Consider the following 87,441-nt stretch of genomic DNA (forward strand, 5'->3'; position numbering starts at 1 on the left):
ACTGTTTCTAGTGGTGTTGCCGTCTCGTAACCTAATTGTACTATGTTGTTGCCAGCTTCGATTAATTTGCGGCGCTGATATTTGTCTTCAACTAAAACTGCATATTGGTCGATGTTGACTGCGGAAACTGTGCGATCGACTAATTGTGCTAATTTAGTTAGTCCTCCTACTTGCTCTAACTGGTTGCGGTCGGTTAGCGCAGTTGTTACCGTCATTAAATCCGTAGGTTGACCCTGTAAAAATAGCCCTAATGCCGATCGATAAATGACTTGATGAGCGGTGATGGCAAAAAACTCCGGCCGCAGAAGTTCGGCAATTCGGGAAATAGCTTCGGGGTCAATTAAAATCCCGCCCAAAATTGCTTCTTCTGCCTCTATATTTGTCGGCATCAAATCGCTCATTAGTCAATAGTCCTCAGTCATTAGTCCGCAGTCATTAGTTATTAGTTGCCAGTGATTAGTCGTCAGTTTTGAATCCTTAGTTAGCAGTCCTCAGTCCTTAGTTAGCGGTACTCAGTTCTTAGCTAATGACTAATGACTAACAACTAATGACTGATGACTAATGACTAACAACTAATGACTGATGACTGATGACTAGCAATTACATCGGGACAACTTGAATATCAACTTCAGCGGTAACTTCTGCGTGAAGTTTGATTTCAGCTTTGTATGTACCAGTTTGGCGAATTTCGGGTAGGGTGATGCCGCGCCGATCGACTTCTTGACTGGTAGAGTTGAAAATCAGTTCTGCTACTTCTTGGTTGGTGACAGTACCAAAAATCGCGTCTGCTTCGCCAACTTGCTTGGAGATGATGAAAGGCCCAGCCGATTCGAGGGCGGTTTTGCGGACTTCAGCTTGCTGCTTGAGCTCTAGCTGGCGCAGTCTTTCTTCTTCACGGCGGCGCTCTGCTTGCTTCAGAATGCCCGGAGTGGCTCTAAATCCCATTCCTTGGGGTACTAGGTAATTGCGGGCATAGCCTGGGGCTACTTCTACTACGTCGCCAGCTTTGCCGAGTTTGCTGACATCTTTATTTAAAACTAATTGGACGCGCTTGGCCATGATCGTGGGTTGTGGGGTTTTAACTGCAACTTTTTATAATAGCGAAGTTTGAGGGGCGATCGCAAGGGAGAAGGAAGTTCGGCAACGGATTATGTAGCGGATGTAACGGATGTAAAGGATTTAACGGATGGATGTTGAGATTCGAGGTTCGAGATTCGAGGTTCGAGGGAAGAAACAGGGATAATATTTTTAACGGGCAAATTCAGTTTGAAATTACGCAAAACGAGGGTGCTGTAATGAGCCAAAGCAACTACAGTGCAATGTCTTACCGAGCACTCAGGCTTTATTTTCAAGGCGCTGGGCGACGATCGATCGCGCTACAGTAGCAACTAACTGGGTCGGATTGATCGGCTTGGCTAAGTGTTTGTCAAATCCGGCTTGCAAAACTTGGCGCTCGTTCGCTTCTCCAGCATAGGCCGTTAAGGCGATCGCCAACAACTGCCGGTACTCAGGCGCAAGCTGAGTGCGGATGCGATTTATCAACATATATCCGTCCATCTGGGGCATTCCGATGTCGCTTACGAGCAAATCCGGTGCAGTTTGTTCGATCGACTCTAGCGCCTCAGCAGCAGATGACAGGGAAATCACCTCTGCACCCGCTTCCTCAAGCACGAAAGCGACAAAATCTCGCGAGTCGAGTTCATCATCTACCACCAAAATTCTCAATCCAGCTAGCGGCAAGGATGAGATATCGCGAGGATCAGCCCCATTGACAGCTTCCTCCTCCTGCCTTCTAGAATCATCATTTAATAGCGGTAATCTCACCGTAAACGTCGCTCCTTGACCAACTCCTGCGCTTTCTGCAAACACCGTTCCGCCGTGAAGTTCGATCAGTTGGCGGACGATCGCCAATCCCAATCCCAAGCCGCCAAATTTGCGAGTTGTGGCGCCATCTTCTTGTCGAAAATGGTCGAAAACATAAGGCAAGAAATCGGGAAGAATGCCTTTACCCGTGTCCGTGACTTTAATTTGAGCTTGGCGTGCGATTTGCGATAATCGAACTTCAACTCTACCGCCTTCGGGCGTGAATTTCACCGCGTTTGATAACAAATTCCACACAATTTGTTGCAAGCGACTTGTATCACCGACAACTTGCCCGACATCGGGATTTAAGATTATTTGGATTTGAATTTTTTTAGCTTCGGCTGCTAATTGCACGGTTTCCACGGCAGACGGAATAATGGTTGCCAGATTCACCGGAGCGACATTCAATGTGAGTTTCCCTTGCAGAATCCGGGACACATCAAGCAAGTCTTCAATTAATTGAGATTGTAGTCTAGCGTTACGCTCGATCGTCTCAAAGGCCTTAGCAGTTTGAGTCGCGTTCAGCTTGCCGCCGACGAGCAGTTGCGACCAGCCTAAAATCGGATTTAAGGGCGATCGCAACTCGTGAGAAAGCACCGCCAGAAACTCGTCTTTAATGCGGTTAGCTCGCTCGGCTTCCGCGCGGGCAGTTTGTTCTAATTGCAGAACCATATCGCGCTCGGTTTCCACTTGTTTGCGCTCTGTAATGTCGATAACAGAGCCGATATAACCCTCAAATTGTCCCCTTTCGGTAAATCTGGGAGCAGCCGCATCGATCGCCCAAGAATATCCGCCATCCTTGCGCCTGACGCGAAATTCTACGCGGTAAGGTTCCTGGCGTTCGTTGGCGGTCAAAAATGCTTTTTTGACCTGTTCTCGGTCTTCTGGATGCGCCGCGTTTACCCAACCGAATCCCAAACCAGTTTCCTCAGTTTGACCTGTGAATTCATACCAGCTTTCGCTCAGGAAAGTGCAATAGCCTGTGGAGTCTGTTACCCATACCATAAAAGGAGCGTTGTTAGCCATAGTGCGGAATCGTTCTTCGCTTTCTTGCAGCGCTGCTTCGGCTTGTTTGCGTTCTGTGATATCCCGACAGACAATCACTCCGCCTTTGATTTCGCTGCTAGTATCAACTACCGGATAACCGCTGATACTGATCCAGCGACCTTCGGAATCTTCGGGGCGGACAAATACCTCTACATCATTGACATATTCACCTTTGATTGCTCTGGCAAGAGGTAGTTCAGCGTCGGGGAAGAAGGTTTTTTTATCTGCCATAAATAGTCCGTATGTTATGGACCATTCCTCACAAGATTTTTCATTCGATAGCTGACCGAATATTCCTACGGCGGCTCGGTTAAACAACACAAACTCCCCTTGTTGGTTTGCCAAAATTAAACCATCACCAATGCTGTCAATGATGACTTGTAGTAACTTAGTTTGTTCTTGCATGGCGAGTTCTGCTCGTTTGCGATTTGTGATGTCGCTGGAGATGCCAATGAGACCGATGACTTCTCCCGCCTGATTGCGATAGGGAGCTTTCATTACCAGAAATGTCCGAATGCCATCGTGAGATTCTTCGAGGACTTCTGTTTGGCCGGATTCCATAATGCGCCGATCGTTTTCCGTGACTGTGACTGCAAGTTCTTCTACTGGGTATAAATCCAGATCGCGACCACCAATTACTTCAGAAGCAGATTTGCCCATTATTTCCAGGGTGGCTGGATTTGCATAAATAATCTGTCCTTCTCGATTTTTGACAAAAATTGGCGTGGGCGCTGACTCGTTAATCACGTTCAAAATCGCATTTTTTTGCCGCAGTTCTTCTTCAGTGCGTTTGCGATCGCTAATATCGCTCCAATAAACCGTAAGTCCTTCGGCCGCTGGATAGGCGCTCACTTCTATATACATTTGGAGTGAAGGCGAAAACTCTTCAAACTTGGCAGAAACTTGCTCGTTAACGACTCGATGAAATTCTTGATATAGCATCGAATTCGATTCTCCCTCGGCGGGGAATAGCTCCCAAATCGATCGACCTAGCAAGTCGTTTCTCGATCGAGAAAGCAGTTTTTCTGCTGTGGCATTAACGTAGGTATAGCGCCATTGTGAATCGATCGCCATAAAGGCATCGGTAATACTTTCTATAATATTGCTCACTTGTTGGTTGGCCGCTTGCAGCGCGAGTTCAGCGTTTTTGCGCTCGCTGATGATTTCGCAAAAAATCATGATGCCGCCAATCTCATTGGCGTTGGTTCGCCAAGGATGAATTTCCCAGCGCACCCAGTCGATTAAGCCATCAGGGCGGAGAAACTGATCTTCTTGGCAGATTTCGACTGATCCCGCCAGACAGCGCTGGTGGATTTGTTTCAAACGATCGGGCAAATTGGGAAAGATGTCGTAGTGCGATCGGCCCACAATGTTTTGAGTGCCGAGCCCGTAACTTGACAGCCAGCGGTCGCTCACCAGCATATACCGCATCTGGCGGTCAAACATCGCCACCCCCGCAGGCGAATGTTTGACGAACAGCCGCAGTTGCTCTTCCTGTTGCCGCAGGAGATTCTCCGATTGTTTGCGATCGCTGATTTCTGTAAAAAGTATGGCGACTTTGCGACTGTGCGGCTCAGGAGTGCGGAACGCCGAAACGTCGAACCAGCGGTTCAGGGCTTCCGAGCCATGCTCGAAGCGCAGGGGTTCCCCCGTCAGCGCGACTTTGCCGTACATCTCAAACCAATAATCTTCGATATCCGGAACGAGCTGTCGCACCGTTTTACCCACAGCTTGTTCGAGTCCGGTTTGTTTCAAGAAGGCTGGATTGACTTCTAAAAAGCGGTAATCGATCGGCTTTTCGTTTTCGTCAAACAGCATTTCGATGACGCAAAAGCCTTCGTCTAGGCACTCAAACAAAGTGCGATAGCGTTCCTCAGAGCGGTGCAAAGCAGCAAGAGCTTGTTTGCGATCGCTAATATCCATAAACGCCGCCACACAGCCGCGAACTGCGCCTTGTTCGTCAAATAACGGTACCGCATTCACCAACCAATCAAAGGTCTCCTCGTCCTCGCGCACCATTTGAATTTCCATATCTCGCACTTGGACGCCGGAAGCCACGGCTAGTTGCATGGGGAGTTGTTCTCCCGGAATTTCTAGTCCGTTGCGGAGTCGTCTAAACGGAAGGACTGCCGCTTGCTCTCCTGTTCCAGAAACATTGGTATCGGCCGACACTTTCAACATCGACAGGGCAAACCGGTTAGCGCGAATTACTTGACACTGTGGATCGTCAGCGATCGTAATACCGACGGGTACAGCATCAAGTATCGATTCCAGTTCATTGACTCGTCGCTCTAGTTCTTGGTTGAGCCGTTGAATTTCTTTTTTGGTAGCTTTGCGCTCTGTAATTTCATGCACCGTCACATTCACTCCCAGGACGCGATCGTCTTCGGCCGTCAGCGGATAGAGACTCAACAGCCAATCGCGATCGACTCCCGGCTGTGCTGAGTTCGTCCCGCGAACTTCGAGCTGTTGGAGGGGAACTTTAGTTTCAATAACTTGCTGGTAAAGCGGCTCTAAATCATCTGCCATTTCTGGCAAGATTTCGCGCAATGTTTTGCCGATGTGGGCAGCGGCTGGAACTCGGTTGATTTCTGCTAGGCGATCGTTGAGGCGGACAAACCGCAACTCAGTATCAAGGAAGCAAAGTCCGATCGGCGCACTAGCATAAATCGCCTCGATTTCTGCTAGTTGTTGCTGGGCCGTTTGCGCTTGTTGAATAAAAGCAGCCCTCGCCGCCTTCTGCTCGGTGACATCTTGAAAATAAACGGCAAGTCCCGATGCGATCGGATAGGCTCGTACCGCATACCAAGCATTGAGCGGCGGATAAAAAGATTCAAAACTCACCGTAACTTGGAAGGTGGCGGCGTGGCGATATTCCTGCTCGAACAAAGTGCCCACAGATTCGGGAAACTCTTCCCAAAGAGTGTTGCCAATCACCTCTTCCGGCAGTCGATTCAGCCACCGCGCCGCTTGCAAATTGAGGTAGGTAAATCGCCAGTCTCGATCCAAAGCAAAGAACCCGTCCGAAATACTTTCGAGGGTGTCTGACAGTTGTTGGGCGGGCGGGTGAGTGACTGGTTCGGGCTTTTGTTGAGCGAGTTGCGTGAACGTTGTTACTACTGCATAGGGAGTCGATCGATCTCTTTGAAATAAAGGTTGAGAATTGAGTGTCAACCAAATCAATTCTCCCTGTGGCCGATAAAAGCCCATGATCACATTTAAACATGGTTGCCCGGTTTGCAGCGCCACCATCGCCGGATGCGTCTCGCCGGGAAAATCCGAGCCATCTTCACGCACAGTCTGCCACAGACTATTTATTGAAGTGCATAAGAGCATCTGTTCTGCTGTCATCCCCAACAGAGCCTCGGCGTGAAAATTGCACCCCTGAATGCTGCCATCTGCCAATTGGAGAACCATCCCTACATCAGTTGGCAAAGGCGCGGCTGGGTAGAACGCTTTGTTAGAATCCGTCGAAACAGAGGGGTCGATTTTTGCTTGGGGTTCAGTATTGCGTGGGTTTTGCATCGGTTTCTAACAACGCTCATTTTACTTTTGGCCAAGCCAATCGTGCTCATCAATAATCCTGGGGAAATAATCAGAGGAACTTTTGATTTAAGCAGGCTGACAATTCAAACCTCTGGGGGATGCTGATCGTCCTGCGGTAATAGCCAGAGCGAGACAATTTATTTTATAGTAGAATCCCACGTCTTAACCAGTTGCAAGATTCAGCACAGGCGACAGGCAAATTTCTCGCTGTTTCAAATGCGAGGTCAGTCAGTCTCATAAGTTTTCGCGTTGCTGCATATTACCAACGGCGGTTGCTGGTTTTCGGGCGCGAACAGATGAAACTTGTGCACCGGTAAATAAGTGGATGAAGATTGAAAATACATAAGGTCTCTCTGGGAGCGAATGAAACGAAGCGATCGATCTTGTTACGCCCGCCTTACATTCTGTTACATTATAAACTTTATTCGCGCCTACCTACTTAGAAACCCCGTTTCTTTGTGTAAACGCGATCGGAAATTTAGGCAAGAGTATGTTCGTCTTAACGGTAAACGGGCGATCGCATTTACCTCAATACAGGGCTGGCTGCTTCCTGCAGTCGCAGCCTTTGTGTCACGTTTGACCATGCGCCTTTTTGCTGTTCATCTCACAAACTTAATTTTATGCACATATTCACAGCAGCCGATCGCACCTATATTCTGGGGTTAGCAGCACTTCTCAAGTCTGTAGATCTCAATGTTAGCCAATCTGGGGAGGAGCAGGTCAAAATTAGCGTTGTATCTACCAGGATATATTCACCGCAAAAGGAACAGTTACAGAATTGCTGCAAATACCAGATTGAATGGCAAGAATTGCAATCTAATTACGACCAACTTCTTTCGGTATCAGGTTCTAAACTTCCTTACGTTAAATTGGAGCCGCGAAAATATACCAAAGAAACAGAAAGGCTGATTTGGCTCGACAGCGATACGATCGTTCTGGGGAGCTTAGAGCCGCTGTGGAACCTAGATTTTCAAACTCTGCCGATAGCAGCCGCAGCCAACGTCTGGGGAAATCCCAACAATTATCACGATCTAAACCCTTATTTCAATAGTGGTGTTTTAGTTTACAACATGAAGCTTTGGGAGGAAGAGCAACTGTCGGAAAAGCTGCTCCAAAATGCTAGGGTTCACGTTTGGGGCGATCGCGATCAAGGTGCATTAAATTCAGTTTTAGTGGGAAGGTGGAAGCACTTAGACCAAAGATGGAATAACCACAAGACTGATGATATGTCAAGTAAAGTGATGCACTTTATATCAAGACCGAAACCCTGGGAAAGCTCCGCCCCCAATCAATTATGGCTCGATATGTTGTCTCAGACACCGTTTAAGGACGAACTGGAAAAAATTCCAAATAAGTTTAAGGGGCTGTCTAGCTTTAAGGTAAAATACAAAAGACTTGACAGGTGGTTGAGCGAACCAATACTCAAGTTTAAGAGTTATCTGAAAAAACAAAAACTTTAAGGTCAAAATTGGTCTTTCATGCCACGCAATCGAGCGAAGGTTTGCACTGGATCACGGGTGTTGGCGGCTGATTGGAGGTTGGGAAAATCCCAGCGCAAAAATGGGTTTGTGCTTTTTTCGATGCCGATCGATGATGGTATTGTAGGTTGCGATCGACTGCGCGCTTCCTTGACTTCGGCGAAGCGCTGCTGTAAATCGGGATTGTCGCCATCTACAGTCAAGGCAAATTGCAAGTTGTTCAGCGTGTATTCGTGGGCGCACCAAACTCTGGTATTGTCGGGCAAGTTTCGCAGTTGTCCCAGAGAGGCTAACATTTGGGTGGGAGTGCCTTCTTTGAGCCTGCCGCAGCCTCCGGCAAATAAGGTGTCGCCGCAGAACAATTCGCCGATTTCGCTGGGGTTGCTGGGGGGGAAATAGTAGGCGATGTGAGCTTTTGTGTGGCCCGGTACGAAGAAGACTTCGGCGGTTCTGTTGGCGAAAGAAACTCGATCGCCCGCTTGTAAAAAGACTTGCTGTCCCGGAATTCTGCCTCTATCTTCTGCGCCCCCGTAAACTTTAATTTGGGGAAAGCGATCGATTAGTTCCTGATTGCCACCTATATGGTCGCGGTGGTGGTGGGTATTGAAAATTGCTGTTAATTCGGCTCCGAGTGCTTGCAGTTGCTCTAATACTGGCTGCGATCGTGCTGGATCGACGACGGCTGCAGTGTGGCGATCGGGGTCGTGCAGCAAGAAAATGTAATTGTCTGACAGTACCGGAAGCCGATAAACCTGCATATAAAAGTGCCTCTCTAGGAAAAATATTATATAATTAAATTAGTTCTGAACGCTATCCGAAGGCTGATTGCAGATTTATTAAGTCCGCATATCTATCTTTGGAAGTAAAACTCTGATACCTTATTTCTGCTGTTGAGCAAATTGATTTACGGTCGGGTACGCATTATTTTTGGGTCAATAAGTGCAATCCGCTTTAATTATTTTAGCATACAAGCGGTCGAATAAATGCGAACATCTCACAACAAATCGAACTTAACAATTTCTCAAATGGTCGACCGGATTGTAGCGTCTGGCAAGATCACTCGCCGGGAACACTTAGTTTTGACTTCTGCTATCCTGTCAGATGATAAAATTTCAGAAGAGGATCGACATCAGATTAATCGGATATTTGATTATATCCAAATTGGTCGCCTCAAGTTTATCGATTGAACAGAAAGACTTGCACACTCAGCATCTATCTGGAGTGTAAAAAGCGTTTTTTTAGGAGTGCGATCGCCCCGCACAGCAAAGCCTATATATTTCGCTTGAATCCTCCGGCTCACGCCGAGTGTGAAAGCGTCAGATGTGGCAGTCTCAAATTAACAAGGCTCTTGGCAATCCCAGCTACAAAAACAGGCAGAATACAATGAGTGCAGAAAAACAAACTATTTTGGTGACGGGTGGAGCTGGATATATTGGCTCTCACGCGGTATTAGCGCTGAAAAACGCCGGTTACGGTGTGGTGATTTTGGATAATTTAGTTTACGGTCACCGAGATATAGTAGATCAGGCTTTGCAGGTCGAGTTGGTAGTTGGCGATACGAGCGATCGCACTCTTCTTGACAACCTGTTCGCTAAGCACAATATTGCTGCGGTAATGCACTTTTCTGCTTACGCTTACGTGGGCGAATCTGTTACCGACCCAGCTAAATATTACCGCAACAATGTCATCGGTACTATTACCCTTTTGGAAGCAATGATTGGTGCTGGGGTGAATAAATTGGTGTTTTCTTCTACTTGCGCGACTTACGGCGTACCGCAGAAAATTCCGCTCACAGAAGACCACCCACAAAACCCGATCAATCCCTACGGTGCTACTAAGTTAATGGTAGAACGGATTTTGTCGGATTTTGACGCTGCGTACGATTTCAAGTCTGTTTGTTTCCGCTATTTTAACGCGGCTGGGGCTGACCCTAACGGGTTGGTAGGAGAGGATCACAATCCAGAAACTCACCTAATCCCGCTGGTGTTGTTTGCTGCTTTGGGGAAACGAGATTCGATCGCGATTTTTGGCACGGATTACGATACTCCTGACGGTACTTGCATTCGGGATTACATTCACGTTAACGATTTGGCTTCGGCTCACATTTTGGGATTAGAATATTTGCTAAATGGTGGCAAATCTGATTTCTTTAATTTGGGCAACGGCGGCGGCTTTTCGGTGAAAGAGGTGATAGAAACGGCTCGCCAAGTGACGGGAAAAGAGATTAAGGCTGTTGAGTGCGATCGGCGTCCGGGAGACCCGCCTTCTTTGGTTGGTAGCAGCGAGAAAGCCATCAAAACCTTGGGTTGGTCTCCAGAATATCCCGACATTAAGAACATTATCTCCCATGCTTGGCAGTGGCACCAAAAACGCCACAACTCTTAGTCTGTAGCGTGCTTAGGGCGCACCTTACCCTTGTGTAGGGTACGCCCTAAGCACCTGATATTAAAAAAAAACAGCGAGTATGCTAATAATATCTGCTAAATCGGGACAACTCGGCAACCGACTGCTGCTTTTTGCTAATTTCATTGCTTGGGCGATCGAGCATAATTTGACTGTTCTCAATCCGGCTTTTGAGGAATATGCAGAATTCTTTGTGGGAACGGCTGGGGATTTTTTGTGTTGTTATCCTCCTCCATCTTTTACCGCAGCAGGTAACAAGTTTGTCCGAAGTAAATATTATAATTTTATTAAGTATTTAAGCAACAAAAAAATATTAAAAACGCAAGAAATAACCCGAAAAGAACCTTTTAGTTGGGTCAAATATCAGGACATCGAACAAATCAAGCACGGTTCAATTGTTGGTTTTCAAGGCTGGTTATTTCGAGATGGCTGGTTTGTAGAAGATGTGCCAAAGTTGCGCAAGTACGCCGACCTGATTAGAGCCTACTTTGCACCATTAGAGCGATATACAATCAATGTAGATCGTTTGATATTGAATTTAAAAAATAACTCTGATCTGCTCGTCGGAATTCACATCCGTCAAGGGGATTATGCTCAGCATCAAAAGGGAAGATACTTTTACACCACTGAGCAATATTTAGAAGTCATGAATTCTGTGGTAAGGCTATTTGAAGGAAAAAAAATCAAGTTTTTGATTTGTTCTAATATTCCGCAAAATCCGAGTTTATTTGATAATTTTAACTGGGGATTTGGCAGCGGCCATTTAATAGAAGATATGTATGCTCTGGCTGAGTGCGACTATGTTGTCGGGCCGCCTAGCAGTTATACTATGTGGGCTTCTTTTTATGGAGATAAACCTCTTTATATGATCCGCAATGTCAATAAAACAATTAACCTGAAAGATTTTGTACATTTTTATGAATGGCAAGGAATTTTTCACGGTCGAGATGACTGGAGTGAGAGCTTTTGGGAGTGGACACACTGAGGGAAATAAGTACATCAATAATTAAATCAATGAATTCAAATAAATTAGAAGTTAAGGGATTTATTACTATTTTAACCGGTCTTTACTCTTTCCAAGATTGCGTTCATTTTCTGGCGTCTGTCAGGAAGTTTCACCGTGAACCCATTATTGTTTTAATAGATAGAGTTCCTCAAATTTTATATCCTTTACTTCTGGTGTTCGGAAATGTCATATTGAAACCTGCACCGTCTCACGAAAATCCTGTTTTAGCGTCGCGGCTAGCTAAGCTGGCTTTGTACCGGGAATCTCTGTTTGAGAAAACTATTTATATGGATTGTGATATTTGTTTGCTGTCGCCAATAGATGAGGTTTTTGATTTTCTTGACGGGGTGGATTTGTTGGTGACGGAAGATGTGCAGCCTGCGATTGCTAAAGCTGCAAATTTATTAAGAGTCAAGCAGGATATTCTGTCAACTTTGCAGTCTGTCGGGTTGCCGCTAAATGAAAATAGCATTCAATACAATAGCGGATTTATCGCTTTTACGAAAACCAGTAAAACTCAGGAATTGTTCACAAACTTTAAGAAATATTTCAAGATGGTAGTTGCGCATCAAAATGTGCTACTCTTAAAAGACCAGGGCGCTTTTGCGGCGGCTTTTGAATCTGTGAAGCCGAAAATGACAACTTTGTCCCCGGTTTACAACTACTTGGATAAGTGGAAAGATGTTTATGCGATCGACAAACCGATTAAAGTAATGCACTGCACTTATCCTTACCGCCCTCAGTACGCCAAGAACGTGACGCGATCGCTCTTTACTAGAATAGTCGATCGCACGGCTAAAATATTTTTACCAAATCAACTTAACAATCCCTGGCGTTTAAAATAATTAAAGTTTGTGGGTAAACTGCATCAAAAACAACAAAATTCAGCCCACAATAAAAAAATTAGCCTCAACATATCCGAAAATTTACCTAGGAGAATTATTGCTGGAGTGAATAACAGTCCTGGATTCATCACTGGGTTTTTTTTACCAAAATACTTCGTTGCTGCCCTTTGCCATGGTTAAAAACCCGGTTGCTTTGGTCGGGAGTGCGTGAGTCCCCATCGCCTTGACAAAAGCTCGGTTAAGCAGGAAAATCAAACAAATGTTATAAACAAAATACTTAGTGAAAGTTTCATTAGTAGTGAGCGATTTGTCAGGAGCAGGTGCAATTCGTGCTTTTTTATTAGCTCAAGTCTTGATAGAGCTTAAATGTGATGTAGAAGTTGTTGGATTTCAGTTTGGCAAGGAATTTTATGCTACTCCTCCCAGAGACATCCCGGTATGTGCGATACCGGGTAAAAATTATCCGGGGTTTTTGATGGATGCTCAAAAACTGTGGAAAAAAATAGATGGGGATATTATTTATGCAGTCAAACCTAAACCTACAAGCTTTGGGTTATCACTGCTAAAAAAACTGGCTAATCACCACTTTATAATTTTAGATATAGACGACTGGGAACTGAGCTGGTACGGCGGAGATGAATGGAAATACCGTCCTTCTTTTAAACAACTTTATCGAGATATTTTTAAACACAATGGTCAATTGAGAGAACCAGATAATCCCCTCTATGTAAAGTGGATGGAAAGTCTCATCCACGGTGCTGATGCAGTCACCGTTCATACGGAGTTTTTAAAACAGCGTTTTGGTGGTGTATATTTGCCGAATGGTAAGGATACTGTAATGTTCGACCCTGCTAAATACAATCCTGAATTGAGCAGACAGCGTTACGGCTTGTCCGGGTATAGAGTTCTGATGTTTCCGGGGGCACCGCGACCTCATAAAGGCGTGGAGGATGTTTTGATGGCCCTTGAACAGTTAAATGAGCCGGATTTAAAATTAGCGATCGTCGGCGGGAGTCCTTATGATGATTATGATGATAAACTTGTGAAACAATGGGGGCGTTGGATTATTAAACTGCCAAGGTTTCCAGTGGAGATGATGCCGTCGGTTGTAGCGGCGGCTCATGTTGTCGTTGTTCCTCAGCGAGAAACTCTCACAGCCGTGGCTCAGTTTCCGCTCAAGCTGACAGATGGCATGGCAATGGCTAAGCCTGTTTTGTCTACGCGAGTGGGGGATATTCCAGCAATTTTAGGGGGAACGGGTTATTTAGTCGATCCGAGTTCTCCCGCTCAAATTTCACAAAAAATTCAATGGATATTTCAAAATTGGACAGCGGCTAATTTACAAGGAATGAAAGCTCGGGAAAGATGTGTGAAAAAATATAGTATTCAAGCAATAAAACCGATACTTTCAGATATAATCGCAGGTAGGTAAAGGTTATTTTAAAACAACTCACGGGAGGAAGAAAAACTGGCTGTTATTAAAGAATATTTTGAGATGCCGTACTGTTTAGCTGGGAATGCTTCATGTCTGCCAATAAGCTACTCCTAAAATTTGCCAGACGATATCCCGGCAGGATTCTCTTAACTGTGATGCTGGGTTTTTCTGGCGCTTTATTCAACGGTATCAGCACTACTCTGATTGTACCAGTGCTTTTAAGTTTTTTAGAGGAAGCTATCGAGCTGCGTGGTGCTCCACCTCTAATTAAAACTTTGATGTATCCCTTTGAGGGAATGCCCGGAAATCAGCGTTTAATGTTGATGACCGGGGCGGTTGTGCTGGCAATTTTTTTAAAAAATGTTGCGAGTTATATCAATACTTTAGTAGCTACTTCTCTGACGCGATCTCTGACTTTTGATTTGCGAGAAGCAGGTTTACGGCTGTTGTTAGAAGTAGATTTAGATTTTTACTCTAAAACTAAAGTGGGGGATTTAATTAATAGATTGGGGGGAGAGATTGGTCGGACTGCTAGTGCAGTTGGCACGGCGATCGGAATGTTTACTACCTCAATAACAGTTTTGGTGTTTGTGGGTCTGCTACTTTCGATCTCGTGGAAACTGACGGTGACAGCTACAGTTTTGCTGTCGTTAGTTGCTTGGACAAATCAATATATTATTAACCGTTCCAAGCATTTTGGCTACCTGCTTTCTGAAATGTCGAAAGATTATTCGGTTAGGGTGCTGGAAACCATTACTGGGATTCGGCTGGTCAAGTCAACGGGGAACGAGGAAAGGGAGTATCAGCGGATCAAGCATTTAATTCACAGGCGAGAACAAGCGGATTTTCAGGCTCAGGTAAATTATGCGGCGATCGCCCCAATTAACGAAGTTGTTAATTTGATAGTTATAATTTTGATTGTATTTATAGGTCGCACAATATTTGCGAATGAGATAGAGTCTATTTCGACAATTTTATTAACCTATTTATTGGTACTTTTTCGGTTAATTCCTTTAATTTCTCAGTTGAATACCGGGCGCAGTCAATTTGCTAATACGTCGGCTAGTGTAGAGGTGGTTAATAATTTTTTGAGCTGCGATGACAAGCCATTTATGTTGAACGGTTCTGTGCCTTACACTCATTTGAGATCGGGAATTCATTTTAATAAAATATCTTTTAGTTATCCCAATCACAAAAATTTAGTTCTTCAAGGAGTTGATTTATTTCTACCTCACGGCACTACTTTGGCTTTGGTAGGAACTTCGGGTTCTGGCAAGTCAACTTTGGCAGATTTACTGCCGAGATTTTACGATCCTACTGAAGGTCATATATCGCTCGATGGCAGGGATTTGCGCGAATTTGAAGTGAAAAGTCTCAGGCAAGCGATGGGTATTGTTAGCCAAGATACGTTTTTGTTTAATGCTTCAGTTCGCGAAAATATTGCTTACGCTAGGCCTCAAGCGACTGAGGAAGAAATTGTGGAAGCGGCGAAGGGAGCGAATGCTTATGAGTTTATCCAACTATTGCCGGATGGGTTGGATACTCAAATTGGCGATCGGGGGGTGATATTATCGGGAGGGCAGCGTCAGAGAATTTCAATTGCTAGAGCTTTGCTGCAAAACCCGGAAATCTTAATTTTAGATGAGGCAACGAGTTCGCTGGATACGGTTTCGGAAAGGTACGTGCAAGCGGCGATCGAGAGATTGAGCTGCGATCGCACAACCTTGGTAATCGCCCACCGCCTCTCCACAGTCCAAAAAGCTCACAAAATCGCCGTGATCGATCGCGGACAAGTAGTAGAAATTGGCTCCCACGAAGAATTGCTAGCAAAAGGAGGTTACTACACTCGCTTGTATTCAGTGCAATTTGCCGAAGAAACCGCTCGCGATGAAGCTCTAATTAGAGGTTCTTACGAAATTCGCACTCGCCTGACTCCCATGATAGCTTACCTCAAATTGCTAGTAGATGAAATGGTAGACTCTCCCGAAGAAAGAGACGAGTTAATTAGAGAATCATTTCACTCGGCGGCTAATATTTTCACAACTTTAGAATTTATAGAAAAGACTATTAAGCGTCAGGCTGTAAAAAAGTAGTCAGTTGTCAGTTGTCAGTTGTCAGTTGTCCACAGTCTACATAGTTAACAATTACCAATTACCTATTACCAACTGCCAATTACCATGTCTAAATATTATGTATTTTTTACCCGAAATATCTTACCACAACCCAATGTAGCGAGCTTAGTTCAAGTTGCACACTCTGCAAATGCCGCAGCCAATCTCGGTTATCCAGCAGTTTTGGTATACCTCCGTAAAGGCTGGAGTGCTTTGAACCCGGTTGATTTGCTTTTTCCTTTTCAACCGAAGAAACCGGATGACAAACTTGCCAAAATTTACAATATTCAGGAAAAATTAAAAGTAGCAGATTTGCCCATGCCGTGGCCGATCGACCTTTGGGACAGCAAGTGGACGAGTGCGAGTACAATAGTATCAAAATACTATTTACCAATTCACCTGCTTAAATCCACTAAAATTGTCCACACCCGCGACTGGAACTTTGTCAAAGCAGCAGTTAAAAACGGAATTCCCGCTATCTACGAACAGCACCACCACGAAGACAAAAATTTTGAACCAGAAATCGTTGGCAATCCTCTATTTCAAATTGGTGTAACTGTTGCCGATACTGTCCGAAACAGCATGATTTTGAATGGGATGCCGCCGGAAAAAGTAATTACGCTGCATAACGGTTTTAACCATTTGTTTCTCGCGAGACAAACAGAAGCTGCCCAGAATTGGCGACAGCAATTATTAGAAGATGACAGACGGCATTTAGCAGTTTATGCAGGCGGACTTTACCCGTTTAAAGGTGTTGATATGTTGGTGGATGTGGCTAAGGAATTGCCGCTGGTTCAATTTGCGATCGCGGGCGGTGATTCATCCCAAGTAACAGCCTACCAGCAATTAGCCAAATCCAAGCAAGTTAACAACATTAAATTTCTGGGCTACCTGGCTCAAAATCAACTGGCTAGCTTGCTGCAAGCAGCCGATGTTTTGACTCACCCTCACTGTTTGACAGAGGCCGCGACGTTCACATCTCCTTTAAAATTCTTTGATTACATGGCATCGGGAACTCCGATTGTAGCGACGGAGATTGCATCTTTAATGGAATTTAAATCGGGAAATATAGTAGCAACTTGGTGCGAACCGGATAACCCGCACCAGTTCGCGCAAAGCATTCGAGATAGTTTAACCAAATATCCGAGGAAGAGCGAAGGCTATCCACAAACATTGAATTTTGTCAAGCAATTTTCCTGGGAAAATAGGATAGAGAGAATTTTAAGTTATGTGGATCAGCAAGTGCGATATCCGATAATTTAAAAATCCGTATGGGCGGGTTTTACCAACAATCATCGCCTAAAATTAATAATCTCATAAACCCGCCCCGCCCACACGCAAAAACCAGATTTATTATTAGATATGAACCAAAAAATCATCGGCACAATCACCACCTACCCGGGGATGAGTCAAAGCGACTGGCTGTGGAAACAAACCCCCCACAACTTCGGCAAATGGGGAAATATTCAAATGGTCGCACATCACCCAGAACCAGACTTTTTACTGATGTATCAATTCGACTTTCCCAAACCGCCAAAACAGCAATCCTGGATCGACAAACTTCGCCGTCCCAGCCCTAAAAATCCAGAAAATGACATTCGAGAAAAATTGCGCGGTGTCCCCAAGGAACGCATAATTTACCTGATCCGCGAGCCACCATTACCAGAAGTTATTGAAATTACCAAAGCCAACTACGAACAAGCCAAACTTTATTGCGGTTACGTTTCCGGGCCGGACGATTTCGCACCAAAACCCGATTATATGCCCGCGATTTGGTATCACTCTAATTCGTTTCGAGAACTAGATGAAATGCCTGCGCCGCCGAAAACTAAATCCTGTTCTTGGATTACTTCAGGTGTTAGCCGCACCGCCAATCACCGCCAGAGATTAGACTTTATCAAATTGCTGCAATCAGAAGAATTGGATTTTGACCTTTACGGGCGAAACTTGCCAACTTGGGCGCGCGGGAACGGGACTGTGAACAATAAATGGCACGCCGTCGCACCATACTATTACAACTTAGCTATTGAAAATTATGCAGAAAACGATTGGTATGTCAGCGAGAAGCTTTGGGATGCCTTATTAGCTTGGTGTTTGCCGATTTATTACGGCGGTTCGGCGGCCGATAAGTTGTTGCCTGCAGGGAGTTTCCTGCGGCTTCCCAGTCTGGATGAGAAAGGAGTAGAATTTATTAAAGAGGTTGTGGCTAATGCGGATTATTGGCATGAAGCCAGGGATAAAATTGCCGAAGCCAGACAAATCATTCTGCACGAATTGAACTTGCTCAATTGGCTGTCTAAGTTTGTATCTTAAGAAATAACATAATGACAGAAAACCAAAATCAACCCAGAGAATACGATGCCGTACTCGGCGCTCAATCTCAAGTGCCATTTGGTGCGACTGTCTTAGGCGGGATTCCTGGTGTTAAGAGTCGGTTAGCTTCACCTCATGTCGAAGTCAGAATCACCGCACTGTATGAAGCGTTGAAATATGGAGAAGCTGGTTTAGACTTGATAATTTCGGCATTGCAGGATGAATCAATAAAGGTGAAGTTGGCTGCATATTCGGTGCTGAAGGAGAGAGATGAACCAAATATAAAAGAGAAGTTCCAAAAATATTCGCCTATTTTTGACTTTGATGTGATCACAGTTGATGCTGAAGGAAAAGAAAACAGTCGCCGCCGTGATTATGCTCACTTCTTGCGCGAAGACTTAGGGAATCCAGTTGTGCTGGAAATGGTTTATATTTCCGGCGGTACATTTATTATGGGTTCGCCAGCAACCGAAAAAGGTAAAATATATGATGAAAATCCGCAGCATGAAGTAACAGTACGCGCTTTTTATGCAGGCAAAAACCCCATCACCCAAGCACAGTGGCAAGCAGTGATGGGAAATAACCCATCGTGGTTTCAAGGTGAAAAACTTCCTGTAGAAAAAGTATCGTGGGATATGGCAGTCGAATTCTGTGGCAAACTCTCCCAAAAAACCGGGAAAAAATATCGCCTCCTGAGTGAAGCTGAATGGGAATATGCCTGTCGTGGCGGTACAACCAGCCCATTTCATTTTGGGGAAACTATTACCCCGGAGTTAGTCAACTATAACGGACACTACCCCTTGGCAAACGCCCCCAAAGGACTTTGCCGCGGAAAAACAACCGATGTCGGGAGTTTTCCTCCCAATGCCTTTGGACTGTATGATATGCACGGCAATGTTTGGGAGTGGTGCAGCGATAAGTGGCACGATAGGTATGAGGGCGCACCAACTGACGGAAGTTCTTGGGAAGAAACTGGTAGAGATAATTTCCGAGTGCAGCGTGGCGGTTCCTGGGCCAGCCATGCGGTCAGTTGTCGCAGTGCCTATCGTGTCAGGGGCTCGGTGGGCAACCGCGAATCGTATATCGGTTTTCGCGTAGCTGTGGATTTGGCGTAGTCTCCGGTTTTCGGTTCTCTGCTGTAGTCACCCGGGCTCGCCCTTTTCTATCCTTTTACCCTTTAAATGATTCGGCGGTGGAAACCGCAACTACATAAACCAAGTCCGCCTTTGCTGACTATAGATATGAATGGTATTTGCACGCTTGCCAACGATACAGTTTACGACCAACTAATTGCCTTGCTCAACAGTATTGAAGTTATCTTAGGCTCAAATACTCCTGTCTGTATTTATCCTTTCGACGACCAAATAGAGCAAATTAAAGCTGAAATTGTTAACCGTCCCAACGTCTTTATTTATGAAGATAGCGCATCTATTCAGCGATGGGATAAATTCATGCAAGCAGCCGCACCAGAGCGTTTGAACCGCAAAAAATTCCGGCTTTACGGTGCACATCGGCGCTTTTGTGCTTTCGACGGCCCGTTTGAAAAGTTTATCTATATGGATGCCGATACTTTGGTGATGAATTACCTTGATGCGGTTTTTCAGAAGTTAGAGGACTCGGATTTTGTGGTTTATGATTTTCAATTTTGCGACCCAACTAAAGTATACAATATTCAGTCACCAAAACTCCTCGAAGTTTTTGAGCAAAATCGGATAGACTCGGAAATATTTTGTTCGGGATTCTACGCCAGCAAGCAAGGATTGTTTGACCGAGATACTAGGGAATGGCTGTTAGCTCAACTGCAATCTGGCGAGGCGGAAATTCTCTATGAAGGTGCGGGAGAACAGCCGTTGCTCAATTATATGGTGATGAAAATGGGGATGAATAGCTATAATTTTGCTTATAGCCTCCCGGATGGCGAAAAAACCGGGTGTAGCGTCACTTCTAAACATTTTGAAGAGCAAGATCAGATTTTGTACGACAAGGGAAACCGACTTACTTACATTCATTATATTGGTGTGCCGCCGGATTTAATTCGGAGAGTTTGTGCGGGCGAAAATATTGAGTTTCCCTATCGCGATTTGTTTCTGCATTACCGCTATCTCCGCGAACCGTCCAAGCGTCCGATTTTTGCCCAAGCGCCAAAGTCTTATACTGAGGTTTCTGCGCCGAATTTGTTAAAAAGGGTATTGAGAAGGTTGAGGATAAATGTATGAGTCGCGGTATTTATATTGTTGCGAATGATAAGGTGATCGAAAGTGCGATCGCCCTTTTAAACAGCATACGTCTGTACAATTGTCAAGTACCTATTTTTCTGATTCCCTTCGACGACAATTATCAGCAAGTAGCAGCCGCACTCAGCAGTCTCCACGGGGTGCAATTGTTCCCAAATCTGGAGTTTGTCGAACAGTTTACCAGGGAAATTGGCCAAATGTTCGATCGCAACTTTTTAGCCCTCCCCAACAAAATGCGAAAACTCGCCGCCTGGTTTGGCCCGCTTGACGAATTTCTGTACATCGATACCGATATCATCGTCTTTGAAGACATCGCAGCTAACCTCAACAAACTATCAGAAGTAGACTTTTTTTGCTGCGACTATCACCACCTCAGCGAAAAACTGCGAAATGTATTTTCACCCGCTGTAAAAGAACAGAATATCTTTACCGACTCACAGCTTCAAGATGTATTCAACAGCGGTTTTTGGGCTTCTAGAAAAGGAACTATTACAGAATCGCAAATGTATGAGATTTTGCGAGAATGTTCGCAGCATCGAGAATATTTTGACTTCACTCAAAATGTCACAGACCAACCTATACTAAATTATATTATTCTTAAGCTGATTCCCCAGCGCGGCAATCTTGTTAAAGCTTCACCAAGCGAACCTGGAAGCTGGGCTGGTTCCAAGCATTTTCAAGAAATAGATTATGTTCTTTATGACAAAGGCAAAAGGTTAAAATATCTTCACTGGGCTGGAATACCAATTAAAGCCGGTAGTCCTTATTGGAAACTTTGGAAACATTATCGTTATCTCAATGAGGAACAACCAAATTTAGTGCAAAAAATATTTCGATATTGGCATGGATAAATAATATTGTTTGTACTCACACAGCGATTGAAATCTCTAGCAACGCAAGCACACAAACCAACTCCACGCGGAGTAATAAATTAACTGGTTTCCATACCGGCCTAGTAACGAGTAGAATTATTCAATCTAAAATCTAAAATTTAAAATCTAAAATCCGATGGCTGATGGCATTTATATTCTAGCAAACGATGTTGTTTTTGACCACTTAGTCGCTTTATTGAACAGTCTCGAAGTCAATGGGGCCAAAAATATTCCTGTTTGCATCATTCCCTACGATGATAACTTGAAAAAAGTGCGATCGCACTTTTCTACCCTACACAATGTCACCCTGTTTGAAAATACCGATTCCATCCATTTCTGGGAAGACTTTGCGACTCAAGTTTGGACATCTCACCGCAAGGCTCAAAAAGTTTGGCAAGCCAAAGGTTGGCAGCAAGTTCACTGTTTGAGAATGCACCGAAAATTTTGCTGTTTTGACGGCCCTTTTGATAAATTTGTCTATTTTGATGCGGACACTCTGCTAATGGGTTCTCTGGATTACATCTATCAAAAACTTGATGAATTTGATTGGGTAGCCAACGATTTTCAATACAAATCTGACCTCAATTATGTATTTGATTTATCATCTCCCAAACTAGCCGAAATTTTCAATCTTGGTCAACTACAATCTCATATTTTTTGTGCTGGTTGGTTTGGTTCAAAAAAAGGTATTTTAAATCGAAATAACTCAAGCCAACTTTTAGATAAATTGACTTCAGGAGAAGCACAAACTTTGTCTTTGCGGGGAACTGACCAACCTTTATTTAACTATTTAGTCGCCCGCAGCGGCATCTCTTGTTATAACTTTGCTTATCATCAACCTGCACAGGTAACGGGCAATCATTGGTCTTCTCAATTTGATGTGATAGATTATGTTCTATACGATAAAGGGCGGCGGTTGACTTACTTGCACTACATGAGTATTTCTGCTGCAAAGTTTACTCGATTGTGTGCTGGCGAAGATGTTGAGATTCCCTACCGAGACGTATTTCTGCACTACCGATATTTGAATTCGCCGGAAACACAGCCAAAACTCGCGCCTCCAAATTGGTTGGTTTGCTTGCAGAGAAATCTCAAAAGTTGGGGAAGTCAAAAAGTTAACAATTTTCAATTTAAGCTGCGGAATTTCTGGGATAGATAGCATCTAACTGTACTCTAACTGTACACAGACTGAATCCACTCCCATTCGCGCCTTAAACCTTCTTCTAAAGCAACCTGCGGCTGATAACCTAAGATTTTCTTGGCTTTAGACACATCCGCGCTAGTGTGCCGCGCGTCTCCCCTCGCAGCTTCAGTAAAATCTATCCGAATAGGTCGATCGACAATTTTCTCTATTGTATCAATAACTTCTTTCAAAACTACCCGACTTCCCCCACCAATATTAAAAACTTCCCCCGCAGCTTCCGGAACCTCAGCCGCCGCTAAATTCGCCGCAACGCAATCGCTGATAAACGTAAAATCTCGCGTTTGCAATCCGTCGCCGAAAATTGAAATTGCCTCGTCAAACAAAATCGACTTAAAAAACTTGTGAAAAGCCATATCGGGGCGCTGTCTCGGCCCGTAAACAGTAAAATAGCGCAGCGAAGTAGTCGGAAGGCCGAAATTCTGGTAATAAAGCCCGCACAAACGTTCACCGGCTAATTTCGTAATTCCGTAGGGAGAAACCGGCTGCGGACAAGCGTTTTCATTCGTGGGAAAAGATTCAGCATTGCCGTAAATAGAAGAAGAAGAAGCATAGACAAACTTTTGCAATCTGGGCGCATTTCTTGCAGCTTCTAACAATACTTGGGTGCTGTTAATATTGCGTTCCGTATAGCTGCGAAAACCGTCACCCCAGCTAGCACGAACTCCTGCTTGCGCCGCCTGATGAAATATTACCTTAGCATCGGATAAAAGCGATCGCCAATTTAGAGATAAAATATCGCCTTCCACCAATTCAAAACCCGGATACTTTTCAAATCGTGCAATATTCTTGCGCTTGAGATCCTGATCGTAATAATCGTTGAACTCATCAACACCGATCACCGTCTCGCCTCGATTTAAAAGAGTTTCTACTAAGTTAGAACCAATAAACCCCGCCGCACCCGTAACAATTAAAATACTCATTCGATTTTAGATTTTAGATTTTAGATTTTAGATTTTAAAACTTTTACACAAATTATTGCCTAAGTTGTCATTTTATGCTTTCTCTTCCTCTGCGTTCTCGGCGGTTCCAAAAGCCTCAAATTAGGATAATCCTAGATAACTAGAGAACTATCAACCCCCTTCCTTCTGATAAAAAGAGGTTGATAGTTAACTTTCATTGTTCAAAAGAATCTAAATCCAGCGCTTGGGAACCTCCCCGTTCTAACTCGATCAAAAGCTTACCCAACTGAGTCCAAACCAGCCAGCCCGTGAGTAACGTCAGTGGCAAAGCTAGGGCATAACAAAGTAGTTTGGGGAAGCCAAAAATCTCCATCCCCGAAGCTAAAAATACACAAATTCCGGCCGCCATTCCCAGAAAAGGTATGACCAATTGCAGCCTTGGCAGGTTAGCCAAGGTGCGAGTAGAACGATTTTTAGACCACTGTTGTACGGATTGTTTGAGAGTTGCTTCAAATGCTACACCGGAGGCCATACCTGCTAGTAATCCAGCCGACATTAAAAAATAGGGAGGTTCTGGAAAATAATACACGAATAATTCCTTAATTGGGGTAATTTGGGTAATTGGGAATTGGGAGTGGGTAATTGAGATCTGGGAATTGGGAATTGGGAATTGGGAATTGGGAATTGGCAAGAGTAGAATTATTTTTCTTCCTTCTTCCCTCTTCCTTCTTCCTGACATCCGTTACATCCGTTACATCCGCCCTTGCTAATCCGTTGCCGAACTTCCTTCTTCCTTCTAATTAAAATCGAGTTAACGCCGCTGCTCCTGCTGTGGAAAAATCCGTCAAAGCGCCTAGAGCCACGTTGAACAGGCGACCGGGCTGCAAATCTTCCTTGACTAAGTTCCACAGGCTGCGAACTTCTTCGGTGTGGAGGCGATCGTCCTCAATCAAAGCTAACATTAGCTGGCGTCTCAAAAACGACCCTTCCTCGGACAGCAAGAATTGCAAGCCTAGTTGTGCTGTGGGTAGCAGGTCGAAACTACGATCGGACCTAGCGATCGCGATCATGTCCTCCAACCTGTTCCACTGGAATTTGCCATCTTTGAATAATACCTCAATCAGACGCCGCCGCAGTGCCGGAGATTCTCCGTTCAACAAACGCCGCGCTACATAAGGATACCCCACCTCGACTATCTTGAAATCGGGATTCAACGTCAGCGCCAAACCTTCTTCTGTCACCAGAGAGCGAATAATTAAGGCAAATTTCGCCGGCACTCGGAAAGGATAATCGTACATCAACTCCGAAAACTGGTCTGTAACCGTCTTGAAGTTAAAATCTGACACCTTTTCGCCGACGATATCGCCTAGTACAGATTCCAACGCCGGAACGATCGGCATAATATCTGTATCTGGAGTCAAAAAGCCAAGTTTGACAAAATCCTTAGCTAACTCTAAGTAATCTTTGTTGATCAAGTGAACGACAGAATCAACCAAAGTTTCTTTAGTTGTTTCTTCCATCTGATCCATCATCCCAAAATCAATGTAAGCCATGCGGCCGTCCGCTAAGGCAAACAGATTTCCCGGATGGGGGTCAGCGTGAAAAAATCCGTGTTCCAGCAACTGTCGCAAACCGCTGCGGACTCCGACTTCAATTAAACTATCGGTATCCAAACCTGCGGCTTTAACACGTTCTATATCTGTCAGCTTGATGCCCTCAATCCATTCGAGAGTGAGAACGCATTTTGAAGTATAACGCCAGTAAATACTCGGAACTTTTACCGTCGGGTCGTCGGCAAAATTTGTAGCAAATTTCTCGGCGTTGCGGCCTTCATTGATATAATCAATTTCCTCGAACAATTTGATACCGAATTCATCGACTATTAAACAAAGGTCGTGACCGAGATTCAGCGGCAACAAGGGGCCCAACCATCCAGCCGCCCAGCGCATTAAATAAAGATCGAGGCTCAAAACTGGCAGCAAATTCGGTCGCTGAACCTTCACTGCTACTGCTTCCCCGGTGAGGAGGCGAGCTCGGTAGACTTGACCGAGACTTGCCGCGGCGACAGGTTCGGGGGAGATTTCGCTGTAGGTTTCGCTAATTTTGCGATCGAGTTCCGCTTCAATAATCTCGAAAGCGCGCACTGAGTCAAACGGCGGCAATTGATCCTGAAGTTTGATCAATTCTTCGAGAAAGTCTTTGCGGATCAAATCCGGTCTGGTAGAAAGGGCTTGGCCGACTTTAATGAAAGTGGGGCCCAAGCGAGTGAGTATTTGTCGCAGGTGGGTGGCTCGTTCTGGCTGGTGTACTGCGACTTCGTGCTGCCAACTGTCCCACAGCATCCCCAGCACGAAGCCCGCAAAAGACCAAATAACGGTAATTGCGCGCCAAATTGCTTTCCAAGGACGTTTGCGGTAATACTGAGCGATCGCTTGTGGATCGTAGCGTCTAGCCTGAGTGAATTGATACTGAGGCACTCGTTTATTTTCCTCTTATCTTCTGAAAATTACAGGTTAAATTGAGAATTGGGCATCGGCCATCGGGCATCGGGCATCGGGCATCGGGGATGGGAAGTCGAAAATTCAAACATTCTTTATTTTTCCTTCTTCCTTCTTCCGACTTCCATCGGGCTTCTTCCCTCTTCCTTCTTCCTTCTTCATCATTGACCGATCGCAAGTTTTAGGCGAGCGGAAAATGCACCCGTTCGATGCGGATTGCTAGCCTAAATTTGTTTCTTTTCATTAAATATAGTACATAAAAGTACAAGTGATCGGTCAAAATACTTAACGGCTCTCCCTGACCGGTGCATATTTTTACAGCACTGCAACCCTGCAATTCTTTTCTCCTCCTGCTTTTCCCTCGCTGATGCCATCGCGCCAAAGCTACCGGATGCGATCGGCCTTTGCCAAGCAATCTTTCAGACCATAAATCGTCCGCTCTTGTTGATCCCTCGACAGTTCCGGGAACATCGGCAAAGACAAGACTTCGCGACAAACTTGCTCAGCCTGTGGCAACTGACCGACAATATAGCCCAAAGATTTGTAAACAGGTTGCAGGTGCAAAGGTAACGGATAGTAAACCATCGAACCGATGCCGCATTCCTGCAACTGAGCCCGCATCCAATCTCGAAAATCGCCAGAGGGATTTTGCGCGTCTTCGGGACTTGTCAGCCGGATCGTGTATTGATTCCAAACTCCTTTTGCTTCCGGCAATTCTTTGGGGACGGCAACTCCGGGCACGCGGGAGAGAAATTCGCTGTAAAGTGCCGCTTTCTCCCGCCGCTGCGCGTTCCAACTGTCGAGATACCGCAATTTAATGCTGAGAATCACCGCTTGCAGGGCATCTAAACGGCTGTTGTAGCCGATTTCTTCGTAGAAATATCTAGAAGACTGTCCATGTTCTTTGAGCACTCGCATCGAAGCTGCGAGGGCTGGATCATTTGTCGTCACCGCGCCACCGTCACCGCAAGCGCCTAAATTTTTGGTTGGATAAAAACTGAAGCAGCCGACATGGCCAATGCTGCCGACTTTTCGAGACTGCCACTCGGCCCCGACAGACTGGGCGCAATCTTCAATTACGGCTAAATTGTGTCGAGTCGCAATTTCCATCAACCGAGTCATGTCTACCGGTTGGCCGAAGATGTGCACTGGCATAATTGCCTTGGTTTTGTCGGTAATTGCCGCTTCGAGGAGCTCGACATCCAGATTAAAAGTCTCGCTGTCAATATCCACAAATACTGGAGTGGCGCCGACGGCGCTAATTGTCTCAGCCGAAGCAAAAAAGGTAAAAGGAGTGGTAATCACTTCATCGCCGGGGCCAATTTTGAGAGCACGCAAAGCCAAAATCAGCGCATCCGTGCCGGAGTTGCAGCCAACGCACTCGGAAACTCCCGTGTAGTCGGCGAACTCTCGTTCAAAACTCTTCACGGCCGGGCCGCCTACGTAGCCGCCAGAGGCAAGAACTTTTTGCACCGCAGCGGTTATCTCGTCGCCAATCTGCGCGTATTGGCGGGTTAAATCGAGGGGGGGAACATTATTCACTCTTCACACCATAAATTTCAAGCATTATCAAAGCAAATTCTTGCAGCAAAACTGTTTTCCAGAAACCTTTATTGCAATATCTTATATTTGGACAGGCAAACAATCACGTTATCGAAAGGGTGGCCCGGTGTTAATTGAGCTAGATTTTACAGATTTGGGTTGGGCTTTGGGGATGGTGGCGATCGCGATCGGGCTTTCGGCGTGGCAGGGATTGGGGTTGGAGGGGGCGATCGCGATCGCGGCAGGGCGCACCCTCATCCAGCTAATCTTAGTCGGGTACGTGCTCGCAGTCGTATTTGACCCGGAGGGAAAAAATCCTTGGCTGGTTTTAGCAGTTCTAGCAATCATGCTGACAACAGCTAGCATGGTTGCCAGCAACCGCATCAGCAAAAAAATCAAGAACTTACTGCCCTTAGTTTGGGGTTCAATTTTTATCAGTACGGCCTTGACTCTCGCTTATACAAACTTGCTAATTTTGCAACCTGACCCTTGGTACGAACCGCAATACCTGATTCCTTTAGCGGGTATGATATTGGGTAATGCCATGAACTCCGGGGCGATCGCGGGCGAAAGACTTGTCAGTACAGTTAATAGCAGCCAGTTAGAAATAGAAACCCATTTAAGTTTAGGTTCCACGCCGCAGCAAGCAGTAAAGCAGTACCGCAAAGATGCGATCAAAGCTGGATTAATCCCGCTATTAAATACAATGACGGTGGTAGGAATCGTGACTTTACCCGGAATGATGACAGGTCAAATGCTGAGCGGTGTCAGTCCTCTCGATGCAGCATCTTACCAGATTTTGATTATGTTTGTGTTAGCGCTGGCAACTGTAATCGCAACTCTGCTGTTGACTGAGGGATTGTCCCGGAAGTTTTTCAATCAAGATGCACAATTGATCAAATGGTAATTGTTAATTGGGAATTGTAGATGTAAATTGATTATGATTACCGTAAGGGCGGGTTCACCAATATCTCCCATACAAATGATAAATATCATAAACCCGCCCCGCCCGTGACTTTATCGACCACAAGATCCGGTGGGGGCAGGTTTAGGGAATATCGGGCTGATCTTACTCAGCAGATCCAATGATTGGAATTAATCGTTCCTCGATTTCATCAATATAGGCTGTTAAGCCTGTATGAACACCTTTTTTTCGTAGAAGTTCCAGAGGCGTGTCTTCCCAGCATTGTTGTTCGCGTTCCATTTTGCCACCTGTTAGCTTTTCGACAACAACTTTAGGATTTCTAATGCGATCGGGTTCTGTCAATGAGTTAGAGCGTAGTCTGTGTGACTCCTCGCAAGGATTAAACGTCAATTGTGTCGTTATCTCTTTAAGGATTTGTTCTTCGTCTTTATTAGAAGGAATAAACCCATTCAAAACCCAGGCTTCCCGCATTCTGTCGGGTGTACCAATAATAATTGCTAATTTAGGTTGTCGATCGATCTGTTCTAAACGTGCTTGCTCGATATGTTTTCTTCGCTCAGGTTGACTGTCTAAATCACGCATAAAAATAACGGCTTTAATATCTCTCTTTTGTTTGTATTGTAGAAAGCTGATTAACCTCATAATTTTATTAGCTGATTGACCATCACTTTTAAACCTTCCATTTGATCTGATGGTGGGGAATTTAAATTTATCGGAAAAACGTTTAGTTATATCATCGATATTTTTCCAGCAAGAATTCTCTGTGCCAGCTTCTAAACCACTCCATTGAAATAGATGTTGCAGCATCTCAGGTTCTAACCAATCAACTTTATCCACTAAAAGGCGATCGGCTAATTTAGTAGCGGTTCGTGCGTCTGCACTACTTTCTACAATCACCACAAACTCAATCATTTATTTCTCCTGCAACGACCCAATCTTCTCCCTCGGCATCCCAGAATTCTCCCGTGGTTAAAGTTTGTTTTGCCCATTCTACATCAGGATGTTCATCCAAGCGTTTGGAATGAGTAAAACCTGAATTAGCGTTACTTAATACATGAACTTGAGAAGGCGTAAGTTCATCCACAATGTAAGGAGAATGGGTAGAAAAAATAATTTGCAGATTGTGGTTGTCTTGAAGAATTTCCTTGAAAACAGCGATTAATTCTCGTTGCGCTTTTGGATGGAGTCCCTGTTCAACATCATCTAGTAACACTAAATTAGGTTGATTGGGATTCATCAAAACAGTCAGTAATCCGAGAGCGAGCATTGTTCCTTCGCTAATGGCATGGGCTGGTATACGCTCACCCGTATTCATGTCTAGGACAATTTCTTGCCCTACAATTTCCTGACTTTCTTCGTAGGAGATAGATTTGCCATCGACTCCGATTAAGCGTTGGCGATTGACCATAACCTTAGCTCGCCTTACCCCTACCTCGCGTACACCTGGTACAATCCGTTTCAACATTTTCTGTAAAGATTGAAATTTATCTGGAGCTTCGGCACGAAGATAGTCTAAGTTAGGTGCTAACCCGGAACCATCGAACTCAACTCGCGGTGTAATTGCATCACTGTAAGCTGCTTTAGCAAGATTAGTAGCTACGAGCTTCAGGTGAACTGAGTATCTCAAAGATTGCTGAAGTGGCTCTGGAACATAAATTAAGGAACTTGCCAGTCCTTCCCCATATCCCGATCCCGGCTTTTTATCTGCCTGCCATAATGCTCTAGGATACCAAGAATGATTAACGTTTCGTCTCCACTCATAGGAAGCTTCCCAATCATTTCGATCTGGGTTTTCCCAAAAACCACTTGCAGTAACAAACATATAATCTTGCCCAATTGTTGTAATAAATTGAGGCGCTTTTTCATGCTGAAAAATATGGTCAAATGATGAATTAGCAAGCAGACTGAGATAATGCAATGCTTGCAACACTGATGTTTTACCAGAACTGTTTTGTCCTACGAGTGCGTGTAGGCGTGAATTATCAAAATTAAGTTCTGTATGTTTATGACTTTTGAAGTTATGAAGTTTGACCTTTTCTAGCATTTGATTGCTAACATCCTTTTATACTTTTTGATTACCGAAATTGTAGCGGGTGTTCGGATGTTCTAAGTTGTTAGCGCGCATTTAATTGTAACAATCATGTTTCTTGAAACAATGAGTGGGGCGTTGCTTCTAGCCCGCCCCAAAAACTAAAATTAAATGCCGTAACAGCTTACTTCGGTTCGTGACTCCCAATCCGCTTGCCTTCGCCATCGTACACCTGCATCGGGATTTTGGCGTTTTCGGCGATCGCCTCCAAAGCTTTTTGCAATGTTTGAACGTGCTGTTCTACAGCTTGGCGATTCTTCACAGCATTGTTGTTGTTTGCTTGGATGAAAGTTTGTTGCAATTTCTGCACGTAACCTGGAGTCATCTGCACGGCAATCAAACCTTTGCTAACAGTATAGTCGCAAATCTTGGGGTTGCCTTTGCAAGTTTTATCTAAATCGGTGCGGGCTTTTTGCAGGTTCCTTTCTTCCTGCAACTTTACTTCTGCTTGCTGCAATGAAGTTTTGTAGGAAGCGAGCAGCGGTTGGGCTTTCTGGGAATAGGAAGTTGCCGCCGGCACTTGCTCCGCGTAACTCAAAGCTCTTCGCCAGGATTCAGATGCTTTAAACCAGGCGTTTTTGCCCTCAAAAATTTGAGCTTCCGCTGCTAAAGTCACAGCTTGAGTATACGCATTTTCGGAAATTCCTTCGACACTTTTGCGCTCGCGTGCTTGTGAAAGTTTGGTTTCGTATTTGGGAACTAGCAGTTTAGCTTGTTGGTAAGATGTCGTGCTCGTGGGAATTTCTGATAGGATGTCGAGGGATTCTTCCCAACCTGCTTGCACTTGAGCCCAAGTCTCGGCTGTCTGAGCTACTGCTTCGCGAGCTTCTGCTATTTGAGCTGTACTTTTGGCGGCGAGCAGCGTTTTTTCGGCTTTTTTCTCTGTGCTTAACTGCCGATTTCCAGTTGCTACATTCTTCCGGTATTCTTTTGTCTTTCTCTGAGCAAACGGATAAACTGGGCTGTCTGTGGGGATTTCTCCGAGTTCGGCGATCGCACTTTGCCACAGAGCTTGCGCTTCCTGTCCGTTCTCGGCAGAATAAGGCGGATTTTGGGTTTTCTGGGCTGCTGACTGTGCGAGGCGCGCTCCATCGATCGCAGAGTTTAAATTCTGATTTTGCGAACGGTAGCTTTGCAGAGCGCTTTGAGCTTCACCGCGATGAATTGACCAGGAGGGAATCGGTTCCAAAAGGGCGATCGCCTGTTTTAACTGTCGCTGCGCTTCTTGGGGGCTGTTGGCAACTTTTGACGTTTTCAGCGTCTTCATCGAATTCTCGCTCAACTGTTTGGCATTAGCTAAAGCACTACATCCTCCGATGACGCAGGGCCGGCTCAGCATATAATAACCGCCTGCCAAAACTAGCGCGGCGACACTGATGATTCCTGCTGCAGCCAGCATCGCCAACGGTGAATGCTTGGGTTTTTGGGCAACTGTTACCGCTTCCATATCCAGCGGATTGAAGGGATTGTCTGCAATATCTGCGGGGATTGCAGCTACCCTAAAGGCGATCGGATCGGAATTGCTGGAACTCTCAGACAAATTGGGGAAATATTCTTCATCCCACGCATCTTTCCCATCCGTTTCTAACGGTATCTCCTCCTCTACATCCGCCGTCTGGGCCACATTTTCTGTTAAGACTATCCCGGTTTCTTCTGCGGGGATATTCTCTGTTTTTTTGAACAACTGCACTGTTTTTGGTCTTGACAACACAGGCTGGTGCATCGTAAAAGAATGGAAAGCATAAGGCTGTTTTTGCCCGGTAATTTTTAGGCAAAGTCCAATCTGTTGAATAGATTCTGGTTCTATTTCGATAATTGCTGCTTCTAGCACCGCAAAAGTCGGTTTAGCTTTGAGAACTAAACTGCGCGGGTGTTCTCCTACAACCGTTAAAGAGTCATCTCGAAAATCGCAACTGATATAAAGCGGTAAATTTTTAAATCCGGCTGCTTGCAAGTGCTTCTGCAATTCAACTTCGAGAATTTGTGCGTTGCTTTGTCGCGCTGCTACTGTCATACTTTTCCTCTGTCTGATATCACCACTTTCGGTTTTAGATTATTGGATTTTAGATTTTAGATTGCAGAAGAGTCGGGATTTTTGATTTGTTTGAACTTGGGCCCCGATTCATTCCCAATCTTAACTCTTAAAATTCAATTTTCCAAACAATCTTAACTCTCAAATCTCAACTTGCAAGGTCTGTCCATAACTTTCGCTGTAATACACTTGAGTCACGTCAAAACGTCCGCCGTATTGTTTGAAAGGTTCTGCTGCATAACCAAGCGGCAGCAAACAGCAAACATCTACTTCTGCGGGAATTTGAAAGGCTTCTTTCACCGAAGCCGCCACAAAACCTTCCATCGGACAACTATCTACTCCAAAGCTTTGAGCTGCAATCATTAAGTGAGCTACTGCGAGCATTGTATGCCTGTTTGTCCAAGTTTCTAGGGACTCGAAGCACGGGCGGTTCTCGAACAATTGCGGGATTGCTTGCCGCATATAACCGGCTAAATTGTCATTCATTCCGCCTGCGGTTTTGCCCAATTCGATGACGGCTTCGGTGTTTTCGGGTTGGGTGGCGCGCCGATCGCCGCAGCAGATTAATACTGTTGGGGCTTCTACTACTTGGCGCTGATCGAAAGCGCAAGCTTTTAATTTTTCCTTGCTGGCTGGGTCTTGAAGTACGATAAACCGCCAAGGCTGCAAGTTGTAACCGGAGGGCGATCGCACTCCCAACCGCAAAATCTCTGCCAATATTGCTGGGGGAATGACATCGGGTTTGAAGCTGCGGGCGGCCCGGCGGCTCTCGATCGCGGTTTTAACATTAATTGAAGGTTGGATTTCAATTGTCATGGATAATTGGTAATTGGTAATCGAGAATTTAGAATTGGTTATTGGAAATTAGAACAACAACTATCAACTGCAAACGGTCAACCGTCAACCGTCAACTGTCAACTGTCAACTGTCAACTGTCAACTGACTTACCCCAAGCCCAACTCGCGCTTGAGCAAATTAATCGACTTAGATCCGATGTAATTTTCGGAGCATATCAGTTGCGGGGGACGAATAATATCTTCTCTGGCCGCGTTAATGGCAGCTTTTACTGTAGCAAAACTCGGTTGGTCGCAGAAAATTGTTCTGGCCGATCGCACGATCGAGTTAATCTTGTAGGCGTCTGACAGCAATGCCGTCATCACCAGCAAATCCTCTCCCCGGATGCTGTGGATGATGACTTCGGTCGATCGCAGCATACCCGGGCTCAGGCTGACTAAACCCAAATAACTGTCTTTCGGCAAACCCCCCACTAACTGTATCTCCTGAACATAGTCGTAGATGTCTACAGGAATGACTCGCACCGAACGCGGTGCCGAAATCGATTCTGCTTCTCCGATAAAATACCGGCTGGTAATCACAGTTCCCGAAGAGATTTGATCCAGAAAAGTACCTAACTCTTCCATCGGCACCAACTGTATGGGAATGCGAAGAGCTTGTTCGAGTTCTTTCGCCATCAGCTCACCCACGCCGATGTCTTCTGTGGGGGCTGTGACGACCACGCGGGCGCTGCACCTGAGCCGCCAGTCAATTTCGGCCAAAAATAATTCCCTCGCTTGGTTGAGCGTACAGCCCTGTCCCAGCAATTGATCCATACTTTCTTGCACTATTTTGTTGGCAAGGGGATATTCTTCGAGGATCGGGGATTTGAGTTTGCTGCCGCCTTCGTGGCCTTGAGCACGGACGTAAATGCCCGATCCTGCTTGGGCTTCTACGAGTCCGGTATTTTCGAGCTGGCGGTATACTTTGCTGATGGTGTTGCGGTGCAAACCTGTCTGCATGGCTAGCTGTCTGGTGCTGGGCAAGCGGTGTCCGGGCGGAAACTGTCGCGAGGCGATCGCAAACCTGATTTGATTGAATAGTTGGGTGGATGCTGGAATATCGCTATCTGTTTGAATATGAAATTGAACCATTATTAAAGGCTCCGACGACTTCAACTTAGTATTTATATAACGTCGAGTACCGCGCCTAGGATTGCTCCGATATCTCTGTCTATAGCATAATCTTATTTGGTCGATCTGCTGCAGCCGTTCTGCCACTGGGCGATCGCGCCTGCGAGGCGATCGATCGCAGCCTCGGGAATTTCCCTCAACAATTAGGTACTTTCAAGTCTTAGTTTTATTTACTCTGCAATTTTGAGATCGCTTGCTGTTTTTGGGCCCATCAGGAAATAAGTTTGCATTTCCCCTTTACCTTTAATCTCGATCTCGCCACGATCTTCAAATTCATATTTATCCTGCAGCAACTCATAAGTATAGTGGCTGACTTGAATGCGACCTGGTATGCCGTGAGATTCCATGCGGCTGGCTGTATTCACGGCATTTCCCCACAAATCGTAAATGAATTTTTTAGTGCCGATTACCCCCGCTACCACCGGCCCGCTATTAATCCCGATGCGGAGATCAAATTTCGCGTCTAGCTTCACATTTAATTCCTTAATTGCTGCTAGCATATCCAGCGCCATTTCGGCGATCGCCTCTGCGTGGTCTGGACGTTCAATGGGAATACCGGCTGCTACCATGTAAGCATCCCCGATCGTCTTGATTTTTTCTAAGCCGTGCTTGTCACTCAGTTGGTCAAAAGCTGAGAAAATTTCATTCAGTAAGTACACTAATTTAGTGGCGGACATGGTAGTAGAAATTTGGGTAAAATTCACCAAGTCTGCAAAAAGAATTGTTGCTTTTTCAAACTTGTCTGCAATCACCCCCGGTTGGTACTTCAACCTGTGGGCGATCGGTTCGGGCAAAATATTTAGCAGTAAACTTTCAGTTTTTTTCTGTTCTTTCCTGAGTGCAGATTCCATCTCCCTGCGCTTAGTTATGTCATGAAAAAACACAGAAATGCCGTCGTGAGAAGGAAAAACCCGGACTTCCAACCACACTTTTAAGGGACGATAATATTTTTCAAAAGCCACTCCAATTTGTTTGGCTACAGCTTCATGATACTCTTTATAAAAATCAGAATTTACGAATTCGGGAAACTCTTCCCAAAAATTTTTACCATAAAGGTCTTCCTGCGAGCGCTGTAAAAATTGCGCTCCTTTGTAATTGACGTAAGTAAATCGCCACTGGGTGTCGAAAGCAAAAAAAGCATCGCTCATTCCTTCTAAAAAATTGACAATTTGCTCGTCTGTGGAACGGAGTTTTTCTTCTACTTGTTTGTTCTTGATCTGTGCGCGCTTTAATTTAGTCAGATTTATTCGCAACTCCATTTGGTGAATAATTTGCCGCCCTAAAGTCCGCAGCGCTTCTAGCTGTTGTGGGGTGAGATTACGAGGAACTGTATCTATCGCGCACAAAGTGCCGATCGGATAACCGTCAGGAGTTACTAGCGGTGCTCCTGCATAAAACCGAATATTGGGATCGGAAGTTACTAGCGGATTGCTGACAAAGCGATCGTCATCTAGAGCATTGGGTACAACTAGCAATTCGTTGGGATTTAAAATAGCGTGGGCGCAAAAAGCTGACTCTCTCGGAGTTTCGGGTACTTCCAGGCCGGCTTTTGATTTAAACCACTGTCGGTTAGAATCTATTAAGCTTACTAAAGCAATAGGAGTGCCGCAAATATAGGAGGCTAAAGCTGTTAGATCATCAAAAGCTGCTTCGGCCTCTGTATCTAGAATGTCGTAGCGGTGAAGTGCTTCTAGCCTCTCTTCTTCGTTGCGGGGCAAAGGTGCAGCTTGCATCGGAGGCCGCGATGATATAGGTTTACGAACAATGCGTGGAAGTATTAGTGCTGCGAATTTTCTGACTTGGGAGACCACTTTTTTAACTAATATCAAAAGACTTGTTTGCCAACCTTTATTCATTTTTATTGATCTTTTTTCATACCTGATGAAACTACCTATGTCCCCCAGAAGTGGGCTTTACTTACGTATTTACCGCAACTAGCTCCTCAATCTCCGGAGCTTTTGTCGGCAATTTCCCTGTCAATACTTCTCTACCATCTTCGGTGACAAGTATATCATCTTCTATGCGTATTCCCCGCACATCAGCGAATTTTCCCAACTCGTCCCACTTAACAAAATCTTCATATTTGGCACGATTTTCTGGGTTATTTAAGAGTGCCGGAACTTGATAAAATCCCGGTTCTATCGATACCAGCATTCCCGGACGCAAAACTCGATTCAGCCGCAAAAATCCCAAGCCAAACCGACTGCTTCTGGTTCTTCCTTCTTCATAGCCAGCCAAATCTCCTAAATCTTCCATATCGTGAACATCCAAACCAATTAGATGTCCGATACCGTGTACAAAAAATAGCGCGTGAGCGTCCATTTCTACCAAATCTTCAACATTGCCTCGCAAGATGCCCAAATCTACTAATCCTTCCGCCATAATTCTAGCAGCTAACAGATGAATATCTTGATATTCCACGCCCGGACTAATTTTATCAATACAAGCATCATGCGCTGCCAAAACTACATCATAAATCGCTCTTTGAGTCGGAGAAAACTTGCCAGAGACCGGCCAAGTGCGAGTCACATCGGCCGCCCATCCCGTTGATGTTTCCGCACCGAGATCTGCTAACAGCAAATCTCCGGTTTGTAGGGAATTGTGATAATGTTCACTGTGCAGAACTTCGCCATGTACTGTAACTATACTGGGATAGGCATAGGTCATGTTTTCTGAGATGATGACACTTTCCATTGCAGCGCGCACCCCTGCTTCAATTTGAGCATTTCGAGTTGCCGCCATTCCCGCTTTGTGAGCTTCTACGGTGACAGCCGCAGCTTGACGCAATTCGGCCAAACTGCCTGCATCGTGGCTCAGGCGCAGAGATACGATCGCCTTGGTTAATTCTAGGTCGATTCCTGTTGGCGATTTCGGCGGTGCCAGAGGGCGATGGCGTCCCGCCCCGCAAGCTACGAGAATTTGAGACTGTTGCAACTGAGTCCAAGAATCCTGAACGGCGATCGTTGCTGCATTTGTCGCCCGCGCTTTTAATTGGGCCATTGGAAAAGCAGCATCAGCCCCAATTAATTCGGCAATTTCTGCTCTTTTTGGCATTTCTCCGTGCCAAAGCGTGCTGCTAGCAGGTGCATCATCTAAGAACAATTCTAATTTTCCCGATTCTAAGCGAATGGCAGCATTTTCTAAGGGCAAACCAGCAAAATATAGAAAGTGACTACTGGCGCGAAATGGATAAGTAAGTGCCGGATAATTGCGAGGAATTCGGCACCCCGACCAGAGAATTACCGGAAAATTAATTAAACGGGCCAGTTTTTGCCGCCGTTGCTGTAAAGTATTAGTTAACAAATCATAACCTCGTGTAATTGTCATGGGTAAAAACCGATAATTTTGAGTGGGGTTTGTACTAAGGTGGAAGTTTTTGCATTCTCGGCATTAAAGCACTAAAGTCCTGACTGCCAACTAGGCAGCAATTTTGCCGGAAAGTGTAATCGTGAGCTTCTTTTTTGCTATCATTTTTAGGGCGGTCTTTTTTATCGTATTTGTCGTCATCGCCGGCATGATTTTGTTAAGCAAGAACCCTGCCCGACTGGTAAAAAAATGCTAAAAGTGTTAGTCCGCAAGCAATTAGCAGAAATGTCACCACACCCGCAATTAGTCAAATTCGTTTGTCTGGTTTTTGTTAATTTTGTGAGATAGGCGATCGCCTCTATTGACTGTTTGATATTTTAGACTTTAAAGTATAAGTAAAGTTCACTGAAAAAACATGAAAATTTCTCACAAAGCTCCTCAAACTTCAGCGCAAGTACGCGATTGGCCGATCGCACACTTACCGGGATTGAGCAAGGAAAACCAATCTCAACTGGAAGAGTGCAGCATCACCACAACCGGACAACTAATTCGCATGACGAAAACACCGGCTGCGAAAATGTTGCTAGCGCATCAATTACAGGTTAACATTCAATATGTTAATAAATGGGTAGCGATGGCAAATTTGGCTCGAATTCCGAGTGTAGGCTGTCAGTATTGCGGGCTGTTACTTCACGCCGGCGTTGCTTCTCCGGCTCAATTGGCTCAAATGCCCGTGGAGAGATTGCACCAACAAGTTTTAAGGCTCCACGTAGCGACAATGCAGCGCAATGACTTGACTCCTTCAGTCGATCGCGTGCAAAAATGGGTTCAACAAGCTAGATTAGTCAGTAGTCATTAGTCATTAGTCATTAGTTAGTAGTTATTGCTTGTCAGTTGTTATTAGCTTTCCTGTCACCAGTCAACAGCCAACAGTCAACAGTCAACACTCAACAATATTATGTCAATTCAAGTTTACGGAATCCCGAATTGCGGCACCTGCAAAAAAGCTTTCCAGTGGCTCAAAGATAGCGAGGTTAATTACGAGTTCATTAACACAAAAGAACAGCCACCGACTCGCGAAAAAATTCAAAGCTGGGTAGCTGCTTTGGGCTTTCAACCCATGCGAAATACTTCCGGTCAATCTTACCGGGCTTTGGGCGAGGACAAGAATAATTGGACGAGCGAACAGTGGGTAGAGGCTTTTGCTAAGGATGCTATGCTGGTGAAACGTCCTCTTTTCGTTAAAGATGGAACGGCTGTTTTAGTAGGTTTCAAAGAAGATGTAATTCGAGAAAAATTGGGGCTTTCAAGGGGCTGAGTTCAGCCTGTTGTTCGCCGCATAAACTTCATCTCGCCCACATCATCTGTGAAACCCCAACGCTCGTAAAACGGCATCATGTTCGGCAAACAGTTAAGAGCCAAGTTCTCGACAGCTTGCAATTTGGGATGATTTAAAACTGCATCCATCAACTTCGCACCCAGTCCCATCTTTCTGTGTGTCGGCTTGAGAATGACATCAAAAATCATGGCTCTGTATACGAAATCGGTAATGACGCGGCTAAAAGCAATTAGCCGATCGCTCTCATCGACAAAACCAATGATAACATCAGTCGCCGCCAGCATTTTCACCACATCTTCCCGCGTCCGCTTGTCGCTCCAAAACTCGTTTTTGTACAACTCCATCAAGTCGGAAACCTGGCTTTCGGTCAAAGTTTCGACAATTCGGTACTTATCCATTTTATCGGTCATACTCTACTTTACCGTAATCTAGTTTAATTGCGCGATCGGCAATATCAAAATAGCGATCGTCGTGACTAATCACAAACACCGTTTTCCCCCGCCGCTTCAACTCCGGTAGCAACTGCTTGTAAAAAATATCCCGGAAAAACGGGTCTTGATCCGAAGCCCATTCATCAAACAAATAAATCGGTCTATCTTCCAAATACGCCGTCAGCAAAGCCAGCCGCTTTCGCTGTCCCTGAGACAAAGCCGTAGTTGACAAAACTCCATCTTTCACCTGAACTTTATTTTCCAAATGAAACTCTCGCAAATATTCAGCAGCCTGCTTGTCCAAATCGTGATTAGTCATCCCCAAAAGCCTTTCAAACAGATAGAAATCCGAAAAAATCGCAGAAAAATGCTGCCTGTACCACTCTCGATTTTCCTCAGTAATTGGCTGACCATCAAGGAGAATTTTTCCCGATTCAGGAATGTACAAACCAGTGATTAACTTAGCTAAAGTAGACTTACCGCTGCCATTCCCGCCAATTATAAACACCAATTGACCCGGATGAAACTTCAAATTCAGCTCGCCCAAACTAAAATTGCTGTCTTCTTTTTCTCCCGGATAGCTGTGAATTACTCGATTTAACTCCAGCGTCTCCCACTCAGCATTTTGAATCGGTTTAACCGTTGAATTTATCTCAGATTGACTCGCCAAAGCCAATCCCATTCTCTCTATTTTTTCCACCGAAGTATTAGCACGAAAAATCGCCGGCAACCTTTGCAAAATATTCTGAAACGGAGACATCAAATAGGTACTTGTCAGAATGTAAGCTGACAAAACAGGTGTAGAAACTGGCACAAATTTCGGCAAAGCAAACAGCAGCAAACCCATCAGCATAAAAAACAGCAACTGACCCACTCCAATCGCAACTGCACCAGTATTCAAAGCAGTCACGTTATAATGGCGGGAAGCATCAGCACTCACCTGCAATTGTTCCGTAAAAAACTCTTGGCGGCGCAAGGAATGCAGTTTAAGTTCCTTAATTCCATCAGTAATACTGCGAAAATGCTTAAATAATATATCTTGTTCTTCTCTGGCTAAATCGAAAAATTTCCGCATTTTAGTGAGCAACAACTGCACCGTGCCAATCGTCAGCACCAAAAAACTAAATACAACAACAAAAACTGTACCCGAAATCGTGCTTAAATAAGTTAAGCAGCCGACCACAACGGCGATATCAACACAGAGAAAAGGAATCAAAAATATAGTATTAGAAAGCGTTCCCACATCATCGGTGAGAGTTGCCAGCAAGCGATTAGCGCCCAACTCTTCCAAATTCCGCAAAGGAGTAGACAAAATCCCGCGACTCAAACTCAGACGCAAATTATAAACCGCTTCTTGAGAAAGGTAGATTAACAAAAATTGCGATATGACTGCGGCGAGGAGAGCCAAAATTGCTAATCCGGCAAAATACCAGACTAAATTCTGATTTGAATTGTCGCTGATGGCGCGGTTGATTAGAGCAATTAACATAGCGCTGCAACCGCCACTAATTAAGCCTGTGAGTATGGCGATGGAAACATTTAACCAAGAAGCCTTTAAAAGTAACCAAATTACATTCATCTAATGGTACTCCTAATTTAATTTTTGAAACTCTGGCGCTAACCAATCCGCTCCCCGACTTCTTGTTTGCCACCTCAATTACTACTGAATAAATTGGATTCCCAAGGCGGGAATCTATAGCATTAATTTTATTCTGGTACTTCCGTTTCCTGGGTTTCAAATACGACCAGCTCATAAATATCCAGCATCGACATTTGCACTTCCACTGAAGCGAAGGAAACTATTGCTGATTCTCCCTCATATTCCCGAAACAACCATTCATTTGATTCGGTTTTAATATATTGTGCGACTAAAAACTCAGATTGATTGACTAACACATATTCACGGAATTCGGGGATAGATCTATAAAACCGAAACTTATCCTCCCGATCGAAATCCTTGGTAGACTTAGAAAGCACTTCCACAATCAGCACAGGATTGAGTATTTCATCTTTCCGTCCCTCTGTGCAAACTAATTCTCCTTCAACTACCATCACATCTGGATAAGTCCCGCGTCGATACCGAGGAATCCACAACCGCAAATCGCTCATAAATGGTCTGGCATTCTTTCCCCGCAAAGCAGATTTTAAGAACGCATAAATATTACCGATGATCTGGCTGTGATTAATACTACCACCCGTCATTTGTACAATTTCTCCATCGCGGTATTCATTTCTAAACTCAGCAGTTTCCTCTAAGTCCCGGTACTCATCTGGAGTATAAAACTTTTCCTTACTTTGTACTAACATTGTTGCCTCTGTACTAACTTTTATCTGCGTTAATCTGCATTAATCTGCCTTCATCTGCGGTTAAAAATCATAATTAACAGTATATCACAACAAAAAAGAAACGCCCAACTTCACCGAGTCAGGCGTTTTCCACTCTTTCACAACCAGGAAAAATTAATCCCGGCGAGACACCAAATTCGATTCAATTTTCGCACCCACCACAGGTTGCACATGACTCAAGGCCGACTGCAACATGGGAGTTTTGGTAATAGCATCATTAGCCAAATTAAACAAAGGGTTCGACAAAATTCCAGCCAATGTTGTCGCCACCAAAGTGAGTACAACGCTTACTTGCAAAGGCCGCATTCCCTGAAGGTTCCAGCGAATTTCGGGATAATTTTTTACCGCGTCTGACATTTCTTGAGGTTCTTTTACTACCATCATTTTGACAACGCGGATGTAGTAGTAAATCGAAACTACGCTGGTAATTAATCCCAGAATAACTAAGCCGTAAAGTCCTGCTTGCCAGCCGGCCCAGAACAGATAGATTTTGCCGAAAAATCCAGCCAGGGGCGGAATTCCACCGAGAGAAAGCAGGCAAATACTTAAGGCTAAAGTTAACAGCGGGTCTTTTTGGTACAAACCGGAGTATTCGCTAATTTGGTCGGTTCCAGTCCGCAGCGAGAACAGGATGATGCAGGCGAAAGCACCCAAGTTCATGAACAGGTAAACCAACAGATAAAATATCATGCTGGAGTAACCGGCTTCTGTTCCTGCAATCAAACCCAGCATCACAAAACCGGCTTGGGCGATCGACGAATAAGCCAAAAGCCGCTTCATGCTAGTCTGAGCGAGGGCAACCACATTTCCCAACACCATGCTGAGAATGGCTAAGGCCGTGAACACGAACTGCCACTGTTCGATAAGTGCGGGGAAAGCACTTGTTAACAAGCGGATTGCTAGGGCAAAACCGGCTGCTTTGGAACCGACAGAAAGGAAGGCAACAACGGGTGTAGGAGAACCTTCGTAAACGTCAGGAGTCCATTGGTGGAAGGGAACCGCAGAGATTTTGAAGGCGATGCCGGCGATCGCAAAAACCAAAGCAATCACCAAACCGAGAGATTGACCTTCATTCACAGTAGAAAGGTTAGCCGCGATCGCACTCAGCTTAGTTTCGCCGCCAGACAACCCGTACAGCAGCGAAAGCCCGTAGAGAAACACTGCCGAAGAAGACGACCCAATTAACAAATATTTCAAAGCAGCTTCATTGGAACGCGGGTCGCGTTTTGTGTAACCCGTCAGCAAATAAGACGAGATACTCAGAGTTTCCAATGAAATAAAAATCATCACCAATTCATCAGCGCCGCTGAGGAACATTGCCCCCAAAGTAGCGGTCAGCAAAATGCCGATAAATTCCGCTAAAGCAGTACCCGTTTGCAGTACATAGCGGACGGAGATCAAAATAGTGACAGCCGTACTCAAAGCGATAATTCCGCGAAACACTAAACTCAAGGCATCGCTGTTAAAACCGCCTAGAAACGAGATGGTATCCGTGTTATCCCACTGCAAACACAAGGCAGCGACGGCGGCCAACAAACCCGCAACGGCAACGTAGGGAGTCCAACCCGAGGAACTGCGGCCTACGATTAAATCGCCGACGAGAACCACCAAGAGGGTGAGGATGACAATTCCCTCTGGCAAGATAGTTCCAGCATTTAGCTGGGCAGCAAGAGTAGCAAAATCCATATTTTCAGGCAGGTTGGGTAGTACAAGCCGCAAAGGCTGTAATGGGCTGTGAACTTGTAAAAATTCTTTACCAAACACAGATTGTAGCGGATTACAGCTTCGCGAGCCCACTTGGGCGGGTGTTTGTTGCCGGAGAGTTGATACTCGGTAGCGATTTTGCATACATTTGCGGGCATTGTAGAGATTGCTGAGTGATGTCACCTCGGACGAGAGTCGCGATCGACCATAACTGCCACAATGTAGAATGTTAAACCAGTAATTCGGCATGACTGACTCGCTAAGTGCCTACAAACGGCAGACTTCCAAGGGCTTCAACAACCGCCCCGACTACGAGAATGAATTTCACAAACAGGCTGCAACTCGGTTAGTAGAATTGGCCAAAGTGCGATCGGGCAAGCTTGTTCTAGATATCGCCGCCGGAACAGGTTTAGCGGCGATTGCGGAGGATGCACTTAGGTCGATCGGGTTCCAGAAAATATCAGTCGCCTTTCCTACACCAGGAATGCTCTAGCTAGTATGTCTAAACTACTCAATTACATCTGTATATTTATTATTACCTGTTGGCTGCTGTTTGCTTGTCATTCTTCGCAACCTTTAAAAGTAAAACGTCCTCCCCTAAAAGTATCTTTTGTCCCTTTTGTTAGCTATACACCTCTGATCATTGCTCAAGAAAAAGGATTCTTCAAAGGGCAAGGGATAGACGTGGAACTGAGGTATGTAGACTACTCACAATTGCAAGACGCGGATTTCAGTGCAGGGAAGTATGATGGGATCGGATTGACCTTGGGGGATTTGGTGATATTGAGTGCCACCAATCCTGATATGCAAGCTGTGATGGTTTTGGATGAATCGACAGGTGCAGATGTGGTAGTCGCACAATCGGAGATTAAAACAATCCCTAACTTGAAAGGAAAAAAGCTGGGTGCCAATCTAGGCAGCTTTAGCGAGGTTTTCGTTACTGAGATGTTGAAAGCCTCTAAACTGACGAGCGATGATCTTAGCCTGGTGAAAGTCGAGGCTTTAGAAGTTCCCAATCGCCTACAAAACAATGCTATCCAAGCAGGACACACTTGGGAACCGTATCTTTCTGAAGCATTAAAATTAGGGGCGCATATCCTGTTTACAAGCAAACAAACCCCAGGCTTAATTTTAGATTTGGTCGCGTTTCGGGGTGAGGTGATACGCGATCGCCCTGAAGATATTCGCGCCTTTGTGCGAGGCTGGCTTCAAGGCTTGTCATATTGGGAAGCAAATATTCCCGAAGGAAAGAAGATCGTGAGCAAAGCGCTGAATATACCCAGCAATAAACTCTCTTTCGAGGGAATAGACTTTACTGACTTTGCAAATAATCAAAACTTCTTTCAATCCGACAGTCCTAATTATATCTCCAAAACCGCCAAGAAATATGCGGACTTTTTTATTCGCGCTGGCAATGTGACGCGCCTTCCCAATCTAGAAACCTTGTTCAATTCTTCTTTCTTAACCCCCCCTGCTAGCCTGAAACCATGAAGCGCTCCTTTTTCAACAGCCTCTTTATTATTACCTGCTGCCTGCTGTTTGCTTGTCATTCTTCGCAACCTTTAAAAGTAAAACGTCCTCCCCTGAAAGTAAGTTTTGTCCCTTTTGTTGGCTATATACCTGTCGTCATTGCTCAAAAGAAAGGATTCTTCAAAGCGCAAGGGATAGACGTGGAACTGAGCAATGTAGACTACTCAATGCAACAAGCGGATTTCAGTGCAGGGAAGTATGATGGGATCGGATTGCCCTTGGGCAATTTGATTATCTTGAGTGCCACAAATCCTGATATACAAGCTGTGATGGTTGTGGATGAATCGACAGGTGCAGATGTGGTAGTCGCGGAATCGGATATTAAAACAATTCTTAACTTGAAAGGAAAAAAGCTTGGTGCAAATCTAGGCGGCTTTAGCGAAGTATTCGTTACGGAGATGTTGAAAACCTCTAAGCTGACGAGCGATGATGTTAGGCTGGTTAAAGTCGATGCTTTAGAAGTTCCAGATCGCCTACAAAACAAGGCTATCCAAGCAGGGCACACTTGGGAACCGTATCTTTCTGAAGCATTAAAATTAGGCGCACATATCCTGTTTACAAGCAAACAAACCCCCGGCTTAATTTTGGATTTGGTCGCGTTTCGGGGTGAGGTGATACGCGATCGCCCCGAAGATATTCGCGCCTTTGTGCGAGGCTGGCTTCAAGCCTTGTCTTATTGGGAAACAAATATTCCGGAAGGAAACGAGATCGCGAGCAAAGCTTTGAATATTCCCAGCAAGAAAGTCTCTTTCGAGGGAATAGACCTCACTGACTTTGCAGAAAATCAAAACTTCTTTCAATCAGACAGTCCTAATTATATCTACAAAAACGCCAAGAAATATGCGGACTTTTTTATTCGCGCTGGCAATGTGACGCGCCTTCCCAATCTAGAAACCTTGTTCAATTCTTCTTTCTTAACCCCCCCTCCTAGTCTGAAACCATGAAGCGATCCTTTTTCAAAAGTATTCGTACAAAGTTAATCGTGTCGTTTCTCCTCGTTGCTCTAATTCCGTTGCTGCTGTTAGCATTTATCAACAAGCAGACAACTCAAAAGGCATTGACCGACAACGCACGACAAGCCCTATCTGCGGCGGCTAACGAAACCGCTTACAGAATAGATGGGTTTATCGATGGGAATCTTAATGCCGTGCGCGTAGAAGCGATTTTACCAGGTTTGGCCGCATATCTGGGCCTACTTCCAGAACGGCGAAATGGTAGTCCCCAAGAGATGTTAGCGACTGAAACCTTAAGCCGCCTCAGTCGCAAAGATATGCTTAATATTATCTCCTATGCCTTGCTCAACTTAAAGGGACGGAATGTACTCGATACGAATACACCGGATGTTGGACGAGATGAATCCGGTCAAGATTACTTCCAAGAACCGCTCAAAACTCAACTACCTTTTGTTTCTAGTATTAGGCAATCGACGACAACTCCCAACCTCGCTACGCTTTTTTTTAGCAGTCCTGTTCGCGATGCGAAGGGAAATATATTGGGTGTATTGCGGGTGACATACAATGCCACATCTGTCCAGCAGTTGGTGACTCGGGAAACTGAACGCGCAGGTGCGAAATCCTTAGCAGTTCTTTTAGATGAACACTATATTCATCTGGCACATAGCACTACACCGGAACTCCTTTTCAAATCAATTGTGCCTTTGTCACCCAATGTTGTAGCTAAACTGCAACGCGAAGGGCGTTTGTCTAAGACTCTAACGAAAGAACTTGCAATCAATTTGCCAGACCTCAAGCAAGCATTAGACACTAAACAGCCTGATCTAACCACACGATTGGCAGCTACGGGTAATAATGAGTGGAGGCTCTTAGCGATCGCCCACCTGAAATATCAACCTTGGTCAGTCCTTTTCGCACAACCCATTGCCGTTGCCCTAGCACCTGTAAAAAAACAAATACGTGATGCACTTCTTTTATTAGCAATCATCGCCACAATTGTAACTATCATCGCTTTTGCGATCGCACAACTATTAACAAAGCCTGTGATTTACCTCACCCAAGCGGTTGCCCAGTTTACGGCGGGTAACTTAGATATGCGTGTGAAGATGCGATCGGCAGACGAAATCGGTCTGCTGGCACGATCCTTCAACAGCATGGCGAGGCAACTCCAAGAATCCTTTGAAACCCTCGAAGACAAAGTTAAAGAACGAACAGCAGAACTCGCTAGTGCTAATCAGGAAATCATTGCCCTCAACGAAAAACTCAAAGAAGACAACCTCCGTTTAGGTGCAGAATTGAATGTGGCGCGTCAGATCCAGCAAATGATTTTGCCCAACTCTGAGGAACTGGAAATTGACGGACTAGATATCGCCGGATACATGGAACCCGCCGATGAAGTAGGAGGCGACTACTACGACGTGCTACAGATCGATGGTGTGGTCACGCTGGCGATCGGTGATGTCACCGGACATGGCCTGGAAAGCGGCATTCTGATGCTGATGGCGCAAACCTCAGTTCGCACTCTGCAAGAGATTCGTGGACTAGACCCGGTTCGATTCCTGGATGTACTCAACCGTACCCTCTACAAAAACGTGCAGCGCATGAATTCTGAGAAAAGTCTGACGCTGGCGATTTTGAGCTACTCCGAAGGACGGATCAGCATCAGCGGTCAGCATGAAGAAACGCTAGTTGTGCGAAAAAATGGAGAAGTTGAGCGCATCGACACGATGGAGTTAGGCTTCCCGATCGCTTTAGATGATGATATCGCAGGCTTCATCAGTCACATCCTGATTGACCTAGAACCTGGAGATGGCGTGGTGCTTTATACTGATGGGATTCCAGAAGCCTATAACATCGGCAAAAAGCAGTATGGAATTAAGCAACTGTGTGAAGTAATTAGTCAAAATTGGCACAAGTCTGCTGCTGAAGTTAAGGATGCGGTGATTGTAGATGTGAGGCAACATATTGGTAAGCAGAAAGTGTTTGATGATATTACATTACTAGTCTTTAAGCGGCAGGCTAACGTTACTGAAAAGGGAAATTTAGTTAATAATATCCTTGCCCCCAATGAAATGCTAAAATGAAGAACCAAGTTTGAGGAATACTTTATGAAAGTAAACTACCAAGAAAGAATTGATTTAACAGCAGACGAGTTAAAAATAATTCTGTTCGAGCAGCGAATTCTACCTAATAAACAAAAAATTCAGGCACTTTATTGGTTAAAAACAGGAGCGAGTCAAAGCCTTACAGATGTAGCTGAACGTTTAGGTGTACATAGAATTACTGTACATAGATGGTTAAAACAATATAGTGCTGGCGGTTTGTCAGAACTGTTATAAATACGGCAAGCAATCGGTAGACCACGAGTAATTCCTTCCGCGGTAGTAGCCGGAATATCAGAAAAATTAAGTGAAGAGTCCTGTGATTTTAAGACTTATAAAGAAATTGGTCACTGGGTAGAAGATAACTATCACCTATCAGTTAAATATCAAACATTACACAAGCAATTACACTATCGTATGAAAGCCAAATTAAAGGTATCGAAGCCTGTGAATAACAACGAAAAAGCTCAGGATGCCGACATCGAGTTGAAAATAAAAAAAGCTCGAGAAAATTCCTCAAAGTAGCTTGATGGTTAGAGTCTACTACCGCAAATCCCGCAAAAAAATAAACTCAAATCTTGGTTTCAAGATGAAACGAGAATAAATTTGCTTAAAAACACTTGAAAAAAACAAGATTACAGCTTTTGGAGTCAAACCAATAAGTAAAGTGAAATCGAGTTTTCTCATGTTATTATTTATATGGACAGTTCCCCCACAAAGCTGATAAATACTATACATCAACAAATATCTAAGTCAAGACCTCAAACTTGCTGATTTAGCTGCATTGCTAGGCATGAGTAAATTTTAATTTAGTCATCTGTTCAAAGAGGCGATCTGCAGGGTTCCTCATAAATATCTGCTGCAACAGCGGATATTTATAGGGCAAAGCAGTTGTTAAAACAAAAAGAGCGATCGATTATGGAAATTAGCTTAAAGTGTGAGTTCAATAGCCACAGCCATTTGAGTAAACAGTTTCGGCAGCTTACGGGTATGACTCCTACAGCTTATAGAACTCATTGTTAGCTGGCGGGTTCCAACTACCAACTGATAATAAGCGGCAATCCCGGTCGAAAATCTACCTGCTGTCCCTGCACTTCTCCATCAAAACCCAGCTCCACAAAATACTCGGTTCCTATCCGTAACTTTAGCTGATTTGTCTCAAGCACTGCTTGAAGTTCAGGTGACGGATTATTTGCAGCAGGACTGACTAATTCTACGCGAGTAATTTCCCGGAAACCAACACCATGCTCCAAAGGCTGTGACTTCTCACCAGAGTATTGATCGGGACGTTTACCAAAGGAAATTTGGAAAAGCATGGGCTCAGCCAACACATCACTATTTGTTGCGACCGCGATACTCATCGTTTCAGATAAATAAGGTGGACGATATTCCCAACTCGAAAATGCAACTGTGTCCTCAGAACCTTTGGCTGGACGCAAACAGATGCCAAACGGACACGCACCATTATTCCGATTTGTCGATCGCTCCCAAAGACGAGTCCGATGAATTGGCTCAGACTTCGCCTCTTCTGGATCGTGAATCCATAACAATTCCAACATTGCGTTATGGAAAAAGAAACAGCGATTGGTTGTACCTTGTCCGCGATGAATGCGAGATGCACCCTCAACTAAACCGAAGGATGATAAACGATTAGCTTCCGAAGCACCAATATCAGTAAGGATGAAAAGATGGTCGAATTCAAATGTCATAGCATTGTTCAGAGACTCGATCGATCGCTCAAGTAATTTTAATCCCCTGTGATTGCTTTCCTTCGGCTCACAACGTTTATGCTGCACAGCGTACTGTACCAAAGTCCCAAACCTCTAGTCAGTAAATCTTTCCCAATCTAAAATCTAAAATCTAAAATCTAAAATCGATCGCCCCAACCCTCCCCAACCTTCAAGTTACAACCAGATTGAGGAACCATCCGCCCGCATCCAACAGTCTCAACATCCAGTTAGCGACAATTCTGCTAAAGTCAGGTCATCCAAAGAGTGCATCTTGTATAGAGGCGATTCCCAGCCTCTGGCCCGAAAGCAGTAAAATCCCATCAGCTTGTCACCTGCCACTCGATCGGCAGTAACTTAAAAATTAAGGTAGTTTGAAAATAATCGCCCAAAGTTGAAAGAAACCTTGACATCTGACCTAAACTCTCTAACTTAGACCCTCTAGCTGCGCTGCTATCCATATTTAAAAGATGCCATGTCAACCTTAGTCATCGTCGAATCTCCGACCAAAGCCCGCACCATCCGCAACTTCCTGCCCTCCACCTACCGTGTAGAGGCATCGATGGGCCATGTCCGCGACCTACCATCCTCGGCCGAAGAAATACCAGAAGCCGTTAAAGGAGAAAAATGGGCGCAACTGGGCGTAAACGTGGAAGCAGACTTTGAACCCCTCTACGTCATCCCGAAAGATAAAAAGAAAATTGTTAAAGAACTCAAAGACGCCCTCAAAGACGCCACAGAACTGATTCTAGCCACGGACGAAGACCGGGAAGGCGAAAGCATTTCCTGGCATTTGCTGCAAATCCTCAAACCCAAAGTGCCCATCAAGCGGATGGTGTTTCACGAAATCACCCGCGAAGCAATCCGCGATGCTTTGACTCACTGCCGGGATATCGACAATCGAGTTGTACAAGCCCAAGAAACTCGCCGGATTCTCGACAGACTCGTCGGTTACACACTCTCTCCGCTACTGTGGAAAAAAATCGCTTGGGGTTTGTCGGCCGGTAGAGTGCAGTCAGTCGCAGTCAGGCTTTTGGTGCGCCGGGAACGGGAACGCCGCGCTTTCCGCCAAGGTAGTTACTGGGATTTAAAAGCCCTTTTGGAAAAGGGCAAAATTTCCTTTGATGCCAAACTCGTGACAGTCGGCAATGTCAAAGTTGCAAACGGCAGCGATTTTGATGAAAATACCGGGCAAATTATCTCCGGCCGCCGCGTACTTTTGCTGAACGAAGAACAGGCGCGGGCTTTACTCTCACGCATTCAAAACAAACCCTGGACTGTCACCAATCTCGAAGAACGGCCAGTCACCCGCAAACCGTCGCCGCCGTTTACGACCTCGACTTTGCAGCAGGAAGCTAACCGCAAGCTGCGGCTGGGTGCGCGGGAAACCATGCGAATTGCCCAAAGTCTCTACGAACGCGGTTTTATCACCTATATGCGGACGGATTCGGTGCATTTGTCCGAACAGGCGATCGAAGCGGCGCGCAGTTGCGTGCAAGAACTTTACGGCAGCGAATACCTCAGCCCCCAACCGCGCAAATACACCACGAAAAGCAAAGGTGCCCAGGAAGCCCACGAAGCTATCCGCCCGGCCGGCAGCACTTTTCGGACTCCGCAGCAAACGGGATTGGATGGGATTGATTTCCGCCTCTACGATTTGATTTGGAAGCGGACAGTCGCTTCTCAAATGGCCGATTCCCGCCAAACTCACGTTACGGTACAAACTCAGGTAGAAGATGCCGGTTTCCGTTCCAGCGGCAAACGCATTGATTTTCCAGGCTTTTTGCGGGCCTACGTGGAAGGTTCCGACGATCCAGATGCGGCGTTGGAAGACCAAGAGGTGATTTTGCCGGCGCTGAAGGTGGGGGATAAACCTAATTGTAAGGATTTAGGGGCGATCGGGCACGAAACTCAACCTCCCGCCCGCTACACGGAAGCTTCTCTGGTCAAAATGCTTGAAAGCGAAGGTGTGGGCCGTCCGAGTACCTATGCGAGTATTATCGGTACAATTGTCGATCGGGGATATGCCAAATTAATAGCTAACGCCCTAATTCCGACATTCACCGCTTTCGCCGTCACCACTTTATTGGAAACACATTTTCCCGATTTAGTTGACACCGGTTTTACTTCCCGAATGGAACAAACCCTCGATGAAATTGCCACGGGTGAGGCGAAATGGCTGCCGTATTTGCAAAAGTTTTATACAGGGGAAACCGGACTCGCAACCCAAGTCAAAGAACAGGAAAGTCAGATTGACGCGAAAGTTGCCCGAACTGTGGTACTGGAGAATATTTCTGCTAAAGTTTGCATCGGCAAATTCGGCGCATACCTGGAATCTGAAAGCGAAGAAGGCGTCGTAAAAGCATCGATTCCCCAAGATTTGACGCCTGCCGATTTAGATCCGGAACAAGTGGAGTTTCTGTTAAAGCAAAAAACCGAAGGCCCGGAAAAATTGGGTCTTCACCCGGAAACCGGGGAACCGATTTATGTGCTGATTGGCAGTTATGGGCCATACGTTCAGTTAGGGGATGTTTCGGAAACGAACAAGAAACCGAAGCGGGCTTCTTTACCGAAGGGGACGGATAAGGATAGCGTGACGCTGGATATGGCGGTGAGTTTGTTGACTTTACCTCGGTTGTTGGGCACTCACCCGGAGACGGGGGCGAAGGTGCAAGCTAATTTGGGGATGTACGGGCCTTATGTGGTGCATGACCAGGGTAAGGTGGGGAAAGATTATCGATCGATCAAACCGCCGGATGATGTTTTGACTATAATGCTCGATCGGGCATTGGAAATGTTAGCGCAACCGAAAGCCGCCCGCGGCAGCAGCAAAACAGCTACACCTTTGAAGGAATTGGGCGCGCATCCAGAATCGGGAGAACTGATCAATGTTTACGACGGTCGTTATGGGCCCTACGTCAAACACGGCGATATCAATGCTTCTTTGGCTAAGGATGAATCTGTGGAGAATTTCACCTTACAAAAAGCACTGGATTTGTTAGCAGCGAAGGAAGCAGCGGGCGGCGGAAAATCTAGCAGCAAGTCGAAGAAGTCAACTAAGACTACTGCGGCGAAATCGGAAACTGCAACGAAGAAGACTGCGGCTAAGAAAACCACTGTTAAAAAGACGGAGACTGCGGCTAAGAAAACCACTGCTAAAAAGACGGCGACTGCGACAACAGCCAAGAAAACAACTAAGTAAAATTAGTTTAGTTTTCCCTCATCCCAAAAACTCGGTTTATTCACAAAACCGGGTTTTTTTATTTATCAAATACGAGACAACACGACAAAAATAGGTTTGTAGTAACGAGTTTAGTCCTGACAATTTTCTCCTCTTAGGTATTTGTCATCAGCGTCTGCGGGGTTCGATCGCCCCTATTTTTTTTGAGACATCTCAACTCAAACTCTTGTCAAGCCTACCTTTTCAGTTTACTTGTCACCCGTCAGCAAAATCATCCTATTTACTTATTGACAATGGCGGCTCTCTGTTAAATTGTCATGGATCGAACATATAAGGTTAAAAATTGTATCATAAGCAACAGAAAGTACCCAATGTTTTATGTAGCGCCCTACAATTGAGAAAAGGAACAAGATTAAGAGGCGCGATCGGTATGGATATGAATATGGATATGAATGGAAACCTAGACTGGGAAGAAGCATTTGAGTACAGAGCGGGCTTGACAGTGGAGTTGAAGTCCCAGCCAGGGGTTTTGCATACGATCGCTTACTATGAAGTGATGATGGTACCGCCCATCTGGTTAGAAAGTGACCCGCGTCCCCGGTATCCTCACGAACTGCGAGTCGTTTCCCACCAGCCCACTGTGTCCAATATTTGCCGGATTTCAGAGTGTCCTGTTTTAGTCGCCTCCTAGGTTTTTTCAGCGGGAAATATCGGCGGTGGCCTCTAGCCAGCAATCAAACCGATGCAGTTCCAAGAGCAGGGATGTAGCCAGGAGCAATTACCATCTAAAAGTACAAGGGCACAGGTATTGGACCGAATGGGCTATCTTCTTGGCAAAGTAGTAAAAGCCAAACCTCAAAAAAAATTGCACAAACAGAGGATATCTTTTCTTTAACAACATCGAAAACTTTAATCAGCAAGTAACAAGCACCAAAATCAAACGAATAAGCAGGGACTGCACAGCCACTGTGAATATTCCAGAGGAATCGGGTGGGCGAAAAACCATCTTGGGACAATCAAGCTAACGACCCTGATATGGGATGCACAGAAAAATATATTTCCTGTGCGATTCTGGTTGTCTGTTAAAACGTTGCTTCCCGCCACAAACAAAACTGGTATATTGTTCTCAAAAGGTTGATTGTTGTCGTCTTTGAATTTGAGTTCGCCACTTTCAATGAGTGGAGGATTTTGGGGATTGGCAGCAGTTGGAGCGAGTTGAGATGTGCGTTCCGCAAATATAGCATCTTTGCCGAAGTAGTCGATTTGTCTTTTGTTTACAGGTTAGCCAGTGAGAGTATAGAGATCAGCAGATTTTTTTACGGGTGGTAAAACTGAAATACTTTAATTTCCGGCTAAAATTGATGGGTTTGGAAAAGATTGCGGTGTCTTCGGGGTTATTATTAAAACTGTCTGAAAGTGCCGGGACTGCTAGTTCTGGGGTAGGGTTGCTAAGGGCTTGAGGATTGAGTAAGTTTGCGCTATTTAGGTCAAACTCAGGTATTAATAGAGTTGCCCTAATAGGGAAGTAATCTTGACTGTTGAATGGCGATTTATTTAAAAATTTTATATTGGGTTTGGTAGATGCGAATAAGCGGTACAGATACTTGTCGGGCTTGTTAGTATCTCCCCATAGGAAAATAGTTTCTGTCAAGGTGTTGAGGCAGAAATGTTGATTGTTATAAAACTTTGCATCATCTTCGAGATTCCTGGTGCGATCGCCCTCAATTGGGCAAAAACAATCTAGCTCATCAGGTGAAAGAGCAATTGCAGCAGCATAATTAAGAACGAGAAACTAAAGAACGAACGTAAAAAGACACCGCTCCAATTAAGTAAAAACAATTCACCAAAATCAACAATCCTTTACCAACATAAGAATTAACCAAACCAAAAACGCGGTAAGTTGACAGCAGCACTAACAACATTTCCACTAGAGAAACAATTGACCCGTAGTGCTTCCTATCCCAATAAGAAAACGGACTGATAAAACGGTAATTGCTGAACGGAAAAAAGTGCCTATGAGCGTCGTCATTGTGGACTGGCAAATCTCCCAGAGAGTGTAGTATCATGCTGATAAAGAGAATTTGCACACTTTGCCAGCCAAAGTAATAAGCAATTAGCAAACCAATAACCGCCAGAGGGATAGAATGAAACAGAGCAACAACGTTCTGGACAAAAGGCTCATAGTATGCTTTTGACCAAATTGTAGCTGCGGGCAAGCGAGCAATGTATTTCGCCCAAAAGTAAAATAAAAATATCGGAATATCCGGCAAAATTCCGCCGATCGCAATAATTAGATTAGCTTGCGGCAGTTGGGGTTTGCCGAGAATTGCGAGATTGATAATAGCGTGGCTGGGAGTCTTCATAAGTAGGGTGCGTCAACTAGGATTATCTTATTCATAATTAATCAGATATAAGCTGACACACCCTACGCGTGAGATAATTGGCTCGTGCTACAAGTGAGGTTGCAGTCGATCGATCAACTGCGCCGGTTGCATAACTCCCTCAATGCGATCGACCTCAGCGCCATTTTTGAACAGCACCAAAGTCGGCAAAGCATAAATGTGATGCTGCGACGCCAAGTGTTCGTACTTATCCGTGTCAATTTTGACAACCATCAGCTTGTCTTTCATCTGACCACTCACTTGCTCCAAAATCGGTGCCATCATCTGACAAGGCCCGCACCAAGTAGCGTAAAAATCTACCAACACCGGCAAGTCAGAGCCCGATAGTAACTCCTCAAAACTGCTGAACTGTTTTTGAACTGCCATAAGACAAAATAATTTTTTGGGTTCTGGCTCGATTTTAGTGCAAAATTCTCTGGTAGATTGCGAGGACACAATTATGGAATTATTACCAGAGACTTTTCAGAGATTGCGGGGTCAAGTTGCTGTCGTGACCGGTGCGTCGCGGGGAATCGGCCGCGCCGTTGCTTTAACCCTAGCAGCAGAGGGCGCTAAAGTCGCCGTAAACTATGCGAGTTCGAGTGCTGCTGCTGATGAGGTGGTAGCAGAAATAGTCGCTGCTGGAGGAGAAGCTGTGGCACTTGCAGCAGATGTCTCGAAAACTGACCAAGTAGATTTACTCACCAGTAATGTCATGGAAAAATGGGGACGAATTGACATTTTGGTGAACAATGCCGGCATTACTCGCGATACTTTGCTGCTGCGGATGAAGTTGGAAGATTGGCAAGCAGTAATTGATTTGAATCTAACCGGCGTGTTTTTGTGTGCGAAAGCTGCCAGTAAAATCATGCTGAAACAGCGAAGCGGCCGAATTATTAATATTGCTTCGGTTGCTGGACAAATGGGCAATCCCGGACAAGCTAATTACAGTGCGGCGAAAGCTGGGGTAATTGGGTTTACTAAAACTGTGGCGAAAGAGTTGGCCAGTCGCGGGATTACTGTGAATGCAGTTGCACCGGGTTTTATCACTACAGATATGACTAAGGATGTCAAGTCTGATGAGATTTTGAAGTATATTCCCTTGGGGAGATATGGGGAAGTTGAGGAAGTTGCGGGGATGGTGAAGTTTTTGGCGGCAGATGCGGCGGCGGCTTATATAACGGGGCAGGTTTTTAATGTGGATGGGGGGATGGTAATGGCTTAGGATTTCGGGATTTTTTTAACCGCAGATGCACGCGGATGAACGCGGACATTTGCGGTTAACTTGTCAAGTTAGACTCATAGTCTCACTTGCAATTGTTTGAGCCGTTCATTGACAAAAATTTCGCTCGATCGAAGTATTTGGAGAACGGATTTGCAAGCGTTTTAAAACATCTTCTTTAGTTGCCACGCCCCGGTTTGCAATCGGCGAAACCAAGTGCTTCGCTATCGAGGAAGTTAGCAATTGCCATTTCCACAACAATTTCGATCGGATATTCAATTTCAGCAGCACGGGCGATCAGGGCCGCACGAATTCGTTCGGGAAGGTATTTTAGGATGGCTTCGGCATCGGCAACAGATAGTTGTTCCAGAGTTGTTGATTGCATGAGTCTAGCTTTCTGGTGGGATTTGAACGTTGTAGGGCGGCTCAGTTGCTCTCAGAATAATCGCTTCTAGCTCTAATAATAACGCAGGGTTGCTCCACGCCGAGAGCGGGTGAATGGCGATACGAACATCTTCCCAGTTGTATTTGTCGAGCCATGCCCAGAGAAATGCTTTGTGCCCCCCACTAAATCTACCCCGCAAGCTTTTGGTTTTACCGATGTAAAGCAGGCCATCGACACGATGTCTGACAGCATAAAGTCCAGGGCGAGAGGGGATGGTATCAAAGGAGCGGCCCAGGGATTGGCATTGCTCGAAGGGCGTAAAGGCAAGGGTTTCGAGAATTTGGCGGGCTTCTTGTTGGATAGAATCGGGCATGATCAGTGGCGCTCGTATTTGCCCGATTTTATATTGAGCGCCCCTTAATTACCGATATTGATTGCCTGTTAATGCAGATAGGCGAGGAAGAGCCTCCAATTTTTTTTCGGAAGCGAGGCAGAGCAAGAGTGACATCAGTTCCCAGGCTCTTCCGGGGAACCAGTTAAATTACTTTAAGGCGGCACACAACTGAGTGAGGACTTTTTTGTATTTTGCAATGCGTTGAAAATCTGCCTCTGTCGGATTGGCTATGCGACGAAGATCGAGGTTATGAGTAACATCAGCGATTTTAACTTGCAGTGCGATCGGGTTGGCAATCACACGTTCTAAATAAGCTGCATAAGCTTCTCCTTCTATTTTGGTAATCGCCGCGATCGCCGAGACTAAAACTTCAGGAAAACCTTCGCTTCTAAGTTGCTCAAGTGTAAGTTCAGAATCTTCTACCGCATCGTGTAGAACCGCTACGATTTTTTGCTCTAGAGAATTTACATTTTCCATCACAAATAGCGGATGATCGAGATAGGGATTGCCTGCCTTATCAACCTGCCCCTCATGAGCTTTTGCTGCAATCCCGATCGCTCGTTCTAATAATGATTCGTACTCTGAGTTCGTATTTGACAACATAGTAAAGAAGTTCTCTATTAAATAAAGTTTAGCCCCCCTCACGGGTGATCGGGTGTGACTTTTTATTTTAAATATTCCTGCAACAATTTCCAAGCCATTTGAGTACCCTCACCTGCGTTGACTTTTTCAAAGTCTACATCTTTTCTCAAAACTACCAAACCCACACCTTCTTTGATTTCTATTTTATCATGATCGCTAACTCTAGCCAAAAAAAGGTGGTTGTTTTGTAAAAGTTTTTTATCATTTTGGGTCTTTTGGTGAGTAAAAGTTGCGATAAATTCCATTGTGTAATAATTAATTGTGAGGCAAGTTTCTTCTTCCAATTCTCGCACTGCTGCCTGCTGTGGACTTTCTCCAATGTCCACGCCACCACCAAAAATAGAAAGCATTCCTTGACTGGCAATACCTGGAATATTATCTCGCAGTTGTGCCCCAATCTGACCGTTCGGGAGCATTACAAAAATGCGAACTATTGACTTGGGAATATTCATATTATCGATGGCATAACAAAATTCACAGAAGTTGCTCTATAGTTTTTTGATTTGACGCCAAATTTTCCTAATCCAATTGTACAGCGCAGCATACAAAGCCCGCAACTGATTGACAAAAGTTTGCCAAATAGAACGTGTCCTTACCGGGGAAATCTCCTGGATTTCCACGGGCAGCGGTGGCATCCCGACTACTTCATACAGCGGATATTCGCCACTTTTCCCCGGAATTTGCACTGATACGCACTGATTGACGATCGCCAATTCCTTAACTTCCTGATAAGTCTCCTCGGAAATCAATAAACTTGTTCCTACTTGCTTGTTCGCAGCTTCAATCCGGCTGGCCAAATTCACCGCATCTCCGATCGCCGTCACCGTCTGACTCTTCGACGCGCCCAAATTCCCCACAACGACCAAACCGCAGTGAATGCCAATCCCAATCCGCAACTGGTGACGGTATAAAGTCTCAAAATAGGGATTGAGTTTCTCTAGTTCCTCCAGCATCTCCACCCCAGCCCTCACCGCTTTTTCCGCCGCTTTGTCTGAATTTTCCAACCCAAACAGAGCCATAAAACCATCTCCCATGTAATTATTAATCATCCCGTCGTTGCGGTTAATAACATAACCCATTTTTTGGAAATAGCGATTTAAAATATAAATTACATCGTAGGGTAACAGCGATTCTGCAAACGCCGTAAACCCTCGAATATCGGCAAACAAAATTGCAATTTTTTTCTCTTGACCCACAGAAGTAGAAATCAACTTTCCGGCCATTTCGTCATTAAATGATTCCAAGTCTTCAGAATCGATCGCCAATCGGCGCAAAATCACCTTGCCGCCCGCCACCTGTGTCTGACAAGCTAGCCTAATTTCCGGCTCTAAGCGCAATTTTTTCGCGAGTTCCTCTTCCGGCGAAGTGCGGGGAGAGCAAAATTCTAAACCTTCGACAATCAATACCCGGCAAGTCGAGCACCGGGCGCTACCGCCGCAGATGTGGGTGTGGGGAATGTCGGCACGCAGGGAAGCTTCGAGAATTATATCGTTGTCGTCTATCTCGATCGTGCGATCGTCCGGCAGATAGTGAATCTGTGGCATATGTGGCGCGTCTAGCTAATTAGCGAGGAATCTCGCGGACATCTGTTATTGCAGCGAACCTTTATGCAAACCCGGTTTCTCGGCATTTTTTCTGTACCCCCTGATTCCTTAACTATAAGTCGCGATCGGCATTTGCTTCTCGTTGCGTCAGCTCAAGCGCCCAACTGACACCAGTTTAAAAAAAGAATGCACCTCTGAGCAATAGTCCAACTCTTAGCTCATCAGTCATTCCCCATTCTCAAATATAAAATGGTATAACTGAGCACTAAAATCTTCATCCCACCGTGAAAATACCCCCATTCAAGCTGTGGAGTTAATCTAAAATCTCAAATCTCAAATCTCAAATCTCAAATGGACTGACATAATTCTTAATAAAATTTATATCGCCCAAACCCCTATAAATCCGTTATCAAATCCCCTTCAACCGCCATATATTTTTATGATTTTGGGTAGGTGGGCTGTGCAAACCTTACTTGGCAATAGTTTCAGCTTTTGTGCTCTCTAACAACCAGCTAATTTTCGTGAGATAGAATAGCAGCATCTTTAAAACCAGTATAGCCATGACTTCATCAACAGCCCTACAAAGCATCGAAAAACACATTCCCATCGTGGGAGATGTACATAGCAAAAGTCCGATCGCCTACGGAGCAACCCGCCTCGCAGTCAGTGCAGTTAACACGGTGCAAATGGCAGTCGCAGAGTCTTATATCAACGGATTAGAAGTCCCAGATTCAGTATTGCGATCGCTTTTTGATACCTGTATGCCGGTCTTTTTTAAGCATTTCCCGTCCCTGCTTGCACCCTACGAATGGGTACTAACAGAAACAGACCATACAGCCGAAGGGCCGCGGGATTTAATGAAGATTCAGTACGACTTACCTCAAGCAATGCTGAATCCGATGTTAGGCGACGGGAAACTCATATATCCTAAATACAGCATGGGATTGTGGGAAAAAGGAGCCGCCAACCTTGAACAATCGCAAATCCAAATGATTGATGATGTGATTGAGAAGCTAGAGATTCAAGATGGCGACAATATTTTAGACTTTGGCTGCGGTTGGGGTTGTGTTCCCAATTACATTCTTTCCAAATTTCCCAATGTCACCTTTACTGGCATTAACCTCAGCCACCACCAATGCGAGTATATGCGGCACAAGATGGAAGACCCCGAAAGCTATCTTAGTTCAGGTCGATTTACCCTATATGAAGGCGATTTGAACGACGCCCAATTTGAGACAAAATTTGACAAAATTCTCTCCATCGGAGTTTTTTGTCATGTAGGTAATTTAACGCAAGCTTTCCAAAAGCTGGCATCTTTCCTGAAGGATAACGGCAAAGTTTTCATTCACATCATCACAGTTCGCACTCCCAACAATATATCCAGCGTTTTTACCCACAAATACATTTTTCCCCACGGTCGTTACTGGAAATACGATGCAGTTCCCAGCCACAACAAAGACCTCAAAACAATTCAAAGATGGTATCTCAACGGATACAATTACTCCACCACCTTTGCTAACTGGCTGAAAAACTTTGACGATGCTCAGGCAATAGTCAAAGATTTAGATTACGGCATCGACTATGCCAAATTTCGGCGAATCTGGCGGTTTTACTTAATTTGGTTTGTGTCTAATTTCGCGAGTTGCGATGGCGAATATAACGGCAACGGTCAATATTTAATGACTCGTGCCTAATCGCTAATCCGTAGACCCAGCTCAAAAAACTGAACACCCCGAACCCCGACTTCTGTGAGATGTCGGGGTTCTTGAGTGCGAGCTACTTATCGGGAGAATAAAACCTTTCAATCTAGATTTAGGGCGATCGAGAAGTGTTGCCTTCTTTTGAGAAATTTTTCTGAGTTTAAAAAAATCCGGAATAAGATTATTGCTCGGTGAATAAGACCTATATCAAGCGTGAGCCTGCACAATACTTTTTAAATTCCATCCTCGCTCAGTAGTGATGATGTCCGATATTTTACTACAAAAAGAGAGTTGATTTATACAATGGTAGACCATATGAAACCTTCTCTTCCTCAAGACGAGCCGAACCAAGAACAGCGCCGCAATTCCTTGAATCGCCAGCAACAAGCTTATCAGTTTGACTTTGAGAGTTTATCACCTTTGGCATTATTGAAAGATGTGCCACCAGTCGAGAACTTTTCGAGCAAGTATATTGGAGAGCGGATACTAGCAACATCGGAACTTCCAGGAAATATGCTGGCGGCCGATTCGAGAACTTTTCTCGATCCTCTCGACGAACTCCAAGACTATGAAGATTTCTTTACTCTGCTGCCGCTACCTGGAGTTGCCAAAATCTACCAAACCGATCGCTCTTTTGCAGAACAGCGCCTGTCTGGAGCAAATCCAATGGTGCTTCGCCTCTTAGATGCCGACGATCCTCGGGCGCAAACACTGGCACAAATTTCCGGTTTTCACCCATTATTCGATCTGGGCCAAGAGTTGCAACAAAAAAACATTTACATTGCCGATTATACGGGTAGCGACCAACACTATCGCGCGCCTTCAAAAATTGGAGGCGGCAGCTATGAAAAAGGCAGAAAATTCTTGCCGAAACCGCGAGCTTTTTTCGCTTGGCGGTGGACGGGAATTCGCGATCGCGGTGAACTGGTGCCGATCGCTATTCAACTAGATCCCACGCCAAATAGCCATCTTTACACCCCGTTCGATCCTCCTGTGGATTGGCTGTTTGCGAAACTCTGCGTACAAGTAGCAGATGCCAATCACCACGAAATGAGTTCGCATTTAGGTCGAACTCATCTGGTGATGGAACCAATTGCGATCGCCACCGCCCGACAGTTGGCTAAAAATCACCCGCTGAGCCTGTTGCTGAAACCGCACTTCCGCTTTATGCTGGTCAACAACGAGCTGGCGCGTTCTTATTTGATCGCTCCGGGCGGGCCAGTCGATGACTTGCTAAGCGGTAGCTTGCCAGAGACAATGGAAATAGCTAGAGAGGCTTGTAGTAACTGGAGTCTGGATCAATTTGCCTTCCCAACCGAACTGAAAAATCGGGGCATGGACGATCCAAATCAACTGCCTCACTATCCTTATCGAGATGATGGATTGCTGCTGTGGAATGCGATCGAAACCTTTGTATGTGGCTATCTCAAATTCTTTTACCCGACAAATGAAGCACTCGTCCAAGATGTGGAACTGCAAACTTGGGCCCAAGAATTAGCCTCGAATGAGGGCGGTAAAGTCAAAGGAATGCCCAGCAAAATCGACACAGTTGAACAATTAATTAAAATTGTCACAACCATAATTTTTACCTGCGGTCCGCAGCATTCAGCAGTCAATTTTCCCCAGTATGAATACATGAGTTTTGCTGCCAATATGCCTTTGGCAGCATACCGGGACATTCCCAAAATTAATGCTTCTGGGACTCTCGAAGTGATTACGGAAAAGGACATTTTACGGTTGCTTCCTCCGTACAAGCGAGCGGCTGAACAACTGAAAATTCTGTTTATTTTGTCAGCTTATCGATATGACCGTTTAGGTTATTACGATAAATCTTTCCGAGAACTCTACCGGATGAGCTTCGATGAAGTTTTTGAGGGAACGCCGATCGAATTTTTAGCCAGCCAGTTCCAACAAAATTTGAATATGGCTGAACAAAAGATTGATGCCAACAATCAAAAACGAGTAATCCCTTACTTTGCTCTCAAGCCTTCGTTGGTACTAAATAGCATCAGTATGTAGAGTTAAAAATTCAGCACAATATCTCAATGTAGGGTGCGCGCGGCGCACCTTACTCTGTATTAGCCGTTTTTGTATTCTTCAACAATAGAGCAATTTACGGACAATGTACCACAGGAATCAGTGAAGGTGACTTCATCTTGATAATGCCGGGGTGTTTCAACCAGTAACCGCCAAGCGTCACCAGCCTCGATTAAATTCAGCCGATCGGGATAATGAATTTTTAACAACTCTTGCACCATCGGATAATAGTCTGAGTTGATGCTGGGGAAAATATGATGCTCTGTGTGGTAAGAAAAATTTAAGTGCAGCAGGTCAAATATTTTAGGAACGCGCACTGACATACTGTTAATCAGCGGGTCATTAATGTCGGTCATCCGGCAACCCATGTGGTTTGTATAGATGTAAAACATTGCCCCTGCATGACCAATTGCGATCGGCAAAATGTAGGCGAGGGCGATTTTGAGCGGATGAAAATTTAGGTAGAACAAAATGCTGGCATGAATTCCTAAAATCCCCACACATTCAAATGCGATCGTCAATCTATCTTTAGGACTAACAGTAAAGGCAGCCGGTACGTAATCGACAGATTTATCGTTAAAGAACAGTACCGAGGTGAGATTGCGGAAATTATGCACTAACCACGAACCGGCCATCCCTACAATTAACCACACCGGATTGACTTCCACCGACGGTACAAACAGATTTTGAATCCATTTTCCCCAAGTATCTGGTTGCTGGTACAGATAGTTGCGATCGGGGTCTGCCAAAGAATTCGTGTTATTGTGATGTACGAGGTTGTGCAGATTTTTCCACTGAGTAGGCGGCATAAACAGCATACTTAGTCCCAAAAAGGCGATCGGATAAGTGAGGCGCGACTTTTTCTGAACGCTACCGTGCATCAAATCGTGGGAGCTAAATAGCAAAACTATGATACTATTGCCCATAATCGCGGCTAAAGGTAAGTAAAGCCATAAAAGATAGACAGGCCAGCGATCGAGATTAGCAGCAATTCCCCATCCCAGCAATAAAATAGCAGCGTTGATGAATAGTATTGCTAACTTGCTGGTATCTGGTTCAAAGGCATCTGACGGCAGCAGCGGACGCAATTTTTTTATATATACCGAGTGGTTAATTAGTGTTTCTTTGCCTAAAGTCGGCGTTGCCGTCTTGTATAGAGTATTGAGTGATTTTTCTGATTTCATGTGCTCGCTAAGAGTATTTTCCTGTGACTAAATAACTTTCTAAATTTAATTAGATCCCGTACCCGATTTTAGATGGAACCCACACATAAATCCGGCGGCTTATTGTCAGGCTGCGGAGATTTTATCTGTCTCCACTACGGCTATCCGGGAGCTTGTGATCAAATTGCTTTAGATCAAGGCTGCCTGATTTTTGTACCAAGATATTATTGTATCCTATAAAAATAATTTTGGAACACCTCTTAAAGGCTTACCTATCGATAATACTCTCCCACTTTTCACTTGGGTTTAATCTCCATAACCAATCCTAAATAACCTATAAAATTAAAAAAGTCCGTTTCCTTGAACAATTTCTTTGATTGTTGTCAGGGTATCTAACCCGATCAATCCCCGACGATAACCTTTTTGGTTGGACATTCCCAAAAATATCGCATCTCCCCGATTTTGATAGCGCCAAAACCGAGGTGAGGCATTAATAAAAGTTGAGGCGCTGTTAACATCCAGAGCAAATTGGCGACTTTCTAAGTAAGATTCAGTGGCAATGCAGTCAGCGTGGCCGCTGCTGTAGCGGTTGATCCAGCCGATCGCAATCTCTAAACTATCGACAACTTTAAACGCGATGGTTTTGTTTAAATAAGGTTGAGTCCACTCGTATGGTTCCGCCAGCTTCAAGTCTGGGAAATCTGCGACGAGATCCGCATCGGCGCTAATTTGAAAGCCTTTTTCTTTTAAACTGTTCCACAGCCGGAGTAAGGAAGAAGGCTTTTGGTTGCGATCGATCAGCACTTTCTCGATCGCATTAACAGGATCGGGCACGCTTTGATGACTGTCCAAAATCATCCACCTTGCCATCTCCAAACTGCCAGTCGGTGACCAATAAAGGTAACAATTGCCCATGGCCGACCTCAAAACTGGTGCTGTGCACAACCTTACTACCTGCTGCACCAAACTTGGCCTGCCGTAGGGAATAATTAAATTGAGATATTGGTCTTGAGTGACCAATTCTCGGATCGAAGCGCCCCGATCCGGCGGCAGTACCTGCAAACATCCCGATGGCAAACCGACCTCATCGATCGCCGACATCAAAGCTTCTCCAATTACAGCATTAGTTTGCCAGCTTTCGCTGCCGCCTTTGAGAATCAAACTGTTAGCGCTTTTGAGAGACAAACCCGCTGCGATCGCCCCCAACTCGGGCAACGCCTCGTAAATTAGAGCGATCGCCCCCAGCGGTAGCGACTGACAGTAAACCTGACAGCGATCGACCTGATAAGAAGCATTGATCACCCTGCCGATCGGATCTGGCATTTCCCCCAACCGTTGCAGAATTTGCACAGTTGTCTTGATCCGTTCCGGCGTCAGCTTCAGCCACTCCACAATCAACTCGGGAATCGCCATGTCCCGACTCGCTTCTAGATCCAGAGTATTTGCTTCTAAAATGTCATTTTGCCGACGTTTCAGCCAGCCCGCCATCGCCTGCAAAGCTGCCGCGCGATCGGCACTCTTTGTCGTAGCCAACTCCAAAGAAGCTTGATAAGCGCGACGCGCGACATTTGCGGCATCTGACGAATGGGTAAAATCCTCTATTATCATCTAGCTAACGCCTGTAAGCCAGCCATACCATCAGCGCCGGCAGCATTGCTAGGAGCACAGCGACCATTGCCCACAGAATAATATTCGGGCCCGGCGAGTGTAGCGCCAAGGGCAACCAAATCACTAACGGCACCAATATCATACCCAAAGCCAGTGGCAAGTAATGCGCCTTCAAACCCGGATGCGCTCTGTTCCACTGGTGACCCGTCCACCGCCAAGCCTGCTTGTAAGGATAGTTCGTTGATAGTTGCTCGATGACGTGTCCGCTTTCGTCCAATACAAATATTTGCTGACAGCGGTTGCAGCCAAAGGCTTCTGTCAACGTTATGGGCACGAGACGACCCCGGCGTCGGCAAGGACAGGGGTATTCATCGTTTAAGTCAATCTTTGGAGCTTTTTGAGATGGCACGAGCGATCAGATAAAAAAAAGCGTTTTTACAAAAATAATCGTTCACATATCCATTTAATCAAACTTGTCAATTCTCCCTGATAGAGGCTTTCAAATGCCTGTATCGAGCGAGCGCCTGAGCGACAATTTTGACTTGCAAGTTCTCTCATCAACTTTACCACTAACTTAGATATTTTCCATCATCCTGAGGAGTATACCTAAGACTTCATTGCTATACTTTGCGGTTTTCTTGACTTATTTATCTTCTAAAGCGGGTGACGCGATTCGAACGCGCGACATTCACCTTGGCAAGGTGACGCTCTACCACTGAGCTACACCCGCATTTCCTGCGGTATTAACAATATTGTCTCAATTCCCAGAATTTGTCAAGTCTTTTTAGTAACTTTTTTTCAGACACCCTGAAAAAGCGCCCCAATGCCACTCCCCACCTGAAATTGCAGCAGCCAGATTGTTAACAAAATCAGTAATTGCGGTGGTTTTGACCGCCATCGGCCAACTGCAAAGCTACAATCAAGCTGGAATTGTGGGAGAACACTGTCATGTCAGATTTAAATCGCGGAATCATGAAGTTCAAGGGAGCTGACAGTCCTATAGCGATCGCCATTTCGGCGATTGTCATTGCCGGCGGAATCGGCTTCTTGATCTGGTGGGCCCTCCAATCAGCCTACACCTTCAGCTAACAGACTACTCAAACGTAAAACTTATAAGGCCTTGCTCAAAAGGCAGAATTTAAGAAAAATTCTGTCTTTTGCATTTTTTTGCCCTTAGTCTTGAGTTTATTTCCAAGGAATGCGGATCGATTGCGGACGATCGAATGATTGCCATAAATCACCCGATCGGGCGAGTCGCTAGCACGATCCAAGATGACCAAGAATTTCTTGATGGTACCCGCCACGTGATTTATCCGTGGAATCAATCCAAAATCGAAAATCGAAAATCCTCAAGCCCCCGCATTTATCCGTGGGGTCGCCTCTAAAATCTAAAATCTAAAATCGATTGACTCCCCGATCAACTACTTTTGTAGTACACTTGTAAACAAAGCGCGCCGAGAGCGCAATTTTAGATGCAAGTGTTTGCAAGGGTTGTATCTCAACACAAATTTATGGCAAGCTTTCAGGACATCTTCAAATACTACAGTCGCTACTGGAAAAGCTCTGTTTACAGCATAGGCGCATCCAGCGTTTTGGCACTAGCCGATTTGCTTGTTCCTTACGCGATCGGTCAAATATTAAACGTATTGTCGGATCAACCTACAGATACAGTAACGAAAAAACTCATAACAGCGATCGCCTCTGTTACCCAGCACTCACCCAACAAAACATTATCGCTATCGGTCTTGCTGGGCATAATTTTTCTGGTAACAGTCGCCAAAGCACCGGTACAGCCTTGGGTGGGAAATTGGTTCCACTGGGCGATACCATTGAGGGCAAGGCGCGATCGAATGAGAAGTGCGATCGGCAAAATCCTCACCTTACCCCTAGAATTTTACGACGAAAACAACGCCGGACGGATTGCCAGTCGCATCGCCAAAGGCATCGCCAACCATACTTGGACTTACCCAGAAATTGCCGGCGAATTCATCCCCGAAGTCGTCCGCTTAATCGGCATTTTTGCCGTTATCTGCTTAATTGAGTGGCGGATTGGCTTATTAATTTTGGTTTCATTCCTCTTTATCCTCAGTTTCACCCTCAAAGGCCTGCAAGGGGTGACTGCGCGAGAAGAAATTCTGGATGAATACATCGAAGATACCGAAAGCCGCAACTCGGAAATTATCACCAACATCAAAACAGTCAAAGCTTTTGCGACAGAAAGCGATGAACTCAAAAGGCAAACCACCAGACTCGATCGCGAATTAAAAGTCGTGATCCACCGCATTCACCGAGGATACGTCACGCTGGGAACATACCAGCAGACGATCGTCCAGTTGTGTTTGTTTTCAGTTCTCGGTTTTAGCCTAGCAGCCACGGTTGCAGGCAAAATTTCCCTCGGATATTTTGTTACCGTCTACACCTTAGCAAGCATGGCATATTCCCAACTGCGTCCGATTAGCATTATCGCCGAATTATTGGCGCGTCGCTATTCTTCAATGATCCGCTTCCACGAGTTTATGCAGTTACCAGACGGTGTTGATGCGGTCAATTTAGCAGAAAATGCTCGATCGGCGTCGCCTTATAAATTTACCGGCAAAGTTGAGTTCAGCGGTTTGACCTTCGGGTACGACAGTCAAAAACCCGTTTTGCAGGATGTGAATTTATTGATTCATCCCCGTCAGACTGTAGCATTAGTCGGGCGATCGGGTTCCGGGAAATCGACTTTAGTTAAACTTCTGTTTCGCTACTTTGAACCCAACTCCGGCCGCATTCTGATCGACGGCGAAGACATTCGCAGCTTAGACGTGACTCGCTACCGTCAGCGTTTAGCGATTGTCCACCAAGAAGTAGACGTTTTTAACGGTACTTTGCTGGAAAATCTGACTTACGGAAACAGAAATGCAACTTTCGAGCAAGTTGAGGATGCTTGTCGCATTGCCAAAGTAGACGATTTTGTGCGACTGTTGCCCCAAGGTTACTATACCGTGGTCGGGGAGAGAGGAATGCGGTTGTCCGGCGGTCAGCGGCAGCGATTGGGGATTGCGAGGGCGCTGTTGGTGGAGCCGGATGTGTTAATTTTTGATGAGGCTACTTCTAGTTTGGACTATGAAAGCGAGCGATCGATCCAGCTAGCCATGCGAAATATCCTCGGTACGCGCACCACCATAATTATTGCCCACAGACTGAGTACAATTCGCGAAGCCGATGCGATCGTCGTACTCGACGGCGGTAGAATCGTCGAAGTTGGCAGCCATGAAGAACTTTTAAGCCAACAAGGTATTTACCGCCGCCTGCACTCCCTGCAAGAAACCGGGGAATTAGTGAATTAGCCATTTCCTGCTAGCTCTTCGTCTAGACTTAGGGTGCTCCGGGCGGGCACCGAGCCTAGACGTAGCAATGCACACCTTAAACAGTGTTCAATTTTCTCGTCTGCCACTAACTCACTTATGTGTTCTCCACTTAATGATTATAGTTTTAAATATAATGTTGCAAATAAAGATTCTGGTGCTAGGATATATAACTGTGATGGAAATGGGTCGATGCCCGAGCGGTTAATGGGGGCGGACTGTAAATCCGCTGGCTACGCCTACGCTAGTTCAAATCTAGCTCGGCCCACCTCAATTTAATAAAAAGTTAAAATTTAAGAATTAAAAATTAATTTTTTAATTGGAGGTTCTTAATTTTTTATGCCCGTGTAACTCAGTGGTAGAGTACCTCCTTGGTAAGGAGGAAGTCACGAGTTCAAATCTCGTCACGGGCTTGCTATTCTATCCTATATCCATCAAGGGTTTAACGTTCATCGAACAGCAAGAAGGTTAGTTTTCCGCTCAACTTTCGTGCTGATGGTTTTCTAATATGTCCAAAACGACTTCCATATCTGCCAAGTCCGCCCTCGACTTTTGGCGTCTGGCTTTTAACTGATTGAGCAAGTCGGCTGGCTCTGGAAATTCTGCGACTCCCCACAAGAAAACTTATTCTTTGTGGAACAGGCATCTTGCCTGTTCTTGAGAATGGTGTAACATCTCAGTTCCAACCGACTTTAGCTATGAGACTGGGGTTTCCCCTCCGGCGGACACTGCCACAAACTGCTTTGTAAAACTTACCTAAACTTGTCTAAAATCGTTTTTAGACACAATCCGAGTTCACTTCCTACGCTGTTGGGTAGACGGCTAATCCCAAGATAAGTAGGCTATCCCCCTCAAGCCGAGGGTTTCCAATTTAAAATATTTAGACTTGCGTTCCAGTCCCGATCTAAAGATATGCCACAAACAGGACAGTCAAAAGTCCTAATACTTAGTGGCATATCTTTTTTAGTGCCACAATTAGAACAGGTTTTAGAACTAGGGAACCATTGAGCGACTAGCACTAAAGTTGCTCCATACATTTTGCACTTGTAATCAAGTTGGCGCTTGAATTCGTAAAATCCTAGATCGGATATTGCCCCAGCCAGTTTGTGATTCGCCATCATGCCTTTAACGTTTAAGTCTTCAATCTTGATTAGCTTGAAATTTTTGGCTAAATAAGTTGTTAACTTCTGAATAAAATCTAAACGAATACGAGCTATCCGCGCGTGAAGTCGGCTAATTTTATTGTAGGTTTGGCGCTGGTTTTGGGAGCCTCTTACCTGTTTTGATGCTTGGCGCTGTAAGGTAGCAAGTTTGGTTTTCGCTTGCTTTAACGGCTTTGGTGCATCAAAGACCTGCTGATTTGACAGCGTGGCCGCATATTTAATGCCTACATCAATTCCTACAGAGCTTTCAGGTTGTCGAACTGGTAAACGTTCGGCGTCAACACAGAAGGAAACAAACCAACGACTTCCTTCTTTTGAAATCGTAAAAGTTTGAGACACGTAACCGCATTCTAGGGCTTCGTAGAGCCGAAAAGTTCCCAAGGTAGGAATCTTTATGGTGTTGCCAGCGTTTAGTAAAACTTTGCCGTTAGACGAATCGACTGTAAAAGACTGACCGTCTCGGCGACTAGCGAATCTTGGATGACCTGCTTTTCCAGCGCGATACCGACTAAACGCATCTTTCAAGTCAATTAAAGCATTTTGGTAGACTCGACTAGATAATTGGTTCATCCAACCAAATTCAGGCTGTTTCTTGACGTAGTTGGTGAGAACTTTTTTAACTTCGTTGATCACCTTTGAGTCTGTGAATTTCCCCTCGTTATACATTTGAGTCCGCAAGCTTAACCCAAAGTTAAATACTACGCGCCGGAATCCTGCGTGTCTTGCCATCAAAGTCGCTTCGTTGTTATTCAGTTTGAGCGCTCGTTTAACGGCAAACATAGAACTTCCTCAAGGGCGATTAAGTATGGATAAGTTTAGCAAACTATTTGGCACTTAAGTCTTGCTCATCACAATATTGTACCCGTATCGAAATCCCCGACTTCTTCCAGAAATTGTGAATCTAATCATCCTCATCCAATCCCAGCGGAACAAAATATTGACTGTAAACCACACTATCCGGCTCCCAAAGCGGCCGCCAATAAATATTTTGCATCACCGCCTTCTCCCCATCACCATCAGCAGGCCACTGAAAACTGACGATCGCAATATTGCTATATCCCACAATCTCATCACCCTCTTGCAGCCAGCGATTGCGCCACAACAGCGATATAAAATTCCACAACCTACGCAGCACTGACAATTGTTTATTTTTATGTGTTCTAGTTGACGGAGTTCCCTTTTCTAGCAGCAAAAACACCCGAGCTCTTTGCCGTTTCATCCAGTCAATCCGATAGCCCCAATCAGGAAGAGATTGTCTATGCCTGATAGCAGCCGCCATAGCTTTCTTTCTGCCACCCCTCGAAATTTTCATTAATTCCAGCGGCTCATTCCATCCCAAACATTCGTGCGATCGCTCAGGCAGCAGCGACTTAATCTTAGTATGAATTAAATGCGTTTTCCACTCCTCATTAATCAAAGCACTAGCAGTCAACTGCGCCAACACAGAATATCGACAATTTGATTGATAATTCGCCAGATTCAAAGGCTCAATATTCGATCGAGAATCGCCAAAATGACAATCAGACCAATAACTCAGTCGCACAGCAGCAGCATAATGAATATCCCCGCTCAACACAATTACCCGATCGCGCTGCTTAAAAAACTCCGACAACAGCTTCACAAAAGCCAACTCATGAAAATTCCAAGCATCCCCCGCATCACTATTAAAAACCTTCCCCTGTTCCACATCCCGTTTTTGAACCGCATCAATAATCCACAAACCCACCAAATTTGTCGGCACCACTACTAGCGTCGCCTCAATCTCAAACTCCCCAGTTTTATTCAGCAAATCAGTTTCATGCAAAGGCTGCTGAATTTGCTCCTCAAAACCTTTGTGAGTCAAAAGCATCGGCGGATCGATCGCGCTTTTCACCGGATACCCCCGCCAATTCCGCGTATCCAGCACAATCACCTCGTGCTTAAAGCTTCTCACATTAAAATGCCAATTCAAAACCTCACTTACACCCTCGCCCTCCCGATCCAAAATAAAAACATCTTCATCTAATTTCAACTTAGGCAAATGAGTTTTCGGATCGAGTCCTGGAATTCCCAAATACGAAGCCGCATCCTCCCAAGCAGAAACATCAGTCCCCGCCGAATCCGACCATTTTTCAGCAGCCTTTAATAATTTATCTCCCGGTTTTGCGCGATCGAACTGTGCGGGCGTATTTCCCCAAGCCTGAAACACAGCGTAAGCCAGCAAAGCATTCTGCACCACCCGTCGGCCCAGCGGCTTTCCCAGCACCCGGTAACACCACTCTCGATTCAAATACAAATCATCGCTAACATCATGGTCATCGCAAATCATATAAGTAGGAATATTTGCTAGCGCCCTCCTCACCCTCCACAAATTGCGAGCAAAACCGTCAAGTTCAACAACTTCTCTATCCCAGACTTTGGCCTGCTTAGAATTTGGACAAATATCCTTACCCTTCGGAAAACGCTCGCACCAAAGTACAGGCGACCAAACTAACAAATACATGGCACAATATTCCCCCAAGCTAAATAAGTGACTTTTAGCATTGGCGGGTTTATTCACCAACATCGCCGTAAAGCCGCCAAAATCTCTGGCAATATCGCTGCGAGTCCCCGGTTTTAACTCAATTGGTTTTTTGGACTGATACTCAGCATCAGACGGTTTCTGAATGGGCGACTCTCTAAAAATTTCCCTTTCTTGGGCAACTACATTTTCGTTTTCCGAATTCTTAGGTATACTGATACACAAATTCTTTTTAATTTGGGCATCATTCATCAGGGGCAGACTCTCTTCCCAGCCCAACAGTGTATCGCCAGCATCAGTCAAAGCCCACAGCATCGCATCGGCAACATCGTCGCCGTAAATTTGGTCGCCCGTTAAAAACAGTTGGTGGGGCCTGCTATTTGCCTTTCCTGCAAACTGTTCGATCGAATTATCCAAGATTGGCAGCGCATCTCTGCCGTCTCCGTGGGGCTTGCGACAAGAACCGTGAACAATCCGCAAATAGTTTAAATCCTGCGGTGGCAGGGCAAAAGTCGGCAACTGGTGAGCGAAATAACTGATCGTCTCCGGCCCCAAAGCCGACAAATTAGGCGAGGCAGGCCACAGGCAAGAAATGAGATTTTCTTTCTCATATTCTGGGACTGCAACCGACGGCGACTCGCTACTCCCAGCAAACTCGATGTCATAAGCATAAACTTGCCCAGATGTCAAGAGATTGCTGTTAATTGGTTTAGCAGTGACCGCCACTACGTGCAGGTATTTGCCGAGCTGCACAGTAGAGTTCGCACCTTGGAGCAATGGCTGATCGACAATTTCGCCGGTTCCGCCCTCTGTCGAATAAACCTTGAGTTCGACTTGGCGGGGTGCTTTCAGAGCCAGCCAAACTGTCACGGCCCGACTTTCAGTCCGGCGCAAAATCGGGCCCGCAAGGATGAGCGGCAAGTGATGAATTCGATGACTTAAGGGAGTCCACGACATAGGATTTAAAAAATAAAAATTAAATAAGAGTGTTCTAGCAATCAGATTTTAGGCGATCGAGCATCTGTCACCCGCTTAATTAATGCTAAGTCTGCCAACCCAAGTCTCCAAAATTGTAACAATTCATTAAGTAAAATTAATAATCATGCTACAAGAAGAACAATTACAGCATTTCCTCAATTCAGCCCCCCAGTTGCCAGCAATTAAATCATCAGAACCCGCCGGAGGGCCCAACAGCCGCCCAATCTACTCCTCGCCTTTAGATCGGGCGATCGACCGCCACCCCATCACTGTGGCTCCAGAAACCCCGATCGCCCAGGTGTTGGTTCTCATGAACCCGATGCGCGTCTCATGTCAGCTTTGTGGCGAAAAACAAAACGCTGTTGCTAGCGCAGCCAAGCGCAGTTGCGTGTTAATTGTCGAAGATAATCGACCGATCGGCATTTTTACAGAACGAGATATCGTCAAGCTAACTACCGTCGCAGCTTGTGCAGTAGGACTGACAATTGCTGACGTAATGACTCGATCGCCCATTACCCTCAAACAATCCGAGTCTCAAGATATTTTCACAGCTATGTTCACGTTGCGCCAGCACCAGATCCGGCATTTGCCCGTAGTGGACGAGGACTCGCGACTTCTCGGCATCATCACCCGCGAAGCAATTCACGAAGCCCTGCAACCGGTTAACTTGCTAACCAATTTGCGCTGTGCAGCAGATGTCATGACGAAAGAAGTCATTTCTGCCCCAACAACTGCCTCAGCCCTCGATTTAGCCCAGCTCATGGTCAAGCATCGAGTTAGTTCCGTCGTCATTGTCAAAGAGCAAACTCAGCATCCCGATCGCGCGATCGCACCAATACAAAATTATCAAATTCCGATCGGCATTGTCACCGAGCGCGACATCGTGCAGTTTCACGCCCTCGAACTCAACCTCTCGGAAATCCCAGCAGCAAGGGCCATGAGTGCGCCTTTATTTTGCATATCTCCCGCCGATTCCCTCTGGAGTGTCCACCAGTCCATGCAGCGACACTGCGTCCGCCGTTTGGTAGTAGTTGGCAGCCAGGGAGAACTTTTGGGTGTTGTTTCTCAGACAAGTTTGCCGCAAGTTTTTAACCAATCTGAAATGTATGGGACGATCGAGCTGTTGCAACAAGCAGTGGACGATCGAGCCACCCAATTACAGAAGGCCAACGAACTTTTGCAGCAAGAAATTTTAGAGCGGCAGCGGGCCCAAGAAGCCCTGCGCCAAGCTCATGACGACTTAAAAAAACAAGTTGAAGAACGCACCGCTCAACTTTTAGAATCAAATGAATTGTTGAGACGGGATATTATCAAGCGCCAGCGAGTCGAAGAAGTGCTGCGGCGAAAGCAAACTTGCTTGAAAAATCAAGCGCAGCAATTAGAGGACACTGTGCGAAAGTTGCAGCAAACTCAAACTCAATTGGTGCAAACCGAAAAAATGTCTTCTTTGGGACAAATGATTGCCGGTATCGCTCACGAAATTAACAACCCTGTTAATTTTATCTACGGCAACCTTTCCCACGCCAGCCACTACATCAAAGAATTGCTTCAACTGTTGGAACTTTACCAGCAGCACTATCCCGAACCCGTCTCGGAAATTCGGAAAGCAGCAGCAGATATGGAAGTCGAGTTTTTGGTCGAAGATTTATCTAAGATCCTGTCTTCTATGCAAGTAGGAACTGAGCGCATCCGCCAAATAGTTGTGTCGATGCGTAATTTTTCGCGATCGGATCAATCTAACATCAAGCTCGTTGACATTCACGAGGGACTCGAAACCACTTTGTTGATTTTGCAGCACCGGCTCAAAGCCCACGGCGCACATCCACCTATCGAGATTATTAAAGAATACGGGAATTTGCCCCAGATCGAGTGCTGTGCCGGTCAGATCAATCAGGTGTTCATGAATATTATCGGCAATGCTATTGATGCTTTGGATGAAGAAATCCAGAAAGGGGAATGGGCCAAGAGAGATGGGAAAAATTCACCCCAGTCAAATCCTAATTCTCCCTTGACTGTTCCCACAATTACAATTCGTACTGAAGTTGTTGGCGACGATTTTGTGGCGATCCGCATTTCCGACAACGGGCGGGGCATACCGGAGGAGATTCGCCGCCAATTATTTGACCCATTTTTTACTACCAAACCAGTCGGCAAGGGCACTGGGTTGGGACTGTCGATTTCTTACCATTTAGTTGTCGAACAGCACGGGGGGCGGCTCGACTGCGTTTCGGAAGCTGGACGGGGTACTGAATTTGCGATCGAGATTCCGATCGTTAGTGGTCATTAGTCAGCAGTCATACGATTTTAGATTTTAGATTTTAGATTGAACAATTTAAGGATGGGAAATGACTCATGAAGCCCGGGGTTTGGATGACGGGTCTACAGTTGCATTCTTTTTTTCAACTGGTATCAGTAGTCATGGGGAAGACATCATATTCTCCCAATCCCCCACTCTCCCCATCCACTCTCCCTCTCCCCGGCTCACTCCCCCACTCTCCGACTCCCCACCTTTTCCTAAAAATTCACAATTTTTTACAAAACACCAGAAACCCCAGCAAAGTCAATCTTTCCCAATCTAAAATCTCAAATCTCAAATCTAAAATCCCATAACTTTGCCCTCCCCCGACCCAAATGATCCGAACTAACTTCGAGTTGGCCTCATCCACTAGCGTCTTTATGACCGTTCGAGTTACCCGCACAAGCCATCAACTGCCTGCATCCTAGCCCCAAAGCCAAAAGCCCAGATTGTTTGAGAAGTTAATTTTTGTTTTATTTTTGTACCTCTTTATATTAAGAAAGTATTCTAAAATCAATTTAAAAGCTAAAAAAAATATAAAAATAGATTTTTATATCAAAAAACCAGTTAAGATTCCCAAAGATGCAAAATAAACAAATTTACTAGCATTTTCATTTAGACGCCCCCTTTCTTTTCATCGCAAGTTAGCTAATAATGCTTTCAACGAGGTGACTAAGGGCGGACTCCAAAATTGGCCTAACCCAAAGAAGGATACAAGCCCCAAACAAAAGTCGTCGAGATCGAAAAATTTTAGCCATTAGAGAGAACTTGCAGATTCATCTGTTGAGTCAATCTAAAATCTCAAATCTGAAATCTCACATCGACTGACAGTAAGGGCATTGCAATTGGGCTATTGCAATTGGGCTATTGCAGTTGGGCGATCGAAAAAAAGCATGAAACCCCAGCCCTCATCGTTTTGATAGAAACCTATAGGAGAACAAAGAGTGAAACTAGCAGTTTACGGAAAAGGTGGAATTGGTAAATCGACAACAAGCTGCAACATCTCCGTTGCCCTAGCCAAGCGCGGCAAGAAAGTTTTGCAAATCGGTTGCGATCCAAAGCACGACAGCACATTTACCCTCACTGGCTTCTTAATCCCCACAATTATTGACACGCTTCAGCAAAAGGACTATCACTACGAAGACGTTTGGCCCGAAGATGTCATCTACAAAGGCTACGGCGGCGTTGACTGCGTAGAAGCAGGTGGCCCTCCTGCTGGAGCTGGCTGCGGCGGCTATGTAGTCGGCGAAACCGTCAAACTGCTCAAAGAACTCAATGCCTTCGACGAATACGACATCATCCTGTTCGACGTGCTCGGCGACGTAGTGTGCGGCGGTTTTGCAGCCCCCTTGAACTACGCAGATTACTGCATGATTGTTACCGACAACGGCTTCGACGCTTTATTTGCAGCCAACCGCATCGCCGCCTCAGTCCGCGAAAAAGCCCGCACTCACCCGTTGCGGCTCGCCGGTTTAATTGGCAACCGCACCTCAAAGCGCGACTTGATCGACAAGTACATCGACTCAGTACCCATGCCAGTGCTGGAAGTGCTACCCCTGATTGAAGACATCCGAGTTTCTCGCGTCAAAGGCAAAACATTGTTTGAGATGGCCGAAAGCGATCCTTCCCTCAACTATGTCTGCGATTACTACCTCAACATCGCTGACCAGATTTTGGCAATGCCCGAAGGAGTAGTGCCCAACGACACTCCCGATCGCGAATTATTTGCCTTACTTTCAGATTTTTATCTAAATCCAGTGCAACCAGTGGTCAAGAAGGAGGAAGATGAGCTAGACCTGATGATGGTTTAATAGGTCTAGCGATCAGGATGAGGATAAAGAGGTTATGGCTTTTTTTGATACTTTTTCAGTTGCTCTCAAACAGAAGTGGTTGGACTACTACCAGGTAAATCGGGCTTGGCTGCTCCTGCACATGACGGCTGAGAACACGGTCGCCACACCCGACGGCGGGAAAAGGCCTGTTTCTTACCTCATCCTGGGAATTGCGGCTGCCCTGGAGCCGGAACTCCAGCAATTAATGCTGCCCTTCTCAAAACTCAAGCCGGATGCAGACAGCCTGATCGAAGTGTTGGGGCTAAATTTTGACCCGGACATCGCGCTGGGTATGCCCTCAAATCTCGCGCCGCAGACGGCCGGCAAATCTCCAACACCCGCAGCAGCTCAAACTGCAACTGCTGCACCCGCCGCAGCTCAAACTGCAACTGCTGCACCCGCCGCAGCTCAAATTGCAACTGCTGCACCCGCCGCAGCTCAAACTGCAACTACTGCACCTGCAGTCCCTCAAACTGCAACTGCTGCACCCGCAGCAGCCAAATCTAATAAAGTGGGCGGTGCTGCCTTAGCAGCAGCCGGAGTAGTCGCCGGAGTCGCCGGAGTCGCCGGTCTGGCAGCAGCGTCAGCACTGAGCTCAGAGGAGGAATCCTTCGATGAGTTTGAGGAAGAAGCTGTCTCCGACTTCGACATGGGCGATGACGAGGAAGAAGCTGTCTCCGACTTCGACATGGACGATGACGAGGAAGAAGCTGTCTCCGACTTCGACATGGACGATGACGAGGAAGAAGCCTCGGCTTTGGACGGTCTCGGTCTCGAAGATGATGAGGAAGATGCCGTATCTGACTTCGATATGGGCGACGATGAGGAAGACGCCGTATCTGACTTTGATATGGGCGACGATGAGGAAGACGCCGTATCTGACTTTGATATGGGCGATGACGAGGAAGATGAAGCCTTGGGTTTGGGCGGTCTCGACCTCGGCGATGACGAGGAAGATGAAGCCTCGGCTTTGGGCGGTCTCGATCTCGGCGATGACGAGGAAGATGAAGCCTTGGCTTTGGGCGGTCTCGACCTCGGCGATGACGAGGAAGAAGAAGCCTCACAATTTGGGACTTTGACCTCTGGAGATCTCGAATCGGGGATTTCCGATCCGTTTGGGGAAGAAGATGAAGAGTTCGTCGCCGAAGAAATACCCGATCCTTTTGGGACAGCGACCTCAGATGACCTAGACATGGATCTGGGCGACTTGGACGATGACGGTATTGACGATTTCTCTGTATCTGATGACGATGACCTCGATGATCTCGGACTCGACGATCTGGGGGAAGCAACTACCGGAGATCCTGACGAAGATGATTTAGATGCTCTAGGTCTCGGCGATTTGGATTCCGACGATGAGGATGAAGAAATTTCCGGCTTTTTATCTGATTTTAAGTGAGGTTGTGGCGATCGCCCGCCTCTCTTCTAGTTTTGAAGTTTCCCGTTCTATTTGTGAGTTGTGGGTTGCGAGTTGTTAATTTTTAATGAGCTCCAACTCACAACTGCCAAAAGGCTTTTTGCCTTAGCGAGTTGAAGAACACTAAATCCCTGCGGTGAGGGATTGTATGCCCTCGCGCAGAATTTTTTAGCTCAAATTTTGGATGCTGCGGCTGCGGAAATATTGAGTTTGCTGCATCTATTTTTCAGAGGAATTACGCCAAAACCAGGTATTTCTATTATTGTTCGCTGCGAAAGCGCGATCGCACAAAACAGGTGTTTTTTCGCCCCTGCGCCTGTTGGCCTTCGAGAGGAAAAACAACCTGAAAAACAACTTATGCGTGTCCGCAGCAAGAGATGCGATCGCAAAATACAGGTATTTCCTCGCTAGGCGAGCCTGTCCTGTTCGAGACGAAAAACAATTTAAAGGGAGAAGATTTGAGATATGACTGCTATTACTACTAATGAACCGGAAGCTTTAAACTTTGAATGCGAAACAGGCAATTATCACACATTTTGTCCGATTAGCTGCGTAGCTTGGCTTTATCAAAAAATTGAAGATAGCTTTTTCTTGGTCATCGGTACTAAGACTTGCGGCTATTTCTTGCAAAACGCAATGGGCGTGATGATTTTTGCTGAGCCTCGCTATGCGATGGCTGAGTTGGAAGAGGGCGATATTTCCGCTCAGTTAAACGATTATGATGAGTTGAAGCGGCTGTGCTTGCAAATTAAGCGCGATCGTAACCCCAGTGTAATTGTTTGGATCGGCACTTGCACCACCGAAATCATCAAAATGGATTTGGAAGGGTTAGCGCCGAAACTCGAAGCAGAAATTGGCATTCCCATCGTCACAGCGCGCGCTAACGGTTTGGATTACGCTTTTACTCAAGGGGAAGATACCGTTTTAGCAGCGATGGCTGCTAAATGCCCTGAGAAAGCGCCCGTGATGGAATCTCAGAAACAAGAACGCAATGCTATCTCTCAACTGCTGAATTTCGGCAAGAAAAAAGAGGAAGTTGCAGCAGATGAATCGGAATATGTCAAGCACACACCGCTGGTACTTTTCGGTTCTTTGCCCGATCCGGTTGTTACTCAGCTAACCTTAGAATTGAAGAAGCAAGGAATTAAGGTTTCTGGTTGGCTTCCTTCCAAGCGCTACACTGAATTGCCAGTCTTGGAAGAAGGTTATTATGTATCGGGTATGAATCCGTTCTTGTCGCGTACTGCTTCTACGTTGATGCGCCGCCGCAAGTGTAAGCTAATTGGTGCGCCATTCCCGATCGGCCCTGACGGAACTCGCGCTTGGATTGAAAAGATTTGCTCAGTGTTGGGAATTGAACCAAAAGGTTTGGACGAACGGGAAGCGCAAATTTGGGCTGGTTTGGAAGATTACCTGCAAATAATTCGCGGCAAATCTGTCTTCTTTATGGGCGACAATTTGCTGGAGATTTCTTTAGCACGTTTCTTGATTCGCTGCGGCATGACTTGCCCGGAAATTGGGATTCCTTATATGGACAAGCGCTATCAGGCGGCAGAATTGGCGTTGTTAGAAAAGACTTGTCACGAGATGGGAGTTCCTACTCCTCGGATTGTGGAGAAACCAGACAATTACAATCAGCTTCAGCGGATTTACGAGCAGAATATTGACTTGGTGATTACTGGTATGGCTCACGCTAATCCTTTGGAAGCGCGGGGAATTAATACTAAGTGGTCTGTTGAGTTTACTTTTGCTCAGATTCACGGCTTTGGTAATGCGCGGGATATTTTGGAGTTGGTGACTCGTCCGTTGCGCCGGAATAATTCGCTGAAGGATTTGGGTTGGGGTAATTTGGTGAAGAATGAAGCGAAGGTTTAATCGTTTTTAGCGTTGAATAAAAAACCCGGTTTCTTGGAGAAACCGGGTTTTTTCAGTAGAAAATTACTGGACATTTAATGCACAACAGCTAGTGCAACAGCCATAGGCCTTTTTTTTCTAGTCAAGCCAATTTTCTCGACTCGCCCGTTAAATAGTGCGATCGTCCGTAAGTTGCTCCGAGGTAGGGGATTGAGTGTGCGATCAAGTTCCCACTTACGCTCCTCCTCATCTCCGAGTGTGGGCTGTATCTAATCTTGGCAATCTCGATCCTGACATTTACTATTTTTTTTTACCTTAATGCTTGACATTGTCAGGAAACAGAGCTAGCTTCATCATATAAGCAAACTCCGAGCCTTGGAGGTTCGACCATGCCCGACGGAGATATCGTTCACAGTCAGCTTTCGGGGCTTTACCAGAAGCCGTATAAGTGGCTTTGTGAAGGAAAAGCTAACAACAGTGAAAATGCTTGGGTTGTGAAGGGTGCTGTGATACGGGACATCCAGACAAACTACGGTAATGTGGCGGTCAAATACGCCAAGCGAATGGGGGAGATGTTGAGACAGATGATGGTGGAAAATGTTGGCCTGCATAGCTCTGTAAATTGGGCTGCTTTAAGCACGGAGATCGATCGACAGGTAGGACAAGCGAAAGTTAAGCATCATGTCCAGGAACTACTCCGTCGTGCTGGTAAGGGCATCCTCCATGAATTTCGCTATAAGCATACAGCAGAAACTAACAATTTGCCGGAAGCGGTTGTAGAGCGGTTCTTCCTGGAAGTGTACAAGGCGAAATTTGAGCAACGCATTCCGCTGACACCTAATCACCATGCTGATGTTGATAATGCGACCGTGACAGAGCGTGTTGAGGCGATCCGTTCAGATATGTTAGCCGATATCAGTAAATGGGCGAAGAAGGCTACTGCGAATGAGGATGTGAAAAACCTGCGACGGTCTCCACGCGAGAAGGTGAAAGAGATAGACCTTGATGAGGATCTGCTATGAACTACGAACCTTCGATTGAGCAGAGCCTTGACGACAGTGATTACAGCAATTACACTTTGCACTTTGAACCTGTCTCGAACAGTAATGGGTCTGTCCGCTTCATAGATCACTCCCAGGGTAAAGAGATAAATGTTGGCATCAATGTGGATGATGAGGCATTCGGGTATCGGGTTCATGAAGAGTTTCCAGCCATCGTTGCCGACCTCGTTGACCTCGCCGTTGCAATCCATGCTTCAGACCGCCTGGCGCCCCAAAATTTGATCGGAAAGTCGCGTCGTCTTCAAGTCGTGGTTCCAGTACGTCATCCGGAATTACTCAATGCCGAACCGTTCCGGACAAAGCTGGAACACCTGCTTGGATGGGCGACTGGGAGCGAATGGGTTTTCGACTTCCAAACCAGGGTCGCACCCGAACGTTTTGTTAACCAACAATTAGTTTTGTCCGTAATACCTCAAGGCTGTGAAGTCGCGCTTTGGAGTGGTGGACTTGATGCTCTGGCGGGTTTGTACACTCGTCTTCGGATGTATCCAGAAAAGTCGTTCGTGCTGTTTGGAAGTGGCAGTAACAATAGTGTCTATGCCCGCCAGGGACGAGTAGGAAAAAAGGTTGAGTCTATATTCCCCGGTCGTTGTCATCTTTTCCGCGTCCCAATCCGCTTCCACGATAGCGATGCGCAGCACAAGAACAAGCGTTCGCGTGCGCGAGGTGTTGTATTCACTCTGCTTGGTGCCGCGTGCGCATACCTCATGAATCGGCGGGTTCTCTGTGTTTACGAGAATGGGATTGGGGCGATCAACCTTCCTTACCGTGCATCTGCTGTAGGACTGGATCACTCTCGCTCTGTTCACCCACTGACTTTACTGATGGTGAGCGATGTCGTCTCAGAACTTTTGGGAGAAGAATTCCGTGTGCAAAACCCCTTTCTGTTCTGGACTAAAGCCAAAATGTGCAAAACATTGGCTGCAGAAGGGAGAAACGACTTACCGTCGCTAACTATGTCATGCGACAGCCCACATCGCCAGCAGCCGATTCAGTGTGGTTACTGCTCCTCTTGTCTGTTAAGACGACAGGCGCTTGCGGCTAACGATCTAGAAGATCGAACCCGTTATGTAGTGTTCCACGGAGAGCGCCCACCAAAGGAATCCAGTTTGCATCTGGCTCATATGCTTGTGCAGGTTAACACCCTCCGCAACTTGCTCAATGTATCAGATGAAATGGGTATTCAGTGGGAAGCTTTAACCCGAGAGTTTCCAGTGTTAGATGATATCGTCGATCGTGGCGCTGGGGCAGAATGCCTACTGCCCGCTGATATGCGGAGCCACCTGATTCAGCTTTATCGAAGCTATGTTTCTGAATGGGATACAGTAAAGTCCCAAATTGCGGTTGACCGATCGAATCAACGTGGCAAACAGCACTTATTAAACAGACACGCAGTCAAAGCTCAGTAAAGTTGAGGAAAAATGTATGACTAGCAATATCCTTGACAACATCGATCTGCGAACGCTTGGGGAACTCCTTCAACAGGCGCGTAAAAAGTGCGGTATGACTCAGTCTGATGCAGCTAACATCATTGACGCTGCACGTACCACTATGGTTGCTATCGAGAAAGGAGAGCGCCGCATTAAGGCAACTGAACTGATTAAACTCGCCCGCGCCTATGGGCGATCGGTCAGTGACTTTGTTCGATCTCGTCCCGTAATCCAACCTTTTGAGATGCAGTTTCGGGCAGCCTATCAGCGCAGTGAGGGAGAAGAAGTACAGATTGAACCAGCAATTCTGCAGCTAGAGGAGTTGTGTCGGAATTACCTAGAGCTTGAAGAAATTATGTCCGCACCACTTCCCCAGAACTATCCTCCTGAGTATCAAGTAACGAATATGCCACTTAAGGCTACTGCCGAGAGCATAGCAGTTGCAGAGCGCCAGCGCCTTGGGCTTGGAGATGGGCCTATTTTACGTCTGCGGGACATTTTAGAGCAGGATGTGGGACTCCGCATCTTCTATCTAGAGATGCCACCAAAATACTCAGGGGTTTACAGGTACGATGAACGACTTGGCGGTTGCATAGCAATCAATGCTAATCATCCAGAGGAGCGGCGGCGTTGGTCGCTGACTCACGAATACCTTCACTTTCTCGCACATCGGAGAAAAGCTGTGTTGGAATTTGAAGGTCAGTATCAGCGAGTTCCAGAGAGCGAACGACTAGCCGACACTTTCCCAAAATATTTCCTGATGCCCACTAGCGGCTTGTTCAAGCGATTCAACGATATGTGCCGCACGCATGGCAAGTTCACTCCGACTCATCTATTCACATTAGCGCATTACTACGGTGTATCCATAGAAGCGCTTGCTTATCGGTTAGAAGAAATGGAGCTTGTGCGGGCTGGAACTTGGGAGCGATTGCGCGACCGCGGGTTGAAAGTCAGAAAGGTACAACAGGAGCTTGGCTTAGAGGACATCCCACAGCGCACTGATACGATCCCTCTCCACTATCAGCATCTCGCGATCGAGGCGTTGGATCAAGGACTGATTACAGAGAGTCGCTTTTCTGATTTCCTAAATGTCGATCGCCTGGAGGCCCGCCGCATCGCAGAAGCATTGCGGGAACATTCAAGCGGAATGATGGAGGAAGCCTCTGATTTCGACCTGATCGATATGCAGGAGTAATGGGAGAAGTCAAGTTATGCAAATTGTTCACTCCCACCTTCTTCTTGATGCCTGTTGCGTTTTCAACTTTTGTGCTTCGGGTCAATTACTGGCAATTCTGAAGTCTATTCCTGTTCAGGTTGCAGTCACCCAAGTTGTTCGAGAACAGGAGTTAAAAACGCTCCAACGTCTTGAAGACGAGGAAAATGATGGTGCGACTCAATTCGAGGCAGCGATCGCACAAAGTATACTTATAACCGTGGATTTTGAGTCGGAAGAAGAGGCCGAATCATTTGTGAATTACGCCGCTATTTTAGATGACGGCGAGTCAGCGACTGGCGCCATCGCAGTTCACCGACAATGGGCAATGGCGACCGATGATAAACGAGCGATATCGTTTTTTCGGAACGAGACACCACAGCTTCAGGTTTTATCAACCCTAGAGATAGTTAAGCATTGGTCAGAGAAAGCAGGTGTTGATTCGCAAACACTACGCGATGTACTGAATTTAATTCGAGTTAAGGGGCGATATATGCCACCTAAAAGCCACCCTTTGCATAGTTGGTGGGAAACTGCGAGGCAGTGAGGCTGAAAGTTTAAGCTGAGCATTAGTTAAAGGGTCATATGAAAGAATTAAGGTGAAGCCGATGGAGTTTTTTATTAACTGCCGATTAACGCAGATAAGCAGATAAAGAGAGCGATCGCACTTTTCCCCAACCCTTCCAGAATCTCAGGCCACACGCCCGTAACACGATCGCAGGTATGATCGCCTATAATCGAAACTAGCCCAAATCTCATCAGTTGAGAAACCGCCATGAGTCAAGACAAGGAAGAAATTAGCTATTCAGAGAAAACAGAACGTCTCAGAGTTATCGGTCAGTTTATCAAAACTGTGACACCGATGATTTGGACGATCGTAATTTTAGTAGTCATCATTCCCCTATTAGGTAACTTTCTAATTTCCCAGTCACTAACAAATACCGGAACCACAGCAGTTGTCGTCTCGCCGCCGCACGATTTTAGCAAAGTCAACCAAGACGTTAAAAACGCCATCCAACAATCCCATATAACTGCCGAAACTTTCGCCTCCAAAGAATTGGACAAATGGGAAGCCGAAGTAATTGCACGAGTAGACAATAGTTTCCTCGATTGGTACTTCGATTACTTCAATCAAAAAAAGATGGAGTTTACCGTACCTTTTAATTTCGTGAAATCTGCCGTACTCAACAGATTTGATATGACAGCAGCTTCTCAATCTGTTTCCGAAAAATTAACCGAAGACTTTCAAAGAGAATTTGCTAACCGCGTGCTCGTACCCAAAAACGCTCAACTGCGATTTCAATTAATCACTCAAGATACTGCTAACTTGTACATATCCGAAGTTAGCAAGAATGTGAAAGTAGTTCAAAATAATTATAATATACCACAAGTACAGTGGGACAAATATCTGAACGATATTGCCACCACAATTAGCGACAAAGGAAACATCTCTAATTTCTCATTAAAAGTATTAGTTGGCGGCAGTGGCTACTTAGTTGCTAAACCCTTAATTTTGGGAGTAGCAGCTAAAGTGGGCAGCAAAGTTACGGCAAAAGTGGCCAGCAAAGCCGCCGCCAAGGTAGCTACAAAAACAGGCGGTACAGTGGCTAGTCAGTTGGGAGTAAGTTTAATTGATCCGATTGTGGGAATCGGGATTATTATTTGGGATTTGTGGGATTACAATCACACAGTCAAAGTAGAAAGACCGATTTTGCGGGAACATATTGTAGAATACTTGAAAGATGTCAAAAAGTCCCTGCTCACCAATCCGGAAAGTGGAATCATGGCAGCAATTTATCAGTTAGAAAGCGGTCTTCTCAAGTCACTTTAATCATTTAGCGTTGCTTAATACAGGTATGAATTGAAGAGTTCGGAATTGCCATAAGCCAAGTAGGGTGAGTTTTGTAACTTCCGAAAAAAGTTGGTTCATACCGTTAATCAGCAACGTAAAAAAAGATAAGATAGAAAAACAGCTAGAAGAGGTGCAAGATTTGATCGCATATAAAAATCTCATAAAAGGGAAGAAAGCGCAAGCTGTTTTACTCAGATTAAAAGAATTTAGTTATCGAGAAACAGAAAAACGATTAGAAGTTTCAACAAGTTTTATTGCACAAACTCACAGAAAATACTTAGCCGGGAATCGCGGAATTAAAGTTAAAATATCACGGCTAAAGAGCTATCCGCAACGCCTCGACTTCCTGGCTCAACCCTAAAACCAAAATATATCAGAACTAGAAAGATATTTGAGGTAAAATTATGATGTAATATTTCAATACTCCGGACAGTTTTTAAAGAGGGATGCGACGCCTACGGCAAGCAACGCTTACGCAATAAATCACAGAAGCG

General features: G+C 45.4%; 74 protein-coding genes and 3 tRNA genes (1 of these 77 running past the window's edge). 41 read left to right on the forward strand and 36 right to left on the reverse strand.

Features of this window, described 5'->3' with window-relative positions:
* From QUA74_RS00665 to QUA74_RS00675, 3 genes are all read right to left on the reverse strand, one after another.
* Positions 1-401 carry the 5' end (the start) of a replicative DNA helicase gene (locus QUA74_RS00665; protein WP_333324026.1) on the reverse strand. Its footprint begins 2,212 nt before the window's first position, so the window shows 401 of its 2,613 coding nt (coding positions 1-401); its start codon is at positions 399-401; the stop codon falls past the left edge of the window.
* Between the two features lie 199 nt (positions 402-600).
* The gene (gene rplI / locus QUA74_RS00670) at positions 601-1,059 is read right to left on the reverse strand and encodes a 50S ribosomal protein L9 (protein WP_333175112.1); all 459 of its coding nucleotides are present in this window, start codon (positions 1,057-1,059) and stop codon (positions 601-603) included.
* Between the two features lie 276 nt (positions 1,060-1,335).
* Positions 1,336-6,435, reverse strand: a complete 5,100-nt coding sequence (locus QUA74_RS00675; protein WP_333324028.1) for a PAS domain-containing protein — start codon at positions 6,433-6,435, stop codon at positions 1,336-1,338.
* A gap of 641 nt (positions 6,436-7,076) precedes the next feature.
* On the opposite strand from QUA74_RS00675, the gene QUA74_RS00680 reads away from it, so the two are divergent.
* Positions 7,077-7,916 (forward strand): glycosyltransferase, encoded by an 840-nt coding sequence (locus QUA74_RS00680; RefSeq protein ID WP_333324029.1) that lies wholly within the window; start codon positions 7,077-7,079, stop codon positions 7,914-7,916.
* A 2-nt stretch (positions 7,917-7,918) separates the two neighbouring features.
* Here the strand turns inward: QUA74_RS00680 and gloB are convergent, their stop codons facing one another.
* On the reverse strand, positions 7,919-8,692 hold the full coding sequence (gene gloB / locus QUA74_RS00685; protein ID WP_333324031.1) for a hydroxyacylglutathione hydrolase: 774 nt from the start codon (positions 8,690-8,692) through the stop codon (positions 7,919-7,921).
* A 625-nt stretch (positions 8,693-9,317) separates the two neighbouring features.
* On the opposite strand from gloB, the gene galE reads away from it, so the two are divergent.
* From galE to QUA74_RS00740, 11 genes are all read left to right on the forward strand, one after another.
* Positions 9,318-10,319 carry a UDP-glucose 4-epimerase GalE gene (galE, locus tag QUA74_RS00690; protein WP_333324033.1) on the forward strand — a complete coding sequence of 334 codons (1,002 nt, stop codon included), beginning with the start codon at positions 9,318-9,320 and terminating at the stop codon, positions 10,317-10,319.
* Positions 10,320-10,485: 166 nt separating this feature from the next.
* On the forward strand, positions 10,486-11,322 hold the full coding sequence (locus QUA74_RS00695) for an alpha-1,2-fucosyltransferase (protein WP_333324035.1): 837 nt from the start codon (positions 10,486-10,488) through the stop codon (positions 11,320-11,322).
* A 29-nt stretch (positions 11,323-11,351) separates the two neighbouring features.
* Complete coding sequence (locus QUA74_RS00700; protein WP_333324036.1) at positions 11,352-12,188, forward strand: glycosyltransferase; 837 nt, start codon at positions 11,352-11,354, stop codon at positions 12,186-12,188.
* A gap of 280 nt (positions 12,189-12,468) precedes the next feature.
* The gene (locus QUA74_RS00705; protein WP_333324038.1) at positions 12,469-13,620 is read left to right on the forward strand and encodes a glycosyltransferase family 4 protein; all 1,152 of its coding nucleotides are present in this window, start codon (positions 12,469-12,471) and stop codon (positions 13,618-13,620) included.
* Positions 13,621-13,712: 92 nt separating this feature from the next.
* A complete protein-coding gene (locus QUA74_RS00710; protein ID WP_333324040.1) occupies positions 13,713-15,716 on the forward strand; it encodes an ABC transporter ATP-binding protein in 2,004 nt (667 codons plus the stop codon).
* 84 nt (positions 15,717-15,800) lie between these two features.
* The gene (locus QUA74_RS00715) at positions 15,801-16,997 is read left to right on the forward strand and encodes a glycosyltransferase family 4 protein (protein WP_333324042.1); all 1,197 of its coding nucleotides are present in this window, start codon (positions 15,801-15,803) and stop codon (positions 16,995-16,997) included.
* A 99-nt stretch (positions 16,998-17,096) separates the two neighbouring features.
* Positions 17,097-18,047, forward strand: coding sequence for a glycosyltransferase family 10 domain-containing protein (locus QUA74_RS00720; protein WP_333324043.1), 951 nt, complete (start codon positions 17,097-17,099; stop codon positions 18,045-18,047).
* Positions 18,048-18,058: 11 nt separating this feature from the next.
* Entirely contained in the window at positions 18,059-19,162 is a 1,104-nt protein-coding gene (locus QUA74_RS00725) for a formylglycine-generating enzyme family protein (RefSeq protein ID WP_333324045.1), read from the forward strand.
* A gap of 126 nt (positions 19,163-19,288) precedes the next feature.
* Complete coding sequence (locus tag QUA74_RS00730; RefSeq protein ID WP_333324155.1) at positions 19,289-20,263, forward strand: Npun_R2821/Npun_R2822 family protein; 975 nt, start codon at positions 19,289-19,291, stop codon at positions 20,261-20,263.
* Complete coding sequence (locus QUA74_RS00735; RefSeq protein WP_333324047.1) at positions 20,260-21,132, forward strand: Npun_R2821/Npun_R2822 family protein; 873 nt, start codon at positions 20,260-20,262, stop codon at positions 21,130-21,132. The genes QUA74_RS00730 and QUA74_RS00735 overlap by 4 nt, the downstream gene beginning before the upstream one ends.
* A gap of 157 nt (positions 21,133-21,289) precedes the next feature.
* Positions 21,290-22,312 (forward strand): Npun_R2821/Npun_R2822 family protein, encoded by a 1,023-nt coding sequence (locus QUA74_RS00740; protein ID WP_333324049.1) that lies wholly within the window; start codon positions 21,290-21,292, stop codon positions 22,310-22,312.
* Positions 22,313-22,326: 14 nt separating this feature from the next.
* On the opposite strand, the gene QUA74_RS00745 is transcribed toward QUA74_RS00740, so the two are convergent.
* The 4 genes from QUA74_RS00745 to QUA74_RS00760 all read right to left on the reverse strand — a co-directional run bounded on the left by QUA74_RS00745 (position 22,327) and on the right by QUA74_RS00760 (position 27,296).
* The gene (locus QUA74_RS00745; protein WP_333324051.1) at positions 22,327-23,277 is read right to left on the reverse strand and encodes an NAD-dependent epimerase/dehydratase family protein; all 951 of its coding nucleotides are present in this window, start codon (positions 23,275-23,277) and stop codon (positions 22,327-22,329) included.
* A gap of 193 nt (positions 23,278-23,470) precedes the next feature.
* A complete protein-coding gene (locus QUA74_RS00750) occupies positions 23,471-23,845 on the reverse strand; it encodes a hypothetical protein (protein WP_333324053.1) in 375 nt (124 codons plus the stop codon).
* A 211-nt stretch (positions 23,846-24,056) separates the two neighbouring features.
* Entirely contained in the window at positions 24,057-25,733 is a 1,677-nt protein-coding gene (locus QUA74_RS00755; RefSeq protein ID WP_333324055.1) for an AarF/ABC1/UbiB kinase family protein, read from the reverse strand.
* Between the two features lie 405 nt (positions 25,734-26,138).
* Positions 26,139-27,296 (reverse strand): DegT/DnrJ/EryC1/StrS family aminotransferase, encoded by a 1,158-nt coding sequence (locus QUA74_RS00760; protein ID WP_333324057.1) that lies wholly within the window; start codon positions 27,294-27,296, stop codon positions 26,139-26,141.
* A gap of 127 nt (positions 27,297-27,423) precedes the next feature.
* Here QUA74_RS00760 and QUA74_RS00765 point away from each other — a divergent pair, with 127 nt between their 5' ends.
* Positions 27,424-28,203, forward strand: a complete 780-nt coding sequence (locus tag QUA74_RS00765; protein ID WP_006634775.1) for an ABC transporter permease — start codon at positions 27,424-27,426, stop codon at positions 28,201-28,203.
* Positions 28,204-28,365: 162 nt separating this feature from the next.
* Here the strand turns inward: QUA74_RS00765 and QUA74_RS00770 are convergent, their stop codons facing one another.
* The 7 genes from QUA74_RS00770 to QUA74_RS00800 all read right to left on the reverse strand — a co-directional run bounded on the left by QUA74_RS00770 (position 28,366) and on the right by QUA74_RS00800 (position 37,636).
* Positions 28,366-29,133 (reverse strand): hypothetical protein, encoded by a 768-nt coding sequence (locus tag QUA74_RS00770; RefSeq protein WP_333324060.1) that lies wholly within the window; start codon positions 29,131-29,133, stop codon positions 28,366-28,368.
* On the reverse strand, positions 29,126-30,265 hold the full coding sequence (locus QUA74_RS00775; RefSeq protein WP_333324062.1) for an AAA family ATPase: 1,140 nt from the start codon (positions 30,263-30,265) through the stop codon (positions 29,126-29,128). The genes QUA74_RS00770 and QUA74_RS00775 overlap by 8 nt, the downstream gene beginning before the upstream one ends.
* A gap of 169 nt (positions 30,266-30,434) precedes the next feature.
* Positions 30,435-32,324 (reverse strand): hypothetical protein, encoded by a 1,890-nt coding sequence (locus tag QUA74_RS00780; RefSeq protein WP_333324064.1) that lies wholly within the window; start codon positions 32,322-32,324, stop codon positions 30,435-30,437.
* 159 nt (positions 32,325-32,483) lie between these two features.
* A complete protein-coding gene (locus QUA74_RS00785) occupies positions 32,484-33,158 on the reverse strand; it encodes a nitroreductase family protein (protein WP_333324066.1) in 675 nt (224 codons plus the stop codon).
* 128 nt (positions 33,159-33,286) lie between these two features.
* Positions 33,287-34,270 carry a GntR family transcriptional regulator gene (locus tag QUA74_RS00790; protein WP_333324068.1) on the reverse strand — a complete coding sequence of 328 codons (984 nt, stop codon included), beginning with the start codon at positions 34,268-34,270 and terminating at the stop codon, positions 33,287-33,289.
* 209 nt (positions 34,271-34,479) lie between these two features.
* Complete coding sequence (locus QUA74_RS00795) at positions 34,480-36,042, reverse strand: adenylate/guanylate cyclase domain-containing protein (protein ID WP_333324070.1); 1,563 nt, start codon at positions 36,040-36,042, stop codon at positions 34,480-34,482.
* A 184-nt stretch (positions 36,043-36,226) separates the two neighbouring features.
* Positions 36,227-37,636: an aminopeptidase P family protein gene (locus QUA74_RS00800; RefSeq protein ID WP_333324072.1), complete on the reverse strand. Its 1,410-nt coding sequence runs from the start codon at positions 37,634-37,636 to the stop codon at positions 36,227-36,229.
* Positions 37,637-38,030: 394 nt separating this feature from the next.
* On the opposite strand from QUA74_RS00800, the gene QUA74_RS00805 reads away from it, so the two are divergent.
* Positions 38,031-38,474 carry a DUF4332 domain-containing protein gene (locus QUA74_RS00805; RefSeq protein WP_333324074.1) on the forward strand — a complete coding sequence of 148 codons (444 nt, stop codon included), beginning with the start codon at positions 38,031-38,033 and terminating at the stop codon, positions 38,472-38,474.
* 99 nt (positions 38,475-38,573) lie between these two features.
* Entirely contained in the window at positions 38,574-38,933 is a 360-nt protein-coding gene (locus tag QUA74_RS00810) for a Spx/MgsR family RNA polymerase-binding regulatory protein (protein ID WP_333324076.1), read from the forward strand.
* 2 nt (positions 38,934-38,935) lie between these two features.
* On the opposite strand, the gene QUA74_RS00815 is transcribed toward QUA74_RS00810, so the two are convergent.
* The 4 genes from QUA74_RS00815 to QUA74_RS00830 form a co-directional block, all read right to left on the reverse strand.
* Positions 38,936-39,364 (reverse strand): GNAT family N-acetyltransferase, encoded by a 429-nt coding sequence (locus QUA74_RS00815; RefSeq protein ID WP_333324078.1) that lies wholly within the window; start codon positions 39,362-39,364, stop codon positions 38,936-38,938.
* Positions 39,354-40,964, reverse strand: coding sequence for a cyclic peptide export ABC transporter (locus QUA74_RS00820; RefSeq protein WP_333324080.1), 1,611 nt, complete (start codon positions 40,962-40,964; stop codon positions 39,354-39,356). Before QUA74_RS00820 ends, QUA74_RS00815 begins: the two co-directional genes overlap by 11 nt.
* Before the next feature lie 128 nt (positions 40,965-41,092).
* Entirely contained in the window at positions 41,093-41,692 is a 600-nt protein-coding gene (locus QUA74_RS00825; RefSeq protein ID WP_333324082.1) for a Uma2 family endonuclease, read from the reverse strand.
* A gap of 153 nt (positions 41,693-41,845) precedes the next feature.
* Positions 41,846-43,417 (reverse strand): NAD(P)H-quinone oxidoreductase subunit N, encoded by a 1,572-nt coding sequence (locus QUA74_RS00830; protein ID WP_333324156.1) that lies wholly within the window; start codon positions 43,415-43,417, stop codon positions 41,846-41,848.
* A 265-nt stretch (positions 43,418-43,682) separates the two neighbouring features.
* Between QUA74_RS00830 and QUA74_RS00835 the strand changes: the two genes are divergently transcribed.
* The 6 genes from QUA74_RS00835 (at position 43,683) to QUA74_RS00860 (ending at position 49,043) form a co-directional block, all read left to right on the forward strand.
* Complete coding sequence (locus QUA74_RS00835) at positions 43,683-43,928, forward strand: hypothetical protein (RefSeq protein WP_333324084.1); 246 nt, start codon at positions 43,683-43,685, stop codon at positions 43,926-43,928.
* 5 nt (positions 43,929-43,933) lie between these two features.
* On the forward strand, positions 43,934-44,926 hold the full coding sequence (locus tag QUA74_RS00840) for an ABC transporter substrate-binding protein (protein ID WP_333324086.1): 993 nt from the start codon (positions 43,934-43,936) through the stop codon (positions 44,924-44,926).
* Positions 44,923-45,909: an ABC transporter substrate-binding protein gene (locus tag QUA74_RS00845; protein ID WP_333324088.1), complete on the forward strand. Its 987-nt coding sequence runs from the start codon at positions 44,923-44,925 to the stop codon at positions 45,907-45,909. Before QUA74_RS00840 ends, QUA74_RS00845 begins: the two co-directional genes overlap by 4 nt.
* Positions 45,906-48,002 (forward strand): SpoIIE family protein phosphatase, encoded by a 2,097-nt coding sequence (locus QUA74_RS00850; RefSeq protein WP_333324090.1) that lies wholly within the window; start codon positions 45,906-45,908, stop codon positions 48,000-48,002. Before QUA74_RS00845 ends, QUA74_RS00850 begins: the two co-directional genes overlap by 4 nt.
* 24 nt (positions 48,003-48,026) lie before the next feature.
* On the forward strand, positions 48,027-48,257 hold the full coding sequence (locus tag QUA74_RS00855; protein WP_333324091.1) for a helix-turn-helix domain-containing protein: 231 nt from the start codon (positions 48,027-48,029) through the stop codon (positions 48,255-48,257).
* Between the two features lie 681 nt (positions 48,258-48,938).
* Positions 48,939-49,043, forward strand: coding sequence for an AraC family transcriptional regulator (locus QUA74_RS00860; RefSeq protein WP_333324093.1), 105 nt, complete (start codon positions 48,939-48,941; stop codon positions 49,041-49,043).
* Positions 49,044-49,057: 14 nt separating this feature from the next.
* Here QUA74_RS00860 and QUA74_RS00865 read toward each other — a convergent pair whose 3' ends face one another.
* On the reverse strand, positions 49,058-49,831 hold the full coding sequence (locus tag QUA74_RS00865) for a hypothetical protein (RefSeq protein ID WP_333324095.1): 774 nt from the start codon (positions 49,829-49,831) through the stop codon (positions 49,058-49,060).
* A 391-nt stretch (positions 49,832-50,222) separates the two neighbouring features.
* Between QUA74_RS00865 and topA the strand changes: the two genes are divergently transcribed.
* Together topA and QUA74_RS00875 are read left to right on the forward strand one after the other, a co-directional pair.
* On the forward strand, positions 50,223-52,949 hold the full coding sequence (topA, locus tag QUA74_RS00870; protein WP_333324096.1) for a type I DNA topoisomerase: 2,727 nt from the start codon (positions 50,223-50,225) through the stop codon (positions 52,947-52,949).
* A gap of 427 nt (positions 52,950-53,376) precedes the next feature.
* Positions 53,377-53,619 carry a hypothetical protein gene (locus QUA74_RS00875; RefSeq protein WP_333324098.1) on the forward strand — a complete coding sequence of 81 codons (243 nt, stop codon included), beginning with the start codon at positions 53,377-53,379 and terminating at the stop codon, positions 53,617-53,619.
* 1,087 nt (positions 53,620-54,706) lie between these two features.
* On the opposite strand, the gene QUA74_RS00880 is transcribed toward QUA74_RS00875, so the two are convergent.
* Positions 54,707-55,291, reverse strand: a complete 585-nt coding sequence (locus QUA74_RS00880) for a hypothetical protein (protein ID WP_333324100.1) — start codon at positions 55,289-55,291, stop codon at positions 54,707-54,709.
* 87 nt (positions 55,292-55,378) lie between these two features.
* Positions 55,379-55,696 carry a thioredoxin gene (trxA, locus tag QUA74_RS00885; RefSeq protein ID WP_006634176.1) on the reverse strand — a complete coding sequence of 106 codons (318 nt, stop codon included), beginning with the start codon at positions 55,694-55,696 and terminating at the stop codon, positions 55,379-55,381.
* 73 nt (positions 55,697-55,769) lie between these two features.
* Here trxA and fabG point away from each other — a divergent pair, with 73 nt between their 5' ends.
* A complete protein-coding gene (gene fabG / locus QUA74_RS00890; RefSeq protein WP_006634175.1) occupies positions 55,770-56,534 on the forward strand; it encodes a 3-oxoacyl-[acyl-carrier-protein] reductase in 765 nt (254 codons plus the stop codon).
* A 175-nt stretch (positions 56,535-56,709) separates the two neighbouring features.
* On the opposite strand, the gene QUA74_RS00895 is transcribed toward fabG, so the two are convergent.
* The 5 genes from QUA74_RS00895 to QUA74_RS00915 form a co-directional block, all read right to left on the reverse strand.
* Positions 56,710-56,916: a hypothetical protein gene (locus tag QUA74_RS00895; protein WP_333324102.1), complete on the reverse strand. Its 207-nt coding sequence runs from the start codon at positions 56,914-56,916 to the stop codon at positions 56,710-56,712.
* A gap of 4 nt (positions 56,917-56,920) precedes the next feature.
* The gene (locus tag QUA74_RS00900; RefSeq protein WP_333324104.1) at positions 56,921-57,289 is read right to left on the reverse strand and encodes a GIY-YIG nuclease family protein; all 369 of its coding nucleotides are present in this window, start codon (positions 57,287-57,289) and stop codon (positions 56,921-56,923) included.
* A 168-nt stretch (positions 57,290-57,457) separates the two neighbouring features.
* Positions 57,458-57,913, reverse strand: coding sequence for an HD domain-containing protein (locus QUA74_RS00905; RefSeq protein WP_333324106.1), 456 nt, complete (start codon positions 57,911-57,913; stop codon positions 57,458-57,460).
* Between the two features lie 62 nt (positions 57,914-57,975).
* Positions 57,976-58,404, reverse strand: a complete 429-nt coding sequence (locus tag QUA74_RS00910; protein WP_333324108.1) for an NUDIX domain-containing protein — start codon at positions 58,402-58,404, stop codon at positions 57,976-57,978.
* A 36-nt stretch (positions 58,405-58,440) separates the two neighbouring features.
* Positions 58,441-59,496 carry an adenylate/guanylate cyclase domain-containing protein gene (locus QUA74_RS00915; protein WP_333324109.1) on the reverse strand — a complete coding sequence of 352 codons (1,056 nt, stop codon included), beginning with the start codon at positions 59,494-59,496 and terminating at the stop codon, positions 58,441-58,443.
* 560 nt (positions 59,497-60,056) lie between these two features.
* Here QUA74_RS00915 and QUA74_RS00920 point away from each other — a divergent pair.
* Together QUA74_RS00920 and QUA74_RS00925 are read left to right on the forward strand one after the other, a co-directional pair.
* Positions 60,057-61,190, forward strand: coding sequence for a class I SAM-dependent methyltransferase (locus QUA74_RS00920; protein WP_333324111.1), 1,134 nt, complete (start codon positions 60,057-60,059; stop codon positions 61,188-61,190).
* Positions 61,191-61,511: 321 nt separating this feature from the next.
* Positions 61,512-63,215, forward strand: a complete 1,704-nt coding sequence (locus tag QUA74_RS00925) for a lipoxygenase family protein (RefSeq protein ID WP_333324113.1) — start codon at positions 61,512-61,514, stop codon at positions 63,213-63,215.
* Between the two features lie 59 nt (positions 63,216-63,274).
* On the opposite strand, the gene QUA74_RS00930 is transcribed toward QUA74_RS00925, so the two are convergent.
* From QUA74_RS00930 to QUA74_RS00950, 5 genes are all read right to left on the reverse strand, one after another.
* On the reverse strand, positions 63,275-64,417 hold the full coding sequence (locus QUA74_RS00930; protein WP_333324115.1) for a fatty acid desaturase: 1,143 nt from the start codon (positions 64,415-64,417) through the stop codon (positions 63,275-63,277).
* 321 nt (positions 64,418-64,738) lie between these two features.
* Positions 64,739-66,004 (reverse strand): glutamate-5-semialdehyde dehydrogenase, encoded by a 1,266-nt coding sequence (locus QUA74_RS00935; RefSeq protein WP_333324117.1) that lies wholly within the window; start codon positions 66,002-66,004, stop codon positions 64,739-64,741.
* A 4-nt stretch (positions 66,005-66,008) separates the two neighbouring features.
* Positions 66,009-66,413, reverse strand: coding sequence for a hypothetical protein (locus tag QUA74_RS00940; RefSeq protein ID WP_333324119.1), 405 nt, complete (start codon positions 66,411-66,413; stop codon positions 66,009-66,011).
* Between the two features lie 249 nt (positions 66,414-66,662).
* Positions 66,663-66,734 (reverse strand) — tRNA-Gly (locus QUA74_RS00945).
* A gap of 139 nt (positions 66,735-66,873) precedes the next feature.
* Positions 66,874-67,032, reverse strand: coding sequence for a hypothetical protein (locus QUA74_RS00950; protein ID WP_333324158.1), 159 nt, complete (start codon positions 67,030-67,032; stop codon positions 66,874-66,876).
* A gap of 195 nt (positions 67,033-67,227) precedes the next feature.
* Between QUA74_RS00950 and QUA74_RS00955 the strand changes: the two genes are divergently transcribed.
* The 4 genes from QUA74_RS00955 to QUA74_RS00970 all read left to right on the forward strand — a co-directional run bounded on the left by QUA74_RS00955 (position 67,228) and on the right by QUA74_RS00970 (position 69,764).
* A complete protein-coding gene (locus QUA74_RS00955; protein WP_333324120.1) occupies positions 67,228-67,389 on the forward strand; it encodes a hypothetical protein in 162 nt (53 codons plus the stop codon).
* Between the two features lie 126 nt (positions 67,390-67,515).
* Positions 67,516-69,333: an ABC transporter ATP-binding protein gene (locus tag QUA74_RS00960; RefSeq protein ID WP_333324122.1), complete on the forward strand. Its 1,818-nt coding sequence runs from the start codon at positions 67,516-67,518 to the stop codon at positions 69,331-69,333.
* 204 nt (positions 69,334-69,537) lie between these two features.
* Positions 69,538-69,619, forward strand: a tRNA-Tyr gene (locus QUA74_RS00965).
* 73 nt (positions 69,620-69,692) lie between these two features.
* Positions 69,693-69,764: transfer RNA gene (locus QUA74_RS00970), tRNA-Thr, on the forward strand.
* A gap of 67 nt (positions 69,765-69,831) precedes the next feature.
* On the opposite strand, the gene QUA74_RS00975 is transcribed toward QUA74_RS00970, so the two are convergent.
* From QUA74_RS00975 to QUA74_RS00985, 3 genes are all read right to left on the reverse strand, one after another.
* Positions 69,832-69,969 carry a hypothetical protein gene (locus QUA74_RS00975; RefSeq protein WP_333324124.1) on the reverse strand — a complete coding sequence of 46 codons (138 nt, stop codon included), beginning with the start codon at positions 69,967-69,969 and terminating at the stop codon, positions 69,832-69,834.
* A 233-nt stretch (positions 69,970-70,202) separates the two neighbouring features.
* The gene (locus QUA74_RS00980) at positions 70,203-71,294 is read right to left on the reverse strand and encodes a transposase (RefSeq protein ID WP_333324125.1); all 1,092 of its coding nucleotides are present in this window, start codon (positions 71,292-71,294) and stop codon (positions 70,203-70,205) included.
* Between the two features lie 121 nt (positions 71,295-71,415).
* Complete coding sequence (locus QUA74_RS00985; protein ID WP_333324127.1) at positions 71,416-73,971, reverse strand: PhoD-like phosphatase; 2,556 nt, start codon at positions 73,969-73,971, stop codon at positions 71,416-71,418.
* A gap of 145 nt (positions 73,972-74,116) precedes the next feature.
* On the opposite strand from QUA74_RS00985, the gene QUA74_RS00990 reads away from it, so the two are divergent.
* From QUA74_RS00990 to QUA74_RS01030, 9 genes are all read left to right on the forward strand, one after another.
* Entirely contained in the window at positions 74,117-76,279 is a 2,163-nt protein-coding gene (locus tag QUA74_RS00990) for a CBS domain-containing protein (RefSeq protein ID WP_333324129.1), read from the forward strand.
* Between the two features lie 953 nt (positions 76,280-77,232).
* The gene (gene bchL / locus QUA74_RS00995) at positions 77,233-78,099 is read left to right on the forward strand and encodes a ferredoxin:protochlorophyllide reductase (ATP-dependent) iron-sulfur ATP-binding protein (RefSeq protein WP_006634709.1); all 867 of its coding nucleotides are present in this window, start codon (positions 77,233-77,235) and stop codon (positions 78,097-78,099) included.
* 34 nt (positions 78,100-78,133) lie between these two features.
* Positions 78,134-79,519: a DUF5331 domain-containing protein gene (locus QUA74_RS01000; RefSeq protein WP_333324131.1), complete on the forward strand. Its 1,386-nt coding sequence runs from the start codon at positions 78,134-78,136 to the stop codon at positions 79,517-79,519.
* Positions 79,520-79,681: 162 nt separating this feature from the next.
* The gene (locus QUA74_RS01005; RefSeq protein WP_333324133.1) at positions 79,682-79,948 is read left to right on the forward strand and encodes a hypothetical protein; all 267 of its coding nucleotides are present in this window, start codon (positions 79,682-79,684) and stop codon (positions 79,946-79,948) included.
* 54 nt (positions 79,949-80,002) lie between these two features.
* On the forward strand, positions 80,003-81,412 hold the full coding sequence (locus tag QUA74_RS01010; protein ID WP_199292772.1) for a ferredoxin:protochlorophyllide reductase (ATP-dependent) subunit N: 1,410 nt from the start codon (positions 80,003-80,005) through the stop codon (positions 81,410-81,412).
* 368 nt (positions 81,413-81,780) lie between these two features.
* A complete protein-coding gene (locus tag QUA74_RS01015; protein ID WP_333324135.1) occupies positions 81,781-82,413 on the forward strand; it encodes a hypothetical protein in 633 nt (210 codons plus the stop codon).
* The gene (locus QUA74_RS01020; RefSeq protein ID WP_333324137.1) at positions 82,410-83,861 is read left to right on the forward strand and encodes a 7-cyano-7-deazaguanine synthase; all 1,452 of its coding nucleotides are present in this window, start codon (positions 82,410-82,412) and stop codon (positions 83,859-83,861) included. The genes QUA74_RS01015 and QUA74_RS01020 overlap by 4 nt, the downstream gene beginning before the upstream one ends.
* Positions 83,862-83,877: 16 nt before the next feature.
* Positions 83,878-85,077 (forward strand): XRE family transcriptional regulator, encoded by a 1,200-nt coding sequence (locus tag QUA74_RS01025; protein WP_333324139.1) that lies wholly within the window; start codon positions 83,878-83,880, stop codon positions 85,075-85,077.
* Positions 85,078-85,093: 16 nt separating this feature from the next.
* Complete coding sequence (locus QUA74_RS01030) at positions 85,094-85,642, forward strand: hypothetical protein (RefSeq protein ID WP_333324141.1); 549 nt, start codon at positions 85,094-85,096, stop codon at positions 85,640-85,642.
* 74 nt (positions 85,643-85,716) lie between these two features.
* On the opposite strand, the gene QUA74_RS01035 is transcribed toward QUA74_RS01030, so the two are convergent.
* Complete coding sequence (locus QUA74_RS01035) at positions 85,717-85,872, reverse strand: hypothetical protein (RefSeq protein ID WP_333324143.1); 156 nt, start codon at positions 85,870-85,872, stop codon at positions 85,717-85,719.
* Here QUA74_RS01035 and QUA74_RS01040 point away from each other — a divergent pair.
* Both QUA74_RS01040 and QUA74_RS01045 read left to right on the forward strand, forming a co-directional pair.
* Positions 85,871-86,926, forward strand: coding sequence for a hypothetical protein (locus tag QUA74_RS01040; protein ID WP_333324145.1), 1,056 nt, complete (start codon positions 85,871-85,873; stop codon positions 86,924-86,926). The genes QUA74_RS01035 and QUA74_RS01040 overlap by 2 nt on opposite strands.
* Before the next feature lie 64 nt (positions 86,927-86,990).
* Entirely contained in the window at positions 86,991-87,308 is a 318-nt protein-coding gene (locus tag QUA74_RS01045) for a hypothetical protein (RefSeq protein WP_333324147.1), read from the forward strand.
* Positions 87,309-87,441 lie beyond the last annotated feature (133 nt).

The sequence above is a fragment of the Microcoleus sp. LAD1_D3 genome (genome assembly GCF_036702135.1).
Lineage (GTDB): Bacteria > Cyanobacteriota > Cyanobacteriia > Cyanobacteriales > Microcoleaceae > Microcoleus.

Bases quoted from the DNA above. Each gene is read 5' to 3' on its own strand.
- rplI (WP_333175112.1), bottom strand. From the start codon at position 1,059: ATGGCCAAGCGCGTCCAATTAGTTTTAAATAAAGATGTCAGCAAACTC.
- QUA74_RS00675 (WP_333324028.1), bottom strand. From the start codon at position 6,435: ATGCAAAACCCACGCAATACTGAACCCCAAGCAAAAATCGACCCCTCT.
- QUA74_RS00680 (WP_333324029.1), top strand. From the start codon at position 7,077: ATGCACATATTCACAGCAGCCGATCGCACCTATATTCTGGGGTTAGCA.
- gloB (WP_333324031.1), bottom strand. From the start codon at position 8,692: ATGCAGGTTTATCGGCTTCCGGTACTGTCAGACAATTACATTTTCTTG.
- galE (WP_333324033.1), top strand. From the start codon at position 9,318: ATGAGTGCAGAAAAACAAACTATTTTGGTGACGGGTGGAGCTGGATAT.
- QUA74_RS00700 (WP_333324036.1), top strand. From the start codon at position 11,352: ATGAATTCAAATAAATTAGAAGTTAAGGGATTTATTACTATTTTAACC.
- QUA74_RS00710 (WP_333324040.1), top strand. From the start codon at position 13,713: ATGTCTGCCAATAAGCTACTCCTAAAATTTGCCAGACGATATCCCGGC.
- QUA74_RS00715 (WP_333324042.1), top strand. From the start codon at position 15,801: ATGTCTAAATATTATGTATTTTTTACCCGAAATATCTTACCACAACCC.
- QUA74_RS00720 (WP_333324043.1), top strand. From the start codon at position 17,097: ATGAACCAAAAAATCATCGGCACAATCACCACCTACCCGGGGATGAGT.
- QUA74_RS00725 (WP_333324045.1), top strand. From the start codon at position 18,059: ATGACAGAAAACCAAAATCAACCCAGAGAATACGATGCCGTACTCGGC.
- QUA74_RS00730 (WP_333324155.1), top strand. From the start codon at position 19,289: ATGAATGGTATTTGCACGCTTGCCAACGATACAGTTTACGACCAACTA.
- QUA74_RS00735 (WP_333324047.1), top strand. From the start codon at position 20,260: ATGAGTCGCGGTATTTATATTGTTGCGAATGATAAGGTGATCGAAAGT.
- QUA74_RS00740 (WP_333324049.1), top strand. From the start codon at position 21,290: ATGGCTGATGGCATTTATATTCTAGCAAACGATGTTGTTTTTGACCAC.
- QUA74_RS00745 (WP_333324051.1), bottom strand. From the start codon at position 23,277: ATGAGTATTTTAATTGTTACGGGTGCGGCGGGGTTTATTGGTTCTAAC.
- QUA74_RS00770 (WP_333324060.1), bottom strand. From the start codon at position 29,133: ATGATTGAGTTTGTGGTGATTGTAGAAAGTAGTGCAGACGCACGAACC.
- QUA74_RS00775 (WP_333324062.1), bottom strand. From the start codon at position 30,265: ATGCTAGAAAAGGTCAAACTTCATAACTTCAAAAGTCATAAACATACA.
- QUA74_RS00780 (WP_333324064.1), bottom strand. From the start codon at position 32,324: ATGACAGTAGCAGCGCGACAAAGCAACGCACAAATTCTCGAAGTTGAA.
- QUA74_RS00785 (WP_333324066.1), bottom strand. From the start codon at position 33,158: ATGACAATTGAAATCCAACCTTCAATTAATGTTAAAACCGCGATCGAG.
- QUA74_RS00790 (WP_333324068.1), bottom strand. From the start codon at position 34,270: ATGGTTCAATTTCATATTCAAACAGATAGCGATATTCCAGCATCCACC.
- QUA74_RS00795 (WP_333324070.1), bottom strand. From the start codon at position 36,042: ATGCAAGCTGCACCTTTGCCCCGCAACGAAGAAGAGAGGCTAGAAGCA.
- QUA74_RS00800 (WP_333324072.1), bottom strand. From the start codon at position 37,636: ATGACAATTACACGAGGTTATGATTTGTTAACTAATACTTTACAGCAA.
- QUA74_RS00805 (WP_333324074.1), top strand. From the start codon at position 38,031: ATGAAAATTTCTCACAAAGCTCCTCAAACTTCAGCGCAAGTACGCGAT.
- QUA74_RS00810 (WP_333324076.1), top strand. From the start codon at position 38,574: ATGTCAATTCAAGTTTACGGAATCCCGAATTGCGGCACCTGCAAAAAA.
- QUA74_RS00815 (WP_333324078.1), bottom strand. From the start codon at position 39,364: ATGACCGATAAAATGGATAAGTACCGAATTGTCGAAACTTTGACCGAA.
- QUA74_RS00820 (WP_333324080.1), bottom strand. From the start codon at position 40,964: ATGAATGTAATTTGGTTACTTTTAAAGGCTTCTTGGTTAAATGTTTCC.
- QUA74_RS00825 (WP_333324082.1), bottom strand. From the start codon at position 41,692: ATGTTAGTACAAAGTAAGGAAAAGTTTTATACTCCAGATGAGTACCGG.
- QUA74_RS00830 (WP_333324156.1), bottom strand. From the start codon at position 43,417: ATGGATTTTGCTACTCTTGCTGCCCAGCTAAATGCTGGAACTATCTTG.
- QUA74_RS00835 (WP_333324084.1), top strand. From the start codon at position 43,683: ATGACTGACTCGCTAAGTGCCTACAAACGGCAGACTTCCAAGGGCTTC.
- QUA74_RS00840 (WP_333324086.1), top strand. From the start codon at position 43,934: ATGTCTAAACTACTCAATTACATCTGTATATTTATTATTACCTGTTGG.
- QUA74_RS00845 (WP_333324088.1), top strand. From the start codon at position 44,923: ATGAAGCGCTCCTTTTTCAACAGCCTCTTTATTATTACCTGCTGCCTG.
- QUA74_RS00850 (WP_333324090.1), top strand. From the start codon at position 45,906: ATGAAGCGATCCTTTTTCAAAAGTATTCGTACAAAGTTAATCGTGTCG.
- QUA74_RS00855 (WP_333324091.1), top strand. From the start codon at position 48,027: ATGAAAGTAAACTACCAAGAAAGAATTGATTTAACAGCAGACGAGTTA.
- QUA74_RS00860 (WP_333324093.1), top strand. From the start codon at position 48,939: ATGGAAATTAGCTTAAAGTGTGAGTTCAATAGCCACAGCCATTTGAGT.
- topA (WP_333324096.1), top strand. From the start codon at position 50,223: ATGTCAACCTTAGTCATCGTCGAATCTCCGACCAAAGCCCGCACCATC.
- QUA74_RS00875 (WP_333324098.1), top strand. From the start codon at position 53,377: ATGAATGGAAACCTAGACTGGGAAGAAGCATTTGAGTACAGAGCGGGC.
- QUA74_RS00880 (WP_333324100.1), bottom strand. From the start codon at position 55,291: ATGAAGACTCCCAGCCACGCTATTATCAATCTCGCAATTCTCGGCAAA.
- trxA (WP_006634176.1), bottom strand. From the start codon at position 55,696: ATGGCAGTTCAAAAACAGTTCAGCAGTTTTGAGGAGTTACTATCGGGC.
- fabG (WP_006634175.1), top strand. From the start codon at position 55,770: ATGGAATTATTACCAGAGACTTTTCAGAGATTGCGGGGTCAAGTTGCT.
- QUA74_RS00895 (WP_333324102.1), bottom strand. From the start codon at position 56,916: ATGCAATCAACAACTCTGGAACAACTATCTGTTGCCGATGCCGAAGCC.
- QUA74_RS00900 (WP_333324104.1), bottom strand. From the start codon at position 57,289: ATGCCCGATTCTATCCAACAAGAAGCCCGCCAAATTCTCGAAACCCTT.
- QUA74_RS00905 (WP_333324106.1), bottom strand. From the start codon at position 57,913: ATGTTGTCAAATACGAACTCAGAGTACGAATCATTATTAGAACGAGCG.
- QUA74_RS00910 (WP_333324108.1), bottom strand. From the start codon at position 58,404: ATGAATATTCCCAAGTCAATAGTTCGCATTTTTGTAATGCTCCCGAAC.
- QUA74_RS00915 (WP_333324109.1), bottom strand. From the start codon at position 59,496: ATGCCACAGATTCACTATCTGCCGGACGATCGCACGATCGAGATAGAC.
- QUA74_RS00920 (WP_333324111.1), top strand. From the start codon at position 60,057: ATGACTTCATCAACAGCCCTACAAAGCATCGAAAAACACATTCCCATC.
- QUA74_RS00925 (WP_333324113.1), top strand. From the start codon at position 61,512: ATGAAACCTTCTCTTCCTCAAGACGAGCCGAACCAAGAACAGCGCCGC.
- QUA74_RS00930 (WP_333324115.1), bottom strand. From the start codon at position 64,417: ATGAAATCAGAAAAATCACTCAATACTCTATACAAGACGGCAACGCCG.
- QUA74_RS00935 (WP_333324117.1), bottom strand. From the start codon at position 66,004: ATGATAATAGAGGATTTTACCCATTCGTCAGATGCCGCAAATGTCGCG.
- QUA74_RS00950 (WP_333324158.1), bottom strand. From the start codon at position 67,032: ATGACAATCGCCGAAATGGCGATCGCTATAGGACTGTCAGCTCCCTTG.
- QUA74_RS00955 (WP_333324120.1), top strand. From the start codon at position 67,228: ATGATTGCCATAAATCACCCGATCGGGCGAGTCGCTAGCACGATCCAA.
- QUA74_RS00960 (WP_333324122.1), top strand. From the start codon at position 67,516: ATGGCAAGCTTTCAGGACATCTTCAAATACTACAGTCGCTACTGGAAA.
- QUA74_RS00980 (WP_333324125.1), bottom strand. From the start codon at position 71,294: ATGTTTGCCGTTAAACGAGCGCTCAAACTGAATAACAACGAAGCGACT.
- QUA74_RS00985 (WP_333324127.1), bottom strand. From the start codon at position 73,971: ATGTCGTGGACTCCCTTAAGTCATCGAATTCATCACTTGCCGCTCATC.
- QUA74_RS00990 (WP_333324129.1), top strand. From the start codon at position 74,117: ATGCTACAAGAAGAACAATTACAGCATTTCCTCAATTCAGCCCCCCAG.
- QUA74_RS01000 (WP_333324131.1), top strand. From the start codon at position 78,134: ATGGCTTTTTTTGATACTTTTTCAGTTGCTCTCAAACAGAAGTGGTTG.
- QUA74_RS01010 (WP_199292772.1), top strand. From the start codon at position 80,003: ATGACTGCTATTACTACTAATGAACCGGAAGCTTTAAACTTTGAATGC.
- QUA74_RS01015 (WP_333324135.1), top strand. From the start codon at position 81,781: ATGCCCGACGGAGATATCGTTCACAGTCAGCTTTCGGGGCTTTACCAG.
- QUA74_RS01020 (WP_333324137.1), top strand. From the start codon at position 82,410: ATGAACTACGAACCTTCGATTGAGCAGAGCCTTGACGACAGTGATTAC.
- QUA74_RS01025 (WP_333324139.1), top strand. From the start codon at position 83,878: ATGACTAGCAATATCCTTGACAACATCGATCTGCGAACGCTTGGGGAA.
- QUA74_RS01030 (WP_333324141.1), top strand. From the start codon at position 85,094: ATGCAAATTGTTCACTCCCACCTTCTTCTTGATGCCTGTTGCGTTTTC.
- QUA74_RS01040 (WP_333324145.1), top strand. From the start codon at position 85,871: ATGAGTCAAGACAAGGAAGAAATTAGCTATTCAGAGAAAACAGAACGT.
- QUA74_RS01035 (WP_333324143.1), bottom strand. From the start codon at position 85,872: ATGGCGGTTTCTCAACTGATGAGATTTGGGCTAGTTTCGATTATAGGC.